Source organism: Saccharothrix longispora, assembly GCF_030852425.1.
Taxonomy (GTDB): Bacteria; Actinomycetota; Actinomycetes; order Mycobacteriales; family Pseudonocardiaceae; genus Actinosynnema; species Actinosynnema longispora.
In genome coordinates this window covers 114,431-229,773 of the sequence record NZ_NSDM01000010.1, presented here as the reverse complement: position 1 = coordinate 229,773, position 115,343 = coordinate 114,431, and the positions used below count along the sequence as shown (strand labels likewise).

Here is a 115,343-nt window from a genome sequence, read left to right as displayed (position 1 = left end):
GCGGAGCGGCCGGTCGACGTGGCCGGGGGCCGGCCCGGTCCCAGTGCACGCAGGGAGATGCGGTGCCGCGGACGCCCGCACGACACTGCTGGACGGACATCTCTCGGCGCCGTTGGAGGCAGCATGAGCACGTTTCGAGTGGACGGGCACCTGACCGGGATCGCCGACGCGACGCTCGCCGCGGCCGCGCGATCCGGGACGGCGCCGTCGCCCTCCGCGGACGGCGTGACACCGGCGCGGAAGTCCTGAGCCATGGCCGACAACGGATCAGGGCACGGCGGGCACGAACCACGCGACGCCGAGCCCGGCAACCGCAGGCGTACCCGCCCGCTCACCGGCGACGAGTACGTCGAGAGCCTCCGCGACGGCCGTGAGATCTACCTCAATGGCGAGCGGGTCAAGGACGTCACCGAGCACGTGGCCTTCCGCAACCCGATCCGGATGACCGCGCGGATGTACGACGCGCTGCACGACCCGGCCACGAAGGGCAAGCTGACCGCGCCCACCGACACCGGCAGCGACGGCTACACGCACCGGTTCTTCCGCGCGCCCCACAGCGTCGACGACCTCGTCGCCGACCAGGAGGCGATCGCCACGTGGGCGCGCATCGGCTACGGCTGGCTGGGGCGCAGCCCCGACTACAAGGCCTCGTTCCTCGGCACGCTCGGCGCGAACGCCGAGTTCTACAAGCCGTTCGACGACAACGCGCGCCGGTGGTACCGGGAGTCGCAGGAGAAGGTCCTGTACTGGAACCACGCGCTGGTCAACCCCCCGGTGGACCGCAAGCTGCCGCCGGACCAGGTGGGCGACGTCTTCGTGCACGTGCACAAGGAGACGGGCGCCGGTCTCCTGGTGAGCGGCGCCAAGGTCGTGGCCACCGGCTCCGCGCTCACCCACTACAACTTCATCGGGCACTTCGGGCTGCCGATCAAGAAGCGCGAGTTCGCGCTCGTGGCGACGATCCCCATGGACGCCAAGGGGATGAAGCTGATCTGCCGGCCGTCCTACACGGCGACGGCGGCGACCACCGGCTCGCCGTTCGACTACCCGCTGTCGTCCCGGCTCGACGAGAACGACACGATCCTGATCCTCGACAAGGTCCTCATCCCGTGGGAGAACGTGTTCGTCTACGGCGACCTCGGCAAGGCGCAGACGTGGGCCACGCAGTCCGGGTTCATCGACCGGTCGACGTTCCAGGGCTGCACCCGGCTCGCGGTCAAGCTGGAGTTCATCGCGGGCCTGCTGTCCAAGGCGCTGGAGATCACCGGCACCGAGGACTTCCGCGGCGTGCAGACGCGGATGGGCGAAGTGCTCGCCTGGCGGAACCTGTTCTGGGGCTTGTCGGACGCCGCGGCGCGCAACCCGGTGCCGTGGCGCGACGGCGCCCTGCTGCCCAACCCGCAGTACAGCCAGGCGTACCGGTGGTTCGCCCAGATCGGCTACCCGCGGGTGCGGGAGATCGTGCTCCAGGACGTGGCGAGCGCGCTGATCTACGTGAACTCCAGCGCCGAGGACTTCGGCAACGAGAACATCCGCGGTTACCTCGACACCTACCTGCGCGGTTCCAACGGGATCGACGCGGTGACGAGGGTGAAGGTCATGAAGCTGCTGTGGGACTCGGTCGGCACGGAGTTCGCCGGCCGGCACGAGCTGTACGAGCGCAACTACTCGGGCAACCACGAGAACACCAGGGTCGAGCTCCTGTACAGCCAGCTGGCGTCCGGGCAGGTCGACGACTACCGGGCGTTCGTCGACCAGTGCCTCGCGGAGTACGACCTCGACGGGTGGACCACGCCGGACCTGTCCCGCTAGCACGCACGGGAGCCCTGGTCGCCGCGCGGGCGGCCAGGGCTCCCGTGCGCTCGGGCCGCCACCGGCGTCGACCGGGGGTCGGCTCTCGACGGCGTCGCTCAGGACACGTCGGCGACCAGCCGGGACAGCCGGCGCACGCCCTCGCGGACGCGCTCAGGTTCCAGGTAGCTGCACGACAACCGCAGCGCGCGGTGACCGCCGCTCCGGTAGAAGAAGCTCATGGGGGTCCACAGCACCCCGTAGCGCTCCGCGGAGACCTCCAGCAGCTTCTCGTCCGCCGGGAACGGGACGTCGACCACCACGAAGAACCCGCCGGCGGGGGTGTTCCAGCGCACGCCGTGCTCGTCGTGCCCCGACCGCGGGAAGTGGTCCTCCAGCGCGGTGAGCAGCGTCCGCAGGTTGCGGCGGTAGAACGCGATCTTGTCCTGGTTGGCCGCGCGCAGGCTGCAGTCCGCCTCGACCAGCACGCCGCCGATGACGGCCTGCGCGATCGGCGAGGTGTTCACCGTCAGCATGCTCTTGACGGCCGACATCTCCTCGGCGAGCAGGGTGCGCCCGCCCGCCTCGTCCACGACGACCTGGTCCGCCACGAGGAAACCGACCCTGGCGCCGGGGAAGCAGGACTTGGCGAACGAGCCGAGGTAGATCACGCACCCGTCGGTGTCCAGCGACTTCAGCGTCGGACGTGGCTCGTCGTCGAGGCCGAACAGGCCGTACGGGTCGTCCTCCAGCACCAGCAGGTCGTGCTCGGCGGCGACGTCGAGCAGGCGGCGGCGGGTCGGCACCGGCATCGAGGCGCCCGAGGGGTTGGCGAAGTTCGGCACGACGTAGAGGGCGCGGGGGCGCTTGCCCTCGGCGCGCACCCGTCGGGCCACCTCGGCCACGGTCCGCGGGTCGAGCCCGTCGGCGCCCTCGGGCACCGCGACCACCTCGACGCCGAGGATCCTGGCCGCGCCGGTCATCCCGACGTAGCAGGGCTCGACCGCCAGCAGGACGTCGTCGGGTTCCACGCACAGCGCGCGCAGCGCGATGACCATGGCTTCCTGGCACCCCGCGGTGACCATCACCGACTCGGCGGGCACCTCGATGCCGTGGTCGACGTCGAGCATCCGCGAGATCAGCGAGCCGAGCTGGCCGTTGGTGCGCCCGTACTGGAGGAGCAGGCCGCGCACCCGCTCGTCGGTGAGGCCTTCCGCGCGCAGGTGCCCGACGTAGGTCCGCAGGTACCGCTCGACGTCGTCGACGGAGTAGAACCCGTCGTAGGGCCGGCCCGCGGCGAGCGAGATCGCGTCCGGGTACCGGCCGGCGATCTCGTTGAGGAAGTTCATCGACGTGGCGACGGGGTCCTGGACCGAGACGTGCAGGTCGCCGCGGGACAGCTCAACCATGGTTCTCCGGTGTGGTCGGCGGACGCGTCGCCAGCGCCTGCTCCGTCAGCTCGACGAGCCTGGTGCCGACGTCGACGACGGGCAGCGGGGACACGGCGGTCACGAACGGCAGCACGGCGGTGAAGTGGGTGCACGCGAGCACGACGGCCTCCAGGCCGAGCCGCTCGGCGAGGCGCAGCGTCGTCGGCAGGTGCGACGCCTCGAACGCCGCTTCGGGGTCCCCGGCCTCGATCCCCCGGACCAACGCCGGGTCCGACACCCCCAGCACCCGGTGGTCCGGGTTCGCCGACCGGACGGCGCGCTCGACACCGACGACGGCGTGCGCGTTCCCGGTGACCGCCAACGACGAGCGCAGCGACGTGAGGTCGCCGTAGACGGTGACGGGCGAGATCACGGGCAGCGCGGCTCCGTCGCTGTCCACGACCGCCGACAGCGAGTTGCAGAACAGCATCACGAGTTCGGTGCCCGACTCGCGCAGGGCGCCGACCCGCGCGTGGAACGCGGCCGCCAGTCCTCCGGGGTCCTGGTACTGCATCGCGTCCTGCTCGTCCGGTGTCCGCGCCATGGCGTGCGCGGACGCGCCGATCCCCCTGGCCCGCAACAGCTCGGCGCCGAGCCCGGAGTCGTAGGGGGTACCCGCGATGACGGCCACCACCGGTGCCTCGTCGTCCGCCACCATCACGTCTCCATCCCCCGGCGAGCGTCCTCGCCACCAGGCTCCCACCCGCGGCGGCCCCACCCGTATCCCACTGTGCCCTATCCGGGCGCGGTCCCGCTGCACGCCACTTCGGTGCGCACCGACCGCCGCCCGCCCTGTGGACACGACCCGTCCATTGTCGCCGACCGGCGAGGCGAACACGGAAAAGGCGCACCGGCATCTTCCGCAGTGCTCGATGCCGGCCGGCGGACGGCATGCCGAAACGCTTTTATCCCACGTTGCCTATTGTGGCCGGCAGCGCCGCGACGCCATCCCGGAGACCGTTTCCTGAGGTACCTTGTGCGACGTGCCGTGATTGTCCTCCGACACCGGCACGCTTTCCCATCGACCGTCATCGGTCGTCGGCCGGGCACCTGAGTGGAGCATTACGAGCTCCGGGGAGACAGCTATGAACAAAAGCCGTCCAGTGGTATTGGACCCCACGGGCCGAGACATCCACGCTGAAGCGGACCACCTGCGCGCACTGGGTCCCGCCACCCGGGTGGAACTTCCCGGTGGTGTACTGGCCTGGTCCGTCAACAGCTACGAGGTCAGCAAGAAGTTGCTGAGCGACCCGAATGTCAGCAAGAGCGCCCGCAACCACTGGCCGGCCTTCGTCAACGGGGAGGTCCCGCCCGACTGGGAGATGATCAGTTGGGTGGCGATGGACAACATCTCCACCACCTTCGGCAAAGACCACCGCAGGCTGCGCCGGCTGACCAGCAAGGCGTTCGGCGCGCGCAGGCCCGAGGAGGTCCGCCCGAAGGCGCAGGCGATGATCGACATGCTGCTCGACCGCATGGAGGCCGCCGCGGCGGCCGGTGAGGTGGTCGACCTGAAGGCGTCGTTCGCGTACCCGCTGCCCGGCATGCTGGTGGCCGAGCTGATCGGCATGTCGGACGAGGCCAGGGTGGCGGCCGCGAAGATGATCGACCTCATGGTCGCCACGGACGTGACGCCCGAGCAGGCCCAGGACACCCTGCTGGGCTGGCGCGGCGCCATCGCCGACCTCATCGCGCAGAAGCGCGCGGAGCCCGGCCCCGACATCACGAGCGACCTGATCGCCGCACGGGACGAGGACGGCTCGCAGATGTCCGAGCAGGAGATGACCGACACGGTCTTCGCGATCCTCGGCGCGGGCTCGGAGACCACGATCAACTTCATCGACAACGCGGTCACCGCGCTGCTCACGCACCCCGAGCAGCTGGAACTGGTCAAGACCGGGCAGGTGTCCTGGGAGGAGGTCATCGAGGAGGTGCTGCGGCTCCAGGCGCCGCTGGCGAGCCTGCCGCTGCGGTTCGCGGTGGAGGACATCGAACTGGACGGCGTGACCATCCCCAAGGGCGACCCGATCCTGATCAACTACGCCGCCCTCGGCCGGGACCCCGCGCTGCACGGGGAGTCCGCCGCCACGTTCGACATCACCCGCGAGGACAAGGAGCACCTGTCCTTCGGGCACGGCCCGCACTACTGCCTGGGCGCCGGCATCGCCCGGATGCTGGCCAAGGCCGCGCTCTCCTCGCTCTTCGAGCGCTTCCCCGACCTGACGCTCGCCGTCGACGTCGAGGACCTCGTGCCCTACCCGACCTTCATCATGAACGGGCACCGCCGACTGCCCGTCCGCCTCACGGGAGCGGTCTCGGCGGCGGCGTGACGCCCGGACCACCGCCCCCTGCCGGAAGCCGCCCCGGGCACCCCTCGCCCGGGGCGGCTTTCCCGTGGGTCGAGGTCGAGCGGACCGGTCGGCGCACCGGCAGGAGGCGTTCGCGCTCCGAGCGCCGTGGTGCCGTGGTGCCGTGGTGCCGTTCACGACGATGCTCCGCGCCTCCGCCGTGACCTCCGCCTCCGGTTGTCCGGCGGCCCGGCCCGGGGAGTGCTCGAGCACGTCGCAGGCGTCGTCCGACTCCGCCGGGCGCTCAGCCGACCGGGTGGTGTCGTGACCGGAGGTCGAGTGCGTCCACCGGGCGAGAGCCCCGGGGAGTGAGGACACCGGAGAGGACGCGCAGTCCCGGACCGTCCGGTCCCGCGACCAGCAGGTCTCACGCCGCGCGGACGACATCGGCGGCACCGCCCTCGTGGACGTACCGGGGTGCGACCGCGTCGCGCGTGGTGGACAGGTCGCCCCCGCGGTCCGCGGTCCCGTGGCGGGTCACCCGGTCCGGATGTCACGCGGATCACCCGGCGTGCCGGACGTCCGCCACCGCCACCGCCCGCCACCGCCCGCGCCCGCCACCGCCCGCGCCCGCCGCTCGAACCGGCCGGCCGGGAAACGGGCGGACCCCGTGCGCTGCCTCGCGCCGCACGGGGTCCGGGGTCCGCGTGGGGGTCAGGACTTCAGGAGCTCGGCCAGGACCTCGTCGATGGCCGCACCGTCCTCGGGGCGCAGGCCGAACATGGTGAAGTGCCCCATCGGGCTGTCGATCACCCGAAGCCGGGCGCCGGGGATCATGGCCACGTCGGCCTCGTGGTCCGCGACCGGGGCGAACATGTCGTCGCTGAAGGCGACGGCGACGAACTTCGCGCTGATCCGGCCGAGCGCCGCGGCCAGGTCGCCGCCGGTGTGCAGGCCGACGTCGCCGGCACGCCACTTCGCCGCCTGGCAGAGCAGGTTGTTCGGGTCCATCACCTGGTAGTAGCCGCGCATGAACCCCTGGCCGTAGTCGTCCGCCGAGGCGAACCCGAGCGCGCGCCAGATCTCGTCGCGGAAGAACCGGGCGCTGGTGCTCGTCATGGTGAAGGCCATCGCGTGCCGCTTCAGGCCGAGGCGCACGTCGGCGGGGTCGGTGTAGAAGCCGTCCGCGAAGGCCGGGTCCGAGCGCAGCAGCTCGGTGTGCAGGTCGACGAACAGCTTGTTGTGCGCGGAGGTCCTCGCGGTCGCCGCGAAGACGGCCGCCCGGCGCACCGCCTCCGGGTAGCGCACCGCCCACTCGTAGGTCTGCTGGCCACCCATCGACCAGCCGACCACCGCGTGCAGGGCCGTGATGCCGAACTCCTCGGTGACCAGCCGGTGCTGGGCGCGCACGTCGTCGGAGATCGCCACCGGCGGGAACTGGCCGCGGTCGAACGGCGCCGGGGTGTTGCTCGGCGACGAGGACAGGCCGTTGCCGAACTGGTCGGGCAGGATGATGAAGTACTGGGAGGGGTCCAGCGCGCGCCCCTCGCCGATGAGCCCAGCCAGCGAGGCGGAGTTGCCCGAGTACATGTGCGGGAAGAGGACCGCATTGTCCTTGGCCGAGTTCAGGCTACCGAATGTCCGATATGCCAGTTTTGCGTTCGGCAGCGTATAGCCGCTGTCGAACGCGAAGGGGCCGAGCTCGAACTGCCGCGGTGCGGCGGTGTGGTCGTCGTCACCCATCATGACCTCCAGACAAATAATGCCGACGTGGTTCCCCAACGCTCCGACGCAGCGTCCGGAAAGGCCGGCCACGCGCGCAGCGGCTCGCACGCGTGCTACCGACGGTGCAATCCGCCGCTCATTTTCATTCCCGACCCCGCGACCTCCCAACTCCCGTGTTGCCGTCGTCGTGCCGACGTCGGAACGACCTCGTCGGAGAAGCCGCGGCAGCCTTCCGGACTCCGCCCGCCGCCGACCGCACGCGAAAAGAAGATAATCGGCCGACCGCGGTTAACATGATGGACATTGCCGCCTGTTCAAGCGGTCAACGCGTTCCGATACCTTCTAAGGCGGGAGGATAATTCCCCATGGACAGTGTGGCCGAAGAAGTCGACGCAGTGGTCGTCGGGGCCGGCTTCGCCGGTCTCTACGCGCTCTACAAACTCCGCGGGCAAGGGCTCTCGGTCAGGGTCTTCGAGGCGGCCGACGACGTCGGCGGGACGTGGTACTGGAACAAGTACCCCGGCGCCCGGTGCGACGTGGAGAGCATGCACTACTCGTACTCGTTCGACCCCGCGCTGGAACAGGAATGGGAGTGGACGGAGAAGTACGCCGGCCAGCCCGAGATCCTCTCCTACCTCAGGCACGTCGCCGACCGCTACGACCTGCGCAAGGACGTGGTCTTCGAGACCAGGGTGACGGGGGCGAGCTTCGACGAGGGCACCGCCAGGTGGCACGTCCGCACCGATCGGGGGCACGTCGTGTCCGCGCGGTACTGCGTCATGGCCGTCGGCTGCCTCTCGGTGCCGAAGTTCCCGGAGGCGCCGGGCCTGGAGGCGTTCACGGGGCCCTGGTACCACACCGGCACCTGGCCGGAGGGCGGTGTGGACTTCACCGGGCAGCGGGTGGGCGTGATCGGCACGGGCTCGTCCGGCATCCAGGCCATACCGCTCCTCGCCGAGCAGGCGGCGGAGCTGACGGTGTTCCAGCGCACGCCGAACTTCAGCTTCGCGGCGTTCAACGGCCCCCTCGACCCGGACCGGGTGGCCGACGTCAAGGCGAACTACCGGGAGGTCCGCGAGGCCGACCGGAACTCCATCTTCGGCATCGCGGTGGAGTGGCCGACGAAGTCGGCGCTCGAGGTGGACGAATCCGAGCGGCGGGCCGTCTACCAGGAGCGCTGGAACCGAGGGCACCTCAACGGGCTCGTGCAGTCGTTCACCGACCTCATCTTCGACGAGGAGGCGAACGAGACGGCCGCCGAGTTCGTCCGCGAGCAGGTGCGCGGCAAGGTCGACGACCCGGAGACGGCGCGCAAGCTCGAACCGCGCGGCTACCCGTTCTCCACCAAGCGCCCCTGTCTCGACACCGGCTACTACGAGACCTACAACCGCGAGCACGTGCACCTCGTGGACCTGCGGGAGGAGGACCTCGTCGAGATCACCGCGACGGGCGTGCGGACCACCGCGGGCGAGTACGAGTTCGACAGCCTGGTCCTCGCCACCGGCTTCGACGCCATGACGGGCGCGTTCCTCGCCGTCGACATCACGGGCAGGAACGGCCTGTCGCTGCGGGAGAAGTGGCGCGACGGCCCCGTCACCTACCTCGGCCTCGCGGTGTCGGGCTTCCCGAACCTGTTCACCGTCACCGGCCCCGGGAGCCCGTCCGTGCTGAGCAACATGGTCGTGTCGATCGAGCAGCACGTCGACTGGATCGGCGACCTGGTCGAGCACATGGCCCGCAACGGCCACGCCGCGGTCGAGGCGACCGAGACCGCGGAGAAGGAGTGGACCGAGCACGTGCGCGAGGTCAGCGAGGCGACGCTCTTCCCGAAGGCGGACTCCTACTACCTCGGCGCGAACGTCACCGGGAAACCGCGGGTCTTCATGCCCTACGTCGGCGGGGTCGCGCCCTACCGGCAGAAGTGCGACTCGGTCGCCGAGAGCGGGTACGCGGGATTCGACCTGCGGTGAGGTGGTCGGACGCCGGTGCGGGAGGCTGCTCCCGCACCGGCGCTGCGGGGCGGGCCCGGGCGGCGACCGGGGCCCGCCCCGCCGTGGTCCGCCACGGGCCCTGGTCCGGAACGGCGGCGGGCCCGTCCGGACGACGTCCGGACGGGCCCGCTCCCCCGCGGTGCGGGCGAGGGCTACTCGGACCGCTCCAGGTGCCGCTGGAGTTCGACGGCCTCGTACAGCGCCTTGATGTTCCCGCTGCCGAACGACGTGGCGCCGAGCCGCTCGATGAGCTCGAAGAAGATCGTGTTGCGCGGGTGCGTGGACATCGTGAAGATCTGGTACAGCTGCCCGCCGTGGTCCTCGTCGACCAGGATGTTGCGCTCGCGCAGGTCCCCGATCGCGTACCGGATCGGCTCCACCCGCCCGGCCAGCATCGAGTAGTAGCTGCCGGGGGCGTCCAGGAACGCGACGCCCCTCGCGGCCAGGGAGTCCAGGGTGGACACGATGTTGCCGGTGGCGAACGCCATGTGCTGGACCCCGGCGCCGCCGTGGTCGCGCAGGAAGCTGTCGATGTGGCCGGGTTCGCACGACACGTCCGGCTCGATCAACGTCAGGGTCACCGCGCCGGAGGTGCTCTCCACCACCCTCGTCGTCATGGCCTGCTTGCCGACCGCGACGCGCTCCTCGAAGATCAGGTCGAAGTCCAGCACGCGCCGGTAGAACTCGATCGACCGGTCGAGATCCCCCGGCTCGACGCAGACGGCGAAGTGGTCCACCGCGCCCAGTTGGACCGTGGCGTCGCCGGTGGGCGTCGCGGTCGGCCGCATGCCGGGGAGCGCGCGGCGCGGAGCCCCGGCGTGCCGCTGGATGAAGGTGTGCGCCACGTCGCCGAAGCCGATGATCGAGGCGGTGGTCACCCCGTCCACGGTGGCCGGCTCGGACACCGGCCGGGCGCCGCGCCGGACCGCCTCGTCGAACGCCGCCGACGCGTCGGCGACACCCAGGCCGATGTTCGCGACACCGTCACCGTGCTTCTTCACGTACTCGGCGGCGGCGTGGTCGGCGTCGGCGGACTCGGTGAGCACGAGGTCCACCTGGTTGTGGCTGAGCACCATCGACCGGACGGGCGCCTCCTCGTCGGAGGCCGCGCTGACGGCGAACCCGTAGCTGTTGAGCCACCAGGCCGCCTTCGACGGGAGGTCGCTGACGTAGAACTCGACGTGATCGACGGTCATGTCGTCGAAGGGACGCGTCATCGCGGTGCTCTTTCCTTCTCGTCGTGGGACCGTGCCGACGTGGGACACGGGGACGGCTCACCGAGAGCGGTCCGGCTGCTCGACCGGGCTCCGCGGCCGCATGTCCATCCAGTTCCACCCGCACGCACTCCATGCACGCCCCACGCCCGGCGGGACCGAACCCCGAGCCCACCCGCCCGGCAGCTCCGCGAACGAGGCCGCGGCGTGTGCCGGCCCTCGTCGTCGATCGGGGCCGCGTGCCGCGCGGGGCCGTTCTCGGAACGATTCGGCATCGTCATCCTGGGAATTCCGGAGTCAACGGATGTCGTGCACGACCCTCCCACCGGGGACCGCCCCCGTCATATCCGCCCGTGCGCTGCCCGGCACGGGTCCCGCAAGGCTGGAGATGCCCCGCGCGGACGCGGCGTGTGAGGCTTCCACCTGGGCGGACCGCCCTGGGTGAATGCGTGGGCGCGGCGATCGGCGTTCATTTCCCGTGAATTCCCCACCCGACGCGAGCGCTTTCACAATGATCAAACGGATACGAGGAGGTGACCGCGTGGGCCAGGATGCCGGTACGCGCGCGGTGGTGCTGGGCGGCAGCATCGCCGGGCTGTTTGCGGCCAGGGTGCTCGCAGACGCCTACGACGAGGTGCTGATCGTGGACCGCGACAAGCTCGTCGGCGTCAAGGGGGTGCGGCGGTTCTGCCCGCAGAGCCACCAGGCCAACGGGTTGCTGGCCCGCGGGGTGCAGGTGATGGAGGAGCTCTTCCCGGGGCTCACCCAGGAGATGATCGACCACGGTGTCCCCACCGGCGACCTGTCCGGCAGCTGCCGCTGGTACGCCAGGGGGTTCCGGCTCAAGCAGCAGCACGCCGGGCTGACCACCCTCGGCGTGGTCCGGCCGCTGTTCGAGTACTTCATCCGCGAGCGGGTGCAGCAGATCCCCAACGTGAGCTTCCTGGAGGAGCACGACATCCTCGGTCTCGTCACGACCGCGGACAAGAGCCGGGTCACCGGCGCCCGGGTGCAGGCCCGCGACGCGGACGTCGACAAGGTCATCGAGGGCGACCTGGTGGTCGACGCCACCGGCCGCGGTTCGCGGACCCCCGTCTGGCTGGAGCAGCTCGGCTACGAGAAGCCGGTCGAGGAGCGCAAGAAGATCGACCTCGGCTACGTGACGCAGCACTTCAAGCTCCGTCCCGGCGCCAACCCGTTCAACGGCGACGTGGCCATCAACCAGATCGCGCACGCCGGCGCGCCGCGCGGCAACGTCTTCTTCCTGGTGGAGGGCGGCAAGGTCGAGCTGACCACCTACGGCATCCTCGGCGACCACCCGCCCACCGACCGGGCCGGGCTCATGGAGTGGTTGAAGTCGTTGCCCGCCAAGGACGTCTACGAGACGCTGCGCTACGCGGACCCCGTGGACAAGGCGATGCCGTTCAAGTTCCCGACGACGCTGCGCAGGCACTACCAGGACCTGCGCCGGTTCCCCGACGGCCTGCTGGTCACCGGTGACGCGGTCACCTGCTTCAACCCCGTCTACGCCCAGGGCATGAGCGTGGCCGCGCTGTGCGCGCTGGTCATGCGCAGGCACCTGCACAGCGGCGTGGCGCCCGTGCCGCTCGACTACTTCCGCGACCTCGCCGCGGACGCCGTCGACGCCGCGTGGGAGATGACCAACACCATCGACCTGAGCCTGCCGGGCGTCGAGGGCGACCGCACCTTCAAGGTGCGCATGGCCAACTGGTACCTGAGGCGGGTGCAGATCGCCGCGACCCACGACGGCAAGATCACCGCCGCGTACTTCAAGACGGCGGGCCTGGTCGAGAAGCCGGAGTCGCTGATGCGGCCGGGGTTCGCCCTGCGCGTGCTGTGGAAGTCGCTGCGCGGCCCGTCCAAGGAGAGCCGGCAGCCGTACGTGTACCAGGTGCCCGAGGGCGTCGAGCCCGCGTTCGGCGAGCCCTCCGAGCTGGCCAAGTCGGCATGACCCGACGACCTCCCGCATCGGCCACCGGTCCCGGCGTGACGCTCACCGCCGGGACCGGGCGGACGACCCCACCACCGGAGGGCCGATGACCACCGCGCACCGCACCTGTCCCATCTGCGACTCCGTCTGCGGCCTGAAGATCGACCTCGACCTCACCGGCCGCGTCACGCGGGTGACCGGTGACGACCAGGACCCCTTCACCCGCGGCTACATCTGCCCGAAGGGCGCCAGCATCGGCCGCCTCGACGAGGACCCGGACCGCTTGCGGCACCCGCTGATCCGCGAGGGCGACGGGTTCCGGGAGGCCTCCTGGGAGGAGGCGTTCGAAGCGGTCGAGCGCGGGCTCGCCGACGTCGTCGAGCGGCACGGCCGGGACGCGGTCGCCGTCTTCTTCGGCAACCCGACCTACCACACGATGGCCGGCTTCCTGTACCGCGTGCCGCTGATCCAGTCGCTGGCGTCGAAGAACGTCTACTCCTCGGGCACCATCGACCACATGCCCAAGCACGTCGCGTGCGCGCACCTCTACGGCGACCCGTTCGCGATCGCCGTGCCGGACATCGACCGGACCGACTACCTGCTCGTCATCGGCGCGAACCCCGTGGAGTCGCACGGTTCGCTGTTCTGCGCGCCCGACATGCCCGCGCGCCTGCGGGCGCTGCGCGAGCGCGGCGGCAGGATGGTCGTGGTCGACCCGCGCCGCACCCGCACCGCCGAGGCCGCCGACGAGCACTTCTTCGTCCGGCCCGGCACCGACCCCTTCCTGCTGCTCGGCATCGTCCACACGCTGTTCGAGGAGGGGCTGACCTCGGTCACCCACGACGTCGACGGGCTCGACGAACTCCGCGAGCTGGTGGCGGAGTTCCCCCCGGCGGTCGCCGAGCGGGTCTCCGGCGTGCCCGCCGGGGACGTCGCGCGGCTGGCCCGCGAGCTGGCCTCCGCGCGCACGGCCGCGGTGTACTCGCGCATGGGCGGGTCCGTCGTGGAGTTCGGGACGATCACCCAGTGGCTCGTCGACGTGATCAACGTGCTGACCGGGAACCTGGACCGACCCGGCGGGACCATGTTCACCAGGACCGCCGCGCTCGAGGTGTTCCGCACGGGTCAGCCGTTCGAGTGGGGCCGCTGGCACAGCCGGGTCAAGGGCTTCCCCGAGGTGCTCGGGGAGCTGCCGACGGCCACGCTGGCCGACGAGATCGAGACCCCGGGCGACGGCCAGGTGCGGGCGCTGATCAACATCGGGGCCAACCAGGTGGTGGCGGCGCCCAACGGGCCCCGGCTCGGCCGGGCGTTCGACCAGCTGGACTTCATGGTCTGCGTCGACCCGTACCTGAACGAGACCACCCGGCACGCCACCGTCATCCTGCCGCCGCCGCGCATCCTCCAGTCACCGCACTACGACTTCCTGATGCAGATCGTGATGGTGCGGAACTACACCCGCTACTCCCCGCCGGCCCTGCCGCTCGACGAGGACCAGCGGTCCGAAGCGGAGATCCTGGCCCGGCTGACGCTGATCGCGGCGGGCGCGGGTGCGGCCGCCGATCCGTCGGGCGTCGACGAGATGTTCATCGGCCAGCTGCTGACCGGGGCCACGCAGATGCCCGGCTCACCGGTCGAGGGCATGGACGTCGCGGCGCTGCGCGCCACGATCGAGGGCGACGACGGCCCGGAGCAGGTCCTGGACACGCTGCTGAAGTTCGGCCCCTACGGCCTCTCCCTGGCGCGGTTGAAGGAGGAGCCGCACGGCATCGACCTGGGCCCGCTCGAACCGCGGCTGAAGGAGCTGCTGCGCACGCCGTCCGGCAGGGTCGAGCTGACCCCCGCGCCGATCGTCGCGGACTTCGACCGGCTGCGCGCCCGGCTCGCCGCCCCGACCCCGGACGTCGTGCTGATCGGACGGCGGCAGCTGCGGTCCAACAACAGCTGGCTGCACAACGTCGCCTCGCTCGTCGGCGGCAGCAACCGGTGCACCCTGCACGTCAACCCGGCCGACGTCACGAGGCTCGGGCTGGGCGAGCGGGCGGTCGTGCGCTCCGCCGCGGGCGAGGTGGTCGTCGCCGTCGAGCCGAACGACGCGATCATGCCCGGTGTCGTCAGCCTCCCCCACGGCTGGGGCCACGAGGACAGCGCGCAGCGGGTCGCGGCCCGGAACCCCGGGGTGAACGCCAACGCGCTCACCGACGAACTGGTGATCGACGTCCCGTCCGGCAACGCGGTGTTCAACGGCGTGCCGGTGACCGTCGGCCCGCACGAGGACTAGCGAACCCGCACCGGGGACGGATGGGAGAAACGACAGCCATGGCCCTGTACGACGGACTGCCCCGGCGCCGCGGGGCGAGCGCCCGCCAGGACGACGAGACCGGCACCGCGGCCTCCTCGCGGTCGTTCCAGGCCGAGAACCTCGCGCCGGGGATCGTCTGGGCCGACGTCCTGGCCGCCATCGCCGCCGACGAGCGGGCACGCCGGGCGCGGGAGCCGGCCGAGGCCGCGTGACAGCACGGGTGCCGCGAGGCGCGGGCGGGACGAGCCGATCGTCCCGCCCGCGCCTCTCCGGCCTTCCGCCTCACCGCGCCGGCGCGGTGAACCCGACGCCGGCCTGGCCGGTCGCCTCCGCCGGCCCCGCGCTGTGCAGCAGCATCGTCTGGGCCGCGCCCCAGATGAGCACCATCGACAGGGCGGCGGCGCCGATCCGCGCCCCCACCGCGCCCGCGGTGCGGTGGGGGCGGGACACCGCGAACCAGCTCATCGCGACGAGCGCGAACGCCGAACCGGTGTGCAGCAGGGTCGCGGTGCGCTCCGGCCCCGTCCCGGACAGCCAGGCGCGCGCGAACTGGTCCGCCGCGAGGAGCGCGACCGGCCAGAACACCCACGGGGCGAACCGCCGCACCCGGCCGACGGCGGGCGCGAACCGCGGGTCCCGCGAGAGGACCAGGTAGAGGGGGGCGACGAGCAGCAGGACCAGCAGCGGGACCAGCCGTTCCGACATGTTCAGGCCGCCGGAGAGCAGGAGCACCATGACGGCCGCGCCACCCGCGCACGCGACCACCGCGGCCACCGACCGCCGGTCCGGCTCCGCCAGGAATCCGCGCGCCAGCCCGAACCCCACGACGAACGACACCGCCGCGAGCAGGGCCACCCGCAGCAGCAGCGGACCGATGCTCACCCCGACGGACAGCACGTGGTCGTGCCCGCCGCCCTGTGCGAGCAGGGCGGCGGGCACGACCCGCGCGGGTGCGTCAGGCACTGGCCCCCACCGCGCAACTGCACCGCATGAGCGCCCGTTCGGCCGGTCGCGGCCGCATGTGCAGGACCATGGCCACCACCATGGGCAGGAACACGACGGCGTTGTAGAACAAGTGCAGCTCCACCCTCGGGAACGCCAGCTGCGCGATGCTCGTCGGCACCTTGGCGCCCATCAGGTTCGCCGCGGTCAGCGCCTGGACCAGGAGCAGCAGGTGCTCGAAGTGGTGCCACACCTGGATCCACATGGCGGCGTTCCACCACGTCCTCGACCGGCCGGTGAAACCGTGGCGCAGGATCACGAACGCCACCATCATCACGATGGCGTAGGCGTAGTGCAGCCACTCCGAGGTGACCAGCACGGGGAAGGCCAGCCCGAGCACGCCACCGGCCTCCGGTCGCGGCCAGCCCAACGCGTAGATCTGGAAAGCCTGGGTGAGGTGCTCGGCCCAGTGGCCCAGCACGATGACCATATACACCATCAACGCCGGTTTGTGGTAGCGGGTGTTGAGCAGTCCACCCGGCCCCAGTAGACGATCCGTGCCAACAGATGCCGTCATCTCGTCGATTCCTTGTCGCAGGAGGTGGTCGCGGAACGCTCCTCGGACCATGCCGCGGTCCGAGGCCCCGATCTGACGGCTCGACGGGTCGAGCCGTCGCCACCGATCGGCCGTGAGCGGTGGTCGTGCACGTCGTCCGTCGGCCGTCGGCGCGAGCCGCGCCCAGCCGAGGACGAGCACCGGTCCGCGCCGAACACTGTTATCCCATGCTCCCCGCGGCGTCCGCCACCTGCACCTTCGGGTGTGCTGTCCCCGCGCCCGCCGTGCCCGGCACCGGTTCCGGGTCCGCGAGCGGGACCGCCGGGCGCACTCGATAACATAACGGCGATTTTTTCTCCGGTGCGCTTGTCCGCGCTCGATCCCGTTGTGCGGATGGAGATCACGATCGGCGGACGGCAACCTCCGAGGTATTTGTCCGATATTCCGCGGCTCGTTCCCACATCCGGTCCCAACAGGCGGATGTGGTTGCACGCGAGAGATTTTCCCTTCGGAACCTCACATTGAGCCAGGGGTCCCCCGTGGGTTAGCGTCAGTTTGGCCGCACCGCGCGCAACTGACGACTACTGGGGAGTAACGGCGCGCCATCACCTGAGGTGCGCGCTGTCGCGCGTCAACGAACGCTGACGCTTGGGGGATCACTGGTGCTGCGACTGCTGGGCCCTGTCGGCCTGACAAGCAATGGACGAGAATACGACCTCGGCGGCCCGCGGCAACGCGTCGTGCTGGCCATGCTCGCGCTCAACGCCAACCGGGTCGTCCCGGTCGAGCGACTCATCGACGCCGTGTGGAGCACCACGCCACCGACCACGGCGAGAACACAGGTCCAGATCTGCGTCTCCGCGCTGCGCAAGATCTTCTTCGACGCCAAGGTGGCGATGCGCATCAAAACCCGCAGACCCGGTTACCAGCTCGAGGTCGACCCGCACGAACTCGACGTCGAGCAGTTCACCTCGTTGGTCGAAACCGCGCGGTCGCACGTGCGCGCCTCCCGCACCTCCTCGGCGGTCGCCGCGCTCCGCACGGCGCTCAGCCTGTGGCGCGGCAGGGCACTCGCCGACCTGCACAGCGAGCTGGTCCGGCGCTTCGCCGACCAGCTCGAGCACACCCGGCTGACCGCCGTCACGGAGCGCATCCAGCTCGACCTCGCCCTCGGCAGGCACGAGGAGGTCATCGGCGAGCTGACCGTCCTCGTCGAGGAGCACCCGCTGCGGGAGCGGCTGTACGAATTCCTCATGCTCGCCCTGTACCGCTCGGGACGACAGGCCGAGGCGCTCAAGGTGTGCCGGCGGGCGCGGGCCGTCCTGATGGGCGAACTCGGCATCGAGCCGGGGACGCGCGTGCAGGAACTCGAAGCGTCGATCCTGAACCGCGAGCCGCGGCTCGACCTGCCACCGACCGGGGCGGAGAGGTTGCTCATCAGCGCGGCCGCACCGGCGCCGGAGGAGCCGCCACCCATCGTGCCGGCCATGCGGCGCATGCCACGCAGGGCGCGCGCGAGACCGCGGACCTGCAATTGCTGGTGGTGCTGGCCGGGGCGACGGGTCAAGGGGAGATCCCTGTCCTGTCACCTACGGTGACCGCGACCGGTCGACCAGCGCTGCCCGGGACCCGAACCCGTCTGCCCGCCGGACGAGACCCGTCCCGGTGCTCTCCACCGGGCTCGTCGACAGGTGGGCGGACGGGGTGCCCACCACGACGGGGACGAACTGGCCGGACCCTGCGATCAGTGATCGATCGCCGCACCGACCGGGGGAGTTTGGATGAGCAATCCTACCATGGGGTCACACCGAGGTCCAGCGTGGGAATGGTCGGACGGTCGGTTGTCCGGTGCGGGCGGGCGGTGCCGGACGCGCTCCGGCACGGGTCGTCCACACAGGACCGGAGCGCCCGCTCCTCAGGCCCGCCAGGTGTGGAAGCCCTGCCCCGACTTCGCGCCCAACCGCCCCGACTCGACCATCTCGGTGAGCAGCGGGCACGGCGTGAAGGCCGGGTCGGACAGCAGGTCGCGCAGCACCAGCAGGGTGTCCCGGACGGTGTCCAGGCCGATCAGGTCGGCGGTGCGGAGCGGGCCGGTGGCGTGGGCGAAGCACTGCTCGAAGACCCGGTCCACGGTGGCCGCCGGCGCGGTCCCCTCCGCCACCACCTTCACCGCCTCGTTGACGGCCAGCATCAGCACCCGGTTGGTCACGAACCCCGGCGCGTCGGACACCACGATCGCCGTCTTGCCCAGCGACGACAGCACCTCGACCACGCGCGCGAGCACCGCGTCCGAGGTCCGCGGGCCGCGGACCACCTCGACGGCCTCCTTGACCGGCGCGGGGTTCATGAAGTGGGTGACCAGGACCCGGTCCGGGTGGGCAGTCGCCGCCGCCAGCACGGCGACCGGGATCGCCGACGTGCACGACGCCAGCACGGCGTCCGGCGCGCACAGGCCGTCCAGCTCGGCGAACAGCCGTTCCTTCACCGCGACGCGCTCCGGCGCGCACTCCACGACGAACCCGCACCCCGCCACCTCGTCGAGCTCGGCCGTCCAGCGCAGCCGTGACGACACCGCGGCGGGGTCGACGCGCACGCCGCCCGCCAGCGCCCGCAGCCGCACGCCGGCGCGCACCCGGCCCGGTCCGGCGGCCAGCGCCGCCGGGTCCGGGTCGACCACGACCACGTCGTGCCCGGACGCCGCGAAGCACTGCGCCACCCCCGCGCCCATGACCCCGGCGCCCACCACGCCCACCCTCACCGCCGCCTCCCGTCGACGAGCCGCACGTACGCGGGCGGCGCGGGCGGCTCCGGGGACGGCCGGGCCAGCACCAGCCGGTCGCCGTCCCGCTCCACCGGCTCGAACCCGGCGAACCGCAACGTCACCAGCATCACCTGGTTGACCGGTGTGCGCCGGAACCGCGCCACCGGTCGCCGCCCCCGCTCCAGCGCGTCCCGCACGATGTCGCCCAGCAGCACCGAACCCACCCCGCGCGACATCACCCGGCACGACATCAGCAGCAGCTCCAGCACCGCGTCCCCGCCGACGTGCGCCACCACGGCCAGCCCGACGGCCCCGTAGTCGCCGAAGCGGTCCCGCAGTCGCGCCACGAGCACGTCGTGCCCCGGTGACGCGCACAGCGCCCGCAGCTCCGCCACGTCGTAGGTGAGCCCGGTCGTGTTGAGCTGGTGCGTGCGCACGGTCAGCTCCCGCGCGCGCTCCAGGTCCGCCTCGGTCGCGGTCAGGACGGTCAGCTCCAGGTCGAGCGACGCCAGGAACTGCGCCGACGACCCGCCGAAGTCCCGCTCGGCCTCCGCGCGCCGCCGTTCGGTCAGGTACGCCTCGCGCCGCCGCCTCGACTCCGGCGTCACCGGGCCGGGCCGGAACTCCGGCAGCGCGGCCAGCTCCCCCACCCGCTCGGCCGGGTAGCAGCGGACCTGTGGCAGCGCCGCGGCGACCTCGGCCAGCTCCACGGCGTCGTTGTCGGTGAACGCGATCGTGTCCAGCCCGATGTTCAGCTCGGCGGCGATCCGGCGCACGGCCTCGGACTTCGGGCCCCACCCGACCTCCAGCGCGCAGAACATCCGGTGCAGCCCGTGTTCGGCGAGGTGCGCGAGCGCCGCGGCGTGGTCGCCCCGACTGGCCACCGCGTGCAGGACGCCGCGCTCGTCCAGGACCCCGAGCGCCGCCACCGCCTCCGGGCGGGGCACGGGGCGGTCGCCTTCGAGCACGACGCCGTCCCACAGCGTGTCGTCCAGGTCCCAGACCAGGCACTTGACCACGGGCCCCGGCACGGCGGACCCGGGAACGGCGGGCCCCGTCACGGCCGGCCCCGCAGGGCGTACCCGCCGAGGTGCTGCTCGGCCACTTCGTCGGCTCCTTCGATGATCCGCATGACCGCCGCGTCGCGGTGGAACCGGCCGACGGTGCTGTCCGCGTCGACACCGGCCGCGCCGTGCAGCCGCACGGAGTGCTCGGCGACGACCGAGGCGGCCCGCGCGGCGGCGTACTTGGCCAGCAGGGTCTCGGCCAGCGCCGCCGGGTCGCCCTGTTCGCGCAGCGCCGCGGCGTGGGCGCACAACCGGTGGGCCGCGCGGACCTCCACCAGGCAGCGGCCGAGCACCGCGCGCACGGCCTGGTGCGACGACAGCGGCGTGCCGCCCTGCGCCCTGGACGCGACGTGCTCGACGGTGTGGTCCAGGCAGGCACGCGCCATCCCGGCGCAGCCCCAGGCCACGGTGAAGCGCCCGTGGTCCAGCGCGGTGCCGACCACGTGCGTGAGCCCGAACCCCGGCGGCGCGAGCACGTCGGCCACCGGCACGTCGTCGAAGCGCACGTGGGCGATCCGCGCCGCGCGCATCCCCAGCTGCCCGGTCACCGGCTCCACCGACACGCCCGGCTGCCGCGCGTCCACGAGCGCGGTCACCGGCAGGCCGTCCCGCGAGGCCAGGACCAGGAACACGTCGGCCAGGCCGCCGAAGGTGACCCACCTCTTGCCGCCGCGCAGCCTGCCCGCGTCGAGGGTGGTCCCCACCGCCGCCAGGTCGCTGCCCGCGCCCGCCTCGGTCGCGGCGAAGCCGGCCAGCCGCTCACCGGAGGTCAGGGCGGGCAGCCAGCGGGCGCGCTGGCGGGCGTCGCCCCAGCGCAGCACCGCGGCGGCCACCATGCCCTGCACCGTGACCAGGGCGCGCAGCGCGCTGCACACCCCGCCGAAGTCCTCGCACAACCGCCCCACCTCGGTCGGCGACCAGTCCCGGCCGCCGTAGCGGGCGGGCACGTCGGGCGCCAGGAACCCGGCTCCCGCCACCGCCCGCACCACCTCGTCGGGCACGCCTCCGTGCCGGTCCCACCCGGCCGCGTCGGCGCGCACCGACTCCGCGAACGCCCCGGCGGCCGACGGCATCCCGGCTCACCGCGCCGCGGCGAGCTTGCCGCGCACGAACGCGGCAATTCGGTCCATGGTCCGGAAGTTGTCCAGGTCGAGGTCCTCGACGTCCACCTCGATGCCGAACTCCTTTTCCACGTGGGTGACCAGTTCGAGCGCGAGGAGCGAGTTCACGAGACCGAGCGCGAAATAGTCCTGATCGGGCTCCAGGTCGATTTCCGGGAGCACCGAGGCGAAGAAGGCGCGCAGGCGCCCGACGATCGCCTCCGGATCGCCGGTCGTGCCGAAGCCGCTGGCCACGTGACCTCCCCAGGTGAAGTCCCGAGCAACGTAACACGGTGCGGCGGCGCCGAAGGAGGACACTTCGGCAATTCGCAAGCCGACCCGAATAATTCTCAGGTTCACTCGGGTGCGGTGGTGCGGCCGATCGGCGGTTGCCCCCGACGGGCACCGCTGGAAACGTCGACGCCCCGGCGGGCGCATTCATCTGCAATACCGGAGTCGACTGGCGGAATCGCACATGGCTGTCGAGCACGTGGTGGCGGGAAGCGTCCACGACCTCTTCGCGGAGCGGGTCCGCGCGGACCCCGACCTGACCGCCGTGGTCTGCGGCCGGCACGCGCCGACCTTCCGCGAACTGGCCGAGCGGGTCGACCTCGTGGCCGGCGGCCTGCGGGCCCGGGGCGTGCGCCCGGAGGAGCCGGTGGGCCTGTTCCTCGAACGCGGCGTGGACGCGGTGGCGGGCGTCCTGGCGATCCTCCGCGCCGGCGGCGCGGTCCTGCCGCTGACCACCGACCTGCCCGACGCCCGGCTGGCCGAACTGCTCGCGGACGCCGGCGCGGCGGTCGTGCTCACCCGGCGGCGGCTCGCGCACCGGCTCCCCCCGGCACGCACCCGGGCGGCACGGGTCGTGCTCGTCGAGGACGACCACCCGCCGCACCCCGCTCCCCCGCCCCGCGTGACGCCCGACCACCTCGCCTACGTGCTGCACACCTCCGGCTCCACCGGCCGCCCCCACGGCGTGCTGGCCACCCACCGCGGCCTGCTCGCGCTGCACGCCCACCACGCGCGCGGCCTGTTCGCCTCGCCCACCCGCCTCAAGGTCGCGCACACCGCCGGTCTCGGCTTCGACGCGATGTGGCTGCCGCTGCTGTGGATGCTGGCCGGCCACGAGCTGCACGTGGTCGACGACGACACCCTCGCCGACCCGCGGGCGCTGGTCGCGCACCTCGTGGCCGCCGGGGTCGACGTGGTGGACGAGACCCCGTCGCGGTTGCGCGAACTGCTGCGCGCCGGGCTGCTCGACGGCCCCGTCCGACCCGGGACGGTGGTCACCGGCGGCGAGCCGGTCGACCCGGACCTGTGCGCGAGCCTCGTCGCGGCGGGCGTCGAGGCCCACAACGCCTACGGCACGACCGAGGTCGCGGTCGAGAGCCTGCTGTGCCCGGTGACCGACGTCGACCGCGCCGTGCTCGGCCGCCCGGTCGCCGGCGCCCGCGCGCACGTGCTGGACGCCGACCTGCGCCCGGCCGACGAGGGCGAGCTGTACCTCGCCGGCCCCGGCGTGGCCCGCGGCTACCTCGGCCGGCCCGGGCTGACCGCCGCGTCGTTCGTCGCGGACCCGCACGGCCCGCCGGGCGGCCGGATGTACCGCACCGGCGACCTGGTGCGCCGCCGCCCGGACGGCCTGCTCGACCACCTCGGCCGGGTCGGCGGGCACGTCAAGGTGCGCGGCGTGCGCGTCGACCCGCGCGAGGTCGAGACCACCCTGCTGCGGCACCCGGACGTGACCGCCGCGGCCGTGGTCCCGCGCGGCACGGGGCTCGTCGCCTACGTGGTGGCGGACTGCCCGCCCGGGGCGCTGCGGTCGTTCGTCGCGGACCTCCTGCCCGCCCAGGCGGTGCCGTCGGCGGTGGTGCCGCTGGAGGCGCTGCCCCTCACCGCCAACGGCAAGGTCGACCGGCGCGCGCTGCCCGGACCGCGCCCCGCCGGGCCGGTGGTCGCGCCGCGGACACCGGACGAGGAGCGGGTCGCCGCCGTGTGGCGGGACGTGCTGGGCGTGGAGCGCGTCGGGGTGCTGGACGACTTCGTGGCGCTGGGCGGCGACTCCGTCCTGGCCATGCGGGTCGCGGCCGGGCTGGGCGGCGACCTGTCCGCGCGGCGGGTGTTCGCGCTCGGCACGGTCGAGGCGCTGGCCGCGCACCTGTCCGGGACCCACGCCGGCCCCGGCGCGCCGGAGGCGCCCCGCGCCGCCGCCGCGCCGCTGTCGTTCGCCCAGGAACGCCTGTGGTTCCTGGACGAGTTCGCGCCCGGCGGCGCGGAGTACACCACCACGTCGGGCTTCCGGCTGCGCGGCCGGCTCGACCGGCACGCGCTGGGCGCCGCGCTGAGCGCGCTGGTCGCCCGGCACGAGCAGCTGCGCACCACCTTCCACACCGTCGACGGTCGCGGCACGCAGGTCGTCGGGCCGCCCCACCCGGTCGAGCCGGAGCAGGTGGACGAGGCCGGGCTCGCCGACTTCGTGGACCGGCCGTTCGACCTGCGCGCCGGGCCGCTGCTGCGGGCCGCGCTGGTCGCGGTCGCGGAGGACGAGCACCTGCTCGTGCTGTGCGTGCACCACATCGTCACCGACGGCTGGTCGACGGGTGTGCTGGCCGAGGAGCTGGGCCGGTGCTACAGCGCCTCCGTCCGCGGCGCGGCGCCCGACCTCCCGCCGCTGCCACTGCGCTACACCGACTTCGCCGCCCGGCAGCGCGCCCGGTTGACCGGCGCGGTGCTGGACGCCCAGCTCGCGCACTGGGAGCGGCGGCTGGTCGGGATGGCGGTGCTGGACCTGCCCACCGACCGGCCGCGCCCGGCGGTGCGCACCACGGCGGGCGCGACGCACCACCGCACCGTGCCGCCCGCCGCGGCGGCGGCGCTGGCCGACCTGGGCCGCTCCCGGGGCGCGACGCTGTTCACCACCCTCGTCGCGGTGACCCAGGCGTTCCTGGCCCGCACGACCGGGCAGCGCGACGTCGCCGTCGGCACGGTCACCTCCGGCCGGGACCACCCCGACCTGGCCGGTCTCGTCGGGTTCTTCGTCAACACCGTCGTGCTCCGCTCGCGGGTCGACCCCGCGCGGACCTTCGTCGACTTCCTCGACGAGGTCAGGGCGACGGTGCGGGACGCGCTCGACCACGACGAGGTCCCGTTCCACCGCCTCGTGGAACTGCTCCAGCCCGAGCGCGACGCCGGGCGCTCGCCGCTCGTGCAGGTCGTCGTGGCGCTGCACAACACCCCGTCCGGCTCCCCGGCCATGGCCGGCCTGGAGGTGTCGGCGTTCGACCCGCCGCGCCGCTCCGCGGTGTTCGACCTGGCGCTGGAGTTCACCCGCGACGACGACGGCCTGCACCTGGCCGCGGAGTACCGCACCGACCTGTTCGACGAGGCCACGACCGCCCGGCACGTCGACCACCTCCTGGTGCTGCTGGCGGGTGTCGCCGCCGACCCGCACCGGCCGCTGTCCCGGCTGCCGCTGCTCGCCGCGGACGAGCGGCGGCGCGTGCTGCACGACTGGCCCCCCGGCGCGCCGAGCCCGGACCGCACGGTGACCGGCCGGTTCGCCGAGCGCGTCGCGCGGCGGCCGGACGCGGTCGCGGTCACCTGCGACGGCGCGTCCCTGACCTACCGCGAGCTGGACGCCGCGGCGAACCGGCTGGCCCACGACCTGCTGGCCCGGGGCGTGCGGCCGGAGGACCGGGTCGGCCTGTGCGCGCCGCGCGGCCTGCCCGCCGTCGTCGCGCTGCTGGGCGTCCTCAAGGCCGGCGCGGCGTTCGTGCCGCTGGACCCCGGCTACCCGCCGTCCCGACTGGCCGACATGATCGCCGACTCCGGGACGTCCCTGGTGCTCGTGCCCGCCGACCTGCGCGACCGGCTGCCGGCCGGGACCGCCACCGCCGACCCGACCACCGCCGCCCCCGGCCCGGCGCACGCCCCGCCGGTCGTGGTCGCGCCGCGCACCGCCGCGTACGTCATGTTCACCTCCGGCTCCACCGGCCGCCCCAAGGGCGTGCTGGTCGAGCACCGGTCGGTCGCCCGCCTCGCCGAGGGCGACCCGTTCCCGATCGGCCCGGACGACGTGGTGGCGCAGTGCTCCACGCTGTCGTTCGACGCCTCCACGTTCGAGATCTGGGCGGCGCTGCTGTCCGGCGCGCGGCTGGCGGTGTGCTCGCGGACCCTGCTCTCGCCCGACGACCTGCGCGGGTTCACCGCCGAGCACGGCGTCACCGTGCTGTGGCTGACCGCGGGCCTGTTCCACGAGATCGCCGCCGCCGACCCCGGCGCGTTCACCGGCCTGCGCCAGCTCGGCTGCGGCGGCGACGTGATCTCGCCCGAGCACTGCGCCGCCGTGCGGCGGCACGTGCCGGACCTGCGGATCGTGAACGGCTACGGCCCCACCGAGGGCACCACGTTCGCCGCCGCGCACGTCGTGCCGCCATCGGTCCCCCCGGACGCGCCGCTGCCGATCGGCCGGCCGATCACCGGCACCCGGTGCTACGTGCTGGACGACGACCTCGCCCCGGTGCCGGTCGGCACGCCCGGACAGCTGCACATCGGCGGCACGGGCCTGGCGCGCGGCTACCTCGGCCACCCCGGGTTGACGGCGCGGCGGTTCGTGCCCGACCCGTTCGGGCGGGGCACCCGGCTGTACCGCACCGGCGACCTGGCGCGCTGGACCGCCGACGGGGTGCTGGAGTTCCTGGGCCGCTCCGACGACCAGGTCAAGATCCGCGGCTTCCGGGTGGAACCGGGCGAGGTCGAGGCGGCGCTGCGCCGCCACCCGGCCGTCACCGAGGCCGTCGTCGTGCCGCACGAGCACGTGCCCGGCCACAAGCAGCTCGTCGCCTACGTCGTCGCGGGCGCCACCGCCGACGAGCTGCGCGCCTTCCTGTCCTCGACCCTGCCGGCCCACCTCGTGCCCGGCGCGTTCGTGCTCCTGGCGGCGCTGCCGCTCGCGGTCAGCGGCAAGGTCGACCGCCGCGCCCTGCCGCCGCCGCGCCCGCGGTCCACCCGGGCGCACGTGCCGCCGACCGGGCCGCACGAGGAGGTGCTCGCGCGGGTGTGGGCGGAGGTGCTGGGCGTCGAGCGGGTGGGCGCGGACGACAACTTCTTCGCCCTCGGCGGCGACTCCATCCTCAGCATCCAGGTCGTGTCCCGGGCGCGCGAGCTGGGCGTGCGGGTGACGCCGCGCGACGTGTTCCTGCACCAGACGCTCGCCGGGGTCGCCGCGCACGCCACCACCGGTCACGACTCCCCGGGGCAGGACTCCCCCGCCTCGCGCGAGCCGGCCACCGGACCGGTCCCGCCCACCCCGGTCCAGCGGTGGTTCCTGACCACGTCCGCCGCGCCCGGGCACTTCGCCCAGTGGGTGGTGGTCGACCTCGACCCGGACGTGGACGTCGCCGCCCTGCGCGCCGCGGTCGAGGCCCTGCCCGCGCACCACGACGTGCTGCGCGCCCGGTTCGAGCGGGTCGACGGGCAGTGGCGGCAGCACGTGCCCGAAGAGGACCCCCGCGAGGTCTTCACCACCAGCACCGAACCGGCCGAGCGGTGCGTGGCCGGCCTGCGGACGCCACTGGCCGGAGGACCGCTGTTCCGGGCCGTCCTGACGGCCACCGGGCTGGTGCTGCTGGCGCACCACCTGGTCGTGGACGGCGTGTCGTGGCGGGTGCTGCTGGAGGACCTGGACACCGGCTACGAGCAGGCCAAGGCCGGTCGCGCGGTCGACCTGGGCGCGAAGACCACGTCGTTCCGCCAGTGGGCGCTGCGGTTGCGCGAGCACGCCGAGGCCGGCGGTTTCGCCGACCACCTGGCGCACTGGGCGCGGGCCGTCACCGCCGACGCGGGCGAGGACGGGCCGGAGCTGCCCGAGCACGTGGTGACCGCCCGGCTGCCCGCGCCGGACACGGCGGCGCTGCTGCGCGGCGCGTCGGCCGCCTACCGCGCCGGGGCCGAGGACGTGGTGGTGGCCGCGGTGGGGCGGGTGCTGTCGCGGTGGAGCGGGCTGGATCGCGTGCCGCTGGAGCTGGAGGGGCACGGCCGGGAGGAGCTGTTCGCCGGGATGGACCTGTCCCGCACGGTCGGCTGGTTCACCACCCTGTTCCCGTTCACCGCCGACCTGACCGGGGCGGACGGGTGGGGCGCCGTGGTGAAGGCCGTCAAGGAGCAGCTGCGCGTCGCCCACCGCCACGGCCTGGCCCACGGGGCGCTGCGGTGGCTGACCACGACGCACCCCGCCACCCACCGGCCGCTGGCGCGGGTGAACTACCTGGGCCGCTTCGACACCGCGTTCGCGCGGGTCCGCGGCGGCATCCGGTTGGCCAAGCCGCCGACGACCGCGCCGCGCCTGGACGTCACGGCCGCCGTCACCGCCGACGGCGGGCTGGAGTTCGACTGGGTGCACGCGCCGGACGCGCACGCCACGCCGGTGGTGGCGCGGCTCGCCGAGGAGGTGGTGGGCGCGCTGCGGGAGATCGCCGCGCACTGCGCCGGCCCCGGCGCGGGCGGCGCCACGCCGTCGGACTTCCCGCTGGCGCGCCTGGACCAGGCGGAGCTGGACCGGATCGCGGGCGACGGGCACCCGGTCGAGGACGTGTACCCGCTGACCCCGGCGCAGGGCGGGATGCTGTTCCACTCCCTGTCCCGGCCCGGCGCGTACGTGGAGCAGCTGCACCTGACCGTGCGCGACACCGACCCGGCCGACCTGGAACGGGCGTGGCGGCGGGTGGTCGACGCGGTCCCGGCCCTGCGCACCACCCTGGTGTGGGAGGGGTTGCGCGAGCCGGTGCAGGTCGTGCGCCGGTCCGTCGACGTGCCGATCACCCACCACGACTGGCGCGGCGCGGCCGACGAGGAGCGGTGGCGGCGCCTGCTGGCGCGCGACCGGGCGACCGGGCTCGACCCGGCGGCGGAGTCGCTGAGCCGGGTGGCCCTCGTGCGCACCGGGGAGCGCGAGGTCCGCGTGCTGTGGACGTTCCACCACGTGCTGCTCGACGGTTGGAGCGCGTTCCAGGTGCTCGCGGAGGTGTTGGGCGCGCCGCGGGCGCGGCGGCCGTTCCGCGACCACGTGGCCCGCGTGCTGGAGCGGGCCCCGGCCGAGGAGCACTGGCGGGCCGCGCTCGCCGGGTTCCGCGGGGCGACCGCGCTGCCCTTCGACCGGCCGCCGGACGGCGCGCACCTGTCGTGCTCGTCCGCCGCGTGCGACGTCGCGCTGCCCGCGGACGCGTCCGCGCGCGTGCGGGCGTTCGCCCGGCGCAACCGGCTCACGCTGGGCACGGTCGTGCAGGGCGCGTGGGCGCTGCTGCTGGCCCGGCACGGCGGCACGCGCGACGTGTGCTTCGGCCTGGTGGTGTCCGGGCGGACCCCGGACCTGCCCGGCGCGGACACCGTCATCGGCATGATGATCAACACCGTGCCGGTGCGGCTGCGCGTCGACACCGCGGACGTGCCCGGCTGGCTGGCCCGCGCACAGGCCGCCGGCCGCCCGGCCGAGCACTCCGCGCTGACCGACGTGCGGCGGTGGGCCGGGCTGCCCGCCGGGACGCGGCTGTTCGACAGCGTCGTGGTGGTGGAGAACTACCCGCTGGACCACGACGTCGCGCGGGTCGAGGTCGAGGCGGTGGAGAACACCAACTACCCGCTGCACCTGGTGGTGCGCGACGCCGAGCCGCTGTCGGTCCGGCTCGGCTACGACCCCGACCTGTTCGACCCGGGCACCGCCGTCGGCCTGGCCGACGAGTTCGCGGCGCTGCTGGTGGGCCTGGCGGGTGTGGTGGACCCGGTGGACCTGCCGGGCACGGCGGACCCGCCGGTCGACGACGCCCCCGTCCCGCCCGCGCCCGTCCAACCCGCCCCCGTCCGGGCGGCCCCGGCGGAGTTCGCGCCGCCGGCCACACCGGGCGAGCGGGCGGTGGCGGAGGTGCTGGCCGACGTGCTGGCGGTGGACCGGGTCGGGCGCGCGGACGACTTCTTCGCGCTGGGCGGCGACTCCGTGCTCGCCATCCGGGTCGCCGCCCGGCTCGCGCAGGTCTTCGGGCACTCGGTGGCGCCCAGGGCGCTGTTCGACCACCCGACGGTCGGCGGGCTCGCGGCGGCGCTCGGGCACACCGCCGCCGAGGACGCCGGGGCGCGGGACTACCAGCTGTGACGAGGGAGGCCGCAGTGCGGGACGAGGACATCGCGATCATCGGGGTCGCCGCGCTGCTGCCCGGCCCCGACGGCGCGGTCGGGCTGGACGGGCTGGCGGGGTTGCTGGCCGGGGGCGTCGACCTGGTCGGACCGCCGTCGCCGACGCGGGTGCGGCACACCGGCGGCAGCGCCGGGACCCGCTACCTCCGCATGGCGCACCTCGACCGGGTCGACCTGTTCGACCACCGGTTCTTCGGCATCCCGCTGCGCGAGGCCGAGATGATGGACCCGCACCAGCGGCTGCTGCTCCAGCTCGCCCACGAGGCGGTCGAGAACGCCTGCCTGGCGCCGGGGTCGCTGCGCGGGTCGCGCACCGCGGTCGTGCTCGGCCACTCCCAGTCCGACTACGAGACCCTGTACCGGGGCGAGGACCCGCACCAGACGCTCGGCGCGCTGTCCGCGTCGTCGGCCGCCCGGATCTCCTACCACCTCGACCTCACCGGGCCCGCCTACGTCGTGGACACCGCGTGCAGCAGCAGCCTGACCGCGCTGGCGGGCGCGGTGGACGTGCTGCGCAAGGGGACCGCGGACCTGGCGCTGGCGGGCGGGGTCAGCGTGCGGCCGGTGCTGTTCGCCGAGCAGGCGCACACGCCCGTGCGGGGTGTGGAGTCGTCGGACGGCCGGTGCCGCCCGTTCGACGAGCGCGCGACCGGCGCGGTGGCGGGCGAGGGCGGCGCGGTGGTGCTGCTGCGCCGGCTGCGCGACGCGGTCGAGGCCGGGGACCCGGTGCGGGCGGTGCTCAAGGGGATCGCGGTCAACCACAACGGCCACCGGATGGTCGGGCTGAGCGCGCCCAGCCAGGCCGCCCAGACCGAGGTGGTGCGGCAGGCGTGGCGGGACGCGGACGTCGACCCCGCCACCGTGGCCTACGTCGAGTGCCACGGCTCCGCGACGCCCTTGGGCGACGTGATCGAGGTGGACGCGCTGCGCCGGGCGTTCGCCGGGGCCGGGGTCGCCGCGCCGGGCTGCGCCATCGGTTCGGTCAAGGGCAACCTCGGCCACCTCGACGGCGCGGCCGGGATGGCCGGACTGCTCAAGGCGCTGCTGTCCGTGGAGCGCGCCGAGCTGTACCCCACGGCGCACTTCGAGTCGCCCAACCCGCTGCTCGACCTGTCCGGGCCGGTGCACGTCAACCCCGCCCACCGGCCGTGGCCCGAGCGCGACGGCGTACCGCGCCGGGCCGGGGTGAGCGCCCTGGGCATGACCGGCACCAACGTGCACGCGGTGCTGGAGCAGCCTCCCCCGCGCAGGCCGGCCGGCCCCGGTCCGGGCGTCTCCGGTCCGGGCGTCGAGCTGGTGACCGTGTCGGCGAAGTCCGCCGCCGCGTTCCGGGCCTACCTCGACCGGCTGGCCGACTTCGCCGAGCGCACCGGCCACGACCTGCGGACCGTCGCGCACGCGATGAACCGGGGCCGCGACGACCACCCGTTCCGCGGCGCGTTCGCGGTGGGGGGCGCGGAGGAACTGGTCGAGGCGCTGCGGTCGGCCGTGCCGCCCGACGAGGCGGTGCCCGACGACCGGCCCGTCGTGGTGCTGCTGTCCGGAGACGGCGTGCCCGACGACGCGACGTGGGCGGGGCTGGCCGAGGCGTTCCCCGCCCTGGCGGACGTGGTGCTGCCGGAGCGGCCCGCCGCCCGGCTCGTCGTGGCGCAGACCGCGCTGCTGGCGCTGGCCCGGTCGCTGGGCGTGCGGGACGCGCACCTGGTGGGCTCGGGTCCCGGGAACCTCGCCGTGCGCGTGGCCCGCGGCGAGCTGTCCGTCGAGGACGCCGCCGAGGAGTCCGGGGAACTGAGCGCCGAGCTGGACCGCACCCGGCTGGCCCGGGTGGCGGAGCGGTTCGCGGGCGACGGCGCGGTGCTGGTGGACCTGGGCGGCAACGGGGTGCTCACCCGCGAGGTCCGCCGCCTGCGCCCGGACCTGCCGTGCGTGGAGCTGTTCGCGGTGCCCGGGCGGCGCGGCGTGCTGCGGCAGCTCGGCGCGCTGTACCGGCTCGGCGCCCGCCTCGACTGGGACGCGCACTACGCCGGGGCCGACGTCCCGCGCGTGGAGGCGCCGACCTACCCGTTCGAGCCGGTGCGCTGCTGGTGCCGCCCGCTCGACGAGGTCGCGGAACCCGGTCGGTCCACCGGGGACACCCGGTTGCGGCCGGTGCCGGGCCGCCCGCGCCCCGCTCCCGGCGACGCGCCCGAGGACCGGGTGGCGCAGGTCTGGCAGGAGGTCCTGGGCGAGGAGGGCCTGACGCCGGACTCGGACTACTTCGCCCTCGGCGGCACGTCCATCGCCGGGATCAGCGTGCTGCGCGCGCTGGAGCGGGACTTCGACGTGCGGCTGACGTTCGCCGACCTGTACGCCCACCCGACCGTGCGCGCCCTGGCCGGCCGGGTGGCCGAGCTGCAGGGGGCCGGCGAGGAGACGTCCGCGCCCGACGTGCTCGCGCCGGTGCCGCGCGGCGGCGCCCTGCCGGTGTCGTTCGGGCAGGAGCAGCTGTGGTACCTCGACCGGCTCGACCCCGGGACGCCGCTCTACAACATCCCGCACGACCTGCGCCTGACCGGTCCGCTCGACCTGACCGCGCTGCTCGCGGCGATCCGCGGCGTGCAGGACAGGCACGAGGTGCTGCGCACCCGCATCGCGGCCGACGACGACGGCGTGCCCCGGGCGTACGTCCGGGAGGGGGAACCGGAGGTCGTCGTGCGCGACCTGCGCACGCTGCCGGAGGCCGAACGGCACCGCGAGGCCCGGCGGATCGTCGACGAGGAGGCACGGCGGCCGTTCGACCTGGCGGCGGGGCCGCTGGTGCGGACCGCCGTGCTGCGCCTGGCCGACGAGGACCACGTGCTGCTGTGGAACTACCACCACATCGTCTTCGACGGCTGGTCCCCCACCGTGTTCTTCCGCGACTTCACCGAGCTGTACCGGGCGGCGCTGGAGGGGCGCCCGCCGGAGCTGCCGGAGCTGCCCGCGCAGTACGCCGACTTCGCCGCGCGGCAGCGCCGCCGCTCCGCCGAAGGCGGGCTGGACGAGGGGCTGCGGTTCTGGCGGTCGGAGCTGGCGGGCCTGCGGTCGCCGGAACTGCCGCTCGACCGACCCCGGCCGGCCGTGCGCACCGCCGGCGGCGGGATGGTGGAGTTCGAGGTCGCGGAACCCGACGCCGAGGCGATCCGGGCGCTGGGCCGCCGGCTGGGCGTCACCACGTTCGTCACCATGCTCGCGGTGGTCGACGCCCTCCTGCACCGCTGGGGGCGGCTCACCGACGTGGTGGTGGGCGTGGCCACGTCCGGGCGCGTCGACCCGGCCTCGCACGACCTGATCGGCTACTTCAACAACGTGCTGCCGTTCCGCACCGCCGTGCGCGGCGACCTGCGGTTCACCGACCTCGTCCGGCGCTGCGCGCGCACCGTCGCCGACGTGCTCGACCACGAGGAGGTGCCGCTGGAGAAGGTCGTCGCCGAGGTGCTGGAGCACCGCGAGCCGGGGCGGCACCCGCTGTTCGACGTGGTCTACACGTACCAGAACGTGCCGCAGGCGACCGCCGAGCTGGCCGGGCTGCCGTGCACGCGCTACCTCGACGGGGCGATCGCGGGCATCGCGCCCGGGACCGCGAAGTTCGACCTGACCATCGGCGTGGTGGACCAGGGCGCGGGACCGATGAGCGGCTACCTGGAGCACGCCGCGGCGCTGTACGACCCGACGACCGCGCGGCGGCTGGCGACGTGGCTGCCCGCCGTGGTGGCGCGGGTCGCCGCCGACCCCGACGTGCGGCTGGGCGACCTCACCGTCGTGACGCCCGACGGCGGGGGACCCGGTGGCGGAGGACCCGGTGGTGCGCCGGAACCGGACGACGTGGAGGTGCGCGTGAACGGCAGCGGTTCACCCCGGGCCGTGGAGGTGCTGACCGGGATCTGCGCGGACCTGCTCGGCGCGGACTCGGTGTCCCCGGACGACAACTTCTTCGCCCTGGGCGGCGACTCCGTGCTGGGCGTGCGGGTGGCGGCGCGGGCCGCGAAGGCGGGCGTGCACATCACGCCGCAGCAGTTGTTGCAGCACCCCACCGTGGGCGGGCTGGCGGCGGCGGCCGTGGTCGACGGCGCACCGATCCCCCGCCCGGCGGCACCCGAGGCGATCGGGCCGGAAACGGTCGCGCCGGACGCGCGGCCGATCCCGCTGACCCCGATCATGCGCAGCTTCCTGGAGCACGTCCCCGACCGGCGCGGGGACTTCGTCGAGGTGCACGTGGTGGAGCTGACCTCGACCGACGTGACCGCCGACGCGGTCCGCACCGCCGTGCGCCACCTGGCCGCGCGGCACGAACCGCTGCGCTACCGGTTCCGGCGCAACGCCGTGGGCACGCGGGCCGAGTGCGCCGCGGACGCGGAGGTGCCGTTCGACGTGGTGTTCCTCCCGCCGGGCGACGAGCGCGAGGTCGTCGAGGCCGACTGCCGGGCGCTCAAGGACGACCTCGACCTGGAGCGCGGGCCGCTGGCGCGGGCGCGGTACTACGAGCGCGGGCACCGGCGCGGCGGGCTGCTGGTGCTGCTGGTGCACCACTTCGTGTTCGACAACATGTCCACCGTGGTCCTGCTGGACGACCTCGACGCGCTGATCGCCGAGGCGGCGGCCGGGCGTGCCGCGACACCCGCGCCCGCGCCGGCGGGGTGGCGCGAGTGGGCGTGGCACCTGCACGACCTGGCGGCGTCCGACGAGGCGGCGGCGGAGTTGGCGTACTGGACCGCCGTGCTGCGCGAGGGCTCCTCCTTCGGGTTGCCCGCGGGTTCCGGTGGGGAGGGACTGGCGAGCCGTTCGGCGGGACCGGTCCCGGTCGCGCCGGCGTCCGGGCGGGAGGTCGCCTTGTGCGCGACGGCGCTGGGGCTGGCCCGGTGGAGCGGCGCGGACGGCGCCTTCCTGGCGGTGGAGGGCGAGGCGACGCCGAACGTGTACCGGCGTGCCGGGCGGGGACCGTCGATCGGGTGGTTCACCAGCCTGCACCCGGTGTCGCTGCCGGTGGCCGACAGCGCGCACGCGACGTTGCCGCTCGTGGTGGACCGCGCCCGGTCCGTGCCGCACGACGGCGTCGGGTACGGCGTGCTGCGGCACCTGTCGCCGCACGGCCCCGGGCCCGCGGCGCTGCGCGCCCTGCCGGAGCCGAGGGCGCTGCTGGTGCACGTGCCCGGCGACGTGGCGGCGTTCGACACCGGGGTCGGGCTGCTGCGGACGCGCTGGGACCTGGCGGTGCACCTGAAGAAGGCCATGACGTCCTGGTTCCCGCTGATCGTCGCCGTGTCGGAGCGGGCGGGCGAGGTGCGGGTGGACGTCAACAGCCTGGCCGACTTCGGGCAGTCCGAGGTCGAGGCGCTGGCCGACGGGATCGCCGCGGTCTACGGCGAGCTGGCGTGATCGCCCTCGCGGGCTCGGGGTGGCACCTCGGCGACCCGGTGCCGGTGGAGCTGCTGCCCGAGTGGGCTGAGCTGGACGACGCGGAGCGGGCGGCGTGCTCGGCGCTGGGCATCGGGAGCGTGGCGGTGGCCGGGACGGCGAGCGCCACCGACCTGGCCGCCGCGGCGGCACGTCGCGCCCTGGCCGCCGCCGCGGTGTCCGAGACCGAGGTCGACGTGCTGATCACCGTGGAGTCGCGGGCCCCGGAAACGCTGGTCAGCTCGGACGCGACCCGGCTCCAGGCGGCCCTGGGCGCGCGGCGGGCGGTGGCGTTCTCCGTCGGCGGCCTGGGCTGCGCGTCGCTGGCCCCCGCCCTGCTGACCGCGGCGGGCCTGCTGCGCGACCACGCCGTGCGGACCGTGCTCGTCGCGCACGGCAGCACGCCCGCCACCCCGCGCCGCTACCGCCACCCGGTGACCCTGAACGGCGACAGCGGCGGGGCGCTGGTGCTCACCCGGACCGGCGGGGTGCGCGTGCGGGACGTGCTGCTGGAGACGAACGGCGACTACGCGGACCTGTTCCGGGTCCCCTACCGCGACCGCCCGTTCGCCGAGTGGCGCGAGGAGTGCTCCGACCCGGTGGCGTACTCCTTCCGCCTGGCCGTCGAGACCCGCAACCGGCTGCGCGACCTGACCGCCCGCCTCCTGGCCCGCAACGGCCTCACCGCGGCGGACGTGACGTGCTACCTGGCGCAGAACCTCTCACTGCCCTCGCACCGCAACTACGCCGAGGTGCTCGGCGTCCCGCTGCACCCCGCCTGCGCGGCCAACCTCGCGCGCTACGGCCACCTGGGGCCGAACGACACCTTCCACAACCTGCACGGCGCCACCGTGCCGCCGGGCAGCCGGGTGGTGCTGCTCGACGCCAGCCCCGCCGCGGCGTGGAGCGCGGTGCTGGTGGAGACCGACGGCGACGGCGGGACGCACCTGTTGTAGCGCCGGCCCGCCGGGACGGCCGGTTCGCTCGCCGTGACCGGGTGACCACGGCCCGGATACCGCACGGGTATTGTCGGATTTGTCAGGTTCCCGACGAGAGGTGCACACCATGGGTCTGTTCGACGCCATCTTCGACAAGGCCAACGAGTTCGTGTCGGGCGCCACGGGTGCGGCCGAGGGCGTCTCCCAGTCCGCGACCGACGCCGCCGCGCAGACGACGGAGGGCTTCACGGGCGCCGCCCAGGACTTCGGCGGCGCCGCGTCCGACGTCACGGGCACCTTCGCCGACGCGACGGGCACCCTCACCGACGCGTCCGGCACCTTCGCCGACGCGTCCGGCACCTTCACCGAGGCCACGGGTTCCTTCACCGAGGCGACCGACGCGGTGACCGACCCGTTCCGCTTCTAGGACGCGCCTCGCGGGTCGTCGTCCCGACGGGAGGGCGACCGCGGGGTCGCCGGTCATCCGGCCGGAGGGGCGACCCCTGGATGACCGGCCGTTCCGCGCGCCGGGAGCGTCACGCCCCGGGGCCGAGCAGCGCGTCGCGCGGGTGCACCCGCGTGGTCGCGATCGCGACCGCCTGCAACCGGCTCGCCCGCAGGATCGGGTACATCGCCTCGCCGTGCGTGCCACCGCTGTCCCCGGTTCCACCCAGACCGGGGAGGTACGGGGCGTTGGCCAGGTGCGAGTCGTTGACCTTCAGCAGGCCGCCGTTCCTCAACTCGGTCGTGAACCGCTCCACCACGACGGCGTCCTCCGCCCACAGCGAGTTCCGCAGGCCGAACCTGTTGCGGTCGAGGAAGTCCAGGCAGCGGTCGAGCAGGTCCGGGCCGTCCTCGGGCACGACGACCGAGAGCAGCGGGAAGAACTTCTCGCCGCGCACCGCCGGGTTCGCCTCCGCCCGCTCGAACCCGTCGACCCTCAGCACGGTGGGTTCGATGAACAGCCCGTTCGGGTCCGGTTCGCCGTCCAGCCCGACCCGCGCGCCACCGCAGACCCGCACGGCGCCCGCGCGCAGCGCCTCGTCGAGGGTGCGCTGGAACGCGGTCGCCCGCAGCACCGGGCTGAGCACCGTGTCGGAGGTCTCCGGGTCGCCCGGTCGCAACGCCGACGCCGCCGCGGCCAGCCGGGCGGACAGCTCGTCGGCGACGTCGGGGTGCACGATCGCGTACTTCGGCGCCACGCACGCCTGACCTGAGGCGTAGAAGGACTCCAGCAGCGCCGCGGTCGCGTGCTCCAGGTGCGCGTCCCGCCAGACCAGCACGCCGTCGTTGCCGGACAGTTCGAGGATCGCCTTCTTGCCGCGCTCGACGCACCGGCGCTCCAGCGCGAGGCCGTAGTCGCTGGAGCCGAAGTAGTAGACGGTGTCGACCGACGGGCTGTCCAGCCACTGCCGCATGGTGACCTCGAAGTCGGCGCAGAGGACGTTGATCGCGCCGGGGGGCGTGCCGTGCGCCTCGAACACCGGGATGATCACCTCGTGCAGGGCGTAGCTCAACGACGTCGCGCAGCTGCGCGGCACGCGGATCACGACGGCGTTGCCCGCGACGAGCACGAGCATGGCGATCAAGCCGTACAGGGGCGCGTTGGCGGGCGGGTCGACGCACACCACGCCGTCGGGTTGCCGCTGGAGCACGATCCGGTGCCGCGGCGCCGTGAACTCCTGGTGGAGCAGGTCGGCGGCCATCTCCAGGGACTCCGGCCGCATCAGGTCGAGCACGGCGAGGAGCTGCGCCTCGACGAGCACCCGCGGGCAGCCCTCCAACCGCAGCAGGTGCGCGATCTGCTCGCGGTGCGCGAGGAACGCCGCGTGCAGGTCCCGCACGCAGCCCAGCCGCTCGGCGAGCGGTGTCGCGCGCAAGCGGGGCGCGGCGGCCGCGGCGGCGGCCAGCGCCGCCTCCCCCTGCTCCGGTGTGGACAGCGACACCGAGCACAGGACGTGCGGGTGCGCGTGCACCTCCTCCTCGGTGCCCTCGCGCAGCAGCCGGAGCAGCGCGGCGGCCTCGTGGCCGCCCGGCTCCAGCACCGAGCGCACGCTCATGCCGTACGCGCGGTCGTCGGTCTCGACCCGTTCGCCGGCGATGTAGAGCGGGAAGGCCCGTGCGGTGGCTCGGGCGCTCGTCATCTGTACCAAGTGGACTGTCCTACTTTCGGGTGTAGCCGGGACTGGACCGGGCGGATGTGCGCGATCATCGGGAAAACCCCCGACCTCCGACGAGGAAGAACCGGATGACCATCAGGCGACGTGTTTTCATGGCCGGAGCGCTGGCCGCACCGCTGTTCGGGCAACTCCAGGCCCACGCGACCGCGCAGGGCCGCTCGCTGATCACCATCGAGGAGGGTTGGGTCCAGGTCGACTGGACCGAGGACGCCCTGGCGCAGCTGGCGCGGTTCGGCGGCACGCCGTTCGCCGTCGAACCGGCCGCGATCGTCGACGCGGACCGCCACAACGTGCGGCTGCCGCTGCGCTCGGCGCGCGTGGACAGCTCGTTCACCGACGGGGAGGGCGCGGTCGAGGGCGGCTTCGGTGTGCAGAACGACGAGCACCGGGTGGTGCTGGAGAGGATCACCCGCGGCAGCGGCGACCCGCGCGCCTTCGCCGAGCGCACGGTCGACGGGCAGCTGTACCCGAGGGCGCCGATCTCGACCGGTGACGTCTCGGAGGGGCGCGTCACGGTCGAGCCCGGAGTCCCGGCCGTGCCGCCCCTCCCGGGCAAGCCCGCCGTCGTCCGGGTGACCGGCATCCCGGTGCGGCCCACGCAGGAGACCCTGGACGTGTTCCAGGAGGTCCTGGGTGAGCCGGTCTTCACCACGGACACGGTGATCGCGCACGTGTCCGGTGAGGGCAGCTACTGGCCCGTCCCGGAGCGCGGGGCGGATCACCCTCCGTCCTCGCTCCTGAAGTAGGCGACCAACGAGCGGGCCAGGTCGTCGATGCCGCCGCTCGCGACGACGCGCATGACGGGGATCTCGCGCCCCAGCCTGCGCCTCATCCTGCTGACCAGCTCGGCGCCCATCAGGGAGTCCACGCCGAGCTGGTCCAGCGGCTTGTTCCGGTCGATCCGCTCGGGCGCCACGGCGAGGATCTCCGACAGCGTCGTGACCATCGCGTCGGCGGTGAGCGCGATCGCCTCCTCCACCGACGCCGCCTTCAGCCGTTCGAGCAGCCCGTCGTCCTCGTCCCCGTCGGCCTGACCGCCCTCGGTCAGCTCGCCCAGCCGCGGTGTGGCCAGGTGGGGGTAGAGCCTGCGCAGGAACTGCCCGTCGTGGCTCCACACGAGCGAGACCTCGGGTCCGCCGACCAGCTCGTCGAGCGCCTCGCGGACCTTGCGCAGCGGCAGCAGCGCCAGCCCCGCCCGGGTGACGGTCCTGGCCGCGCCCTCGGTGCGGGCCAGGTAGCCCACCTCGTCCAGCGCACCCCACGCGATCGCCTGCCCGGCCAGTCCGCGGGCCCGACGGGCGCGGGCCAGCGCTTCCAGGAAGAGGTTGCCCGCGGTGTAGGCGACCTGCCCGGCGTTGCCGAACACGGCCCCCGCCGACGAGAACAGCAGGAACAGGTCCAGCTCACGACCGCCCACCACGCGGTCCAGCACCGCCGCGCCCGCCGCCTTCGGCGCGAGCACCGCCTCGAACCGCTCGGTCGTCAGGTCGGCGGCCAGCGCGTCGTCGAGCACCATCGCCGCGTGCACGACCCCGCGCAGCGGCGCCCCGCCGGCGTCGACGGACGCCACGAGCGCGCGCACCGCCGCCTCGTCGGTGACGTCGACGGCGTGCACGGACACCGCGGCGCCCCGCGCGGTCAGGTCGGCCACCACGTCCCCGGCCCCCGGCACGGCCGCGCCGCGCCGGTTCACCAGCACGAGGTGCCGGGCGCCCCGGTCCACGAGCCACCGCGCCGCCTCCGCGCCGAAGCCGCCCGCGCCGCCGGTCACGAGGTAGGTACCGGTCGGGTCCGGCCGGAACGCCGCCGGGGTCCTCCGCTCCACCGGGGGCCTGCGGTCGAAGGAGACGACGAGCTTGCCGAGGTGCCGCGAGTGCTGGATCGAGCGGAACGCCTCGGCGACCCGCTCGGCGGGGAACACCCGGTGGGGCAGTGCCCGGTAGGTGCCCACCTGCGCTTCCCCCACCAGCCGGTCGTACGCGCCCGCGACGGCCTCGCGGCGGCGCGCGCCGAGCTGGTCGATGTCGACGGCGAAGTAGCTGATGTTGTTGCGGAACGGCCGCAGCGACACGTTCCGGTCGCCGTACAGGTCGCGCTTGCCCAGCTCGACGAACCTGCCGCCGAAGCGCAGCAACTCCAGGCTGCGCGAGATGAACTCGCCGCCCAGCGAGTTGAGCACGACGTCGACGCCCTCACCGCCGGTGGCGGCCAGCACGTCCGCGACGAACGTCAGGCTGCGGGAGTCGAAGACGTGCTCCACGCCCAGCAGCCGCAGGAAGTCGCGCTTCTCCTCGGTGCCCGCGGTGGCGACCACCGTCGCGCCGACGGCGCGGGCGCACTGGAGCGCGGCGAGTCCGACCCCGCCCGCGGCGCCGTGCACCAGCACCACCTCGCCGGGGCCGAGCCGCGCCAGGTGGCACAGCCCGTAGTAGGCGCTGACCGGGGCCACCGGGGTGGTGGCGGCCGAGGTGAAGTCGACCCCGTCCGGGATGGCGGCGATGAAGTTCTCGTCGGCCACGACGTGCGAGGCCAGCGAGGCCGCGGCGAACCCGACGACCCGGTCGCCCGGGCGGAACCGGGTCGCCCCGGGTCCCGCGGCGACCACGACGCCCGCGCACTCGCCGCCCAGGCTGGTGCCCGCCATGCCGCCTTCCACGACCCAGGCGGGCAGCATGCCGACCGCGAGCAGCGCGTCCCGGTAGTTGATGCCCGCGCTGCGGACCTCGATCAGCACCTCCTCCGGTCCCGGCGTCGGCACGGCGGCCTCCACCCACGCCAGCCGGTAGGACGGCCCGGTGTTCTCGGCGACGAGCCGGAACGGCGCGGTCTCGTCGGCGAGCGGGGGCGCCAGGTCGCACAGCCTGGGCACGAACCGGCCCGACGCGGTGAGCACGACCTCGTCCTCGGCGTCCGGGGCGAGCACCTCGCGGGCCAGCCGGTCGACGGGGACGTCCCTCGGGAAGGAGACGCGGCGGACTTCCAGGGTGCCGGCCTCGGCGGCGATGGTCCGCGCCACGCCCCAGGCCGCGGCGGCGGCCGGGTCGACGACCGAGTCCGGTGCGGGGGTGGTCCCGGCAGGTCTGCCGACCAGCCACAACGCGGCCCTGGCGTCGGCGGGCAGTGCGGCGGAGGCGGCGGCGAGGGCGCGGATCAGCCCGAATCGCCGGGTGGTCGCCGCGACCACGTCCGACCCGGTCTCGGCGAGCACCAGCACGACGTCGGTCGACGGGCCGTCCAGCCACCCCGCCGGGTCGCCGCCCGGGCAGCCCGCGTCGACGCCGAAGCCGGCCAGCGCCGCCGTGAGAGCCGACGCGAACCCGGTCTCGGTCCCGTCCTCGGCGACCACCACGACCCGTCCCGCCGGCACGTCCGGCGCGGGCGCGCGCAGCGGTGCCGGGCGCGGCGGCCTGGTCGCCGTCGTCACGGAGTGCGCGTCGTCCTCGGCCAGGGTGTCGGGGGTCGTGAAGCCCTGCTCGGCCAGCACTTCCCGCCACTTCGCGGCGGGCAGCAGGGGCGACGCGGGGCGCAGGTCGACGTCGGTCGTCGACCAGAAGCCCGGCAGCAGGCCGAACGGCAGCGCGAGCGCCCGCGTGTCGTGCGCCTCGACGAGCACCAGGCGTCCGCCGTCGTCGAGCGCCCCCGCCAGCGCGGCGAGCGCGGCGCGCACGTCCCGGGCGGTGCGCAGGGCGTTCCCGGCGACGACGACGTCGACGGAGCCGGGTTCGAGGTCGGGGTCGTCGAGGTCGAGTGCGCGGTACTCGACGAAGTCGTACTGCGCGAACCTGGTCGCGGCCGGTCCGAGGGAGGCCTTCGCGGGGTCGGTGAACACGTACCGCGTGCGGTCCCGGGGCAGCACCGGCAGCACCGCCGCGGTCAGCGCGCCGGTGCCGCCGCCGACCTCCAGGACGCGCAGCGGGCGGTCGGCGGGCCACGCGTCGGCGAGTGCCCGCACCACCTCGGCCGCCGCCCGGGCGAACGGGCGCGAGGTCGGCAGCAGCTCGTGGTAGTGGGCGAGGGTGTCGCTCGCGTGCGCCGGGAGCAGGACGTCCAGCACGTCCCGCTCCCCCCGGAGCAGTTCGGCCAGGTGCAGGCCGCAGCGGCCGAACAGGACCAGGTCGGGGGTGTGCTCGGGGAAGTCCTCGACCAGCTCCCGGAACGGGGCCTCCTCGCCCTGCCGCAGCCGCCGGCGCGCGCGGCCCTGGAACTCGCCCAGCCACTCCACCCACCCGTGCTCGGCGGCGATGTCGAGCAGCAGGTCGAGCAGGCGGGTGAACCCGGGCAGCACCCCGGCGGCGAGCAGGTCGTCGGTGAAGAACACCTCGGCGCCGCCGAGGAGGTCGGTGAGGGCCCGCGCGGTGAACGCGGCGGTCACCGCCGAGCGCCGCCGCCCGAACTCCCGGTGCCCCGGGTCCGGGCGCACGTCGATCCGGGGCGGGGCGCACGCGACCCCGACGCCGGGCGGGAGCCCGCGCGGCGCGGCGCGCAGCTCGACGACCTGGCGCCGGACGGCCCGCCGGTTCGGCACGGGCACCCGGACGAACCGGCAGTCCAGCAGTTCCAGCAGGACGGCGCCGTCGGCGTCGGTGAGGACGATGTCCGCGCGGGCCCAGGAATCCGTGAGCGAGCGGCAGCGGAAGCGCACCGCGCCGGTGGGCGCGGGTGTGCCCCACAGCCGGGCGGCGCCGATCGCGACCGGCAGGTAGGAGTCCTCGCCGGTGGCGCGCTCGGCCAGCACGCGCCCCAGCAGGATCGCGGCCTGCGGCGCGGCGTCGGTCCACGCCGGGTGGGCGTGGAACCCGGTGGTGTCGAGGTGGGAGCAGTCGTAGTCGGCCAGCACCTCCGCGCCGTCCACCCACGCGCGGGTGATCACCAGGAAGTCCGGTCCGTAGTCGAGGCCCAGCCGCTCGCCCTCGGCGTAGAACTCGCGGCGGTCGACGTGCTCGCCGCGCGCGGCGAACCCCTCCCGCAGCGCGGCGAGGTCGACCGGTGGCGGGGCGGTGCCCACCCGGCGGCGCACGCGGCCCCGCGCGTGGGTCTGCCACGACGCGGTGCCGCCGGTGGAGGTGGCCACCCGGAAAACGCCGTCCTCGGCGGACAGCGAGACCTGGAGGCGGGGCGGCACGACCTCGTCGTCGGGGGCGGCCATGGGCCTGGTGATGTGCAGTTCGCACACCTCCACCGGGCCGTCCAGCGCGAGCCGCCCGGCGGCCCACCCCATCTCCAGGTAGCCGGCGGCGGGCATGATGGGCGTTCCGCCCGCTTTGTGCCCGGTCAACCACGGCAGCCGCGCGGGGTCGACCGTCGACTGCCAGGTCGGGTCCGACACGGCGGCGCGGTCGCCGAGCAGCACGTGGTCGGCGGGCCCGGTCTGGCCGCCCCAGGCGTGCTTGTCGCCCAGCCAGAACCGTTCGCGCCGCCACGGGTGGGCGGGCAGTGCCACGACCCGGCCGCGTCGGGGGAAGTACCGCTCCGCGCGCGACGGGGCGCCCGCGGCCAGCGCCGCTTCCACGGTCGCGCGCAGCGCCCGCGGGCCGGGGTCGTACCTGGTGAGGGTGGGCAGCACCGCGAGGACGTCCTCGCCGGCCGCCCGCTTGAGGTAGGTCTGGAGCACCGGCCGCGGTCCGACCTCGACGATCGTGTCGAACCCGGCGGCGACGAGGTGGTCGACGGCGGCGGCGAACCGCACCGGCTCGCGCACGTTGCGCCACCAGTAGTCCGCGTCGAGCAGTTCGCCGGCGAGCGGCGCGCCGGTGACCGCGGAGACGAACCCGGGGGACGCCGCCCGGGGCGCCAGTCCGGCCAGCGCCTCGGTCAGCGGCACGCGCACCGGGTCCATCGCGGCGCTGTGGAACGGGTAGTCGAGGTCGAGCAGGCGGGCGAACACGTCCCGTTCGGCCAACGACGCGACCAACTCGCGCAGGTCTTCGCGCGGGCCGGCGACCGTCACGTCGTGCGCGCTGTTGACCCCGGCGACCTCCACGCGGCCGGCGAAGCGCTCCAGCGACCGCCCGACCTCCTCCGGGCCGAGGTTGACCACCGCCATGGCGCCGGTCCCGGCGGTGCGGGCCTGTGCGCGGCTGCGGGCCACCACCAGCTCCACCGCCTGGTCCAGGTCGTACACCCCGGCGACGAGGGCGGCGGCGACCTCCCCGACGCTGTGCCCGCACACCGCCTCCGGCCGCAGGCCGCGATCGGCGAGGACGGCCGCGACGCCCGCCTGCACCGCGAACAGGACGGGCTGCACCACCTCGGTGTCGTGCAGCCGGGACTCCGCCGCCCGCAGCTCGTCGGCGACGCGCCAGCCGACCCGGGGGTGCAGCGCCGCGTCGACCTCCGCCACGACCTTCGCGAACACCGGCTCCGCGTCGAGCAGGTCGACCCCCATGCCGTGCCACTGCGCGCCGTGCCCGGAGAAGGCGAACGCGACCCGTCCGCGCGCGGTGCCGCGCTGCGGGGGCGCCGGCAGGGCGAGGCGTTCCCGCGCCTCCTCGGCGTTGGCGGCGAGCACCGCCCGCCGGTGCTCGCGCCGGCCGCGGCGCAGGCTGGAGGTGTAGGCGAGGTCGTGGAAGTCCGGGCAGTCCACGAGTCGTTCGCGCATGTCCGCCACCGCCTCGGCGAGCCCGGCCCCGGTCCGCGCGGACACCACCAGCGGCACCTCGGCGGCGGGCGGGGGGCTCGGCGGGTCCGCCGGGGGCGGTGCGGCCAGCACGACGTGCACGTTGGTGCCGCCGAAGCCGAAGGAGTTGACGCCGACCAGCCCGCCCCCGAGGGGCCGGGCCTCCTCGACGGGTGCGAGCCGCAGGCCGTCGAAGTCGATGTCGGTGCTGCGCGGGCTCGCGTGCGGCGTCGGCGGGATCAGACCGTGCCGGAGCACCAGGACCGCCTTGCACAACCCCGCCATGCCGGAGGCGGGTTCGAGGTGGCCGAGGTTGGCCTTGACCGAGCCGATGGGCAGCGGCGCGCCGGTGCGGCGGACGCCGAGCGCGGCTCCGATCGCCCCGGCCTCGATCGGGTCGCCGATCGGCGTGCCGGTGCCGTGCGCCTCCAGGTAGGCGAGGTCGTCCGGGTCGAGCCCGGAGCGGGCGTACACCTCGCGCAGCAGCGCCTCCTGGCTCTCGCCGCTGGGCAGCACCAGCCCGGCGGTGCGGCCGTCGCTGTTCGTGCCCGAGCCCGCGATGACGGCGTGCACCCGGTCGCCGTCGGCCAGCGCGTCGGCCAGGCGCTTGAGGACCAGCACGCCGCCGCCCTCGGACCGGGCGTAGCCGTCGGCCCCGGCGGAGAACGGGCGGCAGTGCCCGGTCGGCGAGAGGAAGCCCGCCTTGGCGAAGCCGACGAACGTCAAGGGGCTGAGCAGCACGTTGACCCCGGCCGCCAGCGCGACACGGCCGCCGCCGTGCCGCAGGTGCTCGCACGCCAGGTGCACGGCGTTCAACGACGACGCGCAGGCGGTGTCGACCTTCAGGCTGGGACCGTGCACGTCGAGGTGGTGCGACAGCCGGTTCGCCGTGTTGCACAGCGCCGCGCCGGAGTTGGTGTACGGGCCGATGGCGTGCGGGGTGGGGATGTTCTGGCCGACGTAGTCCATGGCCGACACCCCGACGTACACGGCGGTGTCGGTGCCCGCCAGCGCCTGCGGGTCGATCCCCGCGTCGTCGAGCGCTTCGACGCCCAGCTCCAGCAGCAGCCGCTGCTGGGGGTCGATGCTGGTCGCTTCGCGCGGGCTGATGCCGAAGTACTCCGCGTCGAAGCCGGCCAGGTCGTCGAGGTAGCCGCCCGCGAACGTGTAGGACTTGCCCGGCCGCACCTGGTCGGCGTCGCGGTAGCGCTGCGTGTCGAAGCGGTCCGCGGGCGGGTCGCCCACCACGTCGCGCCCCTCGACCAGCACGGACCACAGCCCGTCGAGGTCGGTCACCCCGCCGGGCAACCGGCATGCCACGCCCACGATCGCGATCCTGTCCGACATGACCGCCGATCGTGCGGTACCGCGGGGCCGCCGTCCGGCAGGACACGGTGCCTGGCGCGGAGCATCAACCCATCGAGTGGTTTGCGGCGTGCCGGCGCAGGACACCCGTCCGCGGGCGGTCAGTCGACCGGCGCGTCCGCGACGGTGCCGGTCAGATGCCGGCCGATCGCCCGCGACCAGGGGCCCCGGCCGCCTCCGGCAGTTGCGCGGCGCCGTCGGCGACCAGCACGTCGTAGCTGTCCGCGCATCCCCGCGGCCGAGGAGGAGTCACGCCTGCCGCCGGTCGTGGCGTGCCCGAGCAGTCCGAGCAGGCCGCCCAGGACCGCGCCGAAGATCGCGCCGTGCAGCGCCGGCAGCAGCCCGCGATCAGCGGGTCGACCCAGTCGAACAACCCGAACAACCACCCGAACAGCGCTCCCGGCACCGCGCCGGACACCGCCGAGCGCGCCGCCGCGCCCCATGTGGTCAGCCGGCCCGCGACCTGCTCGACGCTGTTCAGCCCGCGTCCCACGATGGCCGCCCGCTCCACCGGGAACCGGTTGTCCGACAGGTGGTCCACGGCCCGTTCGGCCTCCGCGTAGGTCTCGTAGGAACCCACCACCACCTGGCCGGCGGCCTGCCGCGCCCGCCCCGCGCCGGATTCGTGCTGCGGTCGAGTCACCGCACCCACCTCCTCTCCTCGTCCGCGTTCTCGCTCCTCCTCGGCTTCCCTGCTCAGGCGGTCCGGCCGCCGTCGACGACCATGGCGTGACCGACGGTGAAGGCGGTGTCGCCGGAGCACAGCCACAGCACGGCCGCGTCGTCGAACGCGACGTCCAGGCGTCCGAACGCGTCGATCGTGGTGCTCAGGGCCGCCCGCACGTCATCACCCGGGTGACGTCGCAGGTGACCGCGAGTGCCCGCCCGCCGGCGCGGGCGGTGCCGCCGGTCGCGACGGTCACGGGGTGAGCAGGGTCTTGACGGCGCGGCGCTCGTCCATCGCCGCGTAGCCCTCGGCGGCCCGGTCGAGCGGGAGGGTGAGGTCGAAGACCTTCCCGGGGTCGATCCGCCGGTCCAGGACCAGGTCGACCAGTTCGGGCAGGAACCGGCGCACGGGCGCGGGGCCGCCGTGCAGGTGGACGTGGGAGGAGAACAGCTCCATGCCGGGCAGGGCGACGTCGTGGGTGACGCCGACGTAGCCGACGTGCCCGCCGGGCCGGGTGGAGCGGATGGCCTGCATCATCGACTCCTGCGTGCCGACGGCCTCGATGACCGAGTGCGCGCCGAGCCCGCCGGTGAGGTCCTTGACCCGCGCCACGCCCTCGTCGCCGCGCTCGGTGACGACGTCGGTGGCCCCGAACTCCCGGGCGAGCCGCTGCCGGGACTCGTGGCGGCTCATCGCGATGATCCGCTCCGCGCCGAGCTGCTTCGCGGCGAGCACGCCGAGCAGGCCCACCGCGCCGTCGCCGACCACCGCCACGGTCCTGCCGGGACCGGCCTCGGCGGCGACCGCGGCGAACCAGCCCGTGCCGAGCACGTCGGAGGCGGCCAGCAGCGACGGCACCAGGTCGTCGTCGGGCACCCCGGGGGTGGCGACCAGGGTGCCGTCGGCCAGGGGGACCCGCAGGTGCTGCGCCTGGGCGCCGAGGGAGCCCACGGGCACCCGGTGCAGGCAGGAGCTCTGGTAGCCCGCCCGGCAGATCTCGCAGGTGTTGTCCGAGGCGAAGAACGACCCGACGACGAACTGCCCCGGTCGCACGTCCCGCACGTCGCCGCCGACCTCCTCGACGACGCCGACGTACTCGTGCCCCATGGGAGCGGGCCCGTCGACCTCCTCGACCCCCCGGTAGGGCCACAGGTCCGATCCGCAGACGCACGTCGCGGTCAGCCGGATGACCGCGTCCGTCGGGGCGGTGATCCGCGGCTCCTCGCGGTCCTCCACCCTGACGTCGCCGGGGGCGTGCAGCACGACACCACGCACGGTGGATCTCCTTCGTCGTCCGGAAGTGGTCGTCCATGACGTTCCATGGGGGGCGCCGGCTAAACCCGCGTTCGGGGTCGGGTCGTCCGGTGTCCCGTGCCCAGGACGGCACCGATGCCGTCGACCAGGGAGTTCTCCTCGAAAGGGTGTACCGACAGGGCCCCGATCGGGGCGGGGCCCACGTGGTGACGTGGACGATCGCCGGGAGGTCCGCGAGTTCCTCGTCTCGCGCAGGGCCCGGACCACCCCGCGGCAGGCCGGGCTGCCCGCCGGGACCGACCGCCGCGTGCCGGGCCTGCGCCGCACCGGGGTCGCCGCGCCGGCCGGCGTGAGCGTCGAGTACCACTCCGAGCTCGAACGCGGCGCCCGCGCCGCGCCTCGACGACGCCGAGCGGACGCACCTGTTCGACCTCGCCCGGGCCGCCGACGGCACGAGCGCCCTCGTGCGACCGCGCCGGACCAGGACGAAGCAGCGGACCACCCACCACGGCCTGCAGTGGACCCTCGACGCGGTGACCGACGGGCCCGCGTTCGTGCGCGACGGCCGCATGGACTGCCGGCCGCCGACCGGCTCGCCCGCGCCTTCTACGCCGCCGAACCGGGCTCGCCGTCCGAGGGGGCGCTGCGCCTGCTCGCATCCTGGGCCGCCGCCCACGAGGTGGGCGCGCCCGCACGGCCGTCCACGGCGACCTGCTCCGCCCACCCGGCCGCGGGACCACCGTCGCGCCCCGCCCGCCGGGCGCCGGGGAGTCGGACCGTGACGAGGAGACCGCCGCCGGGACGGGGGGCGAGGTCGAGGGTCCCGTCGTGAGCCCGGACGATGCTGCGCACGATGGCCAGTCCGAGGCCGGCGCCGACGTGCCCGTCGGCGCGGGCGCGCTCCGCTCCGCGTTGGAAGGGTTCGGTGAGGGTCGGCACCAGTTCCGGCGGGAGCGGGGGGCCCGTGCTCTCGACCCGCAGCACGCTCGCGTCGTGCCGCGACTCGGTGTGGACCGTCGCGGTGCCGCCGGCGGGGAGGTTGTGGACGACGGCGTTCTGGACGAGGTTGGCCACCATCCGCAGCAGGAGCGCCCCGGAGCCGACGGTCGGCGCCGGCCCGCCGGTGACGTCGAGGACGACCCCGCGCCGCTCGGCGAGGGGCAGCAGCGCCTCGGCGGCCTCTTCGGCGGCGAGGGAGAGGTCGACGGGCTCGCGGGTGAAGCTCCCGCGGTCGCTGCGGCTGAGCAGCAGGAGCGCCTCGGTGAGGTCGATGGCCCGCGCGTTGACGGCGCGGAGGCGTTCGACGAGTTCGGGCCGGTCCCCCTCGGGGTCGTCGCGCGCGACGTCGAGGAGTGCCTGCGAGATCGCCAGCGGGGTGCGCAGCTCGTGGGAGGCGTTCGCGGCGAACCTCCGCTGTTCGCCGACGTGCGCTTCGAGCCGGGCGAGCATGGTGTCGAAGGCGTCGGCGAGTTCGCGGAACTCGTCCCCGCGGCCCGGTAGCCGGACCCGGTGGGAGAGCGACCCGTTCCCGGCCTTGCGGGCGGCGTCCGCGATGCGGGTCAGCGGGGCGAGCATGTGGCCGGCGAGGAGCCACCCGCCCACGAGTCCGAACACCAGCAGGAACGCCAGCACCGCGGTCGCCGCCGGGCCGAAGATGCGCGGGCCGAAGTTCCCGGGGGTGAGGAGGAGCCGGAGGTCGTCGAAGGTGGGGACGAACGAACTGCCGGGCCCGCCCCTCAGGAGGAACAGCCACACCGCCGCCAGCAGCAGCGCGCCCGCGAGCATGAGGAACCCGGCGTAGCTGAGGGTGAGCTTGAGGCGGACGCTCGGGCCGGGCCGCCTACCCACGGTCCGCTCCCCTGCTGGCCGCTTCCCCGCGTCCGGCGTCGGCGGTGGTGTCGATCCGGTAGCCGACGCCGGGCGCGGTGGCGATGACCCAGGGTTCGCCGAGGCGTTTCCGCAGGGCGGAGACGGTGATGCGCACGGCGTTGGTGAACGGGTCCGCGTTCTCGTCCCAGGCCCGTTCGAGCAGTTCTTCGGCGCTGACGACACCTCCTTCGGCGGCGACGAGGACTTCGAGCACGGCGAACTGCTTGCGGGTGAGCGCGACGTAGCGCCCGTCGCGGTGGACCTCGCGGCGGAACGGGTCGAGCCGCAGGCCCGCGATCTCCCGCACGGGCGGCCTGTGGTGCGCGCGCCTGCGGTCGAGGGCCCTGAGCCTGAGCACGAGTTCGCGGAGTTCGAAGGGCTTCGTGAGGTAGTCGTCGGCGCCGAGCCCGAACCCGGAGGCCTTGTCGTCGATCCGGTCGGCGGCGGTGAGCATGAGGATGGGGATGCCGCTGCCGGAGGCGACGATGTGCCGTGCGACCTCGTCGCCGGAGGGTCCGGGGATGTCGCGGTCGAGGATCGCGAGGTCGTAGGAGTTGACGCCGAGCAGTTCCAAGGCGGAGTCGCCGTCGCCGGCGATGTCGGCGGCGATCGCCTCCAGCCGCAGCCCGTCACGGACGGCTTCGGCCAGGTACGGCTCGTCCTCCACGATCAGCACGCGCACGCGCGAAGCCTAGGCGGCACGGCATATCGCCGGCATATGCGAACCGGACCGCGCCTCAGCCGCCACCCGGCGGGTCGAGGGTCACACCGGTGACGGCCTTGGTCTCCTGGATGCAGATCTCCGGGAACGGCACGTCGTCGGTGTTGCAGAGGACGACGCCGACCCACCCGGTGTCCGGGTAGATGCTCCAGTTGGCGGCGCTGCCGCCGGCGACGCCGCCGCGCCCGATCACCCACTGCCCGCCGACGATCGAGATCGGCATCGTGTACGCCTTGTACGACGTGGAGTCGTGGCCGGGGAGCTTGGGACCGGCGAACAGGTCGACGAAGGGGCGGGAGAGCACCGTGCCGTCGCGCAGCGCGTTCGCGAACCGGACCAGGTCCGGCGCGGTGGCGAAGGCGTCGCCCGAGGCGTGGCCGATGAAGCCGCGGGCCGGGTTCCTGCCCGGTATGTACGGGTTGGCGGTGCCCTTGTCGAGGTTGCGGACGGCGTCCACCGCGCTGCCGTCGTCCTGGAGCATGTACGAGTGCGCGATGTGCTCGTCGGTGAGCCACTGCTCCCTGGTGTAGAACGCCGAGCCGGTCATGCCGCAGCGTGCGAAGACGTGCTCGTGCACGTAGTCCCAGAACGTCGTGCCGGACACGGCCTCCACGACCTGCGCGGCGATGGCCAGGCCGGCGCCCGCGCCGGGACGGTGGCCGTTGTCGCTGTCGTTCGAGCCCGGGACCGCCACCGGTTCGGCCTGCCGGGCCCACTGCCGCTGGTGCTCGCGCACCTCCTCCCTGCTGTGGAAGACGCGGTGCCAGTCCGGCATCGGGGCGTCCAGCCCGGAGGTGCCGGTGAGCAGGTGGTGGATGGTCACCTGCTCGGCGACCTCCTCGGCGAAGCCCGTCAGGTGCGTGCCGACCGTGTCCGACAAGGCCACCCTGCCCTGCTGGACCAACTGGAGGACGGCCACCGCCAGGAACGGCTGGCTCGCCGAGGAGAGGTTGACCGCGACGCCCTCGTGGTTGCGGACGCCCTTCTCCCTGTCCGCCATGCCGTAACTGCGGGACAGCACCGTCCGCCCCCGGTGCGACAGCATCACCACGCCGGAGAACCTGCCCTGCGCCGCCAACTCCGCGACGTACCGGTCGTAGGCCCCGCCGGGCCGGGTGTCCGGCGGGATGCGGTCGTGCCCGAAGCGCTCGGGCCCGGACCGCTCGGGCGCGGCGTGGCCGGACCCGGCAGCCGGCAGCGGCGCGCCCACCGCCACACCGGCGGCGGCCAACCCGCCCCACCCGAGCAGCCTCCGCCGGTCGACCCCACGTGCGGATTCCGAATTCATGATCACGGTCCTTTCCCGATCGACGAACCGACCGTGCACCACCACGCGCGCACTCGCCGCGGTGGTGCACGCCTCCCACTGAAGGCAGGAGACCGTTGCGGTGGCGTATGCGGCTCCCGATACGCCCGCGGTACACCGGACCCGGTACCGGGAGTTCCACGTCGCACCGCTCCCGGTGTGGAAAGATCGGTTTCCGTGACGACCCCCACCGGCGCACGGCACATCGACGTGACGCGCCTGCCCGAGGACGTCGTCGCCCTCATCGACGCCCTCGGGCCGGGGGAAGGACTGGTCGTCACGCGGGACGGCGCACCGCTCGCGGAGGTCTCGCGCACCGACGGCGGGACCGGCGCACCGCGGGAGGACGCCGGGTGGGCGCCGTCGGTGCACGACGTGACCGTGGTCGCCACCGCGATGAAGCTGTCGAGCTCGGCCCGGGCGTCGCTGTCCGCCGCGCTCGGCGGGGACTACATCGTGCTCGACCTGCACGCGGCGCCGTCCACGGCCGACGTGCTGCTCGTGCCACCGAGCAGCCCTCAGCTGATCGGGCAGCTCCGGGCGCTGTTCCCGAAGGCCCGCGTCATCGTCACCGAGGTCGAGGACGACGGCCTCGACGTCGGCTACGGCGGGCCGGTCCGGCGTATGCTCGACGCCGGCGCGGACGGTTACCTGACCTCGACCAGCGTCCCCCGCCTGGCCCGGCAACTCGACCACGACGTCACACGGCACCGCCGGCTCGCCGCCGGCGGCACCGGGGGCGAGATCGAACCCTCCACGAGCACGCCCGACCTCCCGCGATGACGTCGGCGGCTCGACGACGGACCGCGGGGTTCAGCCACAGGGCACGGCGGGGCTCCCCAGCACCGCCACCGGCGAGGTCGCGCAGGCGTTCGAGCCGGGCGGGCGGCCGGCGGAGTGGCGCGTTCGGGACAGGTACCCTCCCGTCCTGGCACGCGGCTCGTGGTCGACGGCACGGAGGACCGGTCGTTCGCACGTCCTCGGCAACGGTTGTGGGACAAGGGGTGTGGCACGACCCCGCCGGCGGTGCTCGGCGGAGGTCGTGCCGGTCGGCTTCGAGCGTCGGACGCCGGCGGACCGAGTCGCCCGCCCGACGATGACGATTCCCGTGAGGTGCTTCCCCGGTGGGTCGTCGGATCGGCGGGCGGGCGCCCGGCGGGGTGGTCAGCCGGTGCAGTCGGGGACGGAGGGACGCTGCTGACGCAGTTGTTGGCGCTGTTGGCGGTGATGGGGGCGTTGGTGGTGGTCATGGTGCCGCCTCGGCGGTAGACCCCACCGGCGTTGCCCAGGGCCGGCAGCGCGTGGTCGTTCGTCACGACGGTCCGGGTCAGGGTCGTGGCGGTGGAGTCGATCGCGGAGATGCCTCCGCCGCGGCCGGCGCTGTTGCCGGTGACGAACAGGGGGCTGCCGGTGACGCCGGTGACGGTCAGCGTGCCGCGCAGGCCGTTGTGGATGCCGCCGCCGTCGCCCAGGACGTTGCCCCGGGTGAACGCCACGCCTGTGGTCAGGGTGAGGCTGCCCGTCGGGCCGACCTCGGCGATCCGGAACAGCCCCAGCCCCAGCCCCAGCAGCGAGGCGTTGGTGACGGTGGCCGGGCCGATCATCTCGACCGGGGTGGTGATCACCGGCAGCGCGTTCGACGCGCCGCCGTGGGCGGCGGTCATGCGGTACGTGCAGCCCCCGGTCAGGACGAGGGTGTCCGACGCAGGCGTGGAATTGGCCAGGCTGACCGCCGCGACCAAGGCGTTCGCACTGCACGCCACGGGAATGGTGATGGCCTGCGCCACCGGGGGGAGGGCGACCAGGCCCCCGCCACGCCGGTGACGCCTAAGTAGCTGTTTTCCGAGCTTGAGCAGGTAAGCCCTTGTCCTGTCGGGCTGAAGGCTGTCGGTGTCCGGGGTTGGTTGTCGGTGGTGGTTTCGGTGTCCGGAGGTACTTGTCGGGGCTGGTGAGGTGCCTGTCCCGTCCAGCCGGAGTCGACGGTGTTCGGTGCCGCACGGCGGTGGCGACGAGGGGGCCGGGCGTCTGTGCGTGGTCGCCCGTCCGGTCCTGTCGAGGGCCGTCCGGGCGGGGTCATCCTGGGTACTTGGCGTGTGCTCGCGCCCACAGGGGGTGTCGGGCGCCGCCCGGATGGAGAGCGATGATGATCAAGTCGTCACGCACCGCCACAGCCGTCCTGACCACGGCCGTGTGCACCTTGGCGCTGCTCGTGCTGGGCCCGGCCGGGACGGCCTCGGCCGGAGTGCTGGACGTGACCTGCACCCCGCCCAGCAGCGAGACCATCACCTACACCCCGCCGCTGACCACGACCCCGCAGGCCGTCACCATCAGCTCCTCGACGCAGTACGGGCCCTGCGTGTCGCTGAGCAACCCGGCCATCACCTCGGGCTCCCGCGCCCGCATCACCAACGACCCGGAACAGACCTGCCTGGACCTGCTGGACACCGGCTCCTCCACCTTCACCATCACCTGGAACACGGGGCAGACCTCGACCATCTCCGCCAACCGCACCGCCACCGTCGCCGGTGCCGCCCTGGTGGTCACCTTCACCGGCACGGTCACCTCCGGCCTGTTCACCGGCAGCACCGTCGTCCAGACGAACACCGGTCCAAGCGCCGACGTGCTGCTGTGCACGATCGGCCTGGGAACGGTCCCCGGCATCTACTCCCTCGTCACCCTGGAGATCACCTCACTCTGAGCCCCGCCCCTCAAGCCGCCCCGCCACCACGAGACCCCTGGTCCGCTGGGCCATGATCCGCATCACCAGCCGCCGACTCACCCAACCCCAATAGCTCGGAAACAGCTACTAACAGGATTGGACGATCGTACGGGTACGGCGCATGAAGATGTCATTTCCTGGAGCACGATGGAGGGTGGCCCGCGTGGCACACCGGTGCGGAGAAGATGCGGACGACGTCCGCGCACCCGTGCGATTCGAACGAACCGGTGGTGTGGATCCGCGCAAAAGACCCCGGCTTGCGATCCACCTCCGTGATCAATGGGAGGTGTCGCGCCACCGGGGTCCGGGGTAACGATTCCCAACTTACACCTTCAGCGAATCGGGGGACAGCACAGCAGCCCGTATGGCGGTACACCCGAGGGGTCGGCGAAAGACGGCCGCACATGGCCGGCCGATGTCCGGGCAACGTCACGCGCCGGTGACGCCGGGCGGAACACGGTGTGGGTCATCCGAATTCCCGGTGACGAAGCGGAGGACCAAGTGCGAAGTCGAAAGATCTACCCGATCCTGGCCGCGGGCATCATGGTCATGGGCGGTTTCGCGGGGGCCGGCAGCGCCTCGGCAGCGGTTCCGTGCACCATCGGCCCCAACGTGACCCAGACGGACACCGCGGTGTTCGGGTCCGGTGGGAACGACACGATCGACTGCACCAGCGCGAACCCCGGCAAGACCGTCCACGGCAACGGCGGCAACGACACCATCACCGGCACCGCCTACAACGACACGATCAACGGCGACGCCGGCGACGACACGCTCACCGGCGGGGTGGGCGACGACATCCTCAACGGCGACCTCGGCACGGACACGCTGAACGGCTCCGCGGGCAACGACACGCTCAGGGGGCCCGGGACCGACCTCGCCCAGGACACGCTCAACGGCGGCGGCAACACCGACTCCTGCGGCCCCGTCGGCGTGCCCCCGGACCTGCGCAGCGGCTGCGAGTCGTAGGACCGCGCACCACCGCGACGACCCGGCACGCGTGGGACAGGACGACCCGGTCCCCTCGCGGGGCCGGGTCGTCCTGCCTGTCGGGCTCATTCGAGCGTGAACCGAACGAGTGGTTTGAACAGCCCTCCACCCCGAACGCACGCGGAGGATTCACACGAATTCGCGGTGACGGGAATCCTCCCGCCCGACGGCCTTTCACCCCGACCGCGCACTGGTAGCGTGAGCGACAGGAGTCCGGTCGACGGTCCGGCCACAACCGGCACCGATTACGACAGGACACGCGAGTCGGCACAATAAATGCTCGACGAGGCCGAAGTGCTTTCCGTGATCATTCTTCCGGATCTTCACGAAACGACATCGGTGCCGTGACCCTGCTCGCGGTGCCGGAGGTGCGCTCGACGCCCCACGGGGACCAGGGGGGTTTGCGCGTCGCGCTCCTCGACGGGTTCCGGCTCACGGGGGGAACCGGCGCCGTCCCCGCTTCCGGAGGAGCGGAGCGGCTGCTGGCGTTCATGGCGATGCGTCACCGACCGGTGGGGCGACTGCTCGTGGCGAGTTCCCTGTGGGCGGGTGCGACCGAGGGCCACGCCTACGCGGCACTGCGGTCCGCGCTGACCCGGATGAACCGCACCTGCCGGGAGGCACTGCTGGTCACCCCGTCCAGCCTGGAACTCGCGCCCGGTGTCCCGGTCGACCTGCACGACGCCCAGGCACTCGCCCACCGCCTGCTCGACGCCGGTCCGCACGCCGCGGCGGACCTGGGCGTGGCGGCGGTCGCGACCCTGTCGTCGGAACTGCTGCCGCTCTGGTACGACGACTGGGTCCTGATCGAGGCCGAGGACTGGCGCCAACTCCGGCTCCACGCGTTGGAGGCGGTGGTGGACGGCCTGGTCGAGGCGAGGCGGTTCGGTGACGCCACGGCGGCAGCGGGGGTGGTCGCCCGGGCCGACCCGCTTCGGGAGAGCGCCCAGGCCGCCCTCATCCGCGTCCACCTGGCCGAGGGCAACCAGTCGGAGGCGGTGCACGCGTTCGAGCGGTTCAGCCGCCTCCTGCGCGCGGACCTGGGCCTGGTGCCCACTCCGGGGCTCCGGGACCTGGTCGAAGGCCGTGCGGGGCCGCAGCGCGGGTGAACGGCGGCGAGTCGGCACTCCTCCGGGTTCCTCGACCCGACTCAGCGTCGGACGGGCTTGGGCGTGGTCGTGGTGCCGAGCAGTTCCGCGGTGTCGATGTCGCCCGCGATGACCCCACGCGCGACGTGGCCGAGCTTGAGGTTGTGCCCGCGGGCATGGCCGCGCAGCGCCGCGAAGGCGGCGTCCATGTCGACCCCGAGGCGTTCGGCGATCAGGCCCTTGGCCTGCTCCACGATCACCCGGCTGTTCAGCGCGGCCTGCAACTGCTCGGTCAGCACCTGGTGGTGGTGGATCGAACGGTGTTGCAGCAGGCCGATGGTGGCGATGTCGACCAGCGCCGTGGCGGTCCGCAGCGCGGTGGCGTCCAACTCGCCCACCTGGCTCCGGAACAGGTTGAGCGCGCCGATCACCTCGCTGCGCAGGCGCATGGGCACGGCGTCCACGGCGGCGAACCCGGCCTCGGTGGCCGCCGCGGCGAACCTCGGCCACCGCTCCCCCGCGTCGGCGAGGTCGGGGTGGCCCACCCTGGCGCCCGCCGCGAACGCGTCGAGGCACGGTCCCTCGTCGTTCTGGAGCTGGAAGAGCTCCAGCAGCCGCACCTGCTCGTTGGACGTCGCGATCAGCTGCAGCCGGCCCTGCTGGTCGGCCAGCAGCAACCCCGCCGCGTGCACGTCGAGGAGCTCGACGCACCGGTCCACGAGCATGTGCAGGAAGTCGATGACGTCGAAGTCGTCGACCAGGGTGTCGGCCAACTCGACGAACGTTTCGACGAGACGATCACCGTCCACGCGCATCCACCTCCACGGTGTGTTCAGAGTGCGGTCGTGCCCCACCCGTTGTCACGGTCCTCCCCCGTCACGGTGGAACCGACGGCGGCGCGCCACCACGTCGGCGGCCAACTCGCCCAGCGACACCTGCTCGGCGAACGCACGTGCACGCAGGTGGGCGAACGCGTCCGCCATGCCCACGTCCAACTGCGCCGCGACCATCCCGGTGGCCTGGTGCACCCGCGGGTTGTGCAGCGGTAGGACGTCCCCGTCGACGGCGCCCTCCGCGAGCAGGCCGGCCTGCTCGTCCAGCAGCAGCCGCAGCGCGAGTTCGGCGAACGCCAACGAGTCGGCCAGCGTCGCGGCGTCGAGGTGCCCCGCCTCGGCCCGGTACAGCAGCAGCACCCCGACCCGGATCGCGCCGACGCACAGCGGCAGGGCGAACAACGACGCCGCTCCGGCCTCGACGGCCAGCGGGGTGAACACCGGCCACCGGACCTGGCAGGACGGGGAGTCGAGATCGGAGACGAGCGCCGGGCCGCCCCCGCTCCAGACGTCCACGGCCGGCCCCTCTCCCACCGTCACCTGCAACTCGGTCAGCCGTTCACCCAGGACATCCGTGGCGCACCGGATCTCCGGCCAGCCGGAGGTGTCGACGGTCAGCACGACGCCGCCCACCCCCAACCGCGCCACCGCCGTCCGGCAGAGGGTGCCGACCGAGGCGGGGGCGTCCAGTTCGGCGGCCTTCTCCGCGATCCAGCGGCTCACCAGCACCAACCGACTGGTGGTGTACCGGGCCATCCCGAAACCCTCCCGGTCGCCTGGTCGTGCGACACGACCCGGACACCGCCGCATCGCGGGATCGCGATCGGCCCACCCTACGCACCGGACACCCCGGTCCTCCGGCCGGCGCGCCCGTCGCCGGCGCTGTCACCCGGATGCGCGCCCCGTCTCCCGGACCGACGACGTCCACCGGCCCATCGCGGACGGTCCGGTGATCAGTGACGGGGGGAACGCGACCGCCGGCGGCGGCCCACGTTGAGCCGGACACGCCTGCGCCACAACGGGCCGTGGCCCGCCACGGCATCGGGCGGCGGCTCGGGCACGACCGCGTCGGTCCCCGCCACCGCCTCCACCCCGCCGGAGGCGGTGGCGGGGACCGACGGCGGGAACCCGGTCGCGGGGTCGGGGAAGGGACCGGGCTGGTTCGAGGTCATCTCGGCGCTCCTGCCTCCGACCGGCCGGTCGGACTCGTGCCGCGCCCGAGGCGGTCGGCCCGGACGTCGGCGCTCAACGCGCCCTCGACATCACCACATTACACCGGAAATTCCACCGAAACCGTTTCGAGGACATTTTCACCACTTCCGGCCGGCGACGACCCGATGCCGTCGAATATTTGAAACAGGCCTGGAATCGCCTTGTGACCCGACGCGGTCCAGCCGTATGCTCGACCCCGCTGCTCTCGCCGCCCAGACCCCGCGGACGTCGGACTCGGGTGAGGGGATTTCCGTGGGTGCCATCGTCCAGAATTCCGATCGACCGCCGCCGGCGGTCGCCCTGCCGCCCTCCGGCCGCCCACCCGCCTTCGCGGTCGTGGCGCGGCCGTTGTCGTCCTCCACCCTGGTGTGCGCGGTGACCGGCGAGGTGGACCTGGCGACCGCTCCGCGCCTGCGCGCCCTCCTTGCGGAGCAGATCCGCCTCGAAGGCCCGGACCTGGTGGTCGACCTCGGCGAGGTGCACTTCTTCAGCGCGGCCGGCCTCAACGTCCTGGTGGACGCCCTGGCCGCGGCCGACGCGGCCGGGGTGGGGTTCTGCGTCGTCGCCCGCACCCGTCGGGTCCTGGTGCCGCTGTCCGTCACCGGCCTGGACCTCGTGTTCGCCGTGTACCCGCACGTCGACGGCGTCCCGGCGCGGGGCGACGGCCCTGGCCCGGCGTCCGTCCGGTCCGCGGCGGTGCGGCTGCCCCGGGCACGACCAGCCCGGTCACCGGACTCCCCCGTGGCCGACCTGCCGTAGGTCGCGCCGTGCGGCGCGGTCGCGGGCGTTCGTCCGGATGCGTCCACGCGACGCCCGACTGCCCCGTGGACGACCGCTTCCAGGTGGTGCGGCAGCGCGTGGGGGCGGCGGACGTCGTCGCGCTGGAGCCCACACGGCACGGCTGCGGGCGATCGACCACCGGCACGGTGGAGGGCGTTGCGCGGACGAGGTCGTGGCGAGGTCGCCGATGGCCCTCGCGCTGCTGCCCCTTCCCGCCACCGATCGGACCGACCACGCGCTCCGCACCGCGGTGGCGGACCTGCGCAACCCGTCGGACGTCCACCACCGGTTGGGACGGGTCCACCTGCACCACGCGCCCCGAGGTCGGCCGCGGCCGAGTTCCGGACCGCCGAGCGGGCGGCCCGGGCAAGCGGTTCGGCGCTCGCGCGAGCCGTCGTCGCCACGAACCAGGCGTGGGTGCACGCCCGGATGGGCTCCGCGCGGCGAGCGGTCGCGCTGCCGGCCGAAGCGGCGGACCACCACGCGCGGGCGCAGGGCGACCCGGTACCGGGCTGGGCGGCCTTCTTCACCGGCGTCGAGTTCTCGGCGATCGGTGGCGTGGTCCACGCCGAACTGGCGCGCACCGGAGATCCACGCGCGATCCATAGAGCGGTCCGGCTGCTTCACCGGTGCGGTGGACGGCTTCGGAGCGGGCATGACGCGCAGCCGGGCGTCCAGCTCCATCCCGCTCGCCGCCCGCCCCCTGCCGGGCGGCCGGTTCGATCGCGGCACCGGGCCGGGCGAGGACGCCGTCGACCTGTGCCAGGTACCGGTGCCGGCGCGCACCACCACGCGGTTGCGCCCGTTGCGGGACGCGGCACGGCCACCGGGTGGCCGGCCGGCGGCCTTCCGGACCGGTGACCACGTCCACGAGGCGTGCCCGACCGGCGAGGACCCGCGCGGGCCGGGTCGGCGGCGTGCCGTTCCGGACCGGGCAAGAGGCCGATTCGCATTTCTCCCGGAGAACCGGGCACACAATGCCCAGCCGACCCTTGGGAATTTCACGGACGAAGGAATCCACGCGGATTCGAACGAATGTGCATGCCGCGCGTGTAGCATCGATGCGGGAGGCGACGTTTCCCCTTGGCACCGTCGGCCTGCCGCACGAGCCGAATTTCCGCGTCCGACGAGGCGATCGAATGCCATCCGGCCGGTGGCGGCCCCGCGGCACGTCTGCCGCGGGCACGCGGTCCTCGACCACCGGCGAACAGGACACACGTGGATCAGCTCAGCCTCGGGGTCGTCGCGACGTCCCGCAAGGAAGACGAACTCCGGCTCCCCCTCCACCCGCTGCACCTGGACAGGATCGACGCGGACCTCCGTGGCCGCACCTACCTCGAACACGGCTACGGAGAGCGCTTCGGCGTCTCCGACGGGCAACTCGCGGCCTCCGTCGCGGGGCTTCGCTCGCGCGAGGAGCTCATCGCCGAGTGCGACGTCGTCCTGCTGCCCAAGCCGCTCGCCGAGGACGTCGCGGAACTGCGGGAAGGACAGGTGCTGTGGGGCTGGCCGCACTGCGTCCAGGACGCGGAGCTCACCCAGCTGGCCGTCGACCGGCGGCTGACCCTCATCGCCTTCGAGGCGATGAACCACTGGAACCCCGACGGCTCGTTCGGCCTGCACGTCTTCCACAAGAACAACGAGCTCGCCGGCTACTGCTCGGTGCTGCACGCCTTGCAGCGGATCGGCTCGACCGGCGACTACGGGCGTCGGCTGCGCGCCGTCGTGATCGGCTTCGGCGCGACCGCGCGGGGCGCCGTGACCGCCCTCAACGCGCACGGCGTGCACGACGTCGACGTCCTCACCAACCGACGGGTCGCGGAGGTCGGCTCGCCGATCCACTCCGCGCGGATCAGCCACTTCGGTCACGACGACGCCGACCCGCGGCGCAGCCAGGTCACCACGGACGCCGGCCGCGTTCCGCTGGCGGGGTTCCTCGCGGAGCACGACGTCATCGTCAACTGCGTGCTCCAGGACCCCGACGCGCCGCTGATGTTCCTCGTCGACGACGACCTGCCCACCCTGGCCCCGGGAACCCTGATCGTCGACGTCTCCTGCGACGCGGGCATGGGCTTCGAGTGGGCGCGCCCCACCTCGTTCGCACGACCGGACTTCACGGTGGGCGACCACGTGCGCCACTACGGCGTGGACCACAGCCCGTCGTACCTGTGGAACTCGGCGACCTGGGAGATCAGCGAAGCGCTGGTCCCGCACCTGCGCCCGGTCCTCACCGGCGACTGGGATTCCAGCGAGGTGATCCGGCGTGCCGTCGAGATCCGCGGTGGGACCATCCTCAACCCCGCCATCCTCTCGTTCCAGCACCGCTCGCCGGAGTACCCGCACGTCCGCGGCTGAGCCCGACCGCCGGGAGCGCCGGCACCACCACACCGGTTTCCCACCACGACCCCGCGGGTACCCCACCCGGTGCGACGACCCGAGCGGGTCGTTCGGCGCACGACGAACCCACACCAATCGCCCCGGACCCCGGCGACGGAGTACGAATTCCGTTCCCGGAGGTACGGGCGTGATCGCGAAGGTCCAGTCAGACGCACCCCCGGCCGATGCCGAGGCGCAGCCCATGCTGGCCGGCGAGAAGTCACCGGCCGAGATGTTCCTGGTCAAGTTGTTCGCGGTGATCCCGGCACTGGCGCTCGCCGCCGCGGTGCCGCTGGCGTGGGGCTGGGGGCTCGGCTGGGTCGACGTGGGCCTCGCCGTCTTCTTCTACACCCTCACCTGCCTCGGGGTGACGGTCGGTTTCCACCGCTACTTCACCCACGGCGCGTTCAGGGCCAATCGCGCGCTGAGGATCGGGCTCGCGGTCACCGGCAGCATGGCCATGCAGGGTCCGGTCATCGGCTGGGTCGCCGACCACCGCCGCCACCACGCCTACGCGGACCGCGAGGGCGACCCGCACTCCCCGTGGATATTCGGAACCTCGTCCCGCGCGCTGGCCAAGGGGTTCTGGCACGCCCACATGGGCTGGATGTTCCAGCGGGAACTGACGAACGCCGGCCGCTTCGCCCCCGATCTGCTCGCCGACGACGACATCCGGCGCGTCAACCGCTGGTTCCCCGCGCTGACCGCCGTGACCCTGCTCGCGCCCGCGCTCGCCGGAGGGCTGATCACGTGGAGCTGGTGGGGTGCGCTGACCGCCTTCTTCTGGGCCGGTCTGGTGCGCGTCGCCGTGCTGCACCACGTCACCTGGTCGGTGAACTCGATCTGCCACATGATCGGCGACCGACCGTTCACGGCACGCGACAAGTCCGCCAACTTCTGGCCGCTGGCGATCCTGTCGATGGGCGAGTCCTGGCACAACTCCCACCACGCCGACCCCACCTGTGCGCGCCACGGTGTCCGACGCGGCCAGGTCGACGTCTCCGCACGGCTGATCTGGGTCTTCGAGAAGCTCGGCTGGGCCACCAAGGTCCGCTGGCCGAGGCCGGAGCGGCTGGCCCGCAACCTCAAGGCCTCCACCCCCTGACGGCGACACCCCGAGCACAACGGCACTCCACGGAGGACTGGCAGCACATGCGGGACACCCCCGAAGGGGAAGTCACCGTCGCCCGGCGCCTCCACCTCGCCACCGGGTTCCCCGCCCCCGAACGCGACCGGGTCGTGGAACACCTGGTCGCGCCCGGTTCGCGGTTGCGGTCCTTCCGGGACGACCAGGTCGACCTGGAGATCAGCCTGAAGGACCGCCGCGGCGCCGAGCAACGGGTCACCCTGGAGTGCTGGATCAACCGGACCCCCGCCTGCACCTCGTCGCCACGTCCTCGAAGCGCGATCTCCCCGCGGCGCTGAGCGAAGTCCGCAACGAGTTGATCCGCCAGGTCGACGAGGCCGAGACGCGCCCCGAACCGCGCAACAACCGCGCGCTGAGGTCGGTGCCCACGTCGCCCGAGTCGCCCGAGCGCGAATAGGCGACAGCTCTTCGCGTTTCGACGGTCCACGACGCGGCGCGTTCACCGGGTCCGCGGGCGCGGACAGCCCTTCCACGCCGCACCGGGCGCCACAACGGGCTGATCACCCGGTCGGACGCCGGGAGGGGATTCGTGGACGGGAAGACGCAGATCGGCGAGGTGGCCGAGCGGACCGGCCCGTCGCCGCGCACGATCCGCTACTACGAGGAGCTCGGACCCGTGGTCCCCGACACGCGCGGCCAGGGCGGGTTCCGCCTCCGCACCGAACCCGACGTCGACCGCCTCCAGCCGGCCAGGCGCATGAAGCGCGGGGGTTCCAGCTGGGAGGAGGTGCGCGAACTGCTCACCGTCGTCGACGGCCTGTCCACCCCCGACGCCCCGGAGCGGGACGGGGACCTCGGTCGACTCGCGCGCTTCCGCGCCGCGGCCGAGGAGCGCTGCGAGGGCTTGCGCGCCCGGCTGCGCGTCGCCGAGGACTTCGCCATCACCCTGCGCGCGCACCTGCCCGCCGACCGGGCGTCCTGAACGACGGATGCCTCGAACGGCCGGGCCCATCACACCCCGATCACCCTTCGAGCACACTCTGACGTAACGTGAGAGTGTGACCATGGCCCGGACCTCCGCCCCTCCACCACCCCTCGCCCCCGACGCGCTGCGCGTCACCGCCCTGGGAGGGCTCGGCGAGATCGGCCGCAACATGACCGTGTTCGAGCACGAGGGCAAGCTGCTGATCGTCGACTGCGGGGTGCTGTTCCCCGAGGAGCACCAGCCCGGGGTGGACGTCATCCTCCCCGACTGGAGCTGCATCCGCGACCGCCTGTCCGACGTGGTCGCGGTCGTGCTCACCCACGGCCACGAGGACCACATCGGCGGGGTGCCCTACCTGCTGCGCGAACGCCCCGACATCCCGGTCGTCGGCTCCCGCCTGACCCTGGCCCTGCTGGCGGCCAAGCTGGTCGAGCACCGCATCAAGCCGGTCACGGTCGAGGTGGCCGAGGGCCGGCGACTGGTCCGCGGGCCGTTCGACCTGGAGTTCCTGGCGGTCAACCACTCCATCCCGGACAGCCTTGCCATCGCGATCCGCACCTCCGCCGGCCTCGTGCTGCACACCGGCGACTTCAAGATGGACCAGTTCCCGCTCGACGGGCGGATCACCGACCTGCGCGGTTTCGCCCGCCTCGGCGAGGAGGGCGTCGACCTGTTCCTGGTCGACTCCACCAACGCCGACGTGCCCGGCTTCACCACCTCCGAGCGCGACCTCGCCCCCGCCATCGACGAGGTGTTCCGCACCACGCCGCGCCGGGTGATCGTCTCCAGCTTCGCCAGCCACGTCCACCGCATCCAGCAGGTCCTCGACGCCGCCCACGCGCACGGCCGCAAGGTCGCCTTCGTGGGCCGCTCGATGGTCCGCAACATGGCCGTCGCCACCGAGCTGGGCTACCTCAAGGTGCCCGACGGCCTGGTCGTGGACATCAAGCGCATGGACCGGCTCAAGCCCCAGCAGGTGACCCTGGTCTGCACCGGCTCCCAGGGCGAGCCCATGGCCGCGCTGTCGCGCATGGCCGGCGGCGACCACTCGATCCAGGTCGAGGAGGGCGACACCGTCCTGCTCGCCAGCTCGCTGATCCCCGGCAACGAGAACGCCATCTACCGGGTCATCAACGGCCTGATCGACCGCGGCGCGAACGTGGTGCACAAGGGCAACGCGAAGGTGCACGTCTCCGGCCACGCCAGCGCCGGCGAACTGGTCTACTGCTACAACATCGTGCAACCGGCCAACGTGCTGCCCGTGCACGGCGAGGCGCGCCACCTGCGCGCCAACGCCGAACTCGCCATCAAGACCGGCGTGCACCGCGACCGGGTGCCCATCGCCGCCAACGGCCACGTCGTGGACCTCCACGAGGGACGCGTGCAGGTCACCGGCAAGGTCGAGATCCACAACGTCTACGTCGACGGGCAGACCGTCGGCGGCGTCACCGAGGCCTCCCTGGCCGAACGCCGCACCCTCGGCGAGGAGGGCGTCATCGCGGTCGTCGCGATCGTCGACCTCGACACCCGTCGGCTCGCCGACCCCCCGGACTTCATCGCCCACGGCTTCGAGCACGACGCCTCGACCTTCGCCCCCGCCGTGCCCGCCATCGAGAAGGCCCTGGCCGGCGCGAACGAGCGCGGCGTCACCGACTTCGAGGAGCTGGAGCGGCTCATCGCGCGCGAGGTGCAGTACTGGGCGCACCGGACCCACCGCCGCCGTCCCGTGGTCATCCCGGTCGTGATCGAGGCCTGAGCCCCCGGTCCCGCGCGCCCCGCTCCGACCGCTTCCGACGGGGCGGGCGCGCGGGGCCGGGGCACGCGGGAGCGCGTCGCGCGAGCAGGAGGACCCGCCACCGCGCGGTGTTCCGGGAGTCCACCGACTGCTCGTTGTCGCAGGCGCTGCGCCCGGCAACGGACCGCACCCACGAGCCCGGGAACGTGCTCGCCCGGCGGCTCCTCACTGACCGGGCGGATACGGGGCCTGCTTGAGCAGCCGCGCCAGGTGCACCGCGTTGCCCGCCAGCTTCCTGTTGGTCGAGGCGACCGCGTCCGGGGTCTCGTCGAGGTCGAGGTAGTCCTTCGGGTTCATCGCCTCGTTGTTCCAGTACGTGCCGCCGCTCGCGGGAATGGTGAAGCCGACGTCGTCGAGCGCCTGGAAGCAGTCGGCGATGATCTTGTGCGCGCCGTCCTCGTTGCCCACCACCGCCACCACCGCGACCTTGCCGTACATCGACGGGCGCCCCTGGTCGTCGGTTTCGGACAGCTCGGCGTCCAACCGCTCCATCACCCGCTGGGCGACGCTGGACGGGTGCCCCACCCACGTCGGGGTGGCCAGCAGCAGGATGTCCGCCGCGAGGATGCGCTCGCGGATCGCGGGCCACTGGTCGCCCTCGCCCATGTCGGTCTCCACGCCGGGGCGCACGTCGAAGTCCACCACGCGGAGCAGGTCGCCCTCGACGCCGTGGGAGGACAGCTCGTCCAGCACCTGCCGGGCGATCTTGTCGGTGCTCGACGGCGCGGGTGAGGGCTTGAGGGAGCAGGTCAGCGCGAGCGCGGTCAGCGGTGGGGTCATGCACAGGGCCTACCCACTCGTCCCCGTCCCAATCGACGCGGTCCGACGCCGGGGTCGTGCACGTCGCAGCCGCCGGCACGGCCTGTATTCGCGGTCACGCCGAGGGGGTAACCCGACAGGGGATACCGACGACACCGGAGGTCGACATGCAACCGTTCCTGTTCGTCCCGTGGGTGTGGCGCGACCCGTCGTGGCTGACCGATCCGGACACCGCCCGCGGGGGTGACCGCGACACCGCCGCAGGCGACGCCCGCGGCGCCGCCGGCACCGGACGACGCCCCGACGTCGGCCTGGTCGGCTACGACGTGGAGGCCACCGACGGCGGCATCGGCAAGGTGGACGAGGACAACGCCGAGGTCCCCGCCGACTGCCTGATGGTCGACACCGGCCCGTGGATCTTCGGCCGCAAGGTCGTCCTGCCCGTCGGCACCGTGCGGCGCGTGGACCACCAGGAGCGCAAGGTCCACGTCGACCGCACGAAGGAGCAGATCAGGAACGCGCCCGAGTACGACCCGGACGACAGCGACCACGACGGCCACCGCCGACGCACCGGTGACTACTACACCGAGACCTACCGCCTCGTGCCGCCCATGCTGTAGCCCGGGGTGGGGCTGGACGGATGCGTGCGGCACCCGCGGCCCACCGCGTGGGCGCACCCCGGGCGCCGCGCCGCCGTCGCCGTCAGTCCTTCAGGGGATCGTGTCCCCAGTTCATCAGGGAGTAGCGCCACTTCGTGTGCTCCACGTCCCCGTCCGGGCGCTGCGCGAGGTGGCGGTGGACGTAGCCGACGACCTTGCGCATGTGCGCCTGGTCGTCGTCGGTCAGCTCGTCCTTCTTCTTCCGCAGCAGCTCCACGATGCGCCTGCCGGACTCGTGCCCGACCGACTCCCCGCCGTCGGACTGGCCGACCGACTTCGACTCGTCGGTGTCCAGCCACCGCTCCAGCCGGGTCGCGGTCATGTTCACGGCCTCGTCGAACTCCCCGCTCACGAGTCGTCCCCCAGCGCGCTCGGCTTGTGCACCGCGTCCTTGCCGCTCTTGTCGCTGCGCACGCGGTACTGCGGCTCGTCCTCCGACGCGCGCACCGTGCGGCCCGCCGCCTCGGTGTCCTCGGTGATCTCCTCGACCACCTCGCCGTGCACCGTCCGCCCGTGGCTGGACCAGGTGACCTCGTCACCCTCGTCGAACTTCTCCTCACCCATGGGCAGAGTCTGTGCCGTCGCACCGGGCCGCGCACGGCGGTCGCACGCCGAACGGGCGCGCACCGCGCCATTTCACCCGGCGGGGTGGTCGGTGGGTCACCGGAGGTGGCACGCCCGGCGGCGACGCCGGCCACAACTCGCGGATTCCCGGGCGCGGAGGTGCAGACGACGGGCACCGGGGGTACTCCGCGGCCACCGGCGAGCAGGACCCGGCCGGTCGACCGGACCGGCCTGGTCCTGTCGTGCGACGACTCCCGCGCATCGGAGGGGAAGCACTCATGAGCGACGTCACCGCGGTCGACGTGCTGCTGGACGGGTTCGCGCGGGTGCGCGAGTCCGTGGAGCGCGTGCCGGAAGGTCTGACCCCGCAGCAGTTGACGCACCGGGTCGGCGGCACCGGCAACCCGATCGCCTGGCTGCTCTGGCACCTGACCCGCGTGCAGGACGACCACGTCGCCGAGGTCGCCGGCACCGAGCAGATCTGGACCGCGGACGGCTGGGCCGGGCGCTTCGACCTGCCGCTGCCGACCGGGGACACCGGCTACGGGCACGGCGTCGAGCAGGTCGCCGCGGTCACCGCGTCCGCCGACCTGCTCCTCGGCTACCACCGGGCGGTCCACGACCGCACCGCGGCCTACCTGCGCGGTCTGGGCGCCGGTGACCTGAGCCGGGTCGTGGACGACTCGTGGGACCCGCCCGTGACCCTGGCCGTGCGGCTGCTCAGCGTGGTCGAGGACGACCTCCAGCACGTCGGCCAGGCCGCTTTCGTCCGCGGCATCCTGCCGGAGCGCTGATCCCCGCGACGCGAACGGCTGGGCCGCACCGGCAGGAGCACCCCGGGACCCGGCGACCGGCGGTCAGCTCATGGTGGCGAGCAGGTCGCGGCAGGCGGTCTCGCACGCCCGGCACGCCTCGGCGCAGATGCGGCAGTGCTCGTGCATCCCCGCGTGCGACCCGCACTCGTCGCCGCAGGACTTGCACACCGTCGCGCACGCCTCCAGCAGGGACCGGCTGATGTTCGCGTCGTAGCCGGTGTGCCGCGACAGCACCCGAGCGGTGGTGGAGCAGATGTCGGCGCAGTCCATGTTGGTGCGCACGCACTTGGTCAGCTCCGCCACCGAGCTCTCGCTCAGGCAGGCGTCCGCGCAGGCCGTGCACGCCTCCGCGCACGCGATGAGCGCGTCGATCGCCTCGGCAAGCTTGCCCCGGTCCAGGTTGATCTCGGCCGGGTAGGTTTCCATCATCGGCATCGTCGTCGTGGTCACGTCGACCCTTCCTCCGTCGGAGTCCGTTCCCCTCGTGGCTACCCGGGACCGTGCCGGCGAACCTGGCGAACGCCGTGCGGCGGCCGCGCCGTCACGGGGTTCGCGACGGCACAGGGCCCGGACGTCACAGGGCCTGCTCGTCCTTGCCCGCGGAGGTCCGGGTGGAGGCGCCGCCGAGCTGGCGGGCCGTGTTGACCAGGCCCTCCATGCTGAACGCCTGCGGGGTGTTGCCCATGTGGCGGCCGGTGGCGGGGTCGTACTCCTCGCTGAGCAGGCCGACGTCGTTGCGCAGGCCGAGCAACCGTTCGAACAGCGCGCGGGCGTCGTCGACGCGGCCGGTGCCGTGCAGGGCGTCGGCGAGCCAGAACGTGCAGGCCAGGAACGCGCCCTCGGTGCCGGGCAGGCCGTCGACGCCGCCGTCGGCGTCGGTGCGGTAGCGCAGCACGAACCCGTCCTCGCACAGCTCGCGGCGCACCGCGTCCACCGTGCCCCGCACGCGCGGGTCGTCCCAGGGCAGGAAGCCGACCCTGGGGATGAGCAGCAGGGCGGCGTCCAGGCCCTGGGAGCCGTAGAACTGGGTGAACGTGCCGCGCTCGGCGTCGAAGCCCTTGTCGCACACCTCGGCGTGGACGCGGTCGCGGACCTCCCGCCACCGGTCGACCGGGCCCTCCAGGCCGTGGTCGGCCACGGTGTGCACGGCGCGGTCCAGACCGGCCCACGCCATGACCTTCGAGTGCGTGAAGTGCCGCCGCGGGCCGCGCACCTCCCACAGGCCGTTGTCCGGGTCCTCCCAGTGGCCCTCCAGGTGGTCCAGCAACGCCCGCTGGAGGTCCCACGCCGTGTCCGTGGTGCTCAGACCCGCCTCCCGCGCCAGGTGCAGGCCGTCGAGGACCTCGCCCCACACGTCGAGCTGGAACTGGCCCGCCGCGGCGTTGCCGACCCGCACGGGCGAGGCGCCCTCGTACCCGGACAGCCACGGCAGCTCCTGCTCAGGCAACCGGCGACTGCCGTCCAGCCCGTACATGATCTGCAACTTCGCCGGGTCGCCGGCCACCGCGCGCACCAGCCACTCGCGCCAGGCGCGGGCCTCGGCCACGAACCCGGTGCCCAGCAGCGCCTGGAGGGTGAACGTGGCGTCGCGCAGCCAGCAGTAGCGGTAGTCCCAGTTGCGCGGACCGCCCCACTGCTCGGGCAGTGACGTCGTCGCGGCGGCGACGATGCCGCCGGTGGGCGCGTAGGTCAGGGCCTTGAGCGTGACCAGGGCGCGCCGCACAGCCTCCGGCCAGGGGCCGTCGTAGGTGCAGCGGCTGATCCAGCCGGCCCAGAAGTCCTCGGTGTCGGAGATCGCCCGGTCGGCGTCCACGGCGTGCGGGCGGGGCAGGTGCGAGGCGGTGTGGGTGAGCACGAACGGCACGCGCTGCCCGGCCCGCACCTCGAACCCGGCGGTGGTGGCCAGGTCGTGGCCGTGCACCGGCACGCCCGCCTCCAGCCACACCGCGTCCGGGCCGGCGACCGCGGCCAGCGCCCCGTCGTGGTGGCGCACCCACGGCACGACGTCGCCGTAGTCGAACCGCAGGCGCAGGTCCATGCGCATCGGCACGCTGCCCGACACACCCTCCACCACGCGCACCACGTCGGCGGCCTCACCGCGCGGCGGCATGCAGTCGACCACGCGCACCGTGCCGTGCGGGGTGTCCCACTCGGACTCCAGCACCAGGGAGTCGTCGCGGTAGCGGCGTCGGGTGGCAGGGCCGCCGGTGGCCGGGGCGAGTTGCCAGCGGCCCGCGCTCTCGTCGTGCAGCAGGGCGGCGAAGCAGGCGGGCGAGTCGAACGCGGGCAGGCATAGCCAGTCGACGCTGCCGTCGCGGGCGACGAGTGCTGCGGTCTGGAGGTCGCCGAGCAGGGCGTAGTCCTCGATGCGGGAGGGCATGCGTCAGCGACCCCCGTCCAGGGTGATGGCCACCTTGACGTCGTCGGGTCGGGCCTCGAAGGCGTCCGCGAACGACTCCAGGGGCACTCTCCGGGTGATCAGGCCGCCCAGCCAGTCGAGGTCCGCCCGGGCCAGCGCCTCCGCCGCCTGCCGGTAGTGGCGCAGGTTGGCGTTGACCGAACCGACCACCACGTCGTTCTCCAGCACCATCTCCCGGTTCACGCCCGCGGCGTCCACCTGGATCTTCCGGCCGGCGGGCGAGACACCGGTCAGGCACACCACGCCGAACGAGGCGGTGTTGCGCATCGCGGAGAACACCAGGCGGCCCACGCCGGTCGCCTCGACCACGACGTCGGGTTGCAGCTCTCCCGCCACCTCGTCGACGCCCCGGTGGTGGTAGGTGGCGCCCAACTGCTCGACCAGGCGCGGTTTCGGCCCGTCGGTCACCAGGTCGAGCACGTGCACGTCCAACCCGCGCTGCACCCCGATCATCGCCGCGAGCAGCCCGATCGGCCCGGCACCGGTCACCAGGGCCCGCTCCGGCTCGTACCAGGCGCGCTCCCCCACCCGCCACACCTGCTCCCACGCCTTGGCCACCACCGTGGTCGGCTCCATCAACACCCCGACGTGCTCCAGGCGCGGGTCGAGGGTGACGGCGTAGTCGGCCTCGACGCACCACAGCTCCGCCGCGTAACCGTCGATCTCCTTGATGCCGCGCTCGGTGTAGCGACCGTTGCGGCAGTTGTCGAACTCGCCCCGGGCGCAGGCCCCGCACGGCACCGGGTCCGGCCGCCGCACCACCCCCACCACGAGGTCGCCGGTGGAGAAGCCGCTGCCCTCCGGCGCGGTCCTCACGCGACCGAGCGATTCGTGGCCGAGGACCAACCGGTCGTGCCCGGGAGGCGCCCATCCGTACTCGGCGCGCACGATCTCCCTGTCCGTCCCGCACACCCCGACGGCCAAGCCCTCCACCAGCAGCTCCCCCGCCCGCGGCTCGGGGTCGGGCAGTTCGGCGACCTGCAACGAGCCGGGGGTTCCGGGGGTGACGGTGAGCGCACGCATGCCGTGGGGCTACCCGACACCCGGATTCCCACGCACCGCGTCCCCGTCGTGCCCGCCCGGGCGCGAGGACGACGTGGTGGGGAGGTCGGAGCAGTGGCCGAGTTCCTCGACCCGCGAGACGACGAGCGGTACCGGCACGGTGACGTCACCGGCCCCGGCGAAGCCGAACCGGACGGTCACGGTGTCACCGAAGGCGATCCCGTCGCGCAGGCCGCGCAGCACGACGTGGTAGCGCGGTCCCCCGCCGGCGCCGGGAACCGCGCCGTGCTCCAGCGGCAGGGTGGTCGCGGGCTCGGCGACGCCGTCGCACTCCCGGTCCCAGCGCAGCTCCACCCGGTCCGCCCCGTCGCTGTCCACCGCCACCAGCTCGTCGTCGACGCCGTGTCGGCCGGACAGCAGGAACCTCACCACGACGTCGTCACCCGGCCGCACCGGCGCGGCGTCCTCGGCCACCACGTGCACGGCGCGCAGCGCGATGTCGCCGACGCCGCCCTCCGCGCCGGCCGGACCGCCCAGCGGCCCCAGCCCCCTGGCGACGACCACCAGGCACAGCCCGATGCCCACCGCGCAGGTGCCGATTCTCGTCACCCGTCCGGGATACCCCGACCGGGTGGTTCGCGGACGGCGGTGACGTGAGCCGTCAGGAGATCGCAAGGTCCCGTCAGGCACCGGTGTTGTCGGCGCCCGGCTCGACCGGCCCGACTTCGAGGAAGGGGCCGTCCAGCGGTGGCGCGCACGCCGTGCCCTCGTGGTCGACGAACACCGGTTCGGTGGTGCCCGGCGGGTGGACCCGCAGGCCGCCTACCGCGACCTGGTCGCAGTCGGGTGTCTTGCGCGGCGCGCTGGACAGGAACAACCCGGCCGACGCGGTCTCGCCCGGCGCCAGCGTCACCACCGGGCCGTCGGTGTCCCGTTCGGCGGGCAGTCCGATCTGCTCGCCGCCCTCACCGGTGACGTAGGAGACGCCGGGGGCGCCGTGCAGCGTGCACGCCCGCGAGGCGGTGTTGGTGAACCTCAGGGGCAGGTGGGCGCCCCGCATGTCGTTGTCGCCCGGTCCGAGGCTCACGCCCAGGGTGGGGACGAGGCACCGCTCGTGCCCCGTGACGTCGCTCCGGGTGTCGGCGCTCGTCGCGCCGGTGGTGACCGGCGCGGTGCCCGGTTGGCCGACCGGGCCGCTGCCGCAGCCCCCGAGCAGCGTCACGGCCAGGCACGAACCGATGACGGTGGTGGTGTGGGACATCGGCGAATCCTCCGTTCCGGGGAAGGGTCGACGCGCGGGTTCCGCTCACCGGTCGCCGGGCTTCGCGCGGAAGCCCTCGGCCACCGGCGGGAGGGGTGTCACGGGCAGTCCGGTGTGGATCTCGGTCATGGCGTCGAACCAGGTGTGCGCGGGCGCGGTGCCGCCGTACAGGTTGCCGGTGCCGCACAGCCGGGGCGGTCCGGCCCCGACGCAGGCGGTGCGTGGTTCGGGCGGGAACAGCACCCCGGCCAGCAGCACACCCGCCACCAGGCACAACCCCACGAGACGCGTCATCGGACCTCCTCGTCGACGTACCGGTGGGAAAGCGCACGACGCCGCTCGCGCCGCGACGGCCTCGCCCGCGCCGCGCGCCGCGCGCACGACCGCTCCACCGCCACCGCCACGCCGGTCAGCGACAGCACGGTCACCACCGCGCCGACCACGACCTCGTTCACCACCACCGGGCGGGTGGGGCCGTGGTCGAGCGCGAACGGCGAGACCGCTCCCCACAGGCCGAGCAGCGCGGTGGCGCCGCTCGCCCAGGCCGCGGCGCGCGGTGCGGCGGCACCCGTGATCGCGACGATCGCGATCACGGCACCGAGCACGCCGTCGTGGACCACCGCGTCCGGCTCCGGGTACTCCATGACCGACGGGGCGAGCACGAGCCACACCCCGGCGGCGGCCACCGCCGTGCCCGTACCGGGCGCGCCCGTGCGGGCGGTCGCCCGCGCGGCGAGCCGGTAGTCCGGTTCGTCGGGCCGCCGGCGGACCACGACGTCACCTCTCGGCACTCGTCGCCGACCGGAGGGCCGTGGCCGGACTCCCGCGCATCGCCATCGAACCGCCTCCTCCGTCCTCGGCGCCGGTCGTCGCCGGTCGGGTTCCCGGCGCGTCCGACGAGAACCTTGCGGCCACCTTGCGGCTGCGCCCGGTGCGCCGGTCCTGCGCCGCCTCACCGGGTCGTGGGGGCGATCCGCGCCTCGGTGACGGCGAACGGGGTCCCCTGCTGGCAGGTCGTGGCCTGGTCCGGCCGGGCGGTGCCGTCCACGACGACGTCGGCTCCCGCGCGGAGCACGTCCTCGTCGCCTCCCAGGAGCAGGAACAGGCCCCGGTCGGTCGCCAGCACCAGGCACCCCGGTTCGACACCGGCCTGCACCCGGCCGCGCAGGACCGTGTCGGGCCGCGAGGGCGACGTGCCGGGTGTGGTCGCAGTGGTGGTCGCAGTGGTGGTCGCAGTGGTGGTCGCAGTGGTGGTCGCAGTGGTGGTGTCGGGTGTCGGCGACGGGGCCGCCGGGCACGTGACCGGCGGTGGCACGTCACCGTCGCCGACGACCTCCACCGGCACGTCCAGGGTGGTCCGGCCGGCGTCGGCGAAGGTGAAGGTGAAGGTGAGCGGGATGGTCGTGCCCGCGAGCACCTCGCGGGTGAAGTCGACGATCCGCAGGTGGTAGGCCGTGTCGACGCTGCCGGGCTCGACCACCGCACCCTCTGCGGGCAGGCGGATGCGGTCCACCTGCTCGCTGCGGCCGTCGCAGTCCCGGTCGGCCAGCAGTTCGACGTCGGCGGCGCTGTCGGTGCTCGCCGCGACCAGCGCGTCCGGCCGGTCGGCGTCGGTGAGCAGCGTCAACGTCACGTCGGCGTCGTCACCGGCCCGCCACGGGCCGCCCGGGGGTGCTTCGACCAGGACGTTGCGCAGCACCACCTCGCCCACCTGCCCGTTGGCGCCCATCGTGCCGCTCCGCAGCACCTGCTGGGGTTCTCCGCAGCCCGCCAGCACCAGCGACGTCGCCCCGAGGAGCGCGAGTGTCCGGATACCGTCCATGTCCAGCGGCTACCCGGTGGCGGCCCGCACCGGCGCACCGCGGTCGGGCTGTCAGCCGATCGCAAGGTCGGGGCCCGTCGCGCGCGTGTGCCGTCCGGGTGCGGCGGGTAGGCGTGGGGAATGTTCTTCGACTCCTGGAACGGACTGCTGCGCGTCGTGGTCGTCGGCGTGTGCGCCTACGCGGCGCTCGTGGTGCTGCTGCGCCTGTCGGGCAAGCGGACGCTGGCCAAGATGAACGCCTTCGACCTGGTGGCCACGGTCGCGCTGGGCTCCACCCTGGCCACCGTGCTGCTCACCTCCGACGTGGCGCTGGCCGAGGGGGTGCTGGCGCTGGCGCTGCTGATCGGCGCCCAGTTCGCCGTCGCCTGGACCTCGGTGCGGGTGGGGCTGTTCCGCCGGGCGGTGAAGTCGACACCGACGCTGCTGGTGTGGCAGGGGCGGTTGCGCGACCGGGAACTGCGCGAGCAGCGCGTCAGCCGGAGCGAGGTGTGGCAGGCGGTGCGGTCGCAGGGGGTGGGCGGCCTGGACCGGGTCGCGGCGGTCGTCCTGGAGACCGACGGCTCGTTCAGCGTCATCCCGGCGTCGTCGGCCGGTGGGCTCGACGCGCTCGACGACGTGCCCGACGTGCCGCGGGGCTGACGGCCCCGGCGCGACCGCTACCGGTCCGGCACGGCCCTCGCGACGCCTCCGACAGGACGAGCGGGCCGGCAGCCCCGTTGCCGGCCTCGAACGCGGCATCGCCGCGCGTCGTGGCGGCGGGCGCACTTCACGGCGGGGTGCCCCGCACGCGCGGCCCGCAGTAGGCCGCCAGGGCGCCGGCCACGGCCGGCACGAAGACGAGCAGGCCCACCACGACGTCGTTGCCGATCGCCTCCGGGGCGTGGCCCCGTGCCCGGTAGCCGAGCACGAACGGCGACGCGACCAACCACGCGGCCCGTCGGAGCCGTCGGGGGTGACCACCGGGTCGTCACGGGGTTCCTCCCGGTCGCGCGTCGTGTTCGGTGGCCCTGCCACTCCCGGTGGGGGGCGCACCCGCCGCCCTCAGCGTTCGCGGGCATCCGCGGTCCGCGGGGGCAGCACCGCCACCGGGCACGGCGCGTGGTCGATCACCTCGTGGCTGACCGACCCGAGCAGGGTCCGGCGCACCGCGCCCTTGCCGTGGCTGCCGACGACCAGCAGACCGGCTCCGGCGGACGCGGCGAGCAGCGCGTCGACCGGCGGGGCCGCCGCGTGGACCAGCCGGTACCGCACGGCGGGGTGACGCCGCGCGCACTCCACCAGCTCGGTGCCCACCGGGCCGGTCCCCTCGCGCAGCGCCGCCTCCTCGTGGGTCTCCACCGGCTCGACCTCGGTGGTCACCTCACCGCTGGAGGCGTGCACGACCACCACCTCGGCGTCGTGCCGGGCCGCGAACCCGAACGCGAAGCGGACGGCTCGACCGCTGACCGGCGTACCGTCCACCCCTACCACCACCGGGGCACCGGTGTGCCGCCCGTCGAGCGGAACCCCGTCGCGGACCACCACCACCGGCCACGGACAGGCTCGCGTGAGCCGCTCCGCGGTCGACCCCAGCAGGAACCGCGCCACCCCGCCCCGCTCGGAGTGCCCGACCGCCACGAACGCCACCCGCTCCGCGCCGAGGATCACCGCGTCCGCCGGATCGCCGGAGGCCACCTCGGTGCGAACCTCGACGCCCGCCGCTGCACGGCAGCGCTCGGCGAGCCCGTCCAGCACGTCCCGGGCCCACTGCCGCACCGGCTCCTCGCCGACACCCGGGTGGATCGCGCCGAGGGGCACCGGCGCGTGCAGGTGCGCCTGCGTGTGCATCGACCACCGCACCGCGTGCACCAGCACCAGCGGCTCGCCGAAGACGGCCGCCTGCCGCGCCGCCCACAGCGCCGCCCGCTCCGACGCCTCGGCCCCGTCCACACCGACCACGATCGCGTTGTCCACCACGTCCACGACCCCTCCCACCGCCCCGGTCGAACCGCTCTCCGGCGATCGCCCACTCCCCCCGTCCCCCGATCGGGTTCCCGTGCTCGGGAACGGGAACCTTGCGGCCGGCTTGCGGCACCGGCCCGTCCCACCGTCGGGTCCCATCGTCAGTCAGTCGTCAGGTCGGAAGCCCTGCGGCGCGGGCATCCTGGAGGGAGCAACCGCGGACGTGGGAGAAACCCGTGATCACTCAAGACGCCCGAGCCGACCGGTACTGCCTGGAGGCGATCGGCCGGCTGACCGCCGAGTTCCACGACGTCCTGCCCCGCGAGGTCGTGACCGACACCGTGCTCGCCGCCCGACGGGACCTCGAGGGCCAGGTCGCCGGGGAAGCCCTCGCCGAGATGCTGCACCGGCTCGCCCACCACCGGCTCACCCGCCTGCGGGTCGTCGCCTGAGCGGTCCCCGGCGCACCTGCCGGTCCGGACGCGCCCGACGACGACCTCACGATGCGCGCCCGCCGCACCCGATCCTGACGATCTCCTTGCGGTGCAACGTGATCACCCTCGATCGATCGGGCGGCCGCATAGTGTCGGCGAAGACGGGACAAGCCCCACGACGGAGGAGGTCGACCGTGCTCGACATCGACAACACCGCCGCACAGGCCATCGACGAACTGACCACCGCCACCGGTGTGGGCCGCCAGGGCGGCCTGCGGATCGCCGCGGCCGCGCGGGCGCACGACCGCGACTTCGACCTGGCGATCCGGCCGAAGCCCGAGGTCGGCGACGTGATCGTGGTCCGCGGCGACACGCGCGTCTTCCTGGACGCCCGCGCAGCGCAGCGGTTGGCGGACAAGGTCCTCGACGTGCGCAAGCGCCACGCCGGACGTGTCCACTTCGGCGTCTACCCCCAGGCCTGAGAGGAGTCCCGGTGCTGGACATCACGCACGCGGCCGGCGCGGTGATCGGCGACCTGTCCCGCGCGGCGGACGGGGGCGGCGGCCTGCGGATCGGCTGGTCCGACCGGGACGGCGTGCAGGCGATCACCCTGGCCGTCACCGCCCACCCCGTGTCGCAGGAGGAAGTGGTCACCGCGCCGTCCGGCGGCCGGGTCTTCCTGGCGCCGGACGCGGCCCGCTACCTGCGGGACAAGCTGCTGGACGTGCGCATGGACGTCGACGGGCGCTTCCGCTTCTCGATCAGCGACCGGTGACGACCGGGCGCCTCGACGAGCGGCGGGCGGTGTCGCAGCGGTGATTCGGCCGGTCCCGACGGGGCCGGCCGTTCCGCTGTCGGGCCGCCGGCGGGCCCGCGCGGGTGCCGCCGCACCGCGGTCGTCGGCGCGGTGGTCTTCGCGGAAGCCGCGCGCCGGGGCGGTTCACGCGCAGGAGCGGCAGCGGTGCGGTCCGATCGCCCGGTCACGCCCCGTCCAGCCCTCCACGACCGCCCGGTGCCACAGCACGATCCACTCCTCGCGCACGGCACCGCCGTCGAGGCCGCGACCGCAGTCGTCACAGATCAGCAGCAGGGCGACAGCGCCGTGCTCGACGGGGATGGCGGTCACGGTACCGGTAATCGACTTCCTGACGGGGAACGGTGGGGCGGGTGTCGGCCGCGCCTTTGCGGCCGACACCCGGTCGTGCACCCTCATGGTCTCGCGGACCCCCACCACTGTGGCCGACAACGCCGCCGATCCACCTTGCGATCACCTTGCGGTCCGATCGCGCCTCACGGTTTCGGCGGGCCGCTGTGGCCCCGGTCCGGACCGACGGGGCCAGGAACACCCGGTGCGCGCTGCCCGGAGGGGTGGCGCCCACACCGGCCACCGGCACTCGCGGACACCCCGGCGTGCGGAGCGGCTCGGTCGACAGCAGCAGGACGGCCGATGCCGTCTCGCCGACCTCCAGGGTGACGTCCCGGTCGCCGGGCAGGCGTCGGGTGGGCGCGCCGATCGGTTCACCGCCGGGCCGGTGCAGGTGGACGACGGTCGGAGCGCCCTCGGGGAGCACGTCGTCGCGCTCGTGTTGGTGAACGGCAAGGGCACGTGCGCGCCCCGCTCGTCCGCCTCGCCCTCCGCGGCGATCCCGATCCTCGGGTCGGCGGTGTCGCAGACGGGTCCGGCCGGGGGTGCCGCGGCGCAGGCGCCCGACAGCAGGACGGCGGCGCAAGCCGAGGTGCGCAGCCGTCGTGAGCGGCTCGCCCGCGTCACCCGTCCTCCTCCCGGGATTCTCCGCGGACGGTCACGGCAGGACGTCGAGCACGTCGAGCAGCAGGACGAGGGCCGGCAGGAAGTTGTTCACCTGGTGGGCCACGACGCAGGCGAGCAGGTTCCCGGTCAGCAACCGCGCCAGACCGATCGGGATCGCCAGCACCAGCAACAAGGGGGTCCGCGCCCACTCCAGGTGCGCCACGGCGAACACCACCGACGTGACCGCGAAGATCGACCACCGGTTCCACCGCCAGTGCTCCAGCGCCCGCCACAGCACACCGCGGAACAGCACCTCCTCCACCGCCGGCGCGAGCAACCACACCACGAGGAACACCGCCACCGCGGAACCCGGCTCCAGGCTCCTGCCGCCGAACGCCGCACCGACCGCCGAACCGGCGCGCTCCTCCCCCACCCACGCCGCCCACAACCAGGCCGCCGGGACGGTCAGCAGCAGGCCGCCCACGCCGAGCGCGAGCCCCGCCCCCACATCCGACCAGTCCCAGCGCAACGCCAACCCCCGACGCACGCGCCCCTCGGCCGGACCGCGCGCCGACAACGCCACGCCCACCACCGCGGTCGCCCCCGCCGCCACCACCGGCACCGCCACGAGGGCCAACAACGACCAGGCCGACAACGCCGTCGTCGAACCGGGGGGCGTCGACGTGAACAGGCCGGGCGCGAACAGGGCCGCCGCCAACGACGCGGACACCAGCGCGACCAGATGCGCGAACGCGAACAGCAGCAGCATCCCGAGACCGGCCCGCAGACCACCCGCGCGCCACCGGGGCACCGCTGCGGGCACGTCCCCGGTCCACCGGTCCTCCCGGCGGCCGGCCCGCGCCGTCCACACCCGCTCCATCGCGCACCCTCCCGAGGCGGACCGCGTCCCGACGGCACCCGCCGACGTCCCGGTCTGCCCCGCCCTCGGCGGTCGACCCGTCCCCGACGTGATCGTCAGGGCATCGCAAGGTCGCACCGGCGCACGCGGGCGCGGCGGCGACCGCGGTCCCGGCACGGCGCTCCACGCCCGCCGGTCTCACTCGTCGAACCGCACCTCGACCCAGACGGTCGTGCTGTCCTCCAACGGCACGACACCCCACTGCTCGCTGAGCACCTCGACGATCAGCAGCCCGGCTGCCGGGTCCCAGGAGGTGGTGCCGGCCGCGGGGCGGTTGCGGAGCCTGATCGTGAGGCACCCGCTCCGCCTGTCCAGCACCAGCTCCACCACGTAGTGGGGTTCACCGTGGCGCTGCGCGTTGTCCAGCAGTTCGGCGATGACCAGCTCGACCCGCAGGACGTCGTGCACCGGCCAGCCGGCCAGGCGCTCGTGCAGCCACACCTCCGCCTGCCCCCGCGACAGCGCCCCGGCGTCCCGGATCACGCACAGGGCGGTGTCGTGACCGGCGCTCATCGCCGGCCCCCGGCCACTCCGGGGCGGGAGGGGCGCACGACCGCGGGATGTCGGAGCACGCCCCGAGTTTCCCACCGGAACGGCCGGGCGAACCTGACGATCGGCTTGCGCCGCCACGACCCGTCGTCACGTCGGGGTCGTCAGGGCTTGTCCGCCAGGACGGTGCGCTCCAGCGGCGAGATCGGCACCGCGCGGCCCGTCGCGCGGACGTAGCGCGCGTCGAGCTCGTCGGCCCCGACCTGCTCCACCTCCCGCCAGCCGTACGCGCCCAGGAAGTCACCCACCCGGTGCGGGTGCAGACCGAAGCGCCACAGCGGTCGCCCGGTGGCGAAACGCCGGTGCAGCGCCTGCGCGCCGTGCAGGTCGGTGCCGTCGAGGAAGTCGCGGAGCACGTGGGTGAACACCAGCCGGCTGCCCGCCGCCGCACCGGCCAGGAAGTCGAGGGTGCGGCGGACCCCGTCCTCGCTCAGGTACTGGGTGACGCCCTCCCACACGAACAGGCACCGCCGGTCGTGCCGGTAGCCGTGCGCGGCCAGCACGGTGGACAGGTCCTCGCGCTCGAAGTCGATCGGCACTGGGGTGATGTGCCCGGGCACGCCCAGGCGCGCTCGTTGGCGTGCGACGTTGACGGGGAGGTCGACCTCGAACACCCGCAGGCCGTTCGGGGTCGTCAACCGGCGCGCCCTGGTGTCCAGGCCCGCGCCGAGGACGACGACGCGGTCGACGCCGTCCTCCAGCGCCGACGAGAACCGGTCGTCGACGTAGCGCTTGCGGCAGGCGATACCGCCCCAGATCCCGGGCGCGGCGCGCTCCGAGGCGCGGAACAGCCAGTCGCGCACCCGCGGCCCGCGGGACAGCTCCACCACCCACCTGGACGTGGCCGGCAGCACGGCCGCCGCCAGCGGGTCGTCGAGCAGTCGCTGCCCCGGCGGCAGGTGCTGTTCCACCGCCGCGATCACCATGGGGCCGACCGCGGTCCCCGCGGCCCTGTTCACCACGTCGGGTGCTCCTCGCACGTCGGTTCAGCCACCCCACGCCCACCGGGGATCGCCCGCGGCGTCCTGCGTGACCGACCACAGGCGGGCGCGGGCCGCCGCGTCGTACGCGTGCGCCGGGGCCTTCACCGGTCGCAGCCGCTCGTCGACGTAGATCCCCCGGAGGGACTCGCGCGGTCCCTCCACGTCGTCCCCGCCGTCGGTGTGGGACCGGATGATCCATGCGTAGGTCGCCGCGAGCTCCTCGGGCGGGGTGGCCAGGCGGTTCTTGGGCGCGTACGCCACCCGCAGCAACCGCGGCAGGCCGGCCAGCCGATCCGCGTCCAGCCGCACCGCGGGGACGCGGACGCACGCCACGCCCAGCTTCGCGGGGGCCCGCAGCGCCAGTTCGAAGCTGAACATGACCTGGGCCAGCTTCGAGTGGTAGTAGGCCCTGGTCGGGGTGTACCAGCCCGCGCCGTCCAGGTGGTCGAAGCGGATGGTGGCGCGGGGCGCGGTGACCAGGCCCTTGCTGGCCACGTTGACGACCACCGGACGGGGTGCCGCCGCGAGCAGCCCGCTGAGCACGGCCGTCAACCGGAAGGGCCCCAGGTGGTTCGTGGCCCAGATCAGTTCGTGCCCGGCCGCGGTGCGGCGGGGTTCGCGCAGCGCCTGGTCGAAGTTCGCCGCGTTGTTGACCAACGCGTCGAGGTGGTCGGCCTCGCCCGCCACGGAGGAGGCCACGGCGTCGAGCGAGTCGGGTTCGGACAGGTCGGCGAGCACGAGCCGCGCGGGTTCCGCCGCGGCCGCGTTGATCCGGGACAACGCGGCCTCACCGCGCCGCCGGTCGCGGCACACGATGAACACCTTGTGCCCGTCCGCGGCGAGTCGCCCGGCGGCACGCAGCCCGATGCCGGAACCGCCGCCGGTGACGACGACGACCTTGCGCGAGTGGTCCACAGCACTTCCGTTCCGCGATCAGGCGTTCCGGGAGCGGGTGGCGCCCCACCCGGCCGATCCCTCCCCGGTACCGCGCCGCCCCCTGGCGACCTGCACGGATACTGTCGCGCGGCGCCGGTCGGGACAACGGTCGTCCCCGGCCACCCGGACACGGTCCCCGTTGCCGACAACCGGCAACCGGCAACGTGTCCGAGTTGCCCCCGGAGCGGTTCTGCGGCATCTTCGGCCCGGGAGCGCCGGGAAGTCTGGCACGCCCTCCGCGCGGCGGAGGGCTTCTTGTCGACGACGGGATGCGGTTGATGGCGCTCGTGCTGGCCTTCGGGCTCGTGTTGTTGATCAGCGTGTCGCTCTCCGGCGTGGCCGCGCGCACCGTGCTCTCCACGGCCCTGCTGTTCCTGGTGGCCGGCGCCCTGATCGGGCAGGGCGGCTTCGGACTGGTGGACATCCCGTCGGACGGCGTGGTCGTGACCGGGCTGGCCGACCTCGCGCTGTTCACGGTGCTGTTCACCGACGGCCAGCGCGCCGGCCTGCCCGCGCTGCGCGAGGGCTGGCGGCTCTCCGGGCGCGCGCTCGGTCTGGCCATGCCGCTGACCATGATCGGCATCGCGGTGCCCGCGCACTACCTGGCCGGGTTGGACTGGACGACCTCGCTGCTGGTCGGGGCGATCCTCTCCCCCACCGACCCGGTCTTCGCCTCCGCCATCGTCGGCCGCACCGACGTGCCGCTGCGCCTGCGCCGCCTGCTCAACGTGGAGTCCGGCCTCAACGACGGCCTCGCCCTGCCCTTCGTGCTCATCTTCCTCGCCACCGCGACCCACGACGCGCCCCACCTGGGCACCATCGCGCTCGAACTGGTCCTCGGCCTCGTGGTCGGCGTCGCCGTGGCGGGCGCGATCACCCTCGCGTGGCGGCTGCGCGTCCTCACCGCGGAACCCCGCCTGCAGGCCCTGGGGCCGTTGGCCATCGGCGTCATCGTCTACGCCACCTGCCACCTGACCCACGCCAACCCCTACCTCGCGGCCTTCGCGGCCGGGTCGGCGCTGGCGACCCTGGACCGGGTGACGGCGGAGAACTTCGAGCACTTCGGCGACCTGCTCTCGGAGGTCACCAAGTTCGCCGCCCTGCTGGTGTTCGGCGCCCTCATCACGCCCGAGCGCATCTCCCACCTCACGGTCGGCGACTGGGCCGTGGCCGTCATCGCCATCCTGCTGGTGCGCCCCGCCGCGATGATGCTGTCGCTGGTCCGCACGCCGCTGCCGAAGCGCGAGCGGACGGCGGCGGCGTGGTTCGGCCCCAAGGGCTTCGCCTCCGTGGTCTACGTCCTGCTGGCCATCCAGGCGGGCATACCCGCGGGCGAGCACGTGTTCGACCTCGTCGCGATCACCATCGCGCTGTCGATCGTGCTGCACTCCTCCACCGACGTGCCGGTCGCCAAGGCCCTGAGCGTGGAACCGCCGGACAACCTGCCCACCGGCCGCCCCGGTGAGCCCCCCGAGCGGCGCGGCTTGTGACGGCGTCCGAACGGCCGACAGATTCTGTTATTGACTAACAAATGTTACTGGATAACACTACGACGCATGGTCGTGGTGGTGGGTGCGGGTCCGACGGGTCTGGCGACGGCGTGCGCGCTGCGCCTGCAGGGCGTGGCGGTGCGGGTCGTGGACGGGGCGCCGGGTCCGGCGACGAGCTCGCGCGCCCTGGGGTTGCAGCCGCGCGGCAGCGAGGTGCTGGAGCGGCTCGGCGCGCTGGGCGACCTGCCCGAGCGGTCGGTCGGCATCCGCCGGGTGGTGCTCCACGTCGGCGGGCGGCGCTCCGGCGAACTGCGGGTCGGCCGGCCCACCCGGCTGGTCCGACGCCCCGGGCTGCTGGTCTCGCAGGCCGAGGTGGAAGCGGGGCTCCGGGCACGGCTGGCCGACCTGGGCGTGCACGTGGAGTGGGGCACCGCGGTCACCGGGCTCGACCAGGACGAGCGCGGCGCGGTGCTGTCCACCACCGCGGGGCGCGTGGCGGCCGACTGGGTGATCGGCTGCGACGGCGCGCACAGCGCGGTGCGCAAGGCCGCGGGCATCGGCTTCCCCGGTGTGCCGCTGGTCGAGGGCTTCGTGCTGGGCGACGTGCGGGTGGACCTGCCGCTGCCCCGCGACGCGGTCGGGGTGTGGGTGCGCGGCGGGGAGATGTTCTCCGCGTTCCCCCTGCCCGGCGGGGTGTGGCGGTTCATGGCGCCCGCGCCGGGCACCCCGGTCGGCGCCGTCCCGGAGTTCCTGTCCGGCGCGGCGCGTCGGCACGCCGGCCTGGACGTCCCGGTCGGGGACGACTGGACGTGGGCGTCGGTGTTCCGCATCCACCGGCGGCTGGCGGAGACCTACCGGCGGGGCCGGGTGCTGCTGGCCGGGGACGCCGCGCACATCCACAGCCCGTTCGGCGGGCAGGGCATGAACACGGGGCTGGGCGACGCGGAGAACCTGGCGTGGCGACTGGCGCTGGTGGCCACCGGTCGCGCCGGCGACCGACTGCTGGACGGCTACCAGGCCGAACGCCGCCCCGTCGCGGAGGAGGTGCTGAGCGCCACCAGCGGCCTCACCGGGCTCGTGCTGGGCGGGTCGCGCCCCTCCCGGCTGGTGCGCGACCGCGTGCTGTTCCCGCTGATGACCCTCGCGCCGGCGGAGAAGGCCATCTGGGAGCGGGCGTCACAGCTGCGCACGAGCTACGCGCGCTCGCCGTTCGGGCGGCGGCCGAGGATCGGCGACCGGGTGGCGCGGTTCGCGGCGACGGGCGGGTTCGGCTGGACGCTCGCCGCGCCGCGGCCCGACACCTGCGCGGCCGCCGTGCGCGACGCGCTCGGCGAGGTCCGGCGGGCGCACCACGACGCCGACGCGCTGCTGGTCCGCCCCGACGGGCACCTGGCCTGGCGCGGCGAGCCGGAGCCGGACGCGCTGCGGCACGCGGTGGCGGCCCTGCTCCACCGGTGACCGCACCGGACCAACCTCCCCGCCGGTCCGGACGAGCGGGGTGGCGTGGCGCGATGGCGTTCACCCCCGACGAGATCGCGTACCCGAGGTCGCAGCCGCTCGGGCGGCTCGCCACGCTCGGCGCGGGCGGACAACCGGATGTCGTGCCGGTGGCCGTCGAGTTCGACGGGACGTTCCTGTGGGTCGGCGGGGGTGGGACCGTCCGCGGCACCCGGAAGTTCCGCAACGTCGCCTCCGGGAACCACGCGGTGGCGCTGGTCGTCGACGACCTCGTGTCGGTCGAACCGTTCATCGCCCGGGGAATCCGCGTGTACGGGCACGCCGAGCAGCCCTTCGAGCGGGTCGGCCCGGTCGGTCCGGGCACCTACCTGCGCATCACCCCCACCGTGTCCTGGAGCTGGAACCTCGCGGGCGAACCCGTCGGCGACGCCTGGTACCCGTCGGCCAAGACGGTGCACCGGGGCCCCGCGTCCTGGGCGGCGCGGCGGCGACCGGGTCCGGCACTCCTCGGCTCCCACGTCCTCGACCTTCCGCCGGCCGCGGCCGAGCAGCAGGGCGCCCGCCTCGCGGGGCGCAGGGCGATCCGCCACAGGGGCCGCCTCGTCACGAACCGCCGACGCGGCGCGTCGGGCCGGGTGTCGCCGTCGACGAGGTCGTGCCGGACGTAGGTGAACACCAGCCTGCTGCCGGGGGCCACGCCCGCCAGGAAGTCGAAGGTCCGACCGGAGCCCTCCTCCGGCAGGTACCGGGTCACCCCTCCCCCACGAACAGGCGCCGCCGCTCGGCCCGGCGGCAGCACCGAGACCGCCGACGGGGCGTCGAGCAGGCGTTGTCCGAGCGGGTAGTGCTGCTCCACGGCCGCTTGCCCGGACCCGGCAACGGAGCAGCCCGTTCACGGCCAGTTCCGCCCCTTACGCGCGCGGGCGGCGGGCGTGAGCATGGAGGGGGCACCTGATCAGCCGGCGGCGGGCAGTCGCGGTCGGCGGAAGGGAACCGATGTGCGGTGGTCGTGGCTCGTGCCGATCGGACTGCCGGCGATCGCGGTCCACCACCTCACCGGGCGGTGGGACCTCGCGGTCGCCACCGCGCTCGCCGTCGCCCTGCTGGTCCTCGGGCACGGCACGCGTCACCGAGCCCGCGCCCGACTCCTCCACCGGCGCGGCACCGGGGTGGCGCCCCGGACCGTCCACACCGCGAGCCGCGCGGAGCGCACCACGCTGGACCACCACGAGCAACGCCGGTTCCGCGCCATCGAGGAGCAACTGGCGAGCGAGGACCCCGGGTTCGCCGAACGCATCCGCGCCCTCGACCGCCCGGACCACCCGGCGGCGGTCGGCCGGCTCACCGCCGTGATCGGACTCGGCCTGGCGGTGGCGGTGATCGGCTTCGTGTCCGATCCCGCGCTGGTCGTGATCGGCGTCCTGATCGCCGCGCCGGCCTCCGCTCTCCGGGTGCTGGTCACCGCGCCACGACAGTCGCAGCCGACGGCGGGGCCGGACGACGACGAGCCGTCCGGCCCCGACCGGGGCGCGCCCGTGTGACCACTCACGACGGACGGGGACCCGGTTCGCCGTCGCCGCGGTGACGCCCTCCCGCTGACCGCCCGGTTCCCGATCCGGCTCGATTCCACCGTTTCGGTTGCGCGGCCACCGCCGGTGCGGCATGTTCACGCGCGGAGCGCCGGGAAGTCTGGTCGGCACGCCCACTCGCGACGGCGGTGGGCTGTTCGACGTGGGCGGAGGCACTTCATGGAATCCGGGCGCGCGTACCCACCGGTCGTCGTGGGCGAAGGTGTCGACCACCGCGTTCGGCGCGGCTGGGCGGTGCCGACGTGCCGTTGATCCCCAACGTGGTCCCCGGGGTCGCCGCGCCGCAGGTGGCCGTGCTGCTCCAGGCCAGGTGGACGCGGGCGCGCCTGCTGCTGCGCTGGTCGGCGGTCGTGCTGCCGTGGACGGTGGCGGCGAGCTGCGCGGTCCAGGCGGTCCTCGCGGGGTCCTGGTGGGCGGCGGCGCCCGCGGTGGGCGCGGTGCTCCCGGCCGCCGTCCGGACGGCGCGGCTGCGGCACGACGTGCTCGACCCGCCGTCCTGGCTGCCGACGGCGTTCCTCGTCGCCGGTGGTCAACTGCTGCTCGGCGCGATCCCCGCGTTCGGCTGGGCCTACTCGTCGGCCTCGGGGGCGGCGCGGACCGCGGCGGGCCTGCTGTTCGTCGCGGTGTGGGTGTGCGCGGGGACCTCCTGCGCCCTGGCCCATCGGGCGCACCGCGGCCTGCTGACCCCGGTCGTGCCCGCGTTGGGCGCCACCGGGTTCGCGCTGGTGCTGCCGGTCAGGTTCGCCCTGGTCACACCGGACCTGGCGTCGGCGCGACTCCGGCTCGGAACCGACCGGGTCACCTGGTCCGCGCGGCTGCACCGCGGCCGCGGCGCGGGGCCCGCCGCCGAGCACGGCGTGCCGTGGGGCGACGTGCGGGACGTGGTCGTGGTCGACCTGCCGCACCAGACCCCGCCGCGGATCTGGCTGACCCTGCCCGACGGCAGCGTGCTGCACGCCCCGGCCGGGCCCGCGGTGCTGCTGCGCACCGCCCGGGGCGACTGGATGGTGCCGGTGCACGACGGTCACCTCGTCCGTGACCTCCTGCTGACCCGACGACACCGCTGGGCGGGCCGCCCGCCCGGAGGACCCGCGAACACGCCGAGAGGAATCCCGTGATCAACCCCGACCCGCTGAAGGCCGCCGACGACCTGGACAAGTGGGCCGCCGGCCTGGAGCAGCGCGCGCGGAGCTACGCGCGGCTCCAGGAGCGGATGGACGCGACCACCGCGAGCGCCGCGTCCCCGGACGGCTCGATCCGGGTCACGGTGGACAGCAACGGCGTCCCCACCGCGATCACCCTGTCCGAGCGCTCCCGCGCCCTCGAACCGACCGCGCTGTCGGCCGGGATCATGTCGGTGATGCGCGCCGCCCAGGCGGCGCTGCGGCAGCGCGTGCAGGTCCTGGTGGCCGAGACCGTCCCCGCGGAGGACCAGCCCGCGCGCGACATCGTCGCCCAGTACGAACGGCGCTTCCCCGACCCCGCCCCGGAGCCGGCCGCCGACCGCGAGGTGACGCGGGAGATGCGGATCGGCCAGGTCGAGGACGACGCCGCGCCGCCGCCACCACGACCGAACCGCACCGACGCGACCGACGACGACTGGGAAGACCGCGGGTTCCTGCGCTGAGGTTCCCGCGCCGGGATTCCCGCACCGAGAAGGAGGACATCATGGGCGACGGGTTCACCGTCGACTCCGCCGAGTTGTCGGCGCAGGCCGGGGCTGTCGGGGGTCTCGCCGGGCACGCCGACACCGCGACCGACGCGGGACGGCACGTGACGAGCCTGGACGACGCCTACGGCCTGCTGTGCAGGCCGTTCGCCGACCTGCTGAAGGAGCCGCAGCAGCGCGGCACCGACACCCTCGCCGCGACCGCGGAGAGCATGCGGCGGCTGGTCGACGGCCTCCAGGACTCGGCGGCGACCTACCGGGCGGCCGAGGAGAAGGTGGCGGCGGTGATGCAGGCGCTGGTCAGGACGCTGGAGGCGGTGCCGTCGGCACCGCGGGTCGGGGGAGGAAACTGATGGTCGACGTCGACGACCGGAGCGACAACGAGCTGGTCGACCAGCGGTCGGACCTGCGCCGGAACTACCTCCAGGACCTCAACCCCCTGGAGAACACCGGCGTGCCCGACGCCGAGTCGGGCACCGGGGTCATGACCGGCATCACCGCGTTCGAGGCGGGGTGGACGATCGCCCAGGGCGTCGACCAGAACGACCTGGGCCTGATCATCTCGGGTGTGGCGGCGGCGGCGCTGGACGTGGCGAGCGCCGCGGTCGACCCCATCGCCTACGTCGCCGGGCAGTTGTTCTCGTGGATGCTGGAGCACGTCGAACCCGCCCGGGCGGCGCTGCACGCGGTGACGGGCAATCCGGACATGGTCAAGGGCTACGCCCAGACCTGGACGAACATCGAGCAGGAGATGCTCAAGCTCGGCGAGGACCTCCAGCGCGGCGCGCGCACCGGGGTGCCGTCGTGGACGGGTGAGGCCGCGGAGGGCTACCTCCGCGAGGTCGACGCCATCGCCGGGATCGCCCGGGGCGCGGCGGGGGGCGCCCACGGCATCGCGGGCATCACGTTGTCGATGGCGGAGGTCGTCGGTGGCATCCGCGTCGCGATCCGCGACCTGCTCGCGACCCTGGCCGGGGCGCTGGTCAGCTGGGCGATCGAACTGGCGGCCACGCTCGGCGCGGCGGCGCCGGTGGTCGTCGCGCAGGCCACGGCGAAGATCGCGCAGGTCGTCCGCATCGTCGCGAGCATGCTCCGGGCACTGGGCAAGGCGTTGTCCAGCGCGCTGACCTGGCTCGTGCAGTTGCGCGACCTGTTCGACGGGTTCTGGCGCGCCCTCACCGAGCTGGAGAAGAGTCGGGCCACCGCCCCCGCGTGACCCCGACCGCGCGGTGGCCGGGCGGGGGTCACCGCCGGGTGGTCCCCCGCCCGTCCGCTCCGGTCCCCGTCGCGCCGTCGCGCCAGCGGTCGACCACGGCGGGCAGTTCGCGCATCAGGTGGGTGTAGAAGTCGCGCATGTCGGCGAGGCGGCGCCCGGCGGCGCTGTCCTCGCCGGCGGCGGCGATCCCGGCCTCGGCGGCGGCCCGCATCTGCCGGACGACCGCGTTCTGCTCGGACATCAGCGTGGCCCAGCCGTCGTCGGGGAAGCGGAAGTGCTCACGGCGGCTGCCGGGCGAGGGCACCTTCTCGATGAGCCCCACCGAGGCGAGGCCCTTGATGGCGGTGGAGACCGAGCCGGGGCTGGCGCCCAGCAGGTCGGCCAGCTCACCTGCGGTGACGGTGTCCTGGTCGCTGAACAGCAGCATGGCCAGCACCCGGGCGGTCATCCGCTGGAGGCCGCCGCGGGTCAGGGTGAGGGCGAGCCGCTCGGCTGCCTCGGCGTGCCCGGTCATCGGTCCCCCTTCTTCCTGACGGGATCTTAACTACTTCGAATATTCGGAAATCCCAGAAGATTGGATACGGTCGCGGCATGGGGCCGCCATCGGGATCGCTCACGGGGTGGGACTTCGCACGGTTGTGGCCGGTTCCGGCGTTCGGAGCGGTCGGGGAGGTGGCCCGGTGAAGGTGTTGATCCTGACCCTGGGCACGCGCGGGGACGTGCAGCCGTTCGTGGCGTTGGCGCGGGGCCTGGTGGCGGCCGGGCACGAGGCCGTGGTGGCGGCGCCTCACCGGTTCGACGCGCTGGTGCGCGGCGCGGGGGTGGTGTTCGCGGGCATCGACGAGGGGCCGCTGCGCCTGGTCGACGAGGGCCGGGTGGTCGGCGAGGTCGCCGCCGGCGGCCTGTCCGCGAAGGTCGCGCTGGCCAGGCGGATGCCGGGGATGTTCGGGCGGGTGCTCGACGACTGCTGGTCGGTGGCCTCCGGCGGGCTCGGCGCCGACGCGGACGTGGTGGTGCACAACGGCCAGGTGGTCGCCGGTCACCACGTCGCTGAGCGGCTGGGCGTCCCGTCGGTACTGGCCCTGCCCATCCCGCTGTACGTGCCGACCCGGGAGTTCCCGTGGCCCGGCCAGGCGGTGCCACGCCTGCTGCCGCGCGCCTGCAACCGCGCCACCTACCTGGGGATGAAAGGGCCGGCGGTGGTGTTCGGCCGCACGGTGGACCGGTGGCGGGACACGGTGTTGGGCCTGCCCCGGCGACGTGGGCGGCACGATCCGCTGCGCAACCCCGACGGCTCGCCGGCACCGGTGCTGCACGCGGTCAGCCGCCACGTGCTGCCGCGGCCCGCCGACTGGCCCGCCACGGCCGCCGTGACGGGCTACTGGTTCCGCCACGACACCGGACCGGTCGCGGAGCGGGACCCGCTGCCCGCCGCGCTGGAGGACTTCCTGGACGCGGGCGACCCGCCGGTGTTCGTCGGGTTCGGCAGCATGTCCGGCCCGGACCCGGCCGCCACGACGGCCACCGTGCTGGCGGCGGCGCGACGGGCCGGCGTCCGGGCGGTGCTGGGCACGGGGTGGGGCGGGCTGACCGCGGCCGACACGCGGGACGTGTTCACCACGGGCGAGGTCCCCCACGAACGGCTGTTCCCGCGGGTCGCCGCGATCGTCCACCACGGCGGGGCGGGCACCGTCGCCGCGGCGGTCGCGGCCGGGCGCCCCCAGGTCGTGTGCCCGTTCGTGGCCGACCAGCCGTTCTGGGGTCGCCGGATGCACGACCTGGGCGTGGCGACCGAGCCGCTCGACCAACGCCACCTCGACGCCGACCGGCTCGCCGGGGCGATCGAGCGCGCGGTGACCGACACCCGGCTCGCGGAGACCGCGGCCGGCCTCGGCGACCGGGTGCGGCCCGAACGCGGGGTGGACGACGCGGTGCGCCGACTGGTCGGGATCGCCGGACCGGGCGCGCGGCCCCGGCAGCGGTGAACCGTGCCCCGGCCCGGACCGGCACCTTGGCGGGCGACCGGCGGGCCGGGCGCGCGGCTCCGCCTGCCGCGACGTCCGGCGGCACGGCGCACCTCGACCCGACCGTCAGACGGTCGTGCGCGACCACTGCTGGTTGGCGCCGGTGTTGCACGGGTACTGCTTGAGGATCGCGCCGTCCGCCGTCGACGCGGACGGCACGTCCACGCACTTGCCGCTGTGGCGCGCCCGCAGCCGGAAGTGGCTGCCGTCGGCGACCATCTGGAACTGCTGGTTGGCGCCGGTGCCGCAGGTGTACTGGACCAACTCGGCGCCGTCGGCGGTGGAGGCGCCCACCACGTCGAGGCACTTCCCGCTGTGGCGGCTGACGACGCGCCAGTAGCCGCTGCCGGCGTCCTGGAACCGCCACTGCTGCCACGCGTTGCCGCCGTAGGCGTACTGGCCGACGCGTGCGCCGTTGTCGGTGTTCGGCTGTTGGACGTCCATGGCCTTGCCGCTGTGGCGCGCGGTGATCCGGTAGAACGTGTCCACCGGCGGCGTGGGGTCGTCGCCCCAGGCGTACCGGAGCCGGTCGGCGCCGGAGGTGTTGCGGATGGTCAGGTCGAGGTTGGTGCCGCTGCCGCTCAGGGAGTACATCGAGTACCAGTCGTACCCGATGGTGCCCGGCTTGCCGCCGAGGGCGGGCCAGTAGGTGCCGCCCATGCGGTTGTCGCGCATGACCTGGGCCATGGCGCGGATGTGGCGCACGAAGTTGTCGGCGCTGTCCGGGTCGGCGTAGTCGAGGCCGGTGGACATCGGCGCGCCGAACTCGGTGGCGACCGCGCGGGAGGCGCAGTTGCCCAGGCGCGTCCGGATGTGGCCGCGGAAGGCGTCGTAGGTCATCGGGCCGTAGAAGAAGGCGTAGTGGTGGAAGGACAGCAGCGTGGAGTTGAAGCGGCTGTCGTTGCAGACGTCCCGCAGGTCCTGGCTGTAGCCGGTGCCGCCGATGAGCACCCGGCCGGGCGCCACCGAGGTGTGGCGGCCGAGCCAGTCCGCCGCGACGTCGCGCCAGCCCGCCGAGGAGTAGCCGTGCGGCTCGTTCATCGGCTCGAAGTAGACGTTGCCGTGGGAGCCGTAGGTGTTGATCACGTCGGCCCACATCGCGTGCCACGCGGCGGTGTTCGTGATCCGGCCACCGGACGCGGCGCCGTCCTCCCAGTAGGCCAGGATGACCTTGAACCCGCGGGCGGTGGCGGCGTCGATGGCGCCGCGGTAGGCGTTCCACCAGGTCGTGTCGGCCACGGTGTGGGTGTTGACGGGCAGCCGGACGGTGTTGACGCCGAGGGTGGAGGCCATGTCGTCGTAGAGGGCGTCGGCCTTGGCCCGCACCGTCGCGTTGCTGTCGGACCGGCTGAGGCCCTGCACGACGAGCGCGCCGGTGCTGAAGTTGTCGCCCAGCACGGCCCAGTTCACGCCCCGGAACTGGCTGGTGGCGGCATCGGCCGGCGCCGCGGGGACGACGAGGCACGCCGCCGCGGTGAGCGCGGTGACCGCCAGGGCCGTCAGCGACCGGCGTGGCGACCGGGCGCGCCGCGACGGGACTGGTGGACGAGTACCGGACGTCGTGATCAGTGCCATGGGATCTCCCATCGCTGGACCCGGGGTTCCGGCTGGGGCCCGACCGGGTGTTCGGGCTCGCACGGGCGGCCGTCCGGGTGCCGCCGTCGTGGCCGGCGCGGGCGGCGGTCGGGCCCGGTGGAGCGGTGCGGTGGCCCTGCCGTGGAGGGACGTTCGACGGTGTGACGGGCGCCACCACCGCATGTGAACGCTAACAGCGAGTGGTCCACCTCCTCAAGGGCGAGCCTGCCCCGCTCCGGGAGCACGGCGTTCGCCGCCGCCGGCGCCGGTCGGGCGTTCGCCGTCACCGGTGCCGGCGAGCGGCGCCCTCACCAGTCCAGGCCGAGACCCGCGACGTAGTCGGTGAGCAGCCCGGCGATGATCCGGTCGTCGCGCAGCGAGTAGTGCCAGTCGCAGCCGAGGCGGTCGAGGTCCGGGGCGTCGTAGTACCAGTAGCGGACCCCGGCGTCGCCACGCTGGTTGCGCTCCAGCACGACCTCCTGGGCGGCCTGCGGGAACGCCGCGTTGCCGGAGTAGGCGTTGGCGCTGACCACGATGGTCGTCCCGGCGCCGTAGCGGGCCCGCAGCGTGTCGAGGAAGCCCTGGTACGCGGTCTTGTAGGCGCTGACCAGGCTGTCGGGCGTCCAGGGCTCACCGGCGTTGAGGGGGGTGGAGAAGTCGTTGACGCCCAGGCCCACCACGACCAGTTGCGGCCGCCAGGTGCCCGGGTTCTGCCACACGTCGCCCGCGGCGTGCTGGAGGACCCGGTCGTAGTGGGTGCGGAAGTCGGTGCCGGGGTCCTGGCCGTTGTAGTTGCGGACCATGCCGCGGCCCGAGTGGGCGTTGACCTGGTAGTCGGCGTCCAGGCTCCGGGCGGCTTGGGCGGCGAAGCCGAGGTCGGCGTTGGTGTTGCGGTCGACACCGCCGTTGGCCGAGCAGTCGCGCGTGGTGGACATGTTGCCGTAGCCGACGGTCAGCGAGTCGCCGATGAACTCGACCTGCCGGGTGCGCGCGGCGGGCTTGTCCAGGACCTCGCCGCCGGGCGCGGCGGTGAAGCCGCCGAACCCGCCGGCCACCCAGGGGCTCTCGGTGCGCTTGACCAGGCGGACCCGGTGCTCGGTGTCGGCGAGGCCGCGGACCCAGTGCGTCGTGCGCCCGGGCCGGACCAGGGTCGCCGCGGTGGCGCCGTCGACCTGGACGTCGTAGTCGTTGTGGGCGTCGTCGAGCACGATCCCCACCCCGGTGCCGCGGAAGCGGCCCTCGAAGTAGACGCCCGGCCAGGTGTACTGGAGGGCGTTCGCGGTCGCCTTGACCCTGCCGGCGGTGTGCACGCGGGCGAGCGCGTCGCCGGGCTGCTGGGGGGTGGTGGTCGTGGTGGTGGTGGTGGTCGTGGTGGTCGTGGTGGTCGTGGTGGTCGTGCTCGTCGTGGGTGTGCCCGTGCAGCGGGTGCCGTTGAGCGCGAAGTCGGTGGGGACCGGGTTGGCCGAGCCGTCCCAGGAACCGTTGAAGCCGACGCCGGTGCCCGCGCCGGTGCCCAGGGCGCCGTTCCAGCTCGCGTTGCCCATCGTGACCTGCGCGCCGGTCTGCGTGGCGGTGCCGCCCCACGCCTGGGTGATCCTCTGGCCCGCGGCGAAGGACCACGTCAGCCGCCAGCTCGTGACGGGGTCGCCGAGGTTGGTGATGCCGACGTTCGCGGTGAAGCCGCCTTGCCACTGGCTGCCCACCTGGTAGGTGACCCGGCAGCCGGTGGCGGCCTGTGCGGGCAGGGAGGTGAGGGTGGCGACGACCGCGGCGCCGACGGCGGCGACGGCCAGCCCCGCGCGGGTCCGGTTCGAGTGGGGGAAGGGCATGTGCACCGCCAGGTCTCCGTTGATCGACGAGTGGGCGCCCCGGTCGAGCGGTCACTTCCTCTGGGAGCGCTCCCAGAACACTGTAGCCACATGTGCGCGCACCGTGAACCGGTGATCGCGCCCGGTACCCCGCCGGCGCGTCCCCGGCACACCGCGGCACCGCGGATCGGCCGTGGGGGAAGATCAGCGGTCACGACCGGATCACCTGGCGAACGAGGAGGCGGAGCGCGTGGTCGCACCGGAGTACCTGACCTGCACCACCGTGCTCGTCGACGACACGACCGCCTGCGTGGTGCCGTCGGGCGACCTCACCTACGACAACGGCGGACTGCTGCGCGACGCGGTGGTCGACCTGCTCGCCACCCGCCGCCCGGCACGCCTGCACGTGGACTGCGCGGGGCTGGCGTTCTGCGACTCGTTCGGCCTGAGCGTCCTGCTCGGCGCGCGCCGAGCCGCCGACGAGGCCACGACCACGCTGTTCCTGGACAACCGGCCGCCGTGGCTGGATCGCCTGTTGCAGCGCACCGGCACCTACGACCACCTGGTGACCGACGACGTCGGGGAACGCCGGGCGGGCTGACCCGCGCCGGCCGGGCGACCCGGCTCGACGTGGATTTCCCGACTATTCCACGTCGCTTCGACGCAACCGCGGTGATGCGGCCGCGCGGTGCCGCACCGAGTAGGCCGCATCCGGACGCACACGCAGGTCAGAAGGTTCACGCGGCCGTTCGGGAAACCTTTGCGCCATGGTCCGACGGCCTACTCGCCGCGACCGTTCGGCTCAATCTTTCCAGGTGGGTTGAGTTTGCCGTGCGAAACGTGAACTATTGATCCGGCATTGGGGAAATCAGTCCACACTGGACAATCCCGGGGGAACTGGGGGAGCATGATCGACGGAAGGACGCCTGCCGCACCACCCGCGGTGAGCCGGACGCGTCCGGTGACGCCGGGTCGGGGGCGGCCACGCCCCGGACCGGTGCGGGAGCACGGTTCTCGCTGATCGGCGACCGGTCGTCGGACCACCGCGCACCGGTCGGTCGCACGGTGCCGGAGTCGCGCGCGACCGCGGGGTGAACCTGTTCGGGTGGCGGCCCGGGGCTTTCCTGTGCGCGCGCCGCCCGCGGGCGACCGCATGCGCACACACCAGAATTGGGGGCTGAGTCCGTGATGAACGACGCGCTCGTCGACAATCCCACGCGGGTCGTCCTGGCCGAGCGGAGAACGCTTTTCCGGATCGGGATGCGGAAGATCCTCGACGAGGCCCCGGGGATCGTGGTCACCCACCAGGTCGAGACGTTCGACGACCTTTTCCGGCACACGCGGGAACTGCCCGACGTGGTGGTGATCGGGTGCCTGGTGGACGTCCCGCGCGCGCCGGTGGCCGCGCGCCGGTTCCTGGACGGCAGGCCCTCGGCGAACGTGCTGGTGGTGGACGACAACACCGCCCTGCCGGACGCGCCGCGCGTGGGCGTCCTGCCGTTGAGCTCCGGTCCGGACGAGTTCCTCAGCGCCATCCGGATGCTGGCCGCGGGGTACGCGTTCTACGCCGGGCCCGCGCCGCGCTCCGCCGAGCGGGACGAGCCGCCGGTGGAGCGCATCACCCGTCGGGAGACCGACGTGCTGCGCCTGCTGGTGCACGGCCGCACCAACTCCGAAATGGCGCGGAACCTGTCGTTGACCGAGAGCACCGTCAAGTTCCACGTGCAGAACCTGCTGCGCAAGCTGCGCCTGCCCAACCGCGCCAGCGCCGTCGCCTACGCCTACGAGACGGGGCTGATCAACGTCGGCGAGCTGTCCGAGACCGTCCGGAGGCCCTGAACCTTGCCCACCCCCGGAACCTCGCCCACCCCGACCGACGTGCGGCGCGGCGCACTGGGCGCCGCGACCGCGATGTTCTGCGTGGGCACGCTGACCGGCGTCTCCCCCGCGCTGCACGACTACCCCGTGTACGGCGGGCAGGCCGTGCGCTACCTGGTCGGCGCGGTGCTGCTGTTCGCCGTGGCGCAGGCGTTCGGCAAGGGCCCGGTGCGGCTCACCCGGCGCGAGGTGTTCTTCCTCGTGGCGCTCGCGCTGACCGGGCTCACCGCGTTCAACGTGCTGATCGTGGAGAGCACCCGGTTCGCGGACCCCGCGACCGTGGGCACCGTGGTGGCCGCCGTGCCGATCGTGCTGGCCCTGCTGGGGCCGGTGATGGAACGCCGCAAGCCCGCGCCCAGGGTGCTGACGGCCTCCGTGGTGGTGGTCGCCGGGGTCGTCGTGACCAGCGGGTTCGGCGGCGGTTCGCCGCTGGGGCTGCTGCTGGCGCTGGGGGCGCTGGCGTGCGAGGCGGGGTTCTCCCTGCTGGCGCTGCCGGTGCTGGGCCGGCTCGGCGCGATCCGGGTGTCGGCGTACTCGGCGGCGATCGCCGTGCCGCAGCTCGTCGTGGTGGGGCTCGTCCTGGACGGGCCGCACCTGGTGCGGGTGCCGACGACCTCCGAGGCGCTCGCGCTGGGCTACCTGGCGGTGGTGGTCACGGTGTTCGCGTTCCTGTGCTGGTACACCTCGCTGCCGAAGCTCGGCGCCGACCGGGCCGGCCTGTTCTCCGGGTTCCTGCCGGTGGGCGCGGTGGTGTCCACGGTGGTGCTGGGCACCGGCCAGCCGCGGTTGGCCGACCTGGTCGGCGCGTGCCTGGTGCTGGTGGGGCTCGCGATCGGGCTGCGGCCCGCACGGGTGCGGGAGGTCAGCTCGCCACGTCGGCGATGACCGGCCGCACCAGGTCGACGAGGCTCGCCGCGTCGACCTCGATGGTCTCGTCGTCCCGGCCGCTGCCGCAGTAGACCTTGCCCATGTCCGGCACGGGGGTGTGGAACACCACCGCGCGGTCGGCGACGTCGGTGAGCGGGCTGATGCCGCCGGGTGCCATGCCGAGTTCGGCCAGGTCGTCCTCGCCGGCGCGGCGCAGCTTCGACCGCGAGACGCCCGCCGCCTTCGCGATCTTGCCGTAACCGGCCGGGGTCAGCATCGGCAGGGACACCAGCACGAACCGGTCCCCGGTGCGGAACGCCAGCGTCTTGAGCAGCCGTTCGGCGGGCAGGTCCAGCTCGCGCTCGATGTCCTCGTAGGTCCGGATCGGCGCGTGCGTGAAGGACGAGAAGGGCACGCCGGCGGCTTCGAGGATCTGCGCGGGAGTCCGTCCGCTCATGATCCGAGCGTATCGGAGTGGACGGGTTCCGCCGGCGCCGGGGCGTGCCCGCGCCTGCGCATCAACCCGTGGAACACGAACCGCATCACCGGCAGCCCGGAATCGCCGGTCAACTCGCCGCGCTGGCGCACGATGCCGCAGTCCGCGCGCGTCAGCGACGGGGTCGTGCCCAGCACGGTCATCCGCCCGACCAGCAGGTCGCCGGGCCTCACCGGCCGCAGCCAGCGCAGCTCGTCGATGCCCGGCGACACCTCGGCCGCCGATCCGCTGATCACCGCGTCGACGTACAGCCGCATGAACGCGGCGGCCACCTGCCAGCCGCTCGCGATTACCGGTTCACCCGACAGGCCGAGGTGGAGGGGTTGCGGGTCGTACCGCTGTGCGAACGACCGGACGTCGGCTTCGGAGATCCGGCAACTGCCCAGTTCGTGCACGTCGCCGACGTGGAAGTCCTCGAAGTACCGCACGTCACCTCCTCGCCGCGGCGCGCAGGCGCGGGAACAGCGCCAGCGCCGCCCCGCCGATGTCCGGCCGGTGCGCGGTCACCTCGCTCCGGGTCCGCCCGACCACCGGGCCGGTCATGAACGGGAAGTCCGTGCCGAACAGCACGTGCCCCGGCTCGGCGACGGCGTCCACGCACGCCAGCGCGGCGGCCGTGGACGACTGCGCGGTCTCGTAGTACAGCCGGCCCAGCTCCTCCCCCACCGAGCCGTCCTGACCGGGCAGCACCCAGGTGCGGGCCAGCTCCAGCCGCCCCACCAGGAACGGGATGGTGCCGCCGCCGTGCGCCAGGACGAACCGGATGCGGGGGAAGCGCCGCAGCGCACCGCGGAACAGCAGGTTCGCCACCGCCCGCGTGGTGTCCGCGACGAAGTCGACCAGCGGCGGCGGCACGACGGCGGCGAAGTCCGGCGCGCCCGTGCAGGAGCACCGGTAGCCCGGGTTCGGGTGCACGAACACCACCGCGTCGCGCCGGTCCAGCTCCGCCAGCAGCGGGTCCAGGCCCGGGTCGCCCAGGAGGGCGCCGTCGGCGAGGGAGGCGGGCAGCACCACGCCGTCCGCCCCCAGCACGTCGAACGCGTACCCGACCTCGGCCAGCGCGGCGTCCGGGTCGGGCAGCGGCAGGGTGGCCAGCAGCCCGAACCGGTCCGGGTTCCCGCGCACCACTTCCGCGGTCCACTCGTTGGTCCGCCGCACCAGGTCCGCCGCGTCGGGCAGGAGCAGCGCCGCGTCGGGCACCAGCACCGACAGCACGACCGCGGCCAGGTCGTGCTCGGCCATCACCCGGAGGGTGTCGGCGGGTTCCCAGCGCGGCACCGGCACACCCGGCGCCATCTGCGTCACACCACGGGCGGCCAACGCGTCGGCCAGCCGCCCGTGGTACGCGTGGTGGTGCACGTCGATCCAGTCCACGTCGAACGCCTCAGACCGTCCGGGCCGGGATCTTCGGCAGCTCCGCCAGCGACGCGTCCACCTGGTCCTGCGGCACCTCGTAGTCCTCCAGCCGGCCGGCCAGGAACGAGTCGAACGCGCCCATGTCGAAGTGGCCGTGCCCGGAGAACCCGAACAGGATGGTGCGCGCCTCCCCCGCCTCCTTGGCCGCCAGCGCCTCGGCGACCGCGCCGCGCAGCGCGTGCGACGACTCCGGCGCCATCACGAAGCCCTCGGCGCGGGCGAACCGCACGGCCTCGGTGAAGACCTCGTTCTGGTTGTAGGCGACGGCTTCCACGAGGCCCTCGTCGTGCAGCAGGCACAGCGTGGGCGCGTCGCCGTGGAAGCGCAGGCCGCCCGCGTGGATCGGCGGCGGCATGAAGCCGTGGCCCATCGTCTTCATGTGCAGCAACGGGCCGAGGCCGGCGGTGTCCGGGTAGTCGTAGGCGTACCGGCCCCTGGTCAGGGTCGGGCACGCGGCGGGCTCCGCGGCGACGAACCGGGTGCCGCTGCGGGCGCCGGTCAGCGTGTCGGCCAGGAACGGGAACGTCAGGCCGGAGTAGTTCGACCCGCCGCCGACGCAGCCGATCACCACGTCCGGGTAGTCCCCCGCCATCTCCAGCTGGCGCTTGGCCTCCAGGCCGATCACCGTCTGGTGCAGCACCACGTGGTTCATCGCCGAGCCGAGCGCGAACTTCGTGTCGTCGTGGGCCAGCGCGTCCTCCACGGCCTCGCTGATCGCGATGCCCAGGCTGCCCGGAGACCCGGGGTCCCGCGCGAGGATGTCGCGCCCCGCCTGCGTGCGGGTGCTGGGGGAGGCGAACACCTCGCCGCCCCAGGTCTCCATCAGCGAGCGCCGGTGCGGCTTCTGCTGGAACGACGCCTTCACCATGTAGACGGTGACCTCGACGCCGAACAGGCTGCCCGCGAACGACAGCGCCGACCCCCACTGGCCCGCGCCGGTCTCCGTGGTCACCCGCCGCACGCCCTGGCGGGCGTTGTAGAACACCTGAGGCACCGCGGTGTTCGGCTTGTGCGACCCGGCGGGCGACACCGCCTCGTACTTGAAGTAGATCTTCGCCGGGGTGTCCAGCGCCTTCTCCAGCCGGTCCGCGCGGTACAGCGGCGAGGGCCGCCAGATCCGGTAGACGTCCCGCACCTCGTCGGGGATGTCGATCCAGCGCTGCGGGCTGAACTCCTGCGCGATGACCTCGTCGGGCAGCAGCGGCTGGAGGTCGGCCGCGGTGATCGGCTCGTGGGTGACCGGGTGCAGCGGCGGCAGCAGCGGCTTGGGCAGGTCCGGCAGGATGTTGTACCACTGGGTGGGCATGTCGTCTTCGGACAGCAGGTACTTCTTCACGTCGTCGGTCCCCTCAGAACATCGGTGCCTGGCTGGGCGCGCGCAGCGTGCCCAGGTGCGGGTGCCACAGGTGGTCCGGGTTGTCCTCGACCTCGCGGGTGATCTCCCGCATCCGGGTCAGCGCGGCCGGTTCGCCCTCGCCGTCCCACACGTCGCCCTGGAGCATCCGCAGCACGTCCACCCGGTAGCGGGGGTCCGCGACGAAGGCGGTGAAGAGGATGTTGAGGCGGTAGTAGATCGAGATGAACTCGTACCAGTTGCTCACCGCCCGGCGCAGCTTGGTCTCGTAGCGGCCGAACGAGGGCTTGGCGAAGTCGCCGTGCTCGGCCGCCTCGAGGATGTCGTAGGAGGCGATGCGGGCGCTGTTCATGGCGACGCTGACACCGCTGGAGAAGATCGGGTCCACGAACCGAGCCGCGTCGCCGACCATCAGCCAGCCGTCGCCGCAGACCTGCTTCATGGCGTAGCTGTAGTCGCCCTCGGGCTTGAACGGCCGCACCCGCTCGGCCTTGCGCAGCGCCTCGGCCAGCTCCGGCCTGGTCTCCACGGCCTCCTCGAAGAACGCCCCCCACTGCTGCTTCGCCGCGGTGAAGTGCTTCTTCTGGGTCACCACGCCGACGCTGGTGACGGTGTCGGTGATGGGGATCTGCCAGACCCAGGTGTCGGTGATCGGCAGGAAGTGGATGAAGATGAAGTCCGCCTGCTTCTTGTCCACCGCCAGCGCCGAGCGGTCCAGCCCGTCGAACCAGGTGTGGATGGCGTACTGGTTGAACACCGGGTCGGGCACCTTGAGCTTGAGCTGGCGGCCCAGCAGGGTGCTGCGGCCGCTGGCGTCGACCACCAGGCGCACCCGGACGCCGACCTCGGTGCGGCCCATGGTGAACACGATCCGCTTGACGTCCTCCTCCAGCTCCACCCGCTGCACGCGCACGCCCTCGTAGACCTTGGCGCCCTGGGACTCGCTGTGCTGCAACAGCAGCAGGTCGAACTGGCCGCGGTCCACGTGGTAGGTGTAGTCCTGGTCGACGCCCCGCTGGTCGCGCTCGCGGAACTCGACCTCGGCGGCCTTGAACCCGTGCGAGAGCTTGAACCCGAGTGCCGAGATGTCGTTGCTGGTCGCGGAGGTCCACGCCGCGCCGTACTTGCGCGGGAAACCCCCTTCGTCCACTTTGGCCAGTGCCCCGATGTCGGCCAGCACCGGGGTGGTCGCCGGGATCAGCGACTCCCCGACGTGCGGGCGGGGGAACAGCTCGCCCTCCAGCACCACGACGGACATGCCCGCCCTGGCGAGGTAGGAGGCGATCGTGGAACCGGCGGGACCGCCGCCGATGATGCCGATGTCGAAGTCAACGTCTGTCACGGTGCCCCCAGCTCAGACTTTGCGGACGTCGTTCTCCAGCTCCAGCACCAGTCGCGTGATGCTGTCCAGGTCGCGGAAGTTGCTTCCCACCATGCGTTCCGCGGGCACGTCGACGCCGAGCCGCTCGCCGATGAACACGACGAGAGCCGTCGTCGACAGGCTGTTCAGGATTCCCCACTCCAGCAGGGGGGTGTCCGGGAGGACCTCCACCCCGGCGGAGTCCAGCACCTTCTCCCGGATGAACTCCGTCAGCGTGCCGAGCACCTCAGCGTGTTCCATGCACATCTCCGTATCCGTGCAGCACAACCGGATGTGCTCCGGATGCTATGAGCGGTGGAAACCCGCTGTCTTCCGTCGTTGTGGCGGGCGGCAGCCGGCCGTTCGGCGGAGGCGGACCTGTCCGTGCGGCCAGTGCCGGGCCGCCCGTCCAGCGGAGGACAACCGGGCGCGGACTGCTTAGTGTCGGTCGCGTGGACTTCGGATGGCACCCGGCCGCGCAGGCCGAATTCGACCGCGTCCGCGCGCAGGCGGCCGCGTGGCCGGACGAGCGGCCGACGGCGCTGACCCGCGAGCGGTGGCGGCGGTGCGGCGACGCCGGGCTGCTGGGCTACAGCGTGCCGGCCGACCTCGGCGGCTCCGGGCGCGGGTTCCTCGACACCGCCCGGGCCGTGGAGGCCTTCGGGCTGGGCTGCCCGGACATGGGGCTGGTGTTCGCGTCGCTGGCGCACCTGTTCGCGTGCGCCATGCCCATCGCCGAGCACGGCGACGGCCGGGTCCGCGAGCGGGTGCTGCCGCTGCTGGCGTCCGGCGAGTGGGTCGGCGCCAACGCGATCACCGAGCGGGACGCGGGGTCGGACGTCACGGCGCTGCGCGCGACCGCCCGCGCGGACGGCGACCACTACGTCCTCGACGGCGTGAAGACCTTCGTCAGCAACGCCCCCGAGGCCGACGTGTTCGTCGTCTACGCCTCCACATCCCCGGAGTTCGGGCACCTGGGCGTAACCGGGTTCGTCGTGGAGCGGGACACGCCCGGCCTGGTGGTGGAGCCGTTCGAGAAGTCGGTGCTGGCCACCTGCCCGGTCGGCGAGGTGCGGCTGGAGGGGTGCCGGGTCCCCGCGCACCACGTGCTGGGCGTGCCCGGGCAGGGCGCCGCGATCTTCCAGTCGTCCATGCGGTGGGAGCGGACCTGCCTCTTCGCCGCCTACCTGGGGCAGGCGGGGAGGTTGCTGGAGCGCTGCGTCGCGCACGCCCGGGAACGCCGCCAGTTCGGCAGGGCGATCGGGAAGAACCAGGCCGTGTCGCACGCCATCGCGCGGCTGCACAGCCGGGTGGAGGCGGCCCGTCTGCTGCTGTGGCGGGCGTGCTGGCTGCTGGACCGGGGCGAGCGGGCCGCGCTGGAGGTGGCCGGCGCGAAGCTCGCGGTCAGCGAGGCGGCAGTGGACACGGCGGCGTTCGCGATGCGCGTCCTCGGCGGGACCGGCACGCGGCTCGGGTCCGGGGTGGCCCACGACCTGCTGGACGCGATGGCGTCGACCACGTTCTCCGGCACCTCGGAGATGCAGCTGGAGCAGATGGCCAAGGAGCTGGGGCTGTGAGACTGCTGCACGACCTCGTCCGGGAGCACGCGTCGAGCACCGCCGTCGCCGTCTCGGCGGCCGACGGGGAGCTGACCTACGCCGAGCTGGACGCCGAGGCGGACCTGCTCGGCCACCGGCTCTCCGCGCTGGGCGTCGTGGCGGGCGACCGGGTCGCCCTGTGGCTGCCCAAGTCGACCACCGCGGTGGTCGCGACTCAGGCGGTGCTGCGGCTCGGCGCCGCCTACGTGCCGGTCGACCCGTTGAGCCCGGTGGACCGGGTGGTGCGGGTGCTCGGCGACTGCGCGCCCAGGGTGGTGGTCACCACGCCGGAGGGCGCGCAGGTGCTGCGCGGCGACACACCCGGCGGTGGGGTGACGGGCGGCGGGGCGGCGGGCGGCGGGTTCACCACGCTGTGCGTGACGCTCGGCGGCGAGCCGGCGGAGCCGTTGCCGCCGGTGCGGGTGTCACCGGACGACCTGGCGTACGTCCTCTACACGTCCGGCTCGACCGGCGTCCCCAAGGGCGTCCGCATCTCGCACCGCAACGCGATGGCGTTCGTGGAGTGGGCGGCGACCGAGCTGGACGCCGGAACGGCGGACCGGTTCGCCAACCACGCCCCGCTGCACTTCGACCTCTCGGTGCTGGACCTGTACGTCGCGTTCCTGGCGGGCGCGTCCGTCCACCTCGTGCCGCAGGAGGCCGCGTACGCGCCGCGCCTGCTGGTCGAACTCCTCTCGGCGCGGCGCATCACCGTCTGGTACTCCGTGCCGTCGGTGCTGATCCTCATGGCGCGCGACGGCGGACTGCTCACCGCCGACCTGCCGGACCTGCGCGCCGTGCTGTTCGCCGGCGAGCCGTACCCCGTCGACCACCTGCGCGCGCTGCGCGCGGCCTTCCCCCGCGTCCGCCTGCTCAACCTGTACGGACCGACCGAGACGAACGTGTGCACGTTCCACGAGGTGACCGACGTCCCGGCCGACCGCACCCACCCGGTCCCGATCGGCCGGGCCTGCTCGGGCGACCGGGTGTGGGCCGTCCGCGACGACGGCACCCCGGCGGCACCGGGGGAAGAGGGCGAGCTGGTGGTCGACGGCCCGACCGTCATGCTGGGCTACCACGGCGCCGAACCCCACCGCGGCCCTTACCGCACCGGGGACCGCGTCGTGCTGCGCGACGGGGACTTCCACTACCTGGGCCGCCGGGACAACATGGTGAAGATCCGCGGGAACCGGGTCGAGCTGGGCGACGTGGAGGCCGCCCTCCAGTCCCACCCGGCGGTCAGCGAGGTCGCGGTGGCCGTCGTGGGGAGCGGGATGGACGCGAAGCTGACCGCGTACGTGGTGCCCGCCGACGGCGGCGCGTTCGGCCTGCTGGACGCCAAGCGGCACTGCGCGGCACTGCTGCCCCGCACCATGATCGTGGACCGGGTGCACGTCCTGGCGGGCCTGCCGCGCACCCCGAACGGCAAGGTCGACCGCAGGGCGCTGACCGCCGACCCGTCGTGCCGACCGGGATGACCGCCGCACCCGACACCGGCCTTCCGCGGTGAACGCTACTCGTGGTCGTCAGGACCCGGAAGACGACCTCATCGGGTGACGAGGTGGACCCGTTCCTGCTGCCGCGTCCCGGCGATCCGTCATCAGGCTGCGGTTCTCCACCGTTCGGATCGGCGACGGACGAGGTGACCGCCACGCCGGAACAGGTTCTGCACGACGACATCGACCGGGTCTTCGCGATCCTCGACGTGGACGGCGACGGCGTGGTCAGCCGGCCGAGTTCCGCGAGGCCCACACCTCGGGGCGGGTGACGACCGAGGTGCTCGTGGAGAAGCGGGAATCGGCGTCGCGGCAGAGCTTCGAGGCGGCCGACGGCCACGTCGACCTCGACGGGTTCGCCGGGTCCACCGCGGAGCCGGAATCCCCGACCGGGCCGTCGGGTTGCGCGTCGCCGTGGTCGACGCCTCCAGCGGGCCGAGCCACCGGACGCGCCGGCCCGTTCCCCCTCCGCTCCCGCGACCGGCGACACCCGACGGGGGCCGTTCGCCACAACGGTCCCGGCGCTGAACGGTCGCCGCGAACCGCCGTGCCCGGCCTCGGCGTCCTGTTCGAGCCCCGGTTGCACGTCCCGGGGGGCACGTCATGAGTTACCGGCAAGTAACGCCCACGGGCCGCTCGCCCGTGCCCGGCACGACAGAGGAGCCGCCATGCCGACGCTCGACCGCCAGGACGACGTGTTCGTCCTCGACCTCGGGGGCACCGAGAACCGCTTCCACCCCGACTGGATCGCCTCGGCCGGCGCCGCGCTGGACGAGGTGGAGCAGGCCGCGGGACCGCGCGCCCTGGTCACCACCGCCACCGGCAAGTTCTTCTCCAACGGCCTGGACCTCGACTGGCTGATGGCCAACGGCGAGCAGTACCTCGGGTACGTCGTGTCCGTGCACGGCCTCTTCGCGCGGGTGCTGTCGCTGCCGGTGATCACGGTGGCCGCGCTCCAGGGGCACACCTTCGCCGCCGGGGCGATGCTCTCGCTCGCCCACGACTTCCGCGTGATGCGCGCCGACCGCGGCTTCTGGTGCCTGCCCGAAGCCGAGATCGACATCCCCTTCACGCCGGGCATGTCCGCGTTGATCCAGGCCCGGCTGAGCCCGCGCACCGCGCACGAGGCCATGACCACCGCCCGACGCTACGGCGGTCACGACTCCCTCGACGCCGGCATCGTCGACCACGCCGTGGACGAGGACGCCGTGCGCACGGCCGCGATCGAGATCGCGCGGACCCACGTCGGCAAGGCCGGCCCCACGTTGGGCACCATCAAGTCCCGCATGTACGCGCGGGCCCTGGAAGCGCTGCGGGACGAGGACACGCCGCTCGGTTGACGGCAGGGAGGCCGGACCCGGTGGAGTTGCGCAACTTAATCGTGCGGGGTCGCGCAACGACTTTCTTGATGCGGCTCTCGCCGGTGTGCTTTGATTCGTCGAACCCCAAGCGCGCCACCGGCGCCAGGTCCGTGCGTGGATTGCCGCCGCCCATTCCGGGTTTCACGGCGAAAGCACGACGATGCCCTTTCCGTCGATTCGGGAGCGCCATTGACGACCGGAATGCCCGCGGCGGGGTCGGGAGTGCGCGCCACGTGGTCGCACTGGGTGGACGAGGCCGTGCGGCCCCGGTTGCGGATCATCCGGCTGATGCCGTCCGGCGGCGTCGGCCTGGTCGTCTTCCTGGCCGTGCTCAACATCGTCCTCGGCCTGTCGCCGGTCGCCTTCGTGGTCGCGACGAGCGTCCTGATCGGCGAGGTGCCCGCCGCGGTCGCCGGCGGTGTCGGCAGCGCGGCCTGGGACCGGTTGACCGCGGTCTTCCTGCTCGCCGCCGCCGTGTTCCTGCTCACCCAACTCCTCACCCCGGTGAACAACGCGGTGGGGCAGCGGATGCGGCGCCGGGTGGACAGCGCGCTGCGGGACGAGGCGATGGCGCTGATGCTGCGCCCGGTCGGCATCGGACCGCTGGAGGACCAGCGCACGCTCGACGAGTTGAGCGAGGCCGTGCGCGCCTTCGACCGCGAGTGGGGCACGCCCGGTCAGGCGTGCGTCGGCATGGTGGGCCTGGTCGCGCGCTACACGCGCCTGCTGGTCCTCGTGGTGGTCATCGGCTCGACGGTCGGCTGGCCGGCGGCGCTGGCGGTGGGCGCGGCGGTGCTCGCGTTCCGCTACGGCCAGCGCGGCGGCCTGCGGAAGTACTCGCGGGTGTGGCGCGAGGTCGTGGGCAAGCAGCGCGAGGTCGCCTACCTGCACGGGGTCACGATGACCGACGCGGCGGCGAAGGAGATCCGCGTCTTCGGCCTGAGCGGGTGGCTGGCCGATCGCTACGTGGCCGCCTGGGAGGCCGTGCGGGACCCCTACGAACGGGCGCGGCGGCGCGTCTACCTGGCCCCGTACCTGGTGCTGACGGCGCTGGGCCTGCTGCTGGCGGGTGGCTCGACGGTGCACGCCGCCCAGCTCGCCGCGACCGGCCGGGTGAGCCTGACCGCGCTGGCGCTGGGGGTGCAGGCGATCGTCCTGGCGATCTCGCTGGGCGGCTACTACCCCGAGGCGGACACCAGCACCCAGTACGCGATGCTGGCCCTGACCGCCCTGCGGCGGTTGCGCGACCGGCTGGGCGAGCTGGACGGGGAGCAACCCCCGCCGGGGCGGGCCGAGGTGCCCGCGGGCACGCCGTCCACCGCCCTCGCCTTCGACCGCGTCGGCTTCCACTACCCCGGCTCCGACCGGGGTGTGCTCGACGGCGTCGACCTGGAACTGCCCGCCGGGCTCTGCACCGCGGTCGTCGGCGTCAACGGCGCGGGCAAGACCACGCTGGTGAAGCTGCTCGGGCGGCTGTACGAACCGACCTCGGGCGCCGTGCGGGCCGACGGCGTCGACATCGCGGAGTTCGACCCGGTGCTGTGGCGCCGCCGGATCGGCGTGATCTTCCAGGACTTCGTGCGCTACGAGCTGACCGCGGCGGAGAACATCGCGCTGGGCGCGCCGCACGTGCCGGTCGACCGGGCGGTGGTGCTGCGCGTCGCCGAACGGGCCGGGATCGCCGAAGCGCTGCTCGCCCTGCCCTGCGGCCTGGACACGCCGCTGTCGCGCGCCTATCCCGGCGGCACGGACCTGTCCGGCGGCCAGTGGCAGCGCATCGCCATCGCCCGCGCGCTCTACGCCCTGGAGGCGGGCGCCACGGTCCTGGTGCTGGACGAGCCGACCGCGGCGCTGGACGTCCGCGCCGAGGTCGCGTTCTTCGACCGGTTCGTGGAGCTGACGCGCGGGGTCACGTCGCTGCTCATCTCGCACCGGTTCTCCAGCGTCCGGCGGGCCGACCACATCGTGGTGCTGGACGGCGGACGCGTGGTCGAGCGCGGCTCGCACGACGAGCTGGTCGCGGCGGACGGCCGTTACGCCCGGCTGTTCGCGTTGCAGGCGGAACGGTTCGCACGCGGCCTGGACGTCGAGGCCGACGACGTGCCGGACGGGACACGGGAGGTCAACCGGTGATCGAGGTCGTCCGCGGCGGTTGGGAGCTGTTCGCCATCGCCTGGCGGGAGAGCCGGTACCGGCTGGTGCTCTCGGTCGTGCTCATGGTCGCCCAGGCCTCGGCGATGCCGCTGGCCGCGCCCGCGCTGGCCGCGCTGACCGACTCGGCGCTGGCGGGGGACGTGCGGGGCGCGACCACCGCGGCGGTGCTCGTCGTGGTCGCGGTGATCGCCGCGCTGACCGCCGGCCACTTCGCCCACATCTTCTACTTCGAGCTGGGCGACCGCGCCGTGCCGCGCCTGGAGCGCGAGCTGATCGAGATGACCAACGGCTCGGCCGGGTTGGAGCACCACGAGCGGCCGGAGTACGCCGACAAGCTCCAGGTGCTGCGCCAGGAGCTGCACCGGGCCGCGTGGGGTTCGATGGAGGCCCTGCTGAACAGCCTGGGCCTGCTGGTGGCGATCTCGATCACCGCGGTCCTGCTGGCCCGGCTCAACCCGCTGCTGCTGCTCCTGCCGCTGGCCGCCGTGCCGCCGCTGCTGCTCGGGCGGCGGGCGGAGTCGATCGTGAACGCCGCGCGCGAGCGGTCCGCGCCGCCGTCCCGGCACGCCAGGCACCTGTTCGGGCTCGTGGCGAACCCGGTGTCGGCGAAGGAGCTGCGCGTCAGCGGGCTGGAGTCGGAGATGCGGTCCCGGCAGCGACGCGCCTGGGACGACGCGTCGGAGGAGCTGTGGCGCGGCGAGCGCCGGGCCGTGCTGCTGCGCGCCGCCGGTCAGCTGTTCTTCGCCGTGGCGTACGTGCTGGGCACGCTGCTGGTGCTGCGCGAGGCCGTGGCGGGCAGCCGCAGCGTCGGCGACGTGCTGCTCGTGCTGACCCTGGCGTCCCAGGTGAACCAGCAGGTGACGTCCGCGGTGACCGCGTTGCAGGAGATGCAGCGCACCGGGCGGGTGATGGCGAACATGCGCTGGACCCGCGCCCTGCTGGCGAGCCAGGCGCCCCCACCGCCCGACCGGGACGTGCCCGAGCGCGTCCGGGACGGCATCGAGCTGCGCGGCGTCTCCTTCGCCTACCCGGGCACCGACCGGCCGGTGATCTCCGACGTCGACCTGACCCTGCCCGCGGGCGGCACGGTCGCGTTCGTGGGCGAGAACGGGGCGGGCAAGACGACCCTGGTCAAGCTGCTGTGCCGCTTCTACCCGGCCACCACCGGCGTGATCGAGGTCGACGGCACGGACTTGGCGCGCTTCCCCGTGGACGGCTGGCGCGGCCGCGTCGCCGCCGGGTTCCAGGACTTCGCCCGCTTCGAGCTGCTCGCCCGCGAGAGCGTCGGGGTGGGCGAGCTGGCCGACGTGGAATCGCCCGGGGCGGTGCGCGACGCGCTGCGCCGCGCCCGCGCCGAGGACGTCCTCGACCGCCTGGAGGGCGGCCTGGAGACCCAGCTCGGCAAGTCCTACGCCGACGGCGCGGAGCTGTCCGGCGGGCAGTGGCAGAAGCTCGCGCTCGGTCGGGCCATGATGCGCACCGAGCCCCTGCTGCTCGTCCTCGACGAACCCACCTCGGCGCTCGACGCGCAGGCGGAGCACCGCTTGTTCGAGCGGTACGCGGCCGGCGCGCGGGAGGTCGGCCGGCGCACCGGCGCGATCACCGTGCTCGTCTCGCACCGGTTCTCCACGGTGCGCATGGCCGACCTGATCGTGGTGGTGGACGGCGGGCGCGTGCGGGAACGCGGTTCGCACGACGAGCTGATGGCCGCCGGCGGCCTGTACGCCGAGCTGTACGCGATGCAGGCGGCGGCCTACGCGTGAACGCGGCGCTCGAAGTGTCCGCGCAGGAACGCGGCGACCTCGGCCCGGGCCTCGCCGGCCGCGTCCACGACGCCCGACATGGCGAAGAAGCCGTGCGCCATCCCGGCGTAGCGCGTCGCGACCACGGGCACGCCGGCCTCGCGCAGGCGTTCGGCGTACCACTCCCCCTCGTCGCGCAGCGGGTCGTGCTCCGCGGTGATCACCAGCGCGGGGGGCAGACCGGTCAGGTCCTCGGCGAGCAGCGGTGAGGCCGACGGGTCGAGGCCGTCCTCCGGCCTCGCCAGGTAGTGGCCCCAGTACCAGGCGACGGAGCGGCGGTTGAAGGCCGCGGGGTCGTCGTTCTCGCGCATGGAGCCGGTGTCGCCGCGGTGGTCGGTGTTGGGGTAGACCAGCACCTGGGCGGCCAGGTCGGGCCCGGCGCGGTCGAGGGTGACGGCGGCTGCGAGGTTGCCGCCCGCGCTGTCCCCCGCCACGGCGAGGCGGTCGGGGTCGACGCCGAGCTCGGCGGCGTTCGCGGCGATCCAGCCGACGGCCGCGCGGCAGTCGTCCACGGCGGCCGGGAACCGGTGCTCGGGCGCCAGGCGGTAGCCGACGGTGATCACCTGGCAGGGCACCGCGTTGGCCAGGGCGCGGCAGATCTCGTCGGAGGTGTCGATGCTGCCGAGCGCCCAGCCGCCACCGAAGAAGTAGACCGCGGTGGGCAGGGGCTCGGCCGTGTCGACCGGGCGGTAGACCCGGATCGGCAGGTCGCCCCCCGGTCCGGGGACGTGGCGGTCGGTGACGTGGCGCACCGGCTCGCCCGCGCCCGCCGTCGCGCGGATCGCCGCGAGGTCGGCCGCCCGCGCCTCCTCGATCGAGAGCTCGTAGAGCGGCCGGACCCCCGCGGCGACCGCGTGGTCGCGCATCGCCCGCAGGGTCGGGTCGAGTGGCATGTGCCCTCCGTGTCCTGGTCGTCAGTGCTCGAACGCCTTCCGGATCGCGGCCGCCAGCCGGACGCGGTCGGGTTGCACGGCCCGGTCGAGCGCCGGCGCGAACGGCACCACGGTGCCGTCGGGCCTGGTCACCCTGACCGGCGGGGCCACCAGGTCGAACCGCTCGGCCGCCGTCGCGAGGACCTCGGCCGCGATGCCGCAGGTGCGGTTGGAGTCGTCGGCCACCACCAGGCGGCCGGTCCTGGCCACCGAGCCGGCCAGCCCGTCCCAGTCGAACGGGTACACCGTGCGCGGGTCGAACACCTCGACCGAGACGTCGCCGGCCAGCTCCTCGGCGACCGCGAGCGCGTCGTGCACGAGGTGCCCCACCGCCACGACCGTGACGTCCTCGCCCTCCCGGTGGACCCGGCCGACGCCGAGCGGCACCGGGGCCAGCCCGTCGTGGTCGAGGTCGGCCCGGACCTCCAGCGCCGCCGCCGGGGCGAACACCACGACCGGGTCGTCGTCCCGGATCGCGGAGGTCAGCAGGCCGTAGGCGTCCTCGGGCGTCGCCGGCACCACCGTCTTCACGCCGGCGTGGGCGAACAGGGCGTACGGGTGGTCCGAGTGCTGCCCGGCCCAGCCGGTCTTCGACCCCGAGCCGGGCACCAGGTAGGTCACCGGCACCCGGGCCTGGCCACCGGTCATCAGCGAGAACTTGTGCGCCTGGTCGACGATCTGCTCGAACGCGAGGTACAGCAGCGCCGGGATCTGGAACTCGATCACCGGTCGCCGCCCGCTCAGCGCGGCGCCGGTGGCGAACCCGGTGAACGCCTGCTCCGACAGGGGCGTGTCCAGCACCCGGTCCGGCCCGAACCGCGTGAAGAGGCCGGCGGTGACGTTGGAGACCGCCACCCGGACGTCCTCTCCCAGCACGAACACCGCCGGGTCGCGGGCCAGTTCGTCGCCGAGCGCCCGGTTGAGCGCCTTCCGGTACGACAGCCACGGCATCAGCCACCACCGCCCGGGCGAGCGCGCATCCCGGTGGCGTACAGGTGGTCGAGCGCGCCCGCCGGATCGGGGTGCGGGCTGTCGAGCGCGAACGCGACCGCCGCGTCCAGGGTGGCCCGCACCTCGGCGTCGACCCGCTCCCGCTCCTCGCCGGTCAGCCGCGCGCCCTGGACCACCACCGGGTCCCTCTCCCGCCCGGTCCGGACCTCGTCGTCGTCCCGGTAGCGGACCCGGGCCCGGTGCTCCCAGGTGTGGTGCGCGTCGAACCGGTAGGTCAGGCACTCGACCAGCGACGGCCCGCCGCCCGCGCGGGCCCGGTCCACCGCCTGGCGCGCCGCGTCGAGCACCGTGCGCGGGTCCATGCCGTCCACCGTCACCGACGGGATGCCGAACGCCTCGCCGCGCCCGGTGATCGTGCCCGCGACCGCGTCCGCGACGGTCAGCGTCGTCGCGTACCCGTTGTTCTCGCAGACGAACAGCACCGGCAGCCGCCACAGGGCCGCGAGGTTCATGGCTTCCAGCAGCACGCCCTGGTTGACCGCGCCGTCGCCGAAGAAGCTCACCGCGACCCGGTCACCGCCCTCCTGCCGGGCGGCCCAGGCCGCGCCCGCGGTGATCGCGCCGTTCGCGCCGACGATCGCGTTCGCGCCGAGGATGCCCAGCCCGAAGTCCGCGGCGTGCATCGACCCGCCCCGGCCCCGGTTGAGCCCGGTGGCGCGGCCGGCCAGCTCGGCGAGCACCCGGGCGGGGTCGGCGCCCTTGGCGAGCACGTGCCCGTGCCCCCGGTGGGTGCTGGTGATCACGTCGTCGACGCGCAGCGCCGCGCACACCCCGGCGGCGATCGCCTCCTGCCCGGTGTACGGGTGGATACCGCCGACGACGTCCCCGGAGCGGACGAGTTCGACCGCCCGTTCCTCGAACAGGCGGATCAGCCGCACCGTCCGGTACAGGCCGACGTCGGTGTCCGGCGCGTGTGCCATCACCCCGCCCCGCCGCTCAGGCACGCCACACGGGCGGGCAGAACTCCGGGTCGGCGTAGTCCGGCCTGCCGTCCGGCGTGCGGCGCACGAGGGCGTCGTGGTTGTAGAAGGCGAGGCCACCGTCGGACAGGCGGAACTCGCGGTAGGCGTTGTCGCCGTCCTGGAGGTGCAGCGAGATGGCCTGGCGCGGCCGGTTCGCGCGGTTGGGCCCGCTGCCGTGGTAGGTCCGGCAGTGGTGGAAGCTCATGTGCCCCTTGGGGATGATCATCGGGATCTTCACGACCTCGGCGCCGTTGTGCGCGGCGTTGGCGGTGAGCAGGTCCTCCAGGTGGGACGCGTCGCGCTCGGCGAAGTGCTTCGTGGCGCTGTCGTCCGACCCGACCTCCTCCCAGAGGTGGCTGCCGTCGACCATCGTGATGGTGCCCAGTTCCTCGTCGCAGTCGTGCAGCGGGATGAACGCGGTGAGCATCCGGTCCGACGAGGACGACGACCAGTAGTGCTTGTCGAAGTGCCAGGGCACGATGTTCGACGGCTCCTCGGCGATCGGCGGCTTGTGGATCAGGGTCGACTGGAACACCCGGATCTCGTCGACCTCCGCCAGGCGCGCGGCCACCGCGCCGATCAGCGGTTTGAGCAGCGCCTTGGCGATCGCGTCGCTCTCGTGGTGCACGTAGTCGTTGTGGCGCTGGACGTCGGCGTGCTCGGGCGTCCAGTAGGCCAGCCGGTCGGGGCGGGTCGGCAGCAGGCGGCTCCGCTCCCCCGCGTAGTACCGGTCGACCGCCGCGCCCAGCTCCTCGACCTCGGCGTCGGAGAGGAGCTTCTCCGACAGGTACCAGCCGTGCTCGGCGTAGAACCGGACGTCGTCGTCCGACGGGAGCAGGGCGCGCTCCCGCCCGGTCAGGGCGAACTCGTTCACCGCGGTCTCCTTCACGTGGCCGTCGTGCCGGGTGGTCCGCCCCGCTCCGCCGCGCCGGGGCCGGGCGCGCTCCGCCCCGCGTCACCGGCGCGCGGTCCGACGTGGTCAGTCCCGGACGTGTTCATCAGGCATCCCGATCACTTCCCGGAGCACGTCCGCGGCTCCCGAGACGGTGGTCATGCGGCCGTACTGGTCGCCGTCGAGTTGCACGCGCACGCCGTAGCGCTGCTCCACCTGGTGCACCAGCCAGGCCAGTTCCATCGACTCGATCATCTCGGGGACGTCCTCCGGGGGCCTGCCGTCGAGCCCGGCGAGCATCGCCAGGACGTCGTCCCGGTCGGGTGTCCCGTCGCGGCTCACCGCGGTGCCCCGTCGCGGGTGGCGGAGGCGACGACCTGCGTCCTCATCGGATCACCTTCCCCCGCGAGCGGCCTGGCGGAGCACCGAGCGGTCGCGGACCAGTTTTCCCGTGGTGGTGCGCGGCATCGCGTCGAGCACGTGCAGCCGGCGCGGTCTCTTGTACGCGGCGAGCCGTTCGACCAGACCCGCCCGGACGGCCTCGGCGGTGGCCGGGGCGGCGAGCTGCGCGTAGGCCGTGACGACGTCGTCGTGCAGCACGACGGCCGCCACCACTCCCGGCAGTCC

The 115,343-nt window shown here is 73.9% G+C and carries 102 protein-coding genes (1 of these 102 cut by a window edge); 48 read left to right on the top strand and 54 right to left on the bottom strand.

Annotation, left to right across the window (positions count from 1 at the left end):
- Positions 1-123: 123 nt before the first annotated feature.
- Positions 124-249, top strand: coding sequence for a hypothetical protein (locus CKY47_RS23325; protein WP_306748133.1), 126 nt, complete (start codon positions 124-126; stop codon positions 247-249).
- Between the two features lie 3 nt (positions 250-252).
- The gene (locus CKY47_RS23320; RefSeq protein WP_306748132.1) at positions 253-1,812 is read left to right on the top strand and encodes a 4-hydroxyphenylacetate 3-hydroxylase N-terminal domain-containing protein; all 1,560 of its coding nucleotides are present in this window, start codon (positions 253-255) and stop codon (positions 1,810-1,812) included.
- A gap of 98 nt (positions 1,813-1,910) precedes the next feature.
- On the opposite strand, the gene CKY47_RS23315 is transcribed toward CKY47_RS23320, so the two are convergent.
- A complete protein-coding gene (locus tag CKY47_RS23315) occupies positions 1,911-3,200 on the bottom strand; it encodes an aminotransferase-like domain-containing protein (RefSeq protein WP_306748131.1) in 1,290 nt (429 codons plus the stop codon).
- Complete coding sequence (locus tag CKY47_RS23310; RefSeq protein ID WP_306748130.1) at positions 3,193-3,879, bottom strand: aspartate/glutamate racemase family protein; 687 nt, start codon at positions 3,877-3,879, stop codon at positions 3,193-3,195. The genes CKY47_RS23315 and CKY47_RS23310 overlap by 8 nt, the downstream gene beginning before the upstream one ends.
- A 520-nt stretch (positions 3,880-4,399) precedes the next feature.
- Here CKY47_RS23310 and CKY47_RS23305 point away from each other — a divergent pair.
- Positions 4,400-5,551 carry a cytochrome P450 family protein gene (locus CKY47_RS23305; protein ID WP_306748129.1) on the top strand — a complete coding sequence of 384 codons (1,152 nt, stop codon included), beginning with the start codon at positions 4,400-4,402 and terminating at the stop codon, positions 5,549-5,551.
- Between the two features lie 672 nt (positions 5,552-6,223).
- Here the strand turns inward: CKY47_RS23305 and CKY47_RS23300 are convergent.
- The gene (locus CKY47_RS23300; RefSeq protein ID WP_306748128.1) at positions 6,224-7,252 is read right to left on the bottom strand and encodes an alpha/beta fold hydrolase; all 1,029 of its coding nucleotides are present in this window, start codon (positions 7,250-7,252) and stop codon (positions 6,224-6,226) included.
- Between the two features lie 347 nt (positions 7,253-7,599).
- Between CKY47_RS23300 and CKY47_RS23295 the strand changes: the two genes are divergently transcribed.
- Entirely contained in the window at positions 7,600-9,204 is a 1,605-nt protein-coding gene (locus CKY47_RS23295) for a flavin-containing monooxygenase (RefSeq protein WP_306748127.1), read from the top strand.
- A gap of 173 nt (positions 9,205-9,377) precedes the next feature.
- Here the strand turns inward: CKY47_RS23295 and hppD are convergent, their stop codons facing one another.
- The gene (gene hppD / locus CKY47_RS23290) at positions 9,378-10,442 is read right to left on the bottom strand and encodes a 4-hydroxyphenylpyruvate dioxygenase (protein ID WP_306748125.1); all 1,065 of its coding nucleotides are present in this window, start codon (positions 10,440-10,442) and stop codon (positions 9,378-9,380) included.
- Positions 10,443-10,980: 538 nt separating this feature from the next.
- Between hppD and CKY47_RS23285 the strand changes: the two genes are divergently transcribed.
- From CKY47_RS23285 to CKY47_RS23275, 3 genes are all read left to right on the top strand, one after another.
- Positions 10,981-12,411: an NAD(P)/FAD-dependent oxidoreductase gene (locus CKY47_RS23285; RefSeq protein ID WP_306748123.1), complete on the top strand. Its 1,431-nt coding sequence runs from the start codon at positions 10,981-10,983 to the stop codon at positions 12,409-12,411.
- Between the two features lie 85 nt (positions 12,412-12,496).
- Positions 12,497-14,671, top strand: coding sequence for a molybdopterin-dependent oxidoreductase (locus tag CKY47_RS23280; protein ID WP_306748121.1), 2,175 nt, complete (start codon positions 12,497-12,499; stop codon positions 14,669-14,671).
- A gap of 20 nt (positions 14,672-14,691) precedes the next feature.
- The gene (locus CKY47_RS23275) at positions 14,692-14,904 is read left to right on the top strand and encodes a hypothetical protein (RefSeq protein WP_306748120.1); all 213 of its coding nucleotides are present in this window, start codon (positions 14,692-14,694) and stop codon (positions 14,902-14,904) included.
- 70 nt (positions 14,905-14,974) lie between these two features.
- Here CKY47_RS23275 and CKY47_RS23270 read toward each other — a convergent pair whose 3' ends face one another.
- Both CKY47_RS23270 and CKY47_RS23265 read right to left on the bottom strand, forming a co-directional pair.
- Positions 14,975-15,655 (bottom strand): DUF6239 family natural product biosynthesis protein, encoded by a 681-nt coding sequence (locus tag CKY47_RS23270; protein ID WP_306748119.1) that lies wholly within the window; start codon positions 15,653-15,655, stop codon positions 14,975-14,977.
- Positions 15,648-16,211, bottom strand: coding sequence for a hypothetical protein (locus CKY47_RS23265; RefSeq protein WP_306748118.1), 564 nt, complete (start codon positions 16,209-16,211; stop codon positions 15,648-15,650). Before CKY47_RS23265 ends, CKY47_RS23270 begins: the two co-directional genes overlap by 8 nt.
- 641 nt (positions 16,212-16,852) lie before the next feature.
- On the opposite strand from CKY47_RS23265, the gene CKY47_RS23260 reads away from it, so the two are divergent.
- The gene (locus tag CKY47_RS23260; RefSeq protein WP_306748117.1) at positions 16,853-17,788 is read left to right on the top strand and encodes an AfsR/SARP family transcriptional regulator; all 936 of its coding nucleotides are present in this window, start codon (positions 16,853-16,855) and stop codon (positions 17,786-17,788) included.
- A 317-nt stretch (positions 17,789-18,105) separates the two neighbouring features.
- Here CKY47_RS23260 and CKY47_RS23255 read toward each other — a convergent pair whose 3' ends face one another.
- From CKY47_RS23255 to CKY47_RS23240, 4 genes are read right to left on the bottom strand one after another with little or no spacing between them, the layout of a single operon-like run.
- On the bottom strand, positions 18,106-18,948 hold the full coding sequence (locus CKY47_RS23255) for a 3-hydroxyacyl-CoA dehydrogenase family protein (protein ID WP_306748116.1): 843 nt from the start codon (positions 18,946-18,948) through the stop codon (positions 18,106-18,108).
- Positions 18,945-19,982 carry an HAD-IIIC family phosphatase gene (locus CKY47_RS23250; RefSeq protein WP_306748115.1) on the bottom strand — a complete coding sequence of 346 codons (1,038 nt, stop codon included), beginning with the start codon at positions 19,980-19,982 and terminating at the stop codon, positions 18,945-18,947. The genes CKY47_RS23255 and CKY47_RS23250 overlap by 4 nt, the downstream gene beginning before the upstream one ends.
- 26 nt (positions 19,983-20,008) lie before the next feature.
- Positions 20,009-21,091, bottom strand: a complete 1,083-nt coding sequence (locus CKY47_RS23245; RefSeq protein WP_306748114.1) for an acyl-CoA dehydrogenase family protein — start codon at positions 21,089-21,091, stop codon at positions 20,009-20,011.
- Positions 21,092-21,097: 6 nt separating this feature from the next.
- Positions 21,098-21,373 carry an acyl carrier protein gene (locus tag CKY47_RS23240; RefSeq protein ID WP_371320722.1) on the bottom strand — a complete coding sequence of 92 codons (276 nt, stop codon included), beginning with the start codon at positions 21,371-21,373 and terminating at the stop codon, positions 21,098-21,100.
- A gap of 220 nt (positions 21,374-21,593) precedes the next feature.
- Between CKY47_RS23240 and CKY47_RS23235 the strand changes: the two genes are divergently transcribed.
- From CKY47_RS23235 to CKY47_RS23220, 4 genes are all read left to right on the top strand, one after another.
- Positions 21,594-29,261: a non-ribosomal peptide synthetase gene (locus CKY47_RS23235; protein WP_306748113.1), complete on the top strand. Its 7,668-nt coding sequence runs from the start codon at positions 21,594-21,596 to the stop codon at positions 29,259-29,261.
- Between the two features lie 14 nt (positions 29,262-29,275).
- Positions 29,276-34,696 carry a condensation domain-containing protein gene (locus CKY47_RS23230; RefSeq protein WP_306748112.1) on the top strand — a complete coding sequence of 1,807 codons (5,421 nt, stop codon included), beginning with the start codon at positions 29,276-29,278 and terminating at the stop codon, positions 34,694-34,696.
- The gene (locus CKY47_RS23225) at positions 34,693-35,670 is read left to right on the top strand and encodes a 3-oxoacyl-ACP synthase (RefSeq protein ID WP_306748111.1); all 978 of its coding nucleotides are present in this window, start codon (positions 34,693-34,695) and stop codon (positions 35,668-35,670) included. The genes CKY47_RS23230 and CKY47_RS23225 overlap by 4 nt, the downstream gene beginning before the upstream one ends.
- Before the next feature lie 109 nt (positions 35,671-35,779).
- Positions 35,780-36,079, top strand: coding sequence for a hypothetical protein (locus tag CKY47_RS23220; RefSeq protein ID WP_306748110.1), 300 nt, complete (start codon positions 35,780-35,782; stop codon positions 36,077-36,079).
- A 109-nt stretch (positions 36,080-36,188) separates the two neighbouring features.
- On the opposite strand, the gene CKY47_RS23215 is transcribed toward CKY47_RS23220, so the two are convergent.
- Positions 36,189-37,796, bottom strand: coding sequence for an aldehyde dehydrogenase family protein (locus CKY47_RS23215; RefSeq protein WP_306748109.1), 1,608 nt, complete (start codon positions 37,794-37,796; stop codon positions 36,189-36,191).
- A gap of 104 nt (positions 37,797-37,900) precedes the next feature.
- On the opposite strand from CKY47_RS23215, the gene CKY47_RS23210 reads away from it, so the two are divergent.
- Positions 37,901-38,578 carry a hypothetical protein gene (locus tag CKY47_RS23210; protein WP_306748107.1) on the top strand — a complete coding sequence of 226 codons (678 nt, stop codon included), beginning with the start codon at positions 37,901-37,903 and terminating at the stop codon, positions 38,576-38,578.
- Here CKY47_RS23210 and CKY47_RS23205 read toward each other — a convergent pair.
- The 7 genes from CKY47_RS23205 to CKY47_RS23175 all read right to left on the bottom strand — a co-directional run bounded on the left by CKY47_RS23205 (position 38,551) and on the right by CKY47_RS23175 (position 51,612).
- Positions 38,551-45,795, bottom strand: a complete 7,245-nt coding sequence (locus CKY47_RS23205; RefSeq protein WP_306748106.1) for an SDR family NAD(P)-dependent oxidoreductase — start codon at positions 45,793-45,795, stop codon at positions 38,551-38,553. The two genes, CKY47_RS23210 and CKY47_RS23205, sit on opposite strands and share 28 nt — an antisense overlap.
- Positions 45,796-45,946: 151 nt before the next feature.
- Positions 45,947-46,456 (bottom strand): YflT domain-containing protein, encoded by a 510-nt coding sequence (locus tag CKY47_RS23200; protein ID WP_306748104.1) that lies wholly within the window; start codon positions 46,454-46,456, stop codon positions 45,947-45,949.
- A 53-nt stretch (positions 46,457-46,509) separates the two neighbouring features.
- A complete protein-coding gene (locus CKY47_RS23195; protein WP_306748103.1) occupies positions 46,510-46,656 on the bottom strand; it encodes a hypothetical protein in 147 nt (48 codons plus the stop codon).
- A 76-nt stretch (positions 46,657-46,732) separates the two neighbouring features.
- A complete protein-coding gene (locus tag CKY47_RS23190; RefSeq protein ID WP_306748102.1) occupies positions 46,733-47,755 on the bottom strand; it encodes a zinc-dependent alcohol dehydrogenase family protein in 1,023 nt (340 codons plus the stop codon).
- Between the two features lie 585 nt (positions 47,756-48,340).
- Positions 48,341-49,582 (bottom strand): sensor histidine kinase, encoded by a 1,242-nt coding sequence (locus CKY47_RS23185; RefSeq protein WP_306748101.1) that lies wholly within the window; start codon positions 49,580-49,582, stop codon positions 48,341-48,343.
- Positions 49,575-50,285, bottom strand: a complete 711-nt coding sequence (locus tag CKY47_RS23180) for a response regulator transcription factor (protein WP_306748100.1) — start codon at positions 50,283-50,285, stop codon at positions 49,575-49,577. Before CKY47_RS23180 ends, CKY47_RS23185 begins: the two co-directional genes overlap by 8 nt.
- Before the next feature lie 55 nt (positions 50,286-50,340).
- A complete protein-coding gene (locus CKY47_RS23175; RefSeq protein ID WP_306748099.1) occupies positions 50,341-51,612 on the bottom strand; it encodes a serine hydrolase domain-containing protein in 1,272 nt (423 codons plus the stop codon).
- 195 nt (positions 51,613-51,807) lie between these two features.
- On the opposite strand from CKY47_RS23175, the gene CKY47_RS23170 reads away from it, so the two are divergent.
- From CKY47_RS23170 to CKY47_RS23150, 5 genes are all read left to right on the top strand, one after another.
- Positions 51,808-52,413, top strand: coding sequence for a response regulator (locus tag CKY47_RS23170; RefSeq protein WP_306748098.1), 606 nt, complete (start codon positions 51,808-51,810; stop codon positions 52,411-52,413).
- 606 nt (positions 52,414-53,019) lie between these two features.
- On the top strand, positions 53,020-53,454 hold the full coding sequence (locus CKY47_RS23165; RefSeq protein WP_306748097.1) for a hypothetical protein: 435 nt from the start codon (positions 53,020-53,022) through the stop codon (positions 53,452-53,454).
- A 319-nt stretch (positions 53,455-53,773) separates the two neighbouring features.
- Positions 53,774-54,328: a hypothetical protein gene (locus tag CKY47_RS23160; protein ID WP_306748095.1), complete on the top strand. Its 555-nt coding sequence runs from the start codon at positions 53,774-53,776 to the stop codon at positions 54,326-54,328.
- A gap of 522 nt (positions 54,329-54,850) precedes the next feature.
- Complete coding sequence (locus CKY47_RS23155; RefSeq protein ID WP_306748093.1) at positions 54,851-55,318, top strand: calcium-binding protein; 468 nt, start codon at positions 54,851-54,853, stop codon at positions 55,316-55,318.
- 365 nt (positions 55,319-55,683) lie between these two features.
- The gene (locus CKY47_RS23150) at positions 55,684-56,448 is read left to right on the top strand and encodes an AfsR/SARP family transcriptional regulator (protein ID WP_306748092.1); all 765 of its coding nucleotides are present in this window, start codon (positions 55,684-55,686) and stop codon (positions 56,446-56,448) included.
- 41 nt (positions 56,449-56,489) lie between these two features.
- On the opposite strand, the gene CKY47_RS23145 is transcribed toward CKY47_RS23150, so the two are convergent.
- The 3 genes from CKY47_RS23145 to CKY47_RS23135 all read right to left on the bottom strand — a co-directional run bounded on the left by CKY47_RS23145 (position 56,490) and on the right by CKY47_RS23135 (position 58,432).
- A complete protein-coding gene (locus CKY47_RS23145) occupies positions 56,490-57,242 on the bottom strand; it encodes a GAF and ANTAR domain-containing protein (RefSeq protein ID WP_306748091.1) in 753 nt (250 codons plus the stop codon).
- Positions 57,243-57,287: 45 nt separating this feature from the next.
- Positions 57,288-58,016 carry a GAF and ANTAR domain-containing protein gene (locus CKY47_RS23140; protein ID WP_306748089.1) on the bottom strand — a complete coding sequence of 243 codons (729 nt, stop codon included), beginning with the start codon at positions 58,014-58,016 and terminating at the stop codon, positions 57,288-57,290.
- 197 nt (positions 58,017-58,213) lie between these two features.
- Entirely contained in the window at positions 58,214-58,432 is a 219-nt protein-coding gene (locus CKY47_RS23135; RefSeq protein WP_306748087.1) for a hypothetical protein, read from the bottom strand.
- 292 nt (positions 58,433-58,724) lie between these two features.
- Between CKY47_RS23135 and CKY47_RS23130 the strand changes: the two genes are divergently transcribed.
- The 6 genes from CKY47_RS23130 to CKY47_RS23105 all read left to right on the top strand — a co-directional run bounded on the left by CKY47_RS23130 (position 58,725) and on the right by CKY47_RS23105 (position 65,456).
- Positions 58,725-59,231, top strand: coding sequence for an STAS domain-containing protein (locus CKY47_RS23130; protein ID WP_306748086.1), 507 nt, complete (start codon positions 58,725-58,727; stop codon positions 59,229-59,231).
- A 1,239-nt stretch (positions 59,232-60,470) separates the two neighbouring features.
- Positions 60,471-61,607 carry a N(5)-(carboxyethyl)ornithine synthase gene (locus CKY47_RS23125; protein WP_306748085.1) on the top strand — a complete coding sequence of 379 codons (1,137 nt, stop codon included), beginning with the start codon at positions 60,471-60,473 and terminating at the stop codon, positions 61,605-61,607.
- A 223-nt stretch (positions 61,608-61,830) separates the two neighbouring features.
- Complete coding sequence (locus CKY47_RS23120; protein WP_306748277.1) at positions 61,831-62,733, top strand: acyl-CoA desaturase; 903 nt, start codon at positions 61,831-61,833, stop codon at positions 62,731-62,733.
- Positions 62,734-62,780: 47 nt separating this feature from the next.
- Complete coding sequence (locus CKY47_RS23115; protein ID WP_306748084.1) at positions 62,781-63,053, top strand: hypothetical protein; 273 nt, start codon at positions 62,781-62,783, stop codon at positions 63,051-63,053.
- Positions 63,054-63,304: 251 nt separating this feature from the next.
- Positions 63,305-63,697 (top strand): MerR family transcriptional regulator, encoded by a 393-nt coding sequence (locus tag CKY47_RS23110; protein ID WP_306748083.1) that lies wholly within the window; start codon positions 63,305-63,307, stop codon positions 63,695-63,697.
- 82 nt (positions 63,698-63,779) lie between these two features.
- Positions 63,780-65,456, top strand: coding sequence for a ribonuclease J (locus CKY47_RS23105; protein ID WP_306748276.1), 1,677 nt, complete (start codon positions 63,780-63,782; stop codon positions 65,454-65,456).
- A 204-nt stretch (positions 65,457-65,660) separates the two neighbouring features.
- Here CKY47_RS23105 and CKY47_RS23100 read toward each other — a convergent pair whose 3' ends face one another.
- Positions 65,661-66,275, bottom strand: coding sequence for a flavodoxin family protein (locus tag CKY47_RS23100; RefSeq protein WP_306748082.1), 615 nt, complete (start codon positions 66,273-66,275; stop codon positions 65,661-65,663).
- Positions 66,276-66,421: 146 nt separating this feature from the next.
- On the opposite strand from CKY47_RS23100, the gene CKY47_RS23095 reads away from it, so the two are divergent.
- On the top strand, positions 66,422-66,874 hold the full coding sequence (locus CKY47_RS23095; protein ID WP_306748081.1) for a PRC-barrel domain containing protein: 453 nt from the start codon (positions 66,422-66,424) through the stop codon (positions 66,872-66,874).
- Between the two features lie 82 nt (positions 66,875-66,956).
- Here the strand turns inward: CKY47_RS23095 and CKY47_RS23090 are convergent, their stop codons facing one another.
- Both CKY47_RS23090 and CKY47_RS23085 read right to left on the bottom strand, forming a co-directional pair.
- A complete protein-coding gene (locus CKY47_RS23090; protein WP_306748079.1) occupies positions 66,957-67,265 on the bottom strand; it encodes a DUF3140 domain-containing protein in 309 nt (102 codons plus the stop codon).
- Positions 67,262-67,477 (bottom strand): hypervirulence associated TUDOR domain-containing protein, encoded by a 216-nt coding sequence (locus CKY47_RS23085; protein ID WP_306748078.1) that lies wholly within the window; start codon positions 67,475-67,477, stop codon positions 67,262-67,264. The genes CKY47_RS23090 and CKY47_RS23085 overlap by 4 nt, the downstream gene beginning before the upstream one ends.
- 278 nt (positions 67,478-67,755) lie before the next feature.
- On the opposite strand from CKY47_RS23085, the gene CKY47_RS23080 reads away from it, so the two are divergent.
- On the top strand, positions 67,756-68,271 hold the full coding sequence (locus CKY47_RS23080) for a mycothiol transferase (protein WP_306748077.1): 516 nt from the start codon (positions 67,756-67,758) through the stop codon (positions 68,269-68,271).
- 63 nt (positions 68,272-68,334) lie between these two features.
- Here the strand turns inward: CKY47_RS23080 and CKY47_RS23075 are convergent, their stop codons facing one another.
- The 8 genes from CKY47_RS23075 to CKY47_RS23040 form a co-directional block, all read right to left on the bottom strand.
- Positions 68,335-68,742 carry a four-helix bundle copper-binding protein gene (locus CKY47_RS23075; protein ID WP_306748076.1) on the bottom strand — a complete coding sequence of 136 codons (408 nt, stop codon included), beginning with the start codon at positions 68,740-68,742 and terminating at the stop codon, positions 68,335-68,337.
- Between the two features lie 124 nt (positions 68,743-68,866).
- The gene (locus tag CKY47_RS23070) at positions 68,867-70,672 is read right to left on the bottom strand and encodes a glycoside hydrolase family 15 protein (RefSeq protein WP_306748075.1); all 1,806 of its coding nucleotides are present in this window, start codon (positions 70,670-70,672) and stop codon (positions 68,867-68,869) included.
- A gap of 3 nt (positions 70,673-70,675) precedes the next feature.
- Entirely contained in the window at positions 70,676-71,734 is a 1,059-nt protein-coding gene (locus CKY47_RS23065; protein ID WP_306748074.1) for a glucose 1-dehydrogenase, read from the bottom strand.
- Positions 71,735-71,743: 9 nt separating this feature from the next.
- A complete protein-coding gene (locus CKY47_RS23060; protein WP_306748072.1) occupies positions 71,744-72,322 on the bottom strand; it encodes a copper chaperone PCu(A)C domain-containing protein in 579 nt (192 codons plus the stop codon).
- A gap of 73 nt (positions 72,323-72,395) precedes the next feature.
- Positions 72,396-72,974, bottom strand: coding sequence for a DUF4232 domain-containing protein (locus CKY47_RS23055; RefSeq protein WP_306748071.1), 579 nt, complete (start codon positions 72,972-72,974; stop codon positions 72,396-72,398).
- A 45-nt stretch (positions 72,975-73,019) separates the two neighbouring features.
- The gene (locus CKY47_RS23050) at positions 73,020-73,268 is read right to left on the bottom strand and encodes a hypothetical protein (protein WP_306748070.1); all 249 of its coding nucleotides are present in this window, start codon (positions 73,266-73,268) and stop codon (positions 73,020-73,022) included.
- Positions 73,265-73,747: an SPW repeat domain-containing protein gene (locus CKY47_RS23045; protein WP_306748069.1), complete on the bottom strand. Its 483-nt coding sequence runs from the start codon at positions 73,745-73,747 to the stop codon at positions 73,265-73,267. Before CKY47_RS23045 ends, CKY47_RS23050 begins: the two co-directional genes overlap by 4 nt.
- Positions 73,748-73,926: 179 nt before the next feature.
- Positions 73,927-74,796: a copper chaperone PCu(A)C gene (locus CKY47_RS23040; RefSeq protein ID WP_306748068.1), complete on the bottom strand. Its 870-nt coding sequence runs from the start codon at positions 74,794-74,796 to the stop codon at positions 73,927-73,929.
- A 120-nt stretch (positions 74,797-74,916) separates the two neighbouring features.
- On the opposite strand from CKY47_RS23040, the gene CKY47_RS23035 reads away from it, so the two are divergent.
- Positions 74,917-75,435, top strand: a complete 519-nt coding sequence (locus CKY47_RS23035; RefSeq protein WP_306748067.1) for a DUF421 domain-containing protein — start codon at positions 74,917-74,919, stop codon at positions 75,433-75,435.
- A gap of 127 nt (positions 75,436-75,562) precedes the next feature.
- On the opposite strand, the gene CKY47_RS23030 is transcribed toward CKY47_RS23035, so the two are convergent.
- Positions 75,563-75,721 (bottom strand): hypothetical protein, encoded by a 159-nt coding sequence (locus CKY47_RS23030; protein WP_306748066.1) that lies wholly within the window; start codon positions 75,719-75,721, stop codon positions 75,563-75,565.
- A gap of 116 nt (positions 75,722-75,837) precedes the next feature.
- Positions 75,838-76,758, bottom strand: a complete 921-nt coding sequence (locus tag CKY47_RS23025) for a universal stress protein (RefSeq protein ID WP_306748065.1) — start codon at positions 76,756-76,758, stop codon at positions 75,838-75,840.
- Between the two features lie 215 nt (positions 76,759-76,973).
- Between CKY47_RS23025 and CKY47_RS23020 the strand changes: the two genes are divergently transcribed.
- The 3 genes from CKY47_RS23020 (at position 76,974) to CKY47_RS23010 (ending at position 77,946) form a co-directional block, all read left to right on the top strand.
- Entirely contained in the window at positions 76,974-77,189 is a 216-nt protein-coding gene (locus CKY47_RS23020) for a hypothetical protein (protein WP_306748063.1), read from the top strand.
- Between the two features lie 176 nt (positions 77,190-77,365).
- Positions 77,366-77,653 (top strand): iron-sulfur cluster biosynthesis protein, encoded by a 288-nt coding sequence (locus CKY47_RS23015; RefSeq protein ID WP_306748062.1) that lies wholly within the window; start codon positions 77,366-77,368, stop codon positions 77,651-77,653.
- An 11-nt stretch (positions 77,654-77,664) separates the two neighbouring features.
- On the top strand, positions 77,665-77,946 hold the full coding sequence (locus tag CKY47_RS23010) for a hypothetical protein (protein ID WP_306748061.1): 282 nt from the start codon (positions 77,665-77,667) through the stop codon (positions 77,944-77,946).
- Positions 77,947-78,111: 165 nt separating this feature from the next.
- Here CKY47_RS23010 and CKY47_RS23005 read toward each other — a convergent pair whose 3' ends face one another.
- The 5 genes from CKY47_RS23005 to CKY47_RS22985 all read right to left on the bottom strand — a co-directional run bounded on the left by CKY47_RS23005 (position 78,112) and on the right by CKY47_RS22985 (position 82,287).
- Entirely contained in the window at positions 78,112-78,297 is a 186-nt protein-coding gene (locus CKY47_RS23005; protein WP_306748060.1) for a hypothetical protein, read from the bottom strand.
- A 676-nt stretch (positions 78,298-78,973) separates the two neighbouring features.
- Positions 78,974-79,801, bottom strand: a complete 828-nt coding sequence (locus CKY47_RS23000; RefSeq protein ID WP_306748058.1) for a CPBP family intramembrane glutamic endopeptidase — start codon at positions 79,799-79,801, stop codon at positions 78,974-78,976.
- Positions 79,802-79,978: 177 nt separating this feature from the next.
- The gene (locus tag CKY47_RS22995; RefSeq protein ID WP_306748055.1) at positions 79,979-80,353 is read right to left on the bottom strand and encodes an ATP-binding protein; all 375 of its coding nucleotides are present in this window, start codon (positions 80,351-80,353) and stop codon (positions 79,979-79,981) included.
- A gap of 140 nt (positions 80,354-80,493) precedes the next feature.
- Entirely contained in the window at positions 80,494-81,351 is an 858-nt protein-coding gene (locus tag CKY47_RS22990) for an SAM-dependent methyltransferase (RefSeq protein WP_306748054.1), read from the bottom strand.
- A gap of 24 nt (positions 81,352-81,375) precedes the next feature.
- Entirely contained in the window at positions 81,376-82,287 is a 912-nt protein-coding gene (locus CKY47_RS22985) for an SDR family NAD(P)-dependent oxidoreductase (protein ID WP_306748053.1), read from the bottom strand.
- Between the two features lie 299 nt (positions 82,288-82,586).
- Between CKY47_RS22985 and CKY47_RS22980 the strand changes: the two genes are divergently transcribed.
- The 8 genes from CKY47_RS22980 to CKY47_RS22945 all read left to right on the top strand — a co-directional run bounded on the left by CKY47_RS22980 (position 82,587) and on the right by CKY47_RS22945 (position 89,730).
- On the top strand, positions 82,587-83,798 hold the full coding sequence (locus CKY47_RS22980; RefSeq protein ID WP_306748052.1) for a cation:proton antiporter: 1,212 nt from the start codon (positions 82,587-82,589) through the stop codon (positions 83,796-83,798).
- 66 nt (positions 83,799-83,864) lie between these two features.
- The gene (locus CKY47_RS22975; RefSeq protein WP_306748051.1) at positions 83,865-85,256 is read left to right on the top strand and encodes an FAD-dependent oxidoreductase; all 1,392 of its coding nucleotides are present in this window, start codon (positions 83,865-83,867) and stop codon (positions 85,254-85,256) included.
- Between the two features lie 53 nt (positions 85,257-85,309).
- On the top strand, positions 85,310-85,924 hold the full coding sequence (locus tag CKY47_RS22970; protein WP_306748050.1) for a PPOX class F420-dependent oxidoreductase: 615 nt from the start codon (positions 85,310-85,312) through the stop codon (positions 85,922-85,924).
- A gap of 348 nt (positions 85,925-86,272) precedes the next feature.
- Positions 86,273-86,797, top strand: a complete 525-nt coding sequence (locus CKY47_RS22965) for a DUF3040 domain-containing protein (RefSeq protein ID WP_306748049.1) — start codon at positions 86,273-86,275, stop codon at positions 86,795-86,797.
- 290 nt (positions 86,798-87,087) lie between these two features.
- Positions 87,088-87,963 (top strand): hypothetical protein, encoded by an 876-nt coding sequence (locus CKY47_RS22960; RefSeq protein ID WP_306748048.1) that lies wholly within the window; start codon positions 87,088-87,090, stop codon positions 87,961-87,963.
- On the top strand, positions 87,960-88,472 hold the full coding sequence (locus CKY47_RS22955; RefSeq protein ID WP_306748047.1) for a YbaB/EbfC family nucleoid-associated protein: 513 nt from the start codon (positions 87,960-87,962) through the stop codon (positions 88,470-88,472). Before CKY47_RS22960 ends, CKY47_RS22955 begins: the two co-directional genes overlap by 4 nt.
- Positions 88,473-88,513: 41 nt before the next feature.
- On the top strand, positions 88,514-88,867 hold the full coding sequence (locus CKY47_RS22950; RefSeq protein WP_306748045.1) for a type VII secretion target: 354 nt from the start codon (positions 88,514-88,516) through the stop codon (positions 88,865-88,867).
- Positions 88,867-89,730 carry a hypothetical protein gene (locus tag CKY47_RS22945; protein ID WP_306748044.1) on the top strand — a complete coding sequence of 288 codons (864 nt, stop codon included), beginning with the start codon at positions 88,867-88,869 and terminating at the stop codon, positions 89,728-89,730. The genes CKY47_RS22950 and CKY47_RS22945 overlap by 1 nt, the downstream gene beginning before the upstream one ends.
- Before the next feature lie 28 nt (positions 89,731-89,758).
- Here CKY47_RS22945 and CKY47_RS22940 read toward each other — a convergent pair whose 3' ends face one another.
- Positions 89,759-90,244: a GbsR/MarR family transcriptional regulator gene (locus CKY47_RS22940; protein ID WP_306748043.1), complete on the bottom strand. Its 486-nt coding sequence runs from the start codon at positions 90,242-90,244 to the stop codon at positions 89,759-89,761.
- Between the two features lie 166 nt (positions 90,245-90,410).
- Here CKY47_RS22940 and CKY47_RS22935 point away from each other — a divergent pair, with 166 nt between their 5' ends.
- Positions 90,411-91,715, top strand: a complete 1,305-nt coding sequence (locus CKY47_RS22935; protein WP_306748042.1) for a glycosyltransferase — start codon at positions 90,411-90,413, stop codon at positions 91,713-91,715.
- Between the two features lie 105 nt (positions 91,716-91,820).
- Here the strand turns inward: CKY47_RS22935 and CKY47_RS22930 are convergent, their stop codons facing one another.
- Together CKY47_RS22930 and CKY47_RS22925 are read right to left on the bottom strand one after the other, a co-directional pair.
- The gene (locus tag CKY47_RS22930) at positions 91,821-93,329 is read right to left on the bottom strand and encodes an RICIN domain-containing protein (protein WP_306748041.1); all 1,509 of its coding nucleotides are present in this window, start codon (positions 93,327-93,329) and stop codon (positions 91,821-91,823) included.
- A 308-nt stretch (positions 93,330-93,637) separates the two neighbouring features.
- The gene (locus CKY47_RS22925) at positions 93,638-95,158 is read right to left on the bottom strand and encodes a cellulose binding domain-containing protein (protein ID WP_306748040.1); all 1,521 of its coding nucleotides are present in this window, start codon (positions 95,156-95,158) and stop codon (positions 93,638-93,640) included.
- 229 nt (positions 95,159-95,387) lie between these two features.
- On the opposite strand from CKY47_RS22925, the gene CKY47_RS22920 reads away from it, so the two are divergent.
- The 3 genes from CKY47_RS22920 (at position 95,388) to CKY47_RS22910 (ending at position 97,900) form a co-directional block, all read left to right on the top strand.
- Positions 95,388-95,738, top strand: a complete 351-nt coding sequence (locus CKY47_RS22920) for an STAS domain-containing protein (protein ID WP_306748039.1) — start codon at positions 95,388-95,390, stop codon at positions 95,736-95,738.
- A 587-nt stretch (positions 95,739-96,325) separates the two neighbouring features.
- Positions 96,326-96,976: a response regulator transcription factor gene (locus tag CKY47_RS22915; RefSeq protein WP_306748038.1), complete on the top strand. Its 651-nt coding sequence runs from the start codon at positions 96,326-96,328 to the stop codon at positions 96,974-96,976.
- Positions 96,977-96,979: 3 nt separating this feature from the next.
- Positions 96,980-97,900 carry a DMT family transporter gene (locus CKY47_RS22910; RefSeq protein ID WP_306748037.1) on the top strand — a complete coding sequence of 307 codons (921 nt, stop codon included), beginning with the start codon at positions 96,980-96,982 and terminating at the stop codon, positions 97,898-97,900.
- Here the strand turns inward: CKY47_RS22910 and CKY47_RS22905 are convergent.
- The 6 genes from CKY47_RS22905 to CKY47_RS22880 are packed head-to-tail and all read right to left on the bottom strand — an operon-like array spanning position 97,878 to position 102,769.
- Complete coding sequence (locus CKY47_RS22905; protein ID WP_306748036.1) at positions 97,878-98,339, bottom strand: aminoacyl-tRNA deacylase; 462 nt, start codon at positions 98,337-98,339, stop codon at positions 97,878-97,880. The genes CKY47_RS22910 and CKY47_RS22905 overlap by 23 nt on opposite strands.
- Complete coding sequence (locus CKY47_RS22900) at positions 98,336-98,806, bottom strand: MaoC/PaaZ C-terminal domain-containing protein (protein WP_306748035.1); 471 nt, start codon at positions 98,804-98,806, stop codon at positions 98,336-98,338. The genes CKY47_RS22905 and CKY47_RS22900 overlap by 4 nt, the downstream gene beginning before the upstream one ends.
- 1 nt (position 98,807) lies before the next feature.
- A complete protein-coding gene (locus CKY47_RS22895) occupies positions 98,808-99,752 on the bottom strand; it encodes an amidohydrolase family protein (protein ID WP_306748034.1) in 945 nt (314 codons plus the stop codon).
- A 10-nt stretch (positions 99,753-99,762) separates the two neighbouring features.
- Positions 99,763-101,130: a TrpB-like pyridoxal phosphate-dependent enzyme gene (locus CKY47_RS22890; RefSeq protein WP_306748033.1), complete on the bottom strand. Its 1,368-nt coding sequence runs from the start codon at positions 101,128-101,130 to the stop codon at positions 99,763-99,765.
- A 13-nt stretch (positions 101,131-101,143) separates the two neighbouring features.
- Entirely contained in the window at positions 101,144-102,490 is a 1,347-nt protein-coding gene (locus CKY47_RS22885) for an NAD(P)/FAD-dependent oxidoreductase (protein ID WP_306748032.1), read from the bottom strand.
- A 12-nt stretch (positions 102,491-102,502) separates the two neighbouring features.
- Positions 102,503-102,769, bottom strand: coding sequence for a phosphopantetheine-binding protein (locus CKY47_RS22880; protein ID WP_306748031.1), 267 nt, complete (start codon positions 102,767-102,769; stop codon positions 102,503-102,505).
- Positions 102,770-102,960: 191 nt separating this feature from the next.
- On the opposite strand from CKY47_RS22880, the gene CKY47_RS22875 reads away from it, so the two are divergent.
- From CKY47_RS22875 to CKY47_RS22850, 6 genes are all read left to right on the top strand, one after another.
- A complete protein-coding gene (locus CKY47_RS22875) occupies positions 102,961-104,085 on the top strand; it encodes an acyl-CoA dehydrogenase family protein (RefSeq protein ID WP_306748030.1) in 1,125 nt (374 codons plus the stop codon).
- Positions 104,082-105,584 (top strand): amino acid adenylation domain-containing protein, encoded by a 1,503-nt coding sequence (locus tag CKY47_RS22870; protein ID WP_306748029.1) that lies wholly within the window; start codon positions 104,082-104,084, stop codon positions 105,582-105,584. The genes CKY47_RS22875 and CKY47_RS22870 overlap by 4 nt, the downstream gene beginning before the upstream one ends.
- Positions 105,585-105,667: 83 nt before the next feature.
- Positions 105,668-105,874, top strand: a complete 207-nt coding sequence (locus CKY47_RS22865) for an EF-hand domain-containing protein (protein WP_306748028.1) — start codon at positions 105,668-105,670, stop codon at positions 105,872-105,874.
- 396 nt (positions 105,875-106,270) lie between these two features.
- Positions 106,271-106,942, top strand: coding sequence for an enoyl-CoA hydratase-related protein (locus CKY47_RS22860; RefSeq protein ID WP_306748027.1), 672 nt, complete (start codon positions 106,271-106,273; stop codon positions 106,940-106,942).
- A 243-nt stretch (positions 106,943-107,185) separates the two neighbouring features.
- On the top strand, positions 107,186-109,096 hold the full coding sequence (locus tag CKY47_RS22855; RefSeq protein ID WP_306748026.1) for an ABC transporter ATP-binding protein: 1,911 nt from the start codon (positions 107,186-107,188) through the stop codon (positions 109,094-109,096).
- Positions 109,093-110,880, top strand: a complete 1,788-nt coding sequence (locus tag CKY47_RS22850; RefSeq protein WP_306748025.1) for an ABC transporter ATP-binding protein — start codon at positions 109,093-109,095, stop codon at positions 110,878-110,880. Before CKY47_RS22855 ends, CKY47_RS22850 begins: the two co-directional genes overlap by 4 nt.
- Here the strand turns inward: CKY47_RS22850 and CKY47_RS22845 are convergent.
- From CKY47_RS22845 to CKY47_RS22820, 6 genes are all read right to left on the bottom strand, one after another.
- Complete coding sequence (locus tag CKY47_RS22845) at positions 110,871-111,812, bottom strand: LipP1 family hormone-sensitive lipase (RefSeq protein WP_306748024.1); 942 nt, start codon at positions 111,810-111,812, stop codon at positions 110,871-110,873. The two genes, CKY47_RS22850 and CKY47_RS22845, sit on opposite strands and share 10 nt — an antisense overlap.
- A 21-nt stretch (positions 111,813-111,833) precedes the next feature.
- A complete protein-coding gene (locus CKY47_RS22840; RefSeq protein ID WP_306748023.1) occupies positions 111,834-112,802 on the bottom strand; it encodes an alpha-ketoacid dehydrogenase subunit beta in 969 nt (322 codons plus the stop codon).
- Positions 112,802-113,782 (bottom strand): thiamine pyrophosphate-dependent dehydrogenase E1 component subunit alpha, encoded by a 981-nt coding sequence (locus CKY47_RS22835; protein ID WP_306748022.1) that lies wholly within the window; start codon positions 113,780-113,782, stop codon positions 112,802-112,804. Before CKY47_RS22835 ends, CKY47_RS22840 begins: the two co-directional genes overlap by 1 nt.
- A 16-nt stretch (positions 113,783-113,798) precedes the next feature.
- Positions 113,799-114,698, bottom strand: a complete 900-nt coding sequence (locus CKY47_RS22830) for a phytanoyl-CoA dioxygenase family protein (protein WP_306748020.1) — start codon at positions 114,696-114,698, stop codon at positions 113,799-113,801.
- Between the two features lie 105 nt (positions 114,699-114,803).
- Positions 114,804-115,058, bottom strand: a complete 255-nt coding sequence (locus CKY47_RS22825) for a hypothetical protein (protein ID WP_306748019.1) — start codon at positions 115,056-115,058, stop codon at positions 114,804-114,806.
- Between the two features lie 51 nt (positions 115,059-115,109).
- Positions 115,110-115,343, bottom strand: partial view of a class I adenylate-forming enzyme family protein gene (locus CKY47_RS22820; RefSeq protein WP_306748018.1) — the final stretch only. Its footprint extends 1,176 nt past the window's final position; the window shows 234 of its 1,410 coding nt (coding positions 1,177-1,410); its start codon lies beyond the right edge, outside the window; its stop codon occupies positions 115,110-115,112.

Excerpts from the sequence above, each read along its gene's own strand:
- CKY47_RS23000 (WP_306748058.1), bottom strand. The coding sequence starts at position 79,801 with ATGGAGCGGGTGTGGACGGCGCGGGCCGGCCGCCGGGAGGACCGGTGG.
- CKY47_RS23100 (WP_306748082.1), bottom strand. The coding sequence starts at position 66,275 with ATGACCCCACCGCTGACCGCGCTCGCGCTGACCTGCTCCCTCAAGCCC.
- CKY47_RS22915 (WP_306748038.1), top strand. The coding sequence starts at position 96,326 with ATGAACGACGCGCTCGTCGACAATCCCACGCGGGTCGTCCTGGCCGAG.
- CKY47_RS23265 (WP_306748118.1), bottom strand. The coding sequence starts at position 16,211 with ATGACGGCATCTGTTGGCACGGATCGTCTACTGGGGCCGGGTGGACTG.
- CKY47_RS23295 (WP_306748127.1), top strand. The coding sequence starts at position 7,600 with ATGGACAGTGTGGCCGAAGAAGTCGACGCAGTGGTCGTCGGGGCCGGC.
- CKY47_RS22905 (WP_306748036.1), bottom strand. The coding sequence starts at position 98,339 with ATGAGCGGACGGACTCCCGCGCAGATCCTCGAAGCCGCCGGCGTGCCC.
- CKY47_RS23065 (WP_306748074.1), bottom strand. The coding sequence starts at position 71,734 with ATGCGTGCGCTCACCGTCACCCCCGGAACCCCCGGCTCGTTGCAGGTC.
- CKY47_RS23275 (WP_306748120.1), top strand. The coding sequence starts at position 14,692 with ATGGGAGAAACGACAGCCATGGCCCTGTACGACGGACTGCCCCGGCGC.
- CKY47_RS23160 (WP_306748095.1), top strand. The coding sequence starts at position 53,774 with ATGATCAAGTCGTCACGCACCGCCACAGCCGTCCTGACCACGGCCGTG.
- CKY47_RS23325 (WP_306748133.1), top strand. The coding sequence starts at position 124 with ATGAGCACGTTTCGAGTGGACGGGCACCTGACCGGGATCGCCGACGCG.
- CKY47_RS23080 (WP_306748077.1), top strand. The coding sequence starts at position 67,756 with ATGAGCGACGTCACCGCGGTCGACGTGCTGCTGGACGGGTTCGCGCGG.
- CKY47_RS23040 (WP_306748068.1), bottom strand. The coding sequence starts at position 74,796 with ATGGACGGTATCCGGACACTCGCGCTCCTCGGGGCGACGTCGCTGGTG.
- CKY47_RS22835 (WP_306748022.1), bottom strand. The coding sequence starts at position 113,782 with ATGGCACACGCGCCGGACACCGACGTCGGCCTGTACCGGACGGTGCGG.
- CKY47_RS23120 (WP_306748277.1), top strand. The coding sequence starts at position 61,831 with ATGCTGGCCGGCGAGAAGTCACCGGCCGAGATGTTCCTGGTCAAGTTG.
- CKY47_RS23220 (WP_306748110.1), top strand. The coding sequence starts at position 35,780 with ATGGGTCTGTTCGACGCCATCTTCGACAAGGCCAACGAGTTCGTGTCG.
- CKY47_RS23085 (WP_306748078.1), bottom strand. The coding sequence starts at position 67,477 with ATGGGTGAGGAGAAGTTCGACGAGGGTGACGAGGTCACCTGGTCCAGC.
- CKY47_RS22945 (WP_306748044.1), top strand. The coding sequence starts at position 88,867 with ATGGTCGACGTCGACGACCGGAGCGACAACGAGCTGGTCGACCAGCGG.
- CKY47_RS22950 (WP_306748045.1), top strand. The coding sequence starts at position 88,514 with ATGGGCGACGGGTTCACCGTCGACTCCGCCGAGTTGTCGGCGCAGGCC.
- CKY47_RS23280 (WP_306748121.1), top strand. The coding sequence starts at position 12,497 with ATGACCACCGCGCACCGCACCTGTCCCATCTGCGACTCCGTCTGCGGC.
- CKY47_RS23105 (WP_306748276.1), top strand. The coding sequence starts at position 63,780 with ATGGCCCGGACCTCCGCCCCTCCACCACCCCTCGCCCCCGACGCGCTG.
- hppD (WP_306748125.1), bottom strand. The coding sequence starts at position 10,442 with ATGACGCGTCCCTTCGACGACATGACCGTCGATCACGTCGAGTTCTAC.
- CKY47_RS22880 (WP_306748031.1), bottom strand. The coding sequence starts at position 102,769 with ATGGAACACGCTGAGGTGCTCGGCACGCTGACGGAGTTCATCCGGGAG.
- CKY47_RS23320 (WP_306748132.1), top strand. The coding sequence starts at position 253 with ATGGCCGACAACGGATCAGGGCACGGCGGGCACGAACCACGCGACGCC.
- CKY47_RS22860 (WP_306748027.1), top strand. The coding sequence starts at position 106,271 with ATGCCGACGCTCGACCGCCAGGACGACGTGTTCGTCCTCGACCTCGGG.
- CKY47_RS23050 (WP_306748070.1), bottom strand. The coding sequence starts at position 73,268 with ATGACGCGTCTCGTGGGGTTGTGCCTGGTGGCGGGTGTGCTGCTGGCC.
- CKY47_RS23215 (WP_306748109.1), bottom strand. The coding sequence starts at position 37,796 with ATGACGAGCGCCCGAGCCACCGCACGGGCCTTCCCGCTCTACATCGCC.
- CKY47_RS23055 (WP_306748071.1), bottom strand. The coding sequence starts at position 72,974 with ATGTCCCACACCACCACCGTCATCGGTTCGTGCCTGGCCGTGACGCTG.
- CKY47_RS23175 (WP_306748099.1), bottom strand. The coding sequence starts at position 51,612 with ATGAATTCGGAATCCGCACGTGGGGTCGACCGGCGGAGGCTGCTCGGG.
- CKY47_RS23310 (WP_306748130.1), bottom strand. The coding sequence starts at position 3,879 with ATGGTGGCGGACGACGAGGCACCGGTGGTGGCCGTCATCGCGGGTACC.
- CKY47_RS23035 (WP_306748067.1), top strand. The coding sequence starts at position 74,917 with ATGTTCTTCGACTCCTGGAACGGACTGCTGCGCGTCGTGGTCGTCGGC.
- CKY47_RS22840 (WP_306748023.1), bottom strand. The coding sequence starts at position 112,802 with ATGCCGTGGCTGTCGTACCGGAAGGCGCTCAACCGGGCGCTCGGCGAC.
- CKY47_RS23140 (WP_306748089.1), bottom strand. The coding sequence starts at position 58,016 with ATGGCCCGGTACACCACCAGTCGGTTGGTGCTGGTGAGCCGCTGGATC.
- CKY47_RS22970 (WP_306748050.1), top strand. The coding sequence starts at position 85,310 with ATGGCGTTCACCCCCGACGAGATCGCGTACCCGAGGTCGCAGCCGCTC.
- CKY47_RS22930 (WP_306748041.1), bottom strand. The coding sequence starts at position 93,329 with ATGGCACTGATCACGACGTCCGGTACTCGTCCACCAGTCCCGTCGCGG.
- CKY47_RS22925 (WP_306748040.1), bottom strand. The coding sequence starts at position 95,158 with ATGCCCTTCCCCCACTCGAACCGGACCCGCGCGGGGCTGGCCGTCGCC.
- CKY47_RS23145 (WP_306748091.1), bottom strand. The coding sequence starts at position 57,242 with ATGCGCGTGGACGGTGATCGTCTCGTCGAAACGTTCGTCGAGTTGGCC.
- CKY47_RS23095 (WP_306748081.1), top strand. The coding sequence starts at position 66,422 with ATGCAACCGTTCCTGTTCGTCCCGTGGGTGTGGCGCGACCCGTCGTGG.
- CKY47_RS23315 (WP_306748131.1), bottom strand. The coding sequence starts at position 3,200 with ATGGTTGAGCTGTCCCGCGGCGACCTGCACGTCTCGGTCCAGGACCCC.
- CKY47_RS23205 (WP_306748106.1), bottom strand. The coding sequence starts at position 45,795 with ATGTCGGACAGGATCGCGATCGTGGGCGTGGCATGCCGGTTGCCCGGC.
- CKY47_RS22940 (WP_306748043.1), bottom strand. The coding sequence starts at position 90,244 with ATGACCGGGCACGCCGAGGCAGCCGAGCGGCTCGCCCTCACCCTGACC.
- CKY47_RS23135 (WP_306748087.1), bottom strand. The coding sequence starts at position 58,432 with ATGACCTCGAACCAGCCCGGTCCCTTCCCCGACCCCGCGACCGGGTTC.
- CKY47_RS22975 (WP_306748051.1), top strand. The coding sequence starts at position 83,865 with ATGGTCGTGGTGGTGGGTGCGGGTCCGACGGGTCTGGCGACGGCGTGC.
- CKY47_RS23210 (WP_306748107.1), top strand. The coding sequence starts at position 37,901 with ATGACCATCAGGCGACGTGTTTTCATGGCCGGAGCGCTGGCCGCACCG.
- CKY47_RS23070 (WP_306748075.1), bottom strand. The coding sequence starts at position 70,672 with ATGCCCTCCCGCATCGAGGACTACGCCCTGCTCGGCGACCTCCAGACC.
- CKY47_RS23300 (WP_306748128.1), bottom strand. The coding sequence starts at position 7,252 with ATGGGTGACGACGACCACACCGCCGCACCGCGGCAGTTCGAGCTCGGC.
- CKY47_RS22995 (WP_306748055.1), bottom strand. The coding sequence starts at position 80,353 with ATGAGCGCCGGTCACGACACCGCCCTGTGCGTGATCCGGGACGCCGGG.
- CKY47_RS22980 (WP_306748052.1), top strand. The coding sequence starts at position 82,587 with ATGGCGCTCGTGCTGGCCTTCGGGCTCGTGTTGTTGATCAGCGTGTCG.
- CKY47_RS22845 (WP_306748024.1), bottom strand. The coding sequence starts at position 111,812 with ATGCCACTCGACCCGACCCTGCGGGCGATGCGCGACCACGCGGTCGCC.
- CKY47_RS23235 (WP_306748113.1), top strand. The coding sequence starts at position 21,594 with ATGGCTGTCGAGCACGTGGTGGCGGGAAGCGTCCACGACCTCTTCGCG.
- CKY47_RS23115 (WP_306748084.1), top strand. The coding sequence starts at position 62,781 with ATGCGGGACACCCCCGAAGGGGAAGTCACCGTCGCCCGGCGCCTCCAC.
- CKY47_RS23245 (WP_306748114.1), bottom strand. The coding sequence starts at position 21,091 with ATGCCGTCGGCCGCCGGGGCGTTCGCGGAGTCGGTGCGCGCCGACGCG.